General features: G+C 50.9%; 96 protein-coding genes and 4 pseudogenes (1 of these 100 running past the window's edge). 40 read left to right on the top strand and 60 right to left on the bottom strand.

Going from position 1 to position 115,343, the window contains the following annotated elements; translation table 11 throughout:
• The first annotated feature begins 6 nt into the window (after positions 1 to 6).
• Together HC248_RS10735 and HC248_RS10740 are read left to right on the top strand one after the other, a co-directional pair.
• The gene (locus HC248_RS10735; RefSeq protein ID WP_272953652.1) at positions 7 to 864 is read left to right on the top strand and encodes a pyridoxal-phosphate dependent enzyme; all 858 of its coding nucleotides are present in this window, start codon (positions 7 to 9) and stop codon (positions 862 to 864) included.
• 258 nt (positions 865 to 1,122) lie between these two features.
• A complete protein-coding gene (locus HC248_RS10740; RefSeq protein ID WP_168922468.1) occupies positions 1,123 to 2,157 on the top strand; it encodes an L-idonate 5-dehydrogenase in 1,035 nt (344 codons plus the stop codon).
• Between the two features lie 138 nt (positions 2,158 to 2,295).
• Here HC248_RS10740 and lpdA read toward each other — a convergent pair whose 3' ends face one another.
• The 3 genes from lpdA to aceE all read right to left on the bottom strand — a co-directional run bounded on the left by lpdA (position 2,296) and on the right by aceE (position 8,769).
• Entirely contained in the window at positions 2,296 to 4,170 is a 1,875-nt protein-coding gene (gene lpdA, locus HC248_RS10745) for a dihydrolipoyl dehydrogenase (RefSeq protein WP_168922469.1), read from the bottom strand.
• A 66-nt stretch (positions 4,171 to 4,236) separates the two neighbouring features.
• Positions 4,237 to 5,949 carry a dihydrolipoyllysine-residue acetyltransferase gene (gene aceF, locus HC248_RS10750; protein ID WP_168922470.1) on the bottom strand — a complete coding sequence of 571 codons (1,713 nt, stop codon included), beginning with the start codon at positions 5,947 to 5,949 and terminating at the stop codon, positions 4,237 to 4,239.
• A 78-nt stretch (positions 5,950 to 6,027) separates the two neighbouring features.
• A complete protein-coding gene (aceE, locus tag HC248_RS10755) occupies positions 6,028 to 8,769 on the bottom strand; it encodes a pyruvate dehydrogenase (acetyl-transferring), homodimeric type (protein ID WP_238342604.1) in 2,742 nt (913 codons plus the stop codon).
• A gap of 298 nt (positions 8,770 to 9,067) precedes the next feature.
• Here aceE and HC248_RS10760 point away from each other — a divergent pair, with 298 nt between their 5' ends.
• The 6 genes from HC248_RS10760 to HC248_RS10785 all read left to right on the top strand — a co-directional run bounded on the left by HC248_RS10760 (position 9,068) and on the right by HC248_RS10785 (position 17,169).
• On the top strand, positions 9,068 to 11,626 hold the full coding sequence (locus HC248_RS10760; RefSeq protein ID WP_168922471.1) for a PAS domain S-box protein: 2,559 nt from the start codon (positions 9,068 to 9,070) through the stop codon (positions 11,624 to 11,626).
• 46 nt (positions 11,627 to 11,672) lie between these two features.
• Entirely contained in the window at positions 11,673 to 12,299 is a 627-nt protein-coding gene (locus HC248_RS10765; RefSeq protein ID WP_168922472.1) for a response regulator transcription factor, read from the top strand.
• Positions 12,300 to 12,411: 112 nt separating this feature from the next.
• Positions 12,412 to 13,257 (top strand): bifunctional methylenetetrahydrofolate dehydrogenase/methenyltetrahydrofolate cyclohydrolase FolD, encoded by an 846-nt coding sequence (gene folD, locus HC248_RS10770; protein WP_168922473.1) that lies wholly within the window; start codon positions 12,412 to 12,414, stop codon positions 13,255 to 13,257.
• 337 nt (positions 13,258 to 13,594) lie between these two features.
• Positions 13,595 to 14,554, top strand: coding sequence for a TAXI family TRAP transporter solute-binding subunit (locus HC248_RS10775; RefSeq protein ID WP_168922474.1), 960 nt, complete (start codon positions 13,595 to 13,597; stop codon positions 14,552 to 14,554).
• A gap of 125 nt (positions 14,555 to 14,679) precedes the next feature.
• Positions 14,680 to 16,710, top strand: coding sequence for a TRAP transporter permease (locus HC248_RS10780; RefSeq protein WP_168922475.1), 2,031 nt, complete (start codon positions 14,680 to 14,682; stop codon positions 16,708 to 16,710).
• Between the two features lie 12 nt (positions 16,711 to 16,722).
• Positions 16,723 to 17,169, top strand: a complete 447-nt coding sequence (locus tag HC248_RS10785; protein WP_168922476.1) for a DUF1850 domain-containing protein — start codon at positions 16,723 to 16,725, stop codon at positions 17,167 to 17,169.
• 48 nt (positions 17,170 to 17,217) lie between these two features.
• On the opposite strand, the gene HC248_RS10790 is transcribed toward HC248_RS10785, so the two are convergent.
• The 20 genes from HC248_RS10790 to rpsB all read right to left on the bottom strand — a co-directional run bounded on the left by HC248_RS10790 (position 17,218) and on the right by rpsB (position 38,649).
• A complete protein-coding gene (locus HC248_RS10790; protein WP_168922477.1) occupies positions 17,218 to 17,649 on the bottom strand; it encodes a DUF4149 domain-containing protein in 432 nt (143 codons plus the stop codon).
• A gap of 6 nt (positions 17,650 to 17,655) precedes the next feature.
• Positions 17,656 to 18,132 carry a transcription elongation factor GreA gene (gene greA, locus HC248_RS10795; RefSeq protein ID WP_168922478.1) on the bottom strand — a complete coding sequence of 159 codons (477 nt, stop codon included), beginning with the start codon at positions 18,130 to 18,132 and terminating at the stop codon, positions 17,656 to 17,658.
• Between the two features lie 138 nt (positions 18,133 to 18,270).
• Complete coding sequence (carB, locus tag HC248_RS10800) at positions 18,271 to 21,501, bottom strand: carbamoyl-phosphate synthase large subunit (protein WP_168922479.1); 3,231 nt, start codon at positions 21,499 to 21,501, stop codon at positions 18,271 to 18,273.
• 168 nt (positions 21,502 to 21,669) lie between these two features.
• On the bottom strand, positions 21,670 to 22,851 hold the full coding sequence (gene carA, locus HC248_RS10805) for a glutamine-hydrolyzing carbamoyl-phosphate synthase small subunit (RefSeq protein ID WP_168922480.1): 1,182 nt from the start codon (positions 22,849 to 22,851) through the stop codon (positions 21,670 to 21,672).
• A 194-nt stretch (positions 22,852 to 23,045) separates the two neighbouring features.
• Entirely contained in the window at positions 23,046 to 23,828 is a 783-nt protein-coding gene (locus HC248_RS10810) for a TrmH family RNA methyltransferase (protein WP_168922481.1), read from the bottom strand.
• Positions 23,825 to 24,445: a ribonuclease HII gene (gene rnhB / locus HC248_RS10815; protein WP_168922482.1), complete on the bottom strand. Its 621-nt coding sequence runs from the start codon at positions 24,443 to 24,445 to the stop codon at positions 23,825 to 23,827. Before rnhB ends, HC248_RS10810 begins: the two co-directional genes overlap by 4 nt.
• Positions 24,417 to 25,613: a lipid-A-disaccharide synthase gene (lpxB, locus tag HC248_RS10820; RefSeq protein ID WP_272953611.1), complete on the bottom strand. Its 1,197-nt coding sequence runs from the start codon at positions 25,611 to 25,613 to the stop codon at positions 24,417 to 24,419. Before lpxB ends, rnhB begins: the two co-directional genes overlap by 29 nt.
• Before the next feature lie 19 nt (positions 25,614 to 25,632).
• Complete coding sequence (gene lpxA, locus HC248_RS10825) at positions 25,633 to 26,445, bottom strand: acyl-ACP--UDP-N-acetylglucosamine O-acyltransferase (RefSeq protein WP_168922483.1); 813 nt, start codon at positions 26,443 to 26,445, stop codon at positions 25,633 to 25,635.
• Positions 26,446 to 26,461: 16 nt separating this feature from the next.
• Entirely contained in the window at positions 26,462 to 26,902 is a 441-nt protein-coding gene (gene fabZ / locus HC248_RS10830) for a 3-hydroxyacyl-ACP dehydratase FabZ (RefSeq protein WP_168922484.1), read from the bottom strand.
• Positions 26,899 to 27,945 carry a UDP-3-O-(3-hydroxymyristoyl)glucosamine N-acyltransferase gene (gene lpxD / locus HC248_RS10835; RefSeq protein WP_420372019.1) on the bottom strand — a complete coding sequence of 349 codons (1,047 nt, stop codon included), beginning with the start codon at positions 27,943 to 27,945 and terminating at the stop codon, positions 26,899 to 26,901. Before lpxD ends, fabZ begins: the two co-directional genes overlap by 4 nt.
• A 48-nt stretch (positions 27,946 to 27,993) precedes the next feature.
• Positions 27,994 to 28,506 (bottom strand): OmpH/Skp family outer membrane protein, encoded by a 513-nt coding sequence (locus HC248_RS10840; RefSeq protein WP_168922485.1) that lies wholly within the window; start codon positions 28,504 to 28,506, stop codon positions 27,994 to 27,996.
• On the bottom strand, positions 28,506 to 30,806 hold the full coding sequence (bamA, locus tag HC248_RS10845; protein WP_168922486.1) for an outer membrane protein assembly factor BamA: 2,301 nt from the start codon (positions 30,804 to 30,806) through the stop codon (positions 28,506 to 28,508). The genes HC248_RS10840 and bamA overlap by 1 nt, the downstream gene beginning before the upstream one ends.
• A 74-nt stretch (positions 30,807 to 30,880) precedes the next feature.
• Entirely contained in the window at positions 30,881 to 32,305 is a 1,425-nt protein-coding gene (rseP, locus tag HC248_RS10850) for an RIP metalloprotease RseP (RefSeq protein WP_168922487.1), read from the bottom strand.
• Between the two features lies 1 nt (position 32,306).
• Entirely contained in the window at positions 32,307 to 33,494 is a 1,188-nt protein-coding gene (gene ispC, locus HC248_RS10855; protein ID WP_168922488.1) for a 1-deoxy-D-xylulose-5-phosphate reductoisomerase, read from the bottom strand.
• A 156-nt stretch (positions 33,495 to 33,650) separates the two neighbouring features.
• A complete protein-coding gene (locus tag HC248_RS10860; protein ID WP_168922489.1) occupies positions 33,651 to 34,499 on the bottom strand; it encodes a phosphatidate cytidylyltransferase in 849 nt (282 codons plus the stop codon).
• Positions 34,499 to 35,221 (bottom strand): polyprenyl diphosphate synthase, encoded by a 723-nt coding sequence (gene uppS, locus HC248_RS10865; protein WP_168922490.1) that lies wholly within the window; start codon positions 35,219 to 35,221, stop codon positions 34,499 to 34,501. Before uppS ends, HC248_RS10860 begins: the two co-directional genes overlap by 1 nt.
• 57 nt (positions 35,222 to 35,278) lie before the next feature.
• Positions 35,279 to 35,839, bottom strand: coding sequence for a ribosome recycling factor (frr, locus tag HC248_RS10870; protein ID WP_168922491.1), 561 nt, complete (start codon positions 35,837 to 35,839; stop codon positions 35,279 to 35,281).
• A gap of 91 nt (positions 35,840 to 35,930) precedes the next feature.
• Positions 35,931 to 36,641, bottom strand: coding sequence for a UMP kinase (gene pyrH / locus HC248_RS10875; protein ID WP_168922492.1), 711 nt, complete (start codon positions 36,639 to 36,641; stop codon positions 35,931 to 35,933).
• A 172-nt stretch (positions 36,642 to 36,813) separates the two neighbouring features.
• Positions 36,814 to 37,728 carry a translation elongation factor Ts gene (gene tsf / locus HC248_RS10880; protein ID WP_168922493.1) on the bottom strand — a complete coding sequence of 305 codons (915 nt, stop codon included), beginning with the start codon at positions 37,726 to 37,728 and terminating at the stop codon, positions 36,814 to 36,816.
• Between the two features lie 174 nt (positions 37,729 to 37,902).
• Positions 37,903 to 38,649: a 30S ribosomal protein S2 gene (rpsB, locus tag HC248_RS10885; protein ID WP_168922494.1), complete on the bottom strand. Its 747-nt coding sequence runs from the start codon at positions 38,647 to 38,649 to the stop codon at positions 37,903 to 37,905.
• Between the two features lie 206 nt (positions 38,650 to 38,855).
• Here rpsB and HC248_RS10890 point away from each other — a divergent pair, with 206 nt between their 5' ends.
• Together HC248_RS10890 and HC248_RS10895 are read left to right on the top strand one after the other, a co-directional pair.
• Complete coding sequence (locus tag HC248_RS10890) at positions 38,856 to 40,211, top strand: amidase (RefSeq protein WP_168922495.1); 1,356 nt, start codon at positions 38,856 to 38,858, stop codon at positions 40,209 to 40,211.
• A gap of 138 nt (positions 40,212 to 40,349) precedes the next feature.
• The gene (locus tag HC248_RS10895) at positions 40,350 to 41,609 is read left to right on the top strand and encodes a D-amino acid dehydrogenase (RefSeq protein ID WP_168922496.1); all 1,260 of its coding nucleotides are present in this window, start codon (positions 40,350 to 40,352) and stop codon (positions 41,607 to 41,609) included.
• Positions 41,610 to 41,672: 63 nt separating this feature from the next.
• Here the strand turns inward: HC248_RS10895 and HC248_RS10900 are convergent, their stop codons facing one another.
• A complete protein-coding gene (locus tag HC248_RS10900) occupies positions 41,673 to 42,941 on the bottom strand; it encodes a branched-chain amino acid ABC transporter substrate-binding protein (protein WP_168922497.1) in 1,269 nt (422 codons plus the stop codon).
• A 230-nt stretch (positions 42,942 to 43,171) separates the two neighbouring features.
• Here HC248_RS10900 and HC248_RS10905 point away from each other — a divergent pair, with 230 nt between their 5' ends.
• Entirely contained in the window at positions 43,172 to 43,567 is a 396-nt protein-coding gene (locus HC248_RS10905; protein WP_168922498.1) for an Hsp20/alpha crystallin family protein, read from the top strand.
• A 191-nt stretch (positions 43,568 to 43,758) separates the two neighbouring features.
• On the opposite strand, the gene tsaD is transcribed toward HC248_RS10905, so the two are convergent.
• Both tsaD and HC248_RS10915 read right to left on the bottom strand, forming a co-directional pair.
• Complete coding sequence (gene tsaD, locus HC248_RS10910) at positions 43,759 to 44,820, bottom strand: tRNA (adenosine(37)-N6)-threonylcarbamoyltransferase complex transferase subunit TsaD (RefSeq protein WP_168922499.1); 1,062 nt, start codon at positions 44,818 to 44,820, stop codon at positions 43,759 to 43,761.
• 247 nt (positions 44,821 to 45,067) lie between these two features.
• Positions 45,068 to 45,739 carry a helix-turn-helix domain-containing protein gene (locus tag HC248_RS10915; protein ID WP_168922500.1) on the bottom strand — a complete coding sequence of 224 codons (672 nt, stop codon included), beginning with the start codon at positions 45,737 to 45,739 and terminating at the stop codon, positions 45,068 to 45,070.
• Between the two features lie 481 nt (positions 45,740 to 46,220).
• On the opposite strand from HC248_RS10915, the gene HC248_RS10920 reads away from it, so the two are divergent.
• The 4 genes from HC248_RS10920 (at position 46,221) to HC248_RS10935 (ending at position 51,951) form a co-directional block, all read left to right on the top strand.
• Positions 46,221 to 46,397: a hypothetical protein gene (locus HC248_RS10920; RefSeq protein ID WP_168922501.1), complete on the top strand. Its 177-nt coding sequence runs from the start codon at positions 46,221 to 46,223 to the stop codon at positions 46,395 to 46,397.
• A gap of 272 nt (positions 46,398 to 46,669) precedes the next feature.
• Entirely contained in the window at positions 46,670 to 47,728 is a 1,059-nt protein-coding gene (locus HC248_RS10925; protein ID WP_168922502.1) for a Stealth CR1 domain-containing protein, read from the top strand.
• Between the two features lie 219 nt (positions 47,729 to 47,947).
• Positions 47,948 to 49,231, top strand: a complete 1,284-nt coding sequence (locus tag HC248_RS10930) for an MFS transporter (protein ID WP_168922503.1) — start codon at positions 47,948 to 47,950, stop codon at positions 49,229 to 49,231.
• Positions 49,232 to 49,701: 470 nt separating this feature from the next.
• Positions 49,702 to 51,951 carry a DUF4214 domain-containing protein gene (locus tag HC248_RS10935; RefSeq protein ID WP_168922504.1) on the top strand — a complete coding sequence of 750 codons (2,250 nt, stop codon included), beginning with the start codon at positions 49,702 to 49,704 and terminating at the stop codon, positions 51,949 to 51,951.
• An 11-nt stretch (positions 51,952 to 51,962) separates the two neighbouring features.
• Here HC248_RS10935 and HC248_RS10940 read toward each other — a convergent pair whose 3' ends face one another.
• Both HC248_RS10940 and HC248_RS10950 read right to left on the bottom strand, forming a co-directional pair.
• Positions 51,963 to 52,943 (bottom strand): IS30 family transposase, encoded by a 981-nt coding sequence (locus HC248_RS10940; protein ID WP_168920864.1) that lies wholly within the window; start codon positions 52,941 to 52,943, stop codon positions 51,963 to 51,965.
• A 164-nt stretch (positions 52,944 to 53,107) separates the two neighbouring features.
• A pseudogene (locus HC248_RS10950) lies at positions 53,108 to 54,059 on the bottom strand (IS30 family transposase).
• Positions 54,060 to 54,556: 497 nt separating this feature from the next.
• Here HC248_RS10950 and HC248_RS10955 point away from each other — a divergent pair.
• Both HC248_RS10955 and HC248_RS18000 read left to right on the top strand, forming a co-directional pair.
• Positions 54,557 to 55,402: a phosphatase PAP2 family protein gene (locus tag HC248_RS10955; protein WP_168922507.1), complete on the top strand. Its 846-nt coding sequence runs from the start codon at positions 54,557 to 54,559 to the stop codon at positions 55,400 to 55,402.
• Entirely contained in the window at positions 55,387 to 55,572 is a 186-nt protein-coding gene (locus HC248_RS18000; RefSeq protein WP_168922508.1) for a hypothetical protein, read from the top strand. Before HC248_RS10955 ends, HC248_RS18000 begins: the two co-directional genes overlap by 16 nt.
• Before the next feature lie 57 nt (positions 55,573 to 55,629).
• Here HC248_RS18000 and HC248_RS10965 read toward each other — a convergent pair whose 3' ends face one another.
• The 14 genes and pseudogenes from HC248_RS10965 to gspG form a co-directional block, all read right to left on the bottom strand.
• Positions 55,630 to 56,370: a hypothetical protein gene (locus tag HC248_RS10965; RefSeq protein ID WP_168922509.1), complete on the bottom strand. Its 741-nt coding sequence runs from the start codon at positions 56,368 to 56,370 to the stop codon at positions 55,630 to 55,632.
• Positions 56,371 to 56,379: 9 nt separating this feature from the next.
• The gene (locus HC248_RS10970) at positions 56,380 to 57,099 is read right to left on the bottom strand and encodes a hypothetical protein (RefSeq protein ID WP_202882372.1); all 720 of its coding nucleotides are present in this window, start codon (positions 57,097 to 57,099) and stop codon (positions 56,380 to 56,382) included.
• Positions 57,038 to 57,472, bottom strand: coding sequence for a type II secretion system protein (locus tag HC248_RS10975; protein ID WP_420372020.1), 435 nt, complete (start codon positions 57,470 to 57,472; stop codon positions 57,038 to 57,040). Before HC248_RS10975 ends, HC248_RS10970 begins: the two co-directional genes overlap by 62 nt.
• A 113-nt stretch (positions 57,473 to 57,585) precedes the next feature.
• A complete protein-coding gene (locus HC248_RS10980) occupies positions 57,586 to 58,095 on the bottom strand; it encodes a type II secretion system protein (protein WP_168922511.1) in 510 nt (169 codons plus the stop codon).
• 17 nt (positions 58,096 to 58,112) lie between these two features.
• The gene (locus HC248_RS10985) at positions 58,113 to 59,120 is read right to left on the bottom strand and encodes a cohesin domain-containing protein (protein WP_168922512.1); all 1,008 of its coding nucleotides are present in this window, start codon (positions 59,118 to 59,120) and stop codon (positions 58,113 to 58,115) included.
• A gap of 21 nt (positions 59,121 to 59,141) precedes the next feature.
• Positions 59,142 to 60,123: pseudogene (locus HC248_RS10990) on the bottom strand (IS30 family transposase).
• 84 nt (positions 60,124 to 60,207) lie between these two features.
• A complete protein-coding gene (locus tag HC248_RS10995; protein WP_168922513.1) occupies positions 60,208 to 61,551 on the bottom strand; it encodes a secretin N-terminal domain-containing protein in 1,344 nt (447 codons plus the stop codon).
• Positions 61,548 to 62,144 carry a hypothetical protein gene (locus tag HC248_RS11000; RefSeq protein ID WP_168922514.1) on the bottom strand — a complete coding sequence of 199 codons (597 nt, stop codon included), beginning with the start codon at positions 62,142 to 62,144 and terminating at the stop codon, positions 61,548 to 61,550. The genes HC248_RS10995 and HC248_RS11000 overlap by 4 nt, the downstream gene beginning before the upstream one ends.
• Positions 62,141 to 62,674 (bottom strand): GspMb/PilO family protein, encoded by a 534-nt coding sequence (locus HC248_RS11005; RefSeq protein WP_238342815.1) that lies wholly within the window; start codon positions 62,672 to 62,674, stop codon positions 62,141 to 62,143. The genes HC248_RS11000 and HC248_RS11005 overlap by 4 nt, the downstream gene beginning before the upstream one ends.
• A 59-nt stretch (positions 62,675 to 62,733) precedes the next feature.
• Positions 62,734 to 63,345 carry a hypothetical protein gene (locus HC248_RS11010; protein ID WP_168922516.1) on the bottom strand — a complete coding sequence of 204 codons (612 nt, stop codon included), beginning with the start codon at positions 63,343 to 63,345 and terminating at the stop codon, positions 62,734 to 62,736.
• Positions 63,335 to 64,237, bottom strand: a complete 903-nt coding sequence (locus HC248_RS11015) for a hypothetical protein (protein WP_168922517.1) — start codon at positions 64,235 to 64,237, stop codon at positions 63,335 to 63,337. The genes HC248_RS11010 and HC248_RS11015 overlap by 11 nt, the downstream gene beginning before the upstream one ends.
• Positions 64,218 to 65,948 (bottom strand): GspE/PulE family protein, encoded by a 1,731-nt coding sequence (locus tag HC248_RS11020; RefSeq protein WP_168922518.1) that lies wholly within the window; start codon positions 65,946 to 65,948, stop codon positions 64,218 to 64,220. Before HC248_RS11020 ends, HC248_RS11015 begins: the two co-directional genes overlap by 20 nt.
• Positions 65,948 to 67,144 carry a type II secretion system F family protein gene (locus tag HC248_RS11025; RefSeq protein WP_168923798.1) on the bottom strand — a complete coding sequence of 399 codons (1,197 nt, stop codon included), beginning with the start codon at positions 67,142 to 67,144 and terminating at the stop codon, positions 65,948 to 65,950. Before HC248_RS11025 ends, HC248_RS11020 begins: the two co-directional genes overlap by 1 nt.
• A 14-nt stretch (positions 67,145 to 67,158) precedes the next feature.
• Positions 67,159 to 67,602, bottom strand: coding sequence for a type II secretion system major pseudopilin GspG (gspG, locus tag HC248_RS11030; protein ID WP_168922519.1), 444 nt, complete (start codon positions 67,600 to 67,602; stop codon positions 67,159 to 67,161).
• A gap of 902 nt (positions 67,603 to 68,504) precedes the next feature.
• On the opposite strand from gspG, the gene HC248_RS11035 reads away from it, so the two are divergent.
• A complete protein-coding gene (locus HC248_RS11035) occupies positions 68,505 to 70,871 on the top strand; it encodes a hypothetical protein (protein ID WP_168922520.1) in 2,367 nt (788 codons plus the stop codon).
• A gap of 235 nt (positions 70,872 to 71,106) precedes the next feature.
• Positions 71,107 to 74,013, top strand: a complete 2,907-nt coding sequence (locus HC248_RS11040) for a hypothetical protein (RefSeq protein ID WP_168922521.1) — start codon at positions 71,107 to 71,109, stop codon at positions 74,011 to 74,013.
• Between the two features lie 90 nt (positions 74,014 to 74,103).
• On the opposite strand, the gene HC248_RS11045 is transcribed toward HC248_RS11040, so the two are convergent.
• Complete coding sequence (locus tag HC248_RS11045) at positions 74,104 to 75,903, bottom strand: bifunctional protein-serine/threonine kinase/phosphatase (RefSeq protein ID WP_168922522.1); 1,800 nt, start codon at positions 75,901 to 75,903, stop codon at positions 74,104 to 74,106.
• A 60-nt stretch (positions 75,904 to 75,963) separates the two neighbouring features.
• Positions 75,964 to 77,250, bottom strand: coding sequence for a type IV pili methyl-accepting chemotaxis transducer N-terminal domain-containing protein (locus tag HC248_RS11050; protein WP_168922523.1), 1,287 nt, complete (start codon positions 77,248 to 77,250; stop codon positions 75,964 to 75,966).
• A gap of 261 nt (positions 77,251 to 77,511) precedes the next feature.
• Between HC248_RS11050 and nirB the strand changes: the two genes are divergently transcribed.
• From nirB to HC248_RS11125, 15 genes and pseudogenes are all read left to right on the top strand, one after another.
• Positions 77,512 to 79,956, top strand: a complete 2,445-nt coding sequence (gene nirB, locus HC248_RS11055) for a nitrite reductase large subunit NirB (protein WP_168922524.1) — start codon at positions 77,512 to 77,514, stop codon at positions 79,954 to 79,956.
• 41 nt (positions 79,957 to 79,997) lie between these two features.
• The gene (gene nirD / locus HC248_RS11060) at positions 79,998 to 80,384 is read left to right on the top strand and encodes a nitrite reductase small subunit NirD (RefSeq protein ID WP_168922525.1); all 387 of its coding nucleotides are present in this window, start codon (positions 79,998 to 80,000) and stop codon (positions 80,382 to 80,384) included.
• The gene (locus tag HC248_RS11065) at positions 80,381 to 83,245 is read left to right on the top strand and encodes a nitrate reductase (protein WP_168922526.1); all 2,865 of its coding nucleotides are present in this window, start codon (positions 80,381 to 80,383) and stop codon (positions 83,243 to 83,245) included. Before nirD ends, HC248_RS11065 begins: the two co-directional genes overlap by 4 nt.
• Positions 83,246 to 83,367: 122 nt before the next feature.
• Entirely contained in the window at positions 83,368 to 84,279 is a 912-nt protein-coding gene (gene ybiB, locus HC248_RS11070) for a DNA-binding protein YbiB (protein WP_168922527.1), read from the top strand.
• A gap of 24 nt (positions 84,280 to 84,303) precedes the next feature.
• Positions 84,304 to 85,122, top strand: coding sequence for a uroporphyrinogen-III C-methyltransferase (gene cobA / locus HC248_RS11075; protein WP_168922528.1), 819 nt, complete (start codon positions 84,304 to 84,306; stop codon positions 85,120 to 85,122).
• A gap of 164 nt (positions 85,123 to 85,286) precedes the next feature.
• On the top strand, positions 85,287 to 86,294 hold the full coding sequence (locus HC248_RS11080; protein WP_202882375.1) for a hypothetical protein: 1,008 nt from the start codon (positions 85,287 to 85,289) through the stop codon (positions 86,292 to 86,294).
• Between the two features lie 143 nt (positions 86,295 to 86,437).
• The gene (locus HC248_RS11085; RefSeq protein WP_168922529.1) at positions 86,438 to 87,670 is read left to right on the top strand and encodes a BaiN/RdsA family NAD(P)/FAD-dependent oxidoreductase; all 1,233 of its coding nucleotides are present in this window, start codon (positions 86,438 to 86,440) and stop codon (positions 87,668 to 87,670) included.
• Between the two features lie 238 nt (positions 87,671 to 87,908).
• The gene (gene rpsU, locus HC248_RS11090; protein ID WP_007872347.1) at positions 87,909 to 88,121 is read left to right on the top strand and encodes a 30S ribosomal protein S21; all 213 of its coding nucleotides are present in this window, start codon (positions 87,909 to 87,911) and stop codon (positions 88,119 to 88,121) included.
• 112 nt (positions 88,122 to 88,233) lie between these two features.
• Positions 88,234 to 88,680, top strand: coding sequence for a GatB/YqeY domain-containing protein (locus HC248_RS11095; RefSeq protein ID WP_168922530.1), 447 nt, complete (start codon positions 88,234 to 88,236; stop codon positions 88,678 to 88,680).
• Between the two features lie 160 nt (positions 88,681 to 88,840).
• Entirely contained in the window at positions 88,841 to 90,112 is a 1,272-nt protein-coding gene (locus HC248_RS11100; protein ID WP_168922531.1) for a serine hydrolase domain-containing protein, read from the top strand.
• A gap of 69 nt (positions 90,113 to 90,181) precedes the next feature.
• A complete protein-coding gene (locus HC248_RS17840; protein WP_272953612.1) occupies positions 90,182 to 90,463 on the top strand; it encodes a helix-turn-helix domain-containing protein in 282 nt (93 codons plus the stop codon).
• A pseudogene (locus HC248_RS11110) lies at positions 90,460 to 91,434 on the top strand (M14 family metallopeptidase). Before HC248_RS17840 ends, HC248_RS11110 begins: the two are co-directional and overlap by 4 nt.
• A 411-nt stretch (positions 91,435 to 91,845) precedes the next feature.
• On the top strand, positions 91,846 to 92,316 hold the full coding sequence (locus tag HC248_RS11115) for a CesT family type III secretion system chaperone (protein WP_168922532.1): 471 nt from the start codon (positions 91,846 to 91,848) through the stop codon (positions 92,314 to 92,316).
• A gap of 233 nt (positions 92,317 to 92,549) precedes the next feature.
• On the top strand, positions 92,550 to 93,671 hold the full coding sequence (locus HC248_RS11120; protein WP_168922533.1) for a Tle-like phospholipase domain-containing protein: 1,122 nt from the start codon (positions 92,550 to 92,552) through the stop codon (positions 93,669 to 93,671).
• A 138-nt stretch (positions 93,672 to 93,809) separates the two neighbouring features.
• A pseudogene (locus HC248_RS11125) lies at positions 93,810 to 94,610 on the top strand (IS30 family transposase); the annotation flags it as partial.
• 4 nt (positions 94,611 to 94,614) lie between these two features.
• Here the strand turns inward: HC248_RS11125 and HC248_RS11130 are convergent.
• On the bottom strand, positions 94,615 to 95,595 hold the full coding sequence (locus tag HC248_RS11130) for an IS30 family transposase (RefSeq protein ID WP_168920864.1): 981 nt from the start codon (positions 95,593 to 95,595) through the stop codon (positions 94,615 to 94,617).
• Positions 95,596 to 95,685: 90 nt separating this feature from the next.
• Between HC248_RS11130 and HC248_RS11135 the strand changes: the two genes are divergently transcribed.
• Positions 95,686 to 96,228, top strand: a complete 543-nt coding sequence (locus tag HC248_RS11135; protein WP_168922535.1) for an ankyrin repeat domain-containing protein — start codon at positions 95,686 to 95,688, stop codon at positions 96,226 to 96,228.
• 83 nt (positions 96,229 to 96,311) lie between these two features.
• Here the strand turns inward: HC248_RS11135 and HC248_RS11140 are convergent, their stop codons facing one another.
• Complete coding sequence (locus HC248_RS11140; RefSeq protein ID WP_238342606.1) at positions 96,312 to 97,556, bottom strand: MFS transporter; 1,245 nt, start codon at positions 97,554 to 97,556, stop codon at positions 96,312 to 96,314.
• Positions 97,557 to 97,689: 133 nt separating this feature from the next.
• Here HC248_RS11140 and HC248_RS11145 point away from each other — a divergent pair, with 133 nt between their 5' ends.
• From HC248_RS11145 to HC248_RS11165, 5 genes are all read left to right on the top strand, one after another.
• A complete protein-coding gene (locus HC248_RS11145) occupies positions 97,690 to 99,012 on the top strand; it encodes an NAD(P)/FAD-dependent oxidoreductase (RefSeq protein ID WP_168922536.1) in 1,323 nt (440 codons plus the stop codon).
• A 39-nt stretch (positions 99,013 to 99,051) separates the two neighbouring features.
• The gene (locus tag HC248_RS11150) at positions 99,052 to 99,195 is read left to right on the top strand and encodes a hypothetical protein (protein WP_168922537.1); all 144 of its coding nucleotides are present in this window, start codon (positions 99,052 to 99,054) and stop codon (positions 99,193 to 99,195) included.
• Positions 99,196 to 99,202: 7 nt separating this feature from the next.
• On the top strand, positions 99,203 to 99,526 hold the full coding sequence (locus HC248_RS11155) for a VF530 family protein (RefSeq protein WP_168922538.1): 324 nt from the start codon (positions 99,203 to 99,205) through the stop codon (positions 99,524 to 99,526).
• 81 nt (positions 99,527 to 99,607) lie between these two features.
• Positions 99,608 to 100,276, top strand: coding sequence for an RluA family pseudouridine synthase (locus tag HC248_RS11160; RefSeq protein WP_168922539.1), 669 nt, complete (start codon positions 99,608 to 99,610; stop codon positions 100,274 to 100,276).
• Between the two features lie 96 nt (positions 100,277 to 100,372).
• On the top strand, positions 100,373 to 101,137 hold the full coding sequence (locus tag HC248_RS11165; protein WP_420372021.1) for an SDR family NAD(P)-dependent oxidoreductase: 765 nt from the start codon (positions 100,373 to 100,375) through the stop codon (positions 101,135 to 101,137).
• Positions 101,138 to 101,158: 21 nt separating this feature from the next.
• Here HC248_RS11165 and ppk2 read toward each other — a convergent pair whose 3' ends face one another.
• The 14 genes from ppk2 to HC248_RS11235 form a co-directional block, all read right to left on the bottom strand.
• Positions 101,159 to 102,061 carry a polyphosphate kinase 2 gene (gene ppk2, locus HC248_RS11170; protein WP_168922541.1) on the bottom strand — a complete coding sequence of 301 codons (903 nt, stop codon included), beginning with the start codon at positions 102,059 to 102,061 and terminating at the stop codon, positions 101,159 to 101,161.
• Positions 102,062 to 102,183: 122 nt separating this feature from the next.
• Positions 102,184 to 102,624: a universal stress protein gene (locus HC248_RS11175; protein ID WP_168922542.1), complete on the bottom strand. Its 441-nt coding sequence runs from the start codon at positions 102,622 to 102,624 to the stop codon at positions 102,184 to 102,186.
• Positions 102,625 to 102,775: 151 nt separating this feature from the next.
• Positions 102,776 to 103,786: a tripartite tricarboxylate transporter substrate binding protein gene (locus tag HC248_RS11180; protein WP_168922543.1), complete on the bottom strand. Its 1,011-nt coding sequence runs from the start codon at positions 103,784 to 103,786 to the stop codon at positions 102,776 to 102,778.
• A 56-nt stretch (positions 103,787 to 103,842) separates the two neighbouring features.
• Positions 103,843 to 104,556: a class II aldolase/adducin family protein gene (locus tag HC248_RS11185; protein ID WP_168922544.1), complete on the bottom strand. Its 714-nt coding sequence runs from the start codon at positions 104,554 to 104,556 to the stop codon at positions 103,843 to 103,845.
• A 96-nt stretch (positions 104,557 to 104,652) separates the two neighbouring features.
• Positions 104,653 to 104,934, bottom strand: coding sequence for a DUF427 domain-containing protein (locus tag HC248_RS11190; RefSeq protein ID WP_168922545.1), 282 nt, complete (start codon positions 104,932 to 104,934; stop codon positions 104,653 to 104,655).
• A gap of 208 nt (positions 104,935 to 105,142) precedes the next feature.
• Positions 105,143 to 105,838, bottom strand: a complete 696-nt coding sequence (locus HC248_RS11195; protein WP_168922546.1) for an outer membrane lipoprotein — start codon at positions 105,836 to 105,838, stop codon at positions 105,143 to 105,145.
• Positions 105,839 to 106,205: 367 nt separating this feature from the next.
• A complete protein-coding gene (locus HC248_RS11200; protein ID WP_337778945.1) occupies positions 106,206 to 107,345 on the bottom strand; it encodes a sensor histidine kinase in 1,140 nt (379 codons plus the stop codon).
• Complete coding sequence (locus HC248_RS11205) at positions 107,329 to 108,309, bottom strand: IS30 family transposase (RefSeq protein ID WP_168920864.1); 981 nt, start codon at positions 108,307 to 108,309, stop codon at positions 107,329 to 107,331. The genes HC248_RS11200 and HC248_RS11205 overlap by 17 nt, the downstream gene beginning before the upstream one ends.
• Positions 108,310 to 108,431: 122 nt before the next feature.
• Positions 108,432 to 109,625, bottom strand: a complete 1,194-nt coding sequence (locus HC248_RS11210) for a PAS domain S-box protein (RefSeq protein WP_168922548.1) — start codon at positions 109,623 to 109,625, stop codon at positions 108,432 to 108,434.
• Positions 109,626 to 109,813: 188 nt separating this feature from the next.
• The gene (locus tag HC248_RS11215) at positions 109,814 to 111,553 is read right to left on the bottom strand and encodes a putative bifunctional diguanylate cyclase/phosphodiesterase (protein ID WP_202882376.1); all 1,740 of its coding nucleotides are present in this window, start codon (positions 111,551 to 111,553) and stop codon (positions 109,814 to 109,816) included.
• A 1-nt stretch (position 111,554) separates the two neighbouring features.
• Positions 111,555 to 111,992, bottom strand: coding sequence for a response regulator (locus HC248_RS11220; protein ID WP_168922549.1), 438 nt, complete (start codon positions 111,990 to 111,992; stop codon positions 111,555 to 111,557).
• A gap of 887 nt (positions 111,993 to 112,879) precedes the next feature.
• Entirely contained in the window at positions 112,880 to 113,836 is a 957-nt protein-coding gene (locus tag HC248_RS11225; RefSeq protein WP_168921001.1) for an IS30 family transposase, read from the bottom strand.
• A 251-nt stretch (positions 113,837 to 114,087) separates the two neighbouring features.
• The gene (locus HC248_RS11230) at positions 114,088 to 114,639 is read right to left on the bottom strand and encodes a cupin domain-containing protein (RefSeq protein WP_168922550.1); all 552 of its coding nucleotides are present in this window, start codon (positions 114,637 to 114,639) and stop codon (positions 114,088 to 114,090) included.
• Between the two features lie 48 nt (positions 114,640 to 114,687).
• A protein-coding gene (locus tag HC248_RS11235; protein WP_168922551.1) for a methionine synthase crosses the window boundary here: on the bottom strand, positions 114,688 to 115,343 show its 3' portion. It continues 400 nt past the right edge of the window; only the last 656 of its 1,056 coding nucleotides appear in the window; the start codon falls outside the window, past its right edge — the gene reads right to left on this strand; it ends in the stop codon at positions 114,688 to 114,690.

The raw sequence follows: 115,343 nt of genomic DNA on the forward strand, positions 1-115,343 counted from the left end.
ACACCACTGCGAGAAATTGAGCCCAACTTGCTTCTCAAACTTGAGTTCGACAACCCCGGCGCTAGTCACAAGGTTCGGGCTGCAAGACATATTGTTAGATGTGCTGTTCAAGCCGGTCACATCGTGCCGGGTCTTACAACCGTCATCGAAAAAACAGGCGGCAACTTCGGTTTTGGTTTGGTATTGGCTTGCTCAGAAATTGGGGTCTCTGTGGAATTGGCTGTGGGCCTGTCTTTTAGTCCACTGAAACGTCACTTTCTTGAATTGAGCGGAGCCAAACTAATCGGAATTGACCAGCTAAGGGCGGGATCTACGCCACGCGAAGTCGTTGAGTGGCATCTTGCCAACGCCGGCAGACTTGGAAAGTCCTACTTCTATACGGATCAATTCAATAATCCTAAAAATATTGAAGCACATGAATACGAAACTGGAGCTGAAATTGCTCAGCAACTGAAAGATTTGGACAACATCAAAAATATTAGCTTTGTGAGCTGCGCAGGAACAGGCGCACATCTGACTGGAATTACACGCGCATTGCTAAGTGCTGGATACACAGTAGACGTCACCTTGGTTGAGCCAACTGGTTGCGACAGCCGCAACAGCATATTCGTTGAGCATAAGTTTGAAGGTATGGCTGTAGGTGTTAAACCGCCATTGCTCGACTGGGATCTTGTCAGCGACACAGTGCACATCGACCATGCGAGCATGCTCGCAACTAAGCAGCGCATCGCCGCTACACAGGGTTACATTGTTGGAAACACCTCTGCGGCGTGTCTTGCTGCAGCATCAGCTTTGACCGTACAGCTGCCAAAATCGCATAAGGTGCTCACGATTGCCTACGACCATGGGCTTTGGTATGCGTAGCAACAGTCTAGGTTTAGCAAGTGTTCTGACAAAAACTCACACCGCCACATTAAGGAGATAAATTAGCCTTTATTTGTCTTTATGTCAGCGGGTAAGCCCCAAGCGCTTTCAAGCAGATTGCGCAGTATTCTTAGTCGACTAATTTCACTAATTATTTTTGCCGCAACAAAGACTATTGCTTGCAACCGGGCCCGACGGATGAGGGTTTAGTCCCTGCCCTCAACGCTTTAAAACATCACCTCAAAAAAAAGTAAATCCATGCAAGCCCTAGTCATACACGCCGCCGGCGACCTTCGCCTTGAAACTATTGCCACACCAGAACTAGGCGCACAGCAGTTGCTGGTGCGGGTGCGCTGCGGCGGTATTTGTGGCTCGGATTTGCATTACTACCAACACGGCGGCTTTGGCACGATTCGGGTTAAAGAGCCTATGGTGTTGGGTCACGAAGTAGCTGGCGTGATTGGTGCCGTCGGCAGTGGTGTGACGCAATTTAGTGTGGGCGAGCGCATTGCCGTCAGCCCGAGTCAGCCTTGCGGGCTGTGTAGCTATTGCCAGAAAGGCTTGCAAAACCATTGCCTTGATATGCGCTACTACGGCAGCGCCATGCGCACGCCGCATGTGCAAGGCGCGTTTAGGCAAGAAATCGTGGTCGAGCAACACCAAGCCCATCGTTTGGCCGCGGGCGTCAGCGACAGCGAAGGCGCAATGGTAGAACCGCTTGCCGTCGCCCTGCACGCCGTGCGCCGGGCCGGATCTTTAGTCGGTAAAAACGTGTTGATTACCGGCTGTGGGCCAATTGGTGCATTGCTCATAGTGGCGGCTAGGCGCGCCGGTGCTGGCAAGATAGTGGTCACCGATATGGGCGACTTCACGCTGGGCAAAGCGCTCAAAGTCGGTGCAGATGAAGTCATCAACATGAGCGACAAGCCTGAGGGTTTAGACCGCTTTAGCACTGACAAAGGTCATTTCGACGTATTGTTTGAAGCCAGCGGCAACCAGCACGCTTTGTGCGGCGCTTTGGCAGCATTGCGGCCACGCGGCGTGATTGTTCAAGTCGGTCTAGGTGGCGAGATGAACTTGCCCATGAACACGCTTGTAGCCAAGGAGTTTGATCTGCGCGGCGCGTTTCGTTTTCATGAAGAGTTTGCGATGGCGGTAGAACTACTCAACAAAGGTCTGGTTGATGTGAAACCCTTGATCTCAGCCACATTGTCTTTTAGAGACTCAGCCAAAGCTTTTACGCTAGCGGCCGATAGATCGCAGGCAATGAAGGTATTGCTCAATTTTGACTAGGGCGCTCTGACGCGAATTAAAGCGAATTAAATTAAATTAAAGCGAAGTACTACGCATACATATGAATTTTTGCGCATTCAAAAAAAAAGGCAGTGCAAAAACTTTTGCACTGCCTTTTAACTTATTGACTCGCTAAAACTATTTGCGAACCGGTGGCAAATCCGTGCAGCTACCATGCGCCACTTCTGCGGCCATACCAATGCTTTCGCCGAGTGTGGGATGCGGGTGAACTGTTTTACCGATATCAACCGCATCAGCGCCCATCTCTATGGCCAAGGCGATCTCGCCAATCATGTCGCCGGCATGTGTGCCGACCATGCCACCGCCCAAAATCTTGCCATGACCATGCGCTTCGGGTGAATCGTCAAACAGCAGTTTGGTGACGCCCTCGTCGCGGCCATTGGCAATTGCGCGGCCGGATGCCGACCACGGGAATAGCCCTTTTTTAACTTTGATGCCTTGAGCTTTGGCTTGGTCTTCGGTCAAGCCAACCCATGCGACTTCAGGGTCGGTGTAGGCGACGCTTGGAATCACGCGGGCATTAAAGGCGGCGCTGGCCAATTCTTTATTGCCTTGTAATTCGCCGGCAATCACTTCTGCGGCGACGTGTGCTTCGTGCACAGCTTTGTGCGCCAACATCGGCTGGCCAATGATGTCGCCAATCGCAAAAATGTGCTTTACGTTGGTGCGCATTTGAATATCGACTGGAATAAAACCGCGATCAGTAACGGTGACACCGGCTTTGTCAGCGGCTAATTTAGCGCCGTTTGGTGTGCGGCCAACGGCTTGCAAAACCATATCGTAAGTTTGTGGCGCAGGCGCTGTCACGCCATCTTTGGCCGACTCAAAACTCACTTCAATGCCTTCAGGCGTGGCTTTAGCGCCAACGGTTTTGGTGCCGAGCATGATGTTGTCAAAACGCGGTGCATTCATTTTTTGCCAGACTTTGACCAAGTCTCTGTCCGCGCCTTGCATCAAGCCGTCCATCATCTCGACCACGTCAAGGCGAGCGCCCAGCGTTGAATAAACCGTACCCATTTCTAAACCAATAATGCCACCACCCAGAATCAACATGCGCTTAGGCACGGCTTCTAAAGCCAGAGCACCGGTCGAATCGACGACGCGTGGATCTTTCGGCATAAACGGCAGGCGCACGGCTTGTGAGCCGGCCGCGATGATGCAGGTTTTAAAACCAATGGTTTGGCTTTTACCAGATTTTTCTTGGTGCTCGCCGGTGGTTTCTTCGACTTGCAAATGGTGCTCGCCAACAAACTGGCCTAAGCCGCGCACGACAGTCACCTTGCGCATTTTGGCCATCGCTGCCAGTCCGCCGGTGAGTTTGCCAACGACTTTTTCTTTGTGTGTGCGCAGCTTGTTGATGTCGACTACTGGCGCTGCAAACGTCACGCCCAAGCTTTCGAAATGCTTGACTTCATCCATCACCGCTGCGACGTGCAGCAAGGCTTTAGACGGGATGCAGCCGACATTCAAGCAAACGCCGCCGAGTGCGGCGTAGCGCTCGACCAAGACCACTTTAAGACCTAAATCAGCGGCGCGAAAAGCCGCGGAATAGCCGCCGGGGCCGGCGCCTAGGACTAACAAATCGCAGTCGATATCGGCAGTGCCGGCATAACTTGCGGCCGCCGGTGCGGGCGTGGAAGCTGGTGCAGCTGGCTTTTCAGCAGCCGCTGGTTTTGTTTCTACAGCGCTAGCAGTGGTAGCGGCAGGAGCGGCAGCTGGCGTTGTCTCAGCCCCGCTGTCTGCCTCGACCTCAAGACTGAGTAAGACTGATCCTTGCTTAACTTTATCGTCAAGTTTGATTGCCAAACTTTTAACCACGCCGGCATGTGAAGACGGAATTTCCATAGAGGCTTTGTCACTCTCGACAGTGATCAGGCTCTGGTCAACTTCGATGCGGTCGCCGGGTTTTACCAACAACTCGATCACGGTCACTTCATCAAAGTCGCCAATGTCGGGGACCTTGACATCTATCAGGTTTACAGCTGCGCTCATGGGGAGGCTTTCAATGGGTTGAGTAATTGTTGCAATGGCGGCGACCGGCTCGCGGCCGCACAAACATCACAGCAGAACGCGGCGGAAGTCGGCGAGTATCTGACCGAGATAGGCGTTAAAACGCGCAGCCATGGCGCCGTCAATCACGCGGTGATCCCAGCTCAGTGACAGCGGCAATATCAGGCGCGGCTCAAACGCCTTGCCGTCCCAAACCGGTTGCATCTGGCTTTTGCAGACACCCAAAATTGCCACTTCAGGGGCGTTGATGATGGGCGTGAAATAGCGCCCACCAATACCACCTAGCGAAGAAATCGTAAAGCACGCGCCCTGCATGTCGGCGGGACCGAGTTTGCCGTCACGGGCTTTTTTGGCTAACTCGCCCATCTCGGCGGAGATTTGCACAATGCCTTTTTTATCCGCATCTTTAATCACTGGCACGACCAAGCCGTTAGGCGTGTCGGCTGCAAACGCGATGTTGAAGTATTTTTTCAGTACCAATTGGTCGCCATCGAGTGAGGCGTTGAAGTCTGGAAACTTCTTCAATGCGGCAACCGAAGCTTTAATCAAAAATGCCAGCATGGTGATTTTGGCACCCGACTTTTCATTTTCTTTATTCATCATCAAGCGGAAGTTTTCCAGTTCGGTGATGTCGGCATCGTCATGGTTGACGACGTGCGGAATCATCACCCAATTGCGGTGCAGATTCGAGCCGCTGATCTTTTTGATGCGCGACATATCCTTACGCTCGACTTCGCCAAATTTGGTGAAATCGACTTTTGGCCAAGCCAGCAAATCCAAACCCACACCATTGCCTGAGGCTGCGCTAGCGGCTGGTGTTTTGCTGACCTGTGCTTGGGTACGCGTATCGCCGGCCATCACAGATTTACTAAAGGCTTGCACATCGTCCAGTGTGATGCGGCCTTTGGGGCCCTTGCCAGTCAGTTCTGCCAGCGGCACGCCTAATTCACGGGCGAATTTACGAACCGAAGGCGATGCATGCGGCAAGCTGCCGGTGGGTGCAATGTTTGGGTTGTGGACGGGCTCTGACGCGCTGACGCTGGCTTTTGCAGCGGGTGCGGCGGCCGGGGCCGAGGCAGTAGCAGCGGGTGCGGCTTTCGCTTCAGGTGCAGCGGGTGCAGCAGGCGTAGCAGCAACTACAGCCGCAACAGGCGCAGCAGCTTCGATCAAGGCCAGCAGATCACCAATATTGATGACATCGCCGAGCTTGACTTTGAGCTCTTTGAGCAAACCAGCGCTTGAAGAGGGAATCTCCATCGAGGCTTTGTCTGACTCAACCGTGATGAGTGATTGCTCAACCTTAATGGTGTCGCCAGCTTTAACCAGCACTTCAATCACGCTGACGTCTTTGAAGTCACCAATGTCCGGAACCATGACCTCAATGATTTGAGTCGTGGCAGATGTGGCCGCAGGTGTAGCGGCAGCGGCAGGTGCTGCAGCCGGTGTAGCTACGGCAGGTGTAGCTGCGGCGGGCGCAGCTTGGGTTTCGGCGGCAGTTGGCGCTGCAACAGCAGCACTGTCCTCTTCCACATCAAGCGTTAAAACTATCGAGCCTTGCTTGACCTTGTCATCGAGCTTGACACGCAATTCCTTGACCACGCCGGCATGGCTGGAAGGAATTTCCATGGAGGCCTTGTCGGACTCAACGGTGAGCAAGGATTGGTCGACCGTGATGCTATCGCCGGGCTTGACCAATAACTCTATGACGGTGACTTCATCAAAGTCGCCAATGTCCGGAACCTGAATTTCAATGGTGGCCATATTTTTTCCAATCATTTCGTAAACAGGGCCGTGCAACAGCAGCGGCCCTGATCTGAATAAAACCGCTCGGGCGTTAAATTACGCGTGCAAAGGGTTGATTTTGTCGGCTTGAATGCCGTACTTGGCTATCGCTTCGGCTACTTTTGCAACTGGCAGCGTGCCTTCTTCGCTGAGTGCTTTGAGGGCTGCCACAACGATGTAATGGCGGTTGATCTCAAAGTGCTCACGCAGCTTGCTGCGGAAATCGCTGCGGCCAAAACCGTCGGTGCCCAGCACTTTATAAGCCCGGCCTTTTGGAATGTAGGCACGAATTTGCTCAGCATAAGCCTTCATGTAATCAGTCGATGCCACCACCGGACCGGTATGCTTTTCAAGCTGCTGGCCGACGAACGGAACGCGTGCAGCTTCTAGCGGATGCAGCAGGCTCCAGCGTTCGGCGTCTTGGCCGTCTCTGGCTAACTCGTTAAAGCTTGGGCAGCTCCAGACATTGGCGGCAACGCCCCAGTCTTTTTCTAGCAATTCTTGCGCAGCAATCGACTCGCGCAAAATAGTGCCAGAACCTAGCAACTGAACCTGCGGCGCAAGCTTAGGGCCGGCTTTGCACAAATACATGCCTTTGATGATTTGATCTTCCGTGCCAGGCGTCAAACCCGGCATAGGATAGTTCTCGTTGAGCAGCGTGATGTAGAAATACACGTTGTCTTGCTTTTCCACCATGCGCTTGAGGCCGTGGTGCAAGATCACGCCGACTTCGTGGGCAAAGGTCGGGTCGTAGCTAATGCAGTTAGGAATCGTGCCGGCCATGATGTGGCTGTGACCGTCTTCATGTTGCAAGCCTTCGCCGTTCAGCGTGGTACGGCCAGAGGTGCCGCCTAGCAAGAAGCCACGGGCTTGCATGTCGCCAGCAGCCCAAGCCAAGTCACCGACGCGCTGAAATCCGAACATCGAGTAGTAGACGTAAAACGGAATCATGATGCGGTTGTTGGTGCTGTAAGAAGTCGCAGCCGCAATCCAGCTGCTCATGCCGCCGGCCTCGTTAATGCCTTCTTGCAGAATCTGACCCTTTTTGTCTTCCTTGTAATACATCACCTGGTCTTTATCGACCGGCGTGTATTTTTGACCATCAGGGTTGTAAATACCGATTTGGCGGAACAAGCCTTCCATACCAAAAGTTCTGGCTTCATCGACCAAAATTGGCACAACACGTGGGCCCAAGGCTTGGTCGCGCAGCAACTGCGTCAAAAAGCGCACATAGGCTTGAGTGGTGGAGATTTCGCGGCCTTCGGCAGTTGGCTCCATGACTGATTTGAAGATCGCCAAGTCCGGCACGGTAAAGCTCTCATCGGCCTTGGTGCGGCGGTGTGGCAAATAACCGCCCAGCGCTTTGCGGCGCTCATGCAGATACTTCATCTCTGGCGTGTCGTCAGCCGGCTTGTAAAAAGGAATATCCGCTAATTGGCTGTCTGGGATAGGAATGTTAAAGCGGTCGCGGAAGGCTTTAACGTCTTCGTCGGCGAGTTTTTTGGTCTGGTGCACATTGTTTTTGCCCTCGCCCATCTTGCCCATGCCAAAGCCTTTGACGGTCTTGATCAGCAGGACGGTGGGTTGACCAACGTGTTTGACCGCCGAATGGAAAGCGGCATAAACTTTTTGCGAATCGTGACCACCGCGACGCAGATTAAAGATGTCGTCGTCGCTCATTTTGGAGACCATCTCCAACGTCTTCGGATTCTGGCCAAAGAAGTGCTTGCGCACATAAGCGCCGTCATTCGCCTTCATGGCTTGGTAATCGCCGTCCAAGGTATCCATCATGACTTTGCGCAGTGCGCCGTCTTTGTCACGCGCTAACAGTGGGTCCCAACCATTGCCCCAAAGCAGCTTGATCACGTTCCAGCCAGCACCGCGAAATTCGCCTTCTAACTCTTGAACAATTTTGCCGTTGCCGCGCACTGGACCGTCTAAACGCTGCAAGTTGCAGTTGATCACGAATACCAAGTTATCTAACTTTTCGCGCGCTGCTAGACCGATAGCGCCCATGGATTCGACTTCGTCCATCTCGCCGTCACCGCAGAAAACCCAGACCTTGCGGTTCTCGGTGTTAGCAATGCCGCGTGCGTGCAGATACTTTAAAAAGCGCGCTTGGTAAATCGCCATCAATGGGCCAAGGCCCATGGAGACGGTGGGGAACTGCCAAAACTCGGGCATGAGTTTGGGGTGCGGGTAGCTGGATAAACCGTTGCCATCAACTTCTTGGCGGAAGTTCAGCAATTGCTCTTCCGTCAAACGGCCTTCAAGGTAGGCACGGGCATAAACGCCGGGTGAGACATGGCCTTGAATGTAGAGGCAGTCACCGCCGTGGCCTTCGCTCTCGGCATGCCAGAAATGGTTGAAACCGGCGCCAAACAAACTGGCAAGTGAAGCAAAAGAGCCGATGTGACCACCCAGGTCGCCGCCGTCAGCAGGATGCAGACGATTCGCTTTGACCACCATGGCCATGGCGTTCCAGCGCATGTAGGCGCGCAGACGCTCTTCAATGGCGAGGTTGCCGGGTGAGCGTTCTTCTTGATCAACCTCTATGGTGTTGACGTAGCCAGTGGTGGCCGAAAAAGGCATGTCTATGCTTTTTTGACGCGCGTGCTCTAGCAATTGTTCAAGCAAAAAGTGGGCTCGCTCTGGGCCTTCGCTCTCGATCACGGCGGACAGTGCGTCCATCCACTCGCGCGTTTCTTGTGTATCTTTGTCCGGGGCCGTTTCGCCAGGCGTATTGTTCACGCTTGACGCTAGATTGTCGGAACCCGCATTACCAGGGGTAAAAGCCATATTTTTGTCTCCTGCTAGTTAACTAATTCTGGGTCGCGCTCAGCATTCATTTGGTCGAACAACGGCAGCGCAATTTTTGTTTCTGCTCAATAGCAACTACTTCGTTTGTAGCCGCATTTCAGAATCAATTTAGGAGTTTGCCATACTATTTGTAATATTTCAAATTATGCCTAATCATTTCGCAATGCGAAATATCAGCACAATTTTTAAATACTTCTGCATCTGAAGCAACTTTTTCAAAACAGACAGACGCTGAGTTTTTTAAGCCTAAAAAGAACTCAGTACACTAGCGCTGAACATGTCAAATCAAGTCCCTAAAAGCGCGGCACCTACAGCGCCTACACCTTCTGAAAACACCACTGACACTAACACTTGGAGACACTGGTGGCGCCGGCAGTCACCCTCGCGCCAAGACCGCTTTGTCACGCTGGGTCCGTTATTGGCAGTGATACTTTTTCTTGCGGCTGTGGTGGCCGCTTTTGCTTATTTGCGGCTTGAAGAAATAGACCGCGAACAACAAGCGGTAAAACGCGATGTCGAATACGCCCAGCAACGCCTAAGACTCAGGCTACTAGAACGCCAAGAGCAGCTGATGCGAATCGGCCGCGACATCGCCAACAATGAGCTAGACGAGAGCGAGTTTCAACAGCAGGCCGCAGCACTGATTAACCAATATCCCGAGCTTCTATCTGTGAGCTGGATAGACGCGAATCGCCGCGTCAAAACATCTTTTGTCTCATCTAGCGTTAATTTCAACTTACTACGCGCAACTGGCGAGTTATTAAAAGATGGTGAAACTGAGGACGCTTATGAGTTGGCCAAAGACTTGCGCCAACCCGTTTATTCACGTCCTTTAAACGCCTTCAGCAGCAGTTTTAATGCGGCCACGCTGGGACTACTCATTCCACTCAATTCGCAGGGAAAGTTTAGCGGTGTGATTTTGAGCGAATACTCAATTGACAACATGCTGCGCTTTGGCGTGCCGACCGAGGTTTCCGCTCGCTATGCCGTGGCACTCATGGACGACCAAAACAATATGCTTGCCGGCATAAAGCCACCGCCGCGCAACAAAGCTGCGCGCTTGTTGCCGTGGACTGATGCGGCAGCAGAATACGAAGTTCCAGTCTCGCCGGTAGGCAACGGTTTACTGATACGTGCACAAGGCTACCGCGCCTCACTCGGTGTGATTGGCAGCGGATTTTTCTGGCTGGTGAGTGCACTGAGCGCGCTTACCGTCTGGATGCTGCTGGGTAACTGGCGCCACACCCGGCGTCGCATGCAGGCCCAACAAGCACTGGTGTCTGAGACCAACTTTCGTCGCGCCATGGAAAACTCTATGCTCACCGGCATGCGTGCATTAGACCTGCAAGGCCGTATCACTTACGTCAACCCAGCGTTTTGCCAGATGACGGGATTGAGCGAATCAGAGTTAGTAGGCTGCACCGCGCCGTTCCCGCATTGGCCTGAAGCCGAGATCGAAAACCTCAGCTCGCGGCTAGACGACGAACTGCATGGCCGCACGCCGCTCGCGGGCTTTGAGGTCAGAGTCAAACGCAAAGGTGGTGAAGTTTTCGATGCCCGCATGTATGTCTCACCCTTGATAGATCCGCGCGGCCAACAAACTGGCTGGATGACTTCCATGACGGACATCAGCGAGCCCAAGCGCGTGCGCGAAGAACTCACCGCCTCCTACGAGCGTTTCACCACCGTGCTGGAAAGTCTGGATGCCGCCGTCTCAGTCGCACCGCTGGGCGGCTCTGAACTACTCTTCGCGAACAAGCTTTACCGGTCCTGGTTTGGCGCTGAGGTCTCTGGCCACATCAACTTAATCGCACAAGCTGGCCGACCGGCAAGCCGTCCTACCGATGATGAGCTCGATGCGGTCGATGCCTTGGCCGGCTTTCCAACTGACACGCTCACGGCCGCGGTCAGTGAAAATGCAGAAATCTATGTGCCAGAGCTAGCCAAATGGTTGGAAGTACGCTCCCGCTACCTCACTTGGGTAGACGGCCGACTGGCACAAATGGTGATCGCCACCGACATCACACCGCGCCGTCAGGCCGAAGAGCAAGCCGCACAGCAAAACGAGCGTGCGCAAACCGCCAGCAGACTCATCACTATGGGCGAGATGGCTTCTAGCGTGGCACATGAATTAAACCAGCCACTCACCGCTATCACCAACTATTGCAATGGCATGGTTTCGCGCATTAAAAGCCAACAAATTAATAACGAAGACTTATTAATGGCCTTGGAAAAAACAGCGCGCCAAGCAAGTCGGGCGGCACAAATCATTCAACGCATACGCGCCTTTGTCAAACGCAGCGAGCCCAACCGCAGCTTGGCAGAAATCATTGTGATCACCAACAATGCGGTAGAGCTGGCCGAGATAGAACTGCGCCGACACAACGTTCGCCTAAGCCACTACATCGCAGCGCGCTTACCAACGGTGATGGTGGACCCGATTTTAATTGAGCAGGTGCTGATTAACCTGATGAAAAATGCGGCTGAATCGATTGCCATGGCGGACATGCCGACGGCGCGGCGCAATGTCGAATTGCGCGTTGGACCGAAAAATATTGACGGTCAAAAAGTAGTTGAATTTTCAGTCATAGACACTGGAAATGGCTTCACACCAGAAGTCAAAAGCCGCCTCTACGAAGCCTTTTATTCGACTAAAGCAGAAGGCATGGGTATAGGACTAAAACTATGCCGCAGCATCATAGAGTCACACAACGGAAGGCTGGAAGCGGAGAACCTCTACAATGGTGAAGAGATCGTGGGATGCCGGTTTACCTTCTGGATTCCTGTCAACCCCATGTTTGGGCCGCCAGCATCAACAGATGAAAACCTGGCCTGAAATAAAAACAATAACGCGTTCCTAAAAGTTCCATAGAAAGTTTTGCATGAGTTTGATCCCAAAAAAAGGTACTGTCTATGTCGTCGATGACGACGAGGGTGTGCGCGATTCATTGCAATGGTTGCTCGAAGGCAAGGATTACCGAGTGCGCTGCTACGACTCAGCAGAGACATTCTTAAGTCGCTACGACGCAAGAGAAGTCGCGTGCCTCATCGTTGACATCCGTATGGGCGGCATGACAGGTTTAGAGTTGCAAGACCGCTTGGTTGAGAGAAAGTCTCCCCTGCCAATCGTTTTCATCACCGGTCACGGCGATGTACCTATGGCCGTGGACACGATGAAAAAAGGCGCGATGGATTTCATCCAAAAACCCTTCGAAGAAAGCGCTTTGCTTAATATCGTCGAGCGCATGTTAGAGCTTGCCAAAGACGCTTTTAGCGAGCACCAACAGTCCGCCAGCCGAGACGCATTGCTAGCCAAACTGACCTCACGCGAAGCCCAAGTGTTAGAGCGAATTGTGGCCGGACGCTTAAATAAACAAATCGCCGACGACTTGGCCATCAGTATTAAAACGGTAGAGGCGCACCGCGCCAACATCATGGAAAAACTCAACGCCAACACGGTGGCCGACCTGCTTAAAATCGCCTTGGGTTCAAACCCCACCAAGGTCTAAGCGCTGAGCTTAAGCACCATAAAAACACTGCTGTAAAAGCTAAAACTTTGACAGCCACCCGCGCCCCTGATTTAACCCTCAGCGGGCGTTTTTAATTTCTAAAAGCAAAACCATGACAGCACAACGCATAGACGGCACAGCCCTTTCCAAACAACTGCGCAGCGAAGTCGCAGAGCGCGCCCAAGCATTGCGCGTACGCGGCATTATTCCCGGCTTAGCCGTGATACTGGTCGGCGAAAGCCCAGCCAGCCAAGTTTATGTGCGCAACAAAGTCAAAGCCTGCGAAGACAGCGGCCTTTATTCGGTATTAGAGAAATACGATGCCGACATGAGTCAGGCTGATTTACTCGCGCGCATTGATGCGCTCAACCAAGACCCCAGCATTCACGGCGTATTGGTGCAGCTACCACTACCGCCGCATATTGACGCACAAAAAGTGATTGAAGCGATTGCACCAGCCAAAGACGTGGACGGCTTTCATGTCGCTAGCGCCGGTGCATTAATGGTCGGTCAGCCCGGCTTTTGGCCTTGCACGCCTTATGGCTGCATGAAAATGTTGGACAGCATTGGCTACGATTTAAACGGAAAACATGCGGTGGTGATTGGTCGCAGCAATATTGTCGGCAAACCCATGGCGCTGATGCTGCTGCAAAAAAACGCCACCGTCACGATCTGCCACAGCGGCACAAAAAATCTCAAAGCCATGACACTGCAGGCCGATGTCATCGTAGCGGCCGTTGGCAAACGCAACGTACTGACAGCTGACATGGTCAAGCCCGGTGCGGTTGTCATTGACGTAGGCATGAACCGCGATGACAGCGGCAAGCTGTGCGGCGATGTGGACTTTGATGGTGTGTCTAGTGTTGCCGGCTACATCACGCCAGTGCCGGGCGGCGTCGGACCTATGACCATTACCATGCTGCTGGTGAACACGTTGGAAGCAGCTGAAAAAAGCTAAATAAATTTAAGTTTTAAACTTTTAAAAACGCTGAAAAAAACTAAAAAATTACTTTAAATATAGCGCCGTTAAAGTTGATTTTTTTAATCGATCTTTCAAGCCAATCGATTTGTAATTAATTGCTTCCAACAAGCAGATAACAAACAATCGAACAGGTGACAGTTATAGTGAGTAACAAACAAGCAGAAAACAACAATTTAAGATGAATTTCAAGGGAAAACCCTAGGATTTATCAATAAAAACTAAGAGATTTTCGACAGCAAATCTATCCTCTCTTGCAATTGTTGTGCATTGCTTTTTACTGACAGATAACTTCAAAAAGAAAGAGGGAGATCACATGCGCTTATTTCAAAAAGTAGGATTGGCTCTGAGTCTTGGCGCTGTTTTAGTGACCGGCACAGCACTGGCTCAAAAGCAGCAATTTCTCAATATTCTTACCGGCGGCCAAAGCGGTGTTTACTACCCGATTGGCGTTGCCCTGACGCAAATTTACGCCAAAGAAATTCCCAATGTACGAGCCACTGCACAGGTCACACGTGCATCGGCTGAAAACCTTAACTTGCTGCAAGCTGGCCGCGGCGAGCTTGCCATTTCTCTGGCCGACTCAGTTACCGATGCCTACACCGGCAATGCCGAAGCCGGCTTTGACAAGCCATTGACCAAGTTGCGCGGCATATCGGGCACTTACAACAATTACATTCAAATCATCGCCTCTGCCGACTCCGGCATCAAAACGCTGGCTGACCTGAAAGGCAAACGTATATCTGTCGGTGCCGCCAAATCTGGCACAGAGCTCAATGCGCGCGCCATTTTTAAAGCCGCAGGACTGTCGTACAAAGACATGTCAAAAGTGGAATATCTGCCGTTTGGTGAATCGGTCGAGTTAATGAAAAACCGCCAACTGGATGCCACACTTCAATCGGCCGGCTTGGGCGTCGCGTCGATTCGCGACTTGGCCACATCGGTCACGATTGTGGTGGTTGCCATTCCGGCTGATGTCATCAAACGTGTGGGAAGCCCGGCTTACCAGCCGTCGTTTATTCCTGCCAACACTTACGCCGGTCAAACCGTGGATGTCTCAACCGCAGCGATTCCAAACTTCCTCATCACCCACTCCGGCGTGTCTAACGAATTGGCCTACCAAATGACCAAGACCATGTACGACAACATCGGCACTTTGTATGCAGCGCACAATGCGGCCAAAGCCATCAAGCTTGAGAACGCCTTAGTCGGTATGCCAGTGCCATTGCACCCAGGCGCTGCGCGTTACTACAAAGAAGTCGGTCTTTTAAAGTAAAGACTTAACGCACGGAGAACTAGCCCGTACGCAAAATAAAACGGCCCCAAAAACTATTGGGGCCGCTCTTGTTTTTAAGCTGTAAAAACAAGCCCGAGATTTCATATCCGCTTTAAAAGGTTTTCATGAGCGACCACGACACAAGTCCAGCAATGCCCAAGTGGGGCGTACTTTTCTGGATCGCATTGGCGTTTTCCAGTTTCCAGCTTTGGACAGCGGCCTTTAGCCCACTGTCGAGTCAAGTAGTGCGCGCCATCCATGTGGGCTTTGTGCTGCTCATGGTGTTTGCACTTAAACCTCACTTTCGCAGCAACAGCACGGGTGCGCCTATTTTGGGTTGGTTACTCGGTCTGACAGGTTTTGCATTTGCCTTTTACCACTGGTATTTCGAGGCCGAGCTGACTCTCAGAGCAGGTGAGTTAACCCGCAACGACTGGGTGATTGGCGCGGTCACAATCGCTCTGGTTTTTGAAGCGGCGCGGCGCATCATGGGCTGGGGCTTGCCGATTGTTTGCGGCACATTTTTGGCCTACGGCATGTTTGGCGAGTACTTACCAGCCGTCATGGCGCATCGCGGCTACGGTTTAGACCAAATCGTCGGCACGCTAAGCTTTGGCACTGAGGGCATTTACGGCACGCCGACCTATGTCTCGTCCTCGTATATTTTTCTATTCATCTTGTTTGGCGCTTTTCTTGAGCAAGCCGGCATGATTAAGCTGTTCAACGATTTTGCGCTTGGCACTGTGGGCCACACACGTGGCGGCCCGGCAAAAGTAGCGGTGATCTCGTCTGGACTGATGGGCACTATCAACGGTTCTGGCGTGGCCAATGTGGTCACCACCGGACAATTCACCATTCCACTCATGAAGCGCTTTGGCTACAGCCCAGCGTTCGCGGGCGGAGTTGAGGCGACGGCCAGCATGGGCGGACAAATCATGCCGCCGGTGATGGGGGCTGTGGCCTTCATCATGTCAGAGACGATTAACGTGCCATATATCGAGATTTGCAAGGCAGCTTTAATACCGGCGATTTTGTACTTCGTCACCGCCTTTTGGATGGTTCACTTAGAGGCTGGCCGCAAAGGACTGCTCGGTCTGTCAAAAGAGGAATGCCCGAATCCTTGGACAGCAGTGCGCGAGCGCTGGTTTTTACTGCTGCCCCTGATTGGCTTGGTGGGCTTGCTGTTCTCCGGTTACACGCCCTTGTTCTCCGGCACCGTTGGCTTAGGTCTGACGGTTATTTTGATCTTTGGCGCAGCGGTGCTGACTGGCGTTAAAGGCATGGGTCTACGCATACTGTTCTGGGTTTTGCTGGGTTTTGCCTGCGCCGGTTTTTTCGAGTTTGGCGTAGGTGTCTTTTTCGTCATCGCCGCCTTGCTGGTCGCGCTGACCTACATCCGTAAAACCGGCGGCGATGCCCGCGAATTGGCAGTACAAGCCTTGGTTAACGGCGCGCGTCATGCGTTGCCAGTAGCGATTGCTTGCGCCTTAGTCGGCGTCATTATTGGCGTGATTAACCTGACTGGTGTCGCCGCAGAACTGGGCGGACACATCATTGCAGTTGGCGAGAAAAGTTTGTTTTTAGCGCTGCTGCTGACCATGGTGACCTGCTTAGTGCTGGGCATGGGCATACCGACGATTCCTAACTACATCATTACCAGCTCGCTGGCAGCACCGATTTTGTTAGAGCTAGGCGTGCCGCTAGTGGTGTCTCATATGTTTGTGTTTTATTTCGGCATCATGGCCGACCTGACACCGCCGGTAGCATTAGCCGCTTTTGCGGCCGCACCTATCGCGCGGGAGTCTGGTCTGAAGATTAGTTTTCAAGCCATGCGGGTGGCCATTGCTGGCTTTGTCGTGCCATTTATGGCGGTCTACAGCCCGGCATTGATGCTGCAAGGCGGTGATTGGATGGACACCACTTATGTGGTGTTTAAAGCCTTGCTGGCAATCTCTATGTGGGGCGCTGGTGCGATTGGCTTTTTGTTCGGCCGAATCAATTGGTTTGAGCGTATTTTTGCTATCGTCGCGGCGAGCTTCTTGGTGGCTGCAGTACCGCTGACAGATGAAATTGGTTTGGTCGCGGTTGCCGCTTTCATAATCTGGCATCTCTGGCGTACCCGTGGGTTACGCAACGGCAGCATCCGTGCGGCTTAAGCTAAGGCAGACATGGGCTTGAGTGGCGTTTGCCTGTCGCTGGTAACAGCGGCCGGTCTTAGCGCCGGCAATCAGGTGTTTGTGCCGGTTGAACACTTCACGCTGGCATGGATTCATTCGATTGAAAAAGTGCGTTGGGAAGAAGATTACGCAGTGCTTCCTACGTCACCGGGCAGCAAGCCAACACTCAAAGCCGTGGCGGCACGAATTAAAGGATCGGCTGCCGGCATGGAGCCACCGGCGGACGCCAAGCTAAAAAACGGTTGGTATGAGTACCAGCCGACCATCCATGAGCCCGCCGAGTTGCGTTTATCACGTTCATTTTTCACGGCGGATTATGAGTGGTGTATGCGCGGCAGTTGCCAGCCCATGTCGGCACTTATGGCCTCTGACGGTGGAGTAACTCTGGTGCGCGCCTGCAGCCAGAGTCAAGCGCTCGATGAGAACAAGCGTGAATAAAAATGAGCGCTAGGGAAAAGTCGCTTTAAAAATCATGCGCTGAAGGAATCAATCAGCCGGGCGCAAACTCAAACGCCAGAGCGAAAAACCAGCGCAAATCCACTGACCAAAATACATGGCGCTGCCAAGGCCGTGCCAAAGGCGTAAATCACCGCCATCAGCACGCGCGCTAAGAATCCGCGGGGCGATTCCAAACTCCACCAATAGCGTCAGCAACAAACCAGCGAGGATGAACTTAATCGTACCGCGCATGTACAAAGACGGCGCATCTTGCCCACCTTTGTTGAACACCATAAACAGCAACATGGCGCAAGCAGTGCTAAGCCAAGTCTGAGCCGTGAACAGTTTGGCCGCCATGGCGCCAGCGATCTGCGGAGTCGCCAGATGCGTGAACAGCATGGGCACAATCACAAAACCAAGCGCTGTCAGGCTGCCCCACCAAAGGGCTGCAACCATGACGCCGAAACGGTGACGTTTCATTGCGGTTTAGACGTACATCACTGCAATGATCTCGTAGCGCTTGATGCCGCCTGGCGCCAGCACTTCAGCGACATCGCCTTCGTCTTTGCCAATCAAGGCGCGGGCAATCGGTGAGCCGATATTGACGCGGCCTTGCTTAATATCGGCCTCGTCCTCGCCAACAATTTGGTAAGTCACCTTATCGCCAGTGTCTTCGTCTTGCAGCTCTATGGTCGAGCCAAAAACAACTTTACCGCCAGCGTCCATAGCCGTCGGATCAATGATCAGGGCGACTGAGAGTTTGCCCTCAATTTCCTGAATCCGACCTTCGACAAAACCTTGTCTGTCTTTGGCCGCTTCGTATTCTGCGTTCTCACTCAGGTCGCCCTGTGCGCGAGCTTCAGAAATAGCGTTGATAACCCACGGCCGTTCTACCGTCTTGAGCTTGTGCAGTTCGGCTTTGAGTTTTTCCGAGCCGATTTTAGTAATAGGAATTGTTGCCATGTTATTGCTCCTTAAAAAGCGAAACCGCCACCAGTGACCTGGCGGCGGCGCTTTTGATCCACGCTTTAATTAAAAGTGTCTATAGCTTCAAGTTTAATGCATTGCCAAGCCGGAAAAAACCGACTCTGACAATCTTGCTTAAACCAGCTGTGCGTGCATTTCTTGCACGGAAATAATACCTAAATTATCAAGATACTTCATGCCTTCTACCGCCGCTTCTGCGCCGGCAATAGTGGTGAAGGTGGTCACCCTTGCCAGCAGTGCTGAGGTACGAATCTGACGTGAGTCAGCAATCGCATTACGCCGCTCTTCGACAGTGTTTATCACCAAAGCAATCTCATTGCTTTTGATCATATCAACCACATGTGGTCGGCCTTCTGTGACCTTGTTAACCACAGCGCAAGCGATTCCAGCAGCGGTAATTGCAGCGGCCGTTCCCTTGGTTGCAACCAGTTCAAACTTCATCGCACTCAGCGCACGCGCCACTTCCACCGCACGCAACTTGTCGTTGTTTTTAACGGTGAGAAAAACCTTGCCTGATGTGGGAAGCTTGGTACCAGCGCCCAACTGTGACTTGACAAAGGCTTCGCCAAAAGTTTTACCCACACCCATGACCTCGCCGGTGGACTTCATCTCGGGGCCGAGAATAGTGTCAACGCCGGGGAATTTCACGAACGGGAAAACCGCTTCTTTCACGCTGAAATAAGGCGGCGTGACTTCTTTCGTGATGCCTTGTTCAGCCAGTGTCTGACCGACCATGCAACGTGCCGCAACCTTGGCCAATTGAATGCCAGTGGCCTTGCTCACGAATGGCACGGTGCGCGACGCACGCGGGTTAACTTCGAGCACGTAAATCACATCTAAGCCGTCGATATGCTGAATCGCAAACTGCACATTCATCAAGCCCACCACATTCAAAGCCGCAGCCATAGCTGAGGTTTGGCGCTTGATTTCTGTGATCGTCTCAGCGCTCAGTGAATACGGCGGCAAGGAGCACGCCGAGTCGCCGCTGTGCACGCCGGCCTGCTCAATGTGTTCCATCACGCCGCCAATAAAGGTTGCGCCAACAGAGTCACGGATGCAGTCGACATCGCATTCAATCGCGTCGTTCAAAAACCGGTCTAACAGAACCGGCGAGTCATGGCTGACCTTGACCGCTTCGCGCATATAGCGCTCAAGGTCACGTTGCTCGTGGACGATTTCCATGGCTCGTCCGCCCAGCACATAACTAGGGCGAACGACTAAGGGATAGCCCAGAGCTGCGGCTTTTTCAAGCGCTTCTGGTTCGGTGCGAGCTGTGGCATTTGGCGGCTGACGCAGCTTGAGTTCGTGCAGCAGTTTTTGGAAACGCTCACGGTCTTCAGCCGCGTCAATCATGTCGGGTGTGGTGCCAACTATCGGTACGCCATTGGCTTCTAAATCCAACGCCAATTTCAAAGGTGTCTGACCACCGTATTGCACGATCACGCCATAAGGCTTTTCTTTATCGACAATTTCAAGCACGTCTTCCAGTGTCAGTGGCTCGAAATACAAACGGTCGCTGGTGTCGTAGTCAGTCGACACGGTTTCTGGATTGCAGTTGACCATAATCGTTTCATAACCGTCTTCACGCAGCGCCAAAGCAGCATGCACGCAGCAGTAATCAAACTCAATGCCTTGACCAATACGGTTCGGGCCGCCGCCCAGCACCATGATTTTTTTCTTGTCAGTTGGCATGGCTTCGCACTCACTGCCTTCGGCCTCGTAGGTCGAATACAGGTAGGCGGTGTTAGTTGCAAACTCAGCCGCGCAAGTATCAACCCGCTTATAGACTGGACGCACGCCAAGCGCCAAACGCTTTTCACGAATAGCCGTATCAGTGGTGTGAAGTTGCTTGGCCAAACGCCTGTCAGAAAATCCTTTTTGCTTGAGCGCGCGCAGCGTGGCGGCGTCAATCGCGTCCAGCGTCGTGGTTTCGAGTTCGAGTTCAATCTTCACGATCTGCTCGATCTGCACCAAAAACCACGGGTCAATCTTGGTCAGTGCAAACACTTCGTCAACCGACAAACCCATGGCAAATGCGTCACCCACGTACCAGATGCGGTCTGGGCCGGGTGCGCCTAATTCTTTTTCCAATACTTCGCGGTCTTGGGTTTTTTCGTTCATACCGTCCACGCCAACTTCCAGACCACGCAAGGCTTTCTGAAAGGATTCTTGGAAGGTACGGCCCATGGCCATGACTTCGCCAACGGACTTCATCTGTGTCGTCAAACGTGAGTCTGCGGTGGGAAATTTCTCAAACGCAAAACGCGGTATTTTGGTGACCACGTAATCAATGCTGGGCTCGAAACTCACTGGGGTTGCGCCACCGGTGATTTCGTTGCGCAACTCGTCTAGCGTGTAGCCAATCGCCAGTTTGGCGGCGACTTTAGCAATCGGGAAACCGGTGGCTTTAGAGGCTAGCGCTGATGAGCGCGAAACACGTGGATTCATCTCGATCACGACCATACGGCCGTCTTCTGGATTAATCGAAAACTGCACGTTGGAGCCGCCCGTATCAACACCAATTTCACGCAGCACAGCCAGCGATGCGTTGCGCAGAATTTGGTATTCCTTGTCGCTCAAAGTCTGCGCTGGTGCGACAGTAATCGAGTCGCCGGTGTGCACGCCCATGGGGTCAAGGTTTTCGATTGAGCAGACGATGATGCAGTTGTCTGCCGTGTCGCGCACGACTTCCATCTCATACTCTTTCCAGCCCAAGAGCGACTCTTCAATCAACAACTCTTTGGTCGGCGACGCTTCGAGTCCGCGCTTACAAATAATCTCGAACTCTTCTGGGTTGTAAGCGATACCGCCGCCAGTGCCGCCCAGCGTAAAGCTTGGACGAATCACCGTCGGGAAACCCAAGGTTTTTTGTACTACCCACGCTTCGTCCATGGTGTGGGCAATGCCGGAACGCGCAGAGCCCAGACCAATTTTGGTCATGGCGTCTTTGAATTTGAGCCGGTCTTCCGCCTTGTCTATGGCCTCTGGCTTGGCACCAATCAGTTCGACCTTGTATTTTTCCAGCACGCCGTTGTGCCACAAATCGAGAGCGCAATTGAGCGCCGTCTGTCCGCCCATGGTCGGCAAAATCGCGTCTGGCCGTTCTTTGGCGATGATTTTTTCAACCGTCTGCCAAGTAATCGGCTCGATATACGTCACATCGGCAGTCGCCGGATCGGTCATGATGGTGGCCGGATTGCTATTGATCAAAATGACCTTGTAGCCTTCTTCGCGCAAAGCCTTGCAAGCTTGCACGCCGGAGTAATCAAACTCACAAGCTTGACCAATGATGATGGGGCCGGCGCCTATGATGAGAACCGATTTAATGTCTGTACGTTTTGGCATTTAGTTCGCTTCAATCTACGTTTTGTTGTGCAGCGTTGCAGGATGGGCCGCCCTTCCCTTCCTGCCTAAGCGCTGCTAATTTCTTAAATACTGGCTGTGGCGCAAGGCAGATGCGCAAAACCACCGTGACGCGGGAAAGACCGAATGACCAAGCAAACTGGTAAAAGTCTAGTTGGCTCGTGCCGTCTCCATAAGGGCAGTGAAACGGTCAAACAAATACGATATGTCGTGCGGCCCAGGTGATGCCTCGGGGTGACCTTGAAAGCAAAACGCTGGCTTATCAGTACGCGCCAAGCCTTGCAGCGTGCCGTCAAACAAACTCACATGCGTGGCTCGTAAATTAGCCGGTAGACTTTTCTCATCAACTGCAAAACCGTGATTCTGACTGGTGATGCTGACACGGCCGTTGTCTAAATCTTTCACCGGATGGTTGGCGCCGTGGTGGCCAAACTTCATCTTGAAAGTTTTTGCACCGCTGGCCAACGCCATGATTTGATGACCCAAGCAAATACCAAAAGTAGGTATGCCGGTTTCAATTAATTCACGTGCCGCAGCAATGGCGTAATCGCATGGCTGTGGATCGCCCGGGCCGTTGGCCAAGAAAATGCCGTCGGGTTTGAGTTTGAGCACATCGGCAGCTGGCGTTTGCGCTGGCACTACCGTGATGCGGGCACCGCGCTCAGCAATCATGCGCAAGATATTTTTCTTCACGCCGAAGTCATAGGCCACGACATGAAAGCGCGGCGTGATTTGAATGCCGTAACCAGAGCCGAATTTCCACTCTGTCTGCGTCCACTCATACGCATGTTCACTGGAGACAACGCGGGCTAAGTCCAAGCCAGCCATGCTAGGCGCCTGGCGTGCAGCAGCGACAGCTTTATCAATTACGCCTTGGCTGATTTCTTCACCAACAGCCAGCGCCATAATGCAGCCGTTTTGCGCACCATGGGTGCGCAGCAAACGTGTGAGCTGGCGCGTGTCTATGCCGGCAATGGCGACCGTGGATTGCTGGATCAAATACTCGGACAAGCTCATGTCGCTGCGAAAGTTAGACGCTATTAAGGGCAGATCTTTGATGATCAGTCCGGCGGCGTGAATCTTCCCAGCTTCGACGTCTTCGGCGCTAACGCCGTAGTTACCGATATGTGGGTAGGTGAGTGTGACGATTTGCTGGCAGTAGCTAGGATCGGTGAGGATTTCCTGATAACCAGACATGGCGGTATTAAAGACCACCTCGCCGGTGGTGGAGCCGGCAGCGCCAATAGATTGACCGATAAAAACCGTGCCATCGGCAAGCGCCAAGATAGCATGCGGCTTAGGTCCTGAAATTCCCTGTAGAGACAGAAGCACTGGGATCTCCCGATATGAAGTTACGGTTCGCCCAAGTTTGCACAAGATCGTCTTTTAAGGCTGATGAGGCGTATTTGACGTCTTGCAAATTGCTTTGTGAGGGGGGTTTGCTTTGGGTGCGCTTGGGCGAAGCTGTGTTTGAAAAGCCTCCGATTATAGCGTGCTGGTGGCCCAAAAAAGACTGGTTAGCACGCTCATTTTTGCGTACTGGCGCTGGCAAAAAGACAAATTGCTGCAGCCGCAGCCACATTCAGCGATTCTTCACCACCTGGCTGGTCAATCCTCACCTTCACACTTGACAGAGCCATTAGCGCATCACCGACGCCCTGCCCTTCGTGACCCATGGCCCAAGCGCAAGGCCAAGGCAAGGTCTGCTGATGCACAAATTGCCCCATGTGGGAGCTGGTCACGAGTATCGGCATCGCCAGCGCTGCAAGGTCTGCTGGCGCCGCACCTTCGATCAGTTTCAGCGCAAAGTGAGCGCCCATGCCGGCGCGCAAAACCTTGGGCGACCACAGTGCTGCCGTGCCTTTGAGCGCAATGACTTGGGCAAAGCCAAACGCCGCGGCGCTGCGCAGCATACTGCCTACATTGCCAGCGTCTTGCACGCGGTCAAGAATCAGACTGGGCGCGTTTGGGTTGAGCAAGGCAGACTCTGGCAAAGCCATCACAAAACCCATGCGCGCCGGCGACTCTAGGCCGCTGATTTCGGGCAACAAGGCATCAGTAATGACTATGTTTTTAGCTGCGCACAGCGTCCACTCACGCGGTGCTTGTGGCCAAAACGATTCTGAAAAAATGGCTAGTTCGGGTTTAAGACCTTTGGCTAAAGCGGCGCGGCACAAATGGTCGCCTTCCAGCCAGACCTTGCCCTGCTTGCGATAAGCCGCGCTGTCTTGCGAGAGCCGGCGAAGATCTTTAATCAGCGGATTGTCGCGCGAGCTGATGTGCGTCAGCGGCGTAGAAAAATCTGTCATTTCAACACCTGCGCGACCGGCGCAAAAGTGCGTCTGTGTTCAGGGCAAGCACCGTGTTCGCGCAGCGCAGCCAAATGCACGGCCGTGCCATAACCTTTGTGAATCGCAAAACCGTATTGCGGGTATTGCAAGTCGACATCAGTGCACCAACGATCGCGGTGTACCTTGGCCAATATGGACGCCGCAGATATTGCCGGTATCAGCGAATCGCCTTTGACAATCGCTTCAGAAAGTATCGCCAGCAAAGGCAATCGATTGCCGTCAACCAATACTTTTTGGGGTTTCAGACGCAGGCCTTCGACAGCGCGCTTCATAGCCAGCATGGTCGCTTTGAGAATGTTCAGCCTATCGATTTCCTCAACGCTGGCCTGTGCTATACAAAAGCAGAGCGAGCGGGAGACGATTTCGTCATAAAGCTTTTCGCGTTTGGGTGCGGTTAATTTTTTCGAGTCAGCCAAGCCGACAATCGGGTTTCTGTCATCGAGGATGACGGCCGCAGCCACCACTGGACCCATGAGCGGGCCACGTCCGGCCTCGTCAACGCCGGCCATCAAAGCGCCGGGAATATCCCAGCAAAGAAGGGTTTGTTCACCCAAGAAGAATTGTTTCGATAGCATCACTTGCCAATTTAGTAGTATCGCGCAGCAGCAAAGCATGCAGCGCGCCAAAGCGCTGTTCAACAGCGGCTATTTTTTCGGGTGCGTCGGTTTTAGCGTTTACCCATTCCAACAAGGCTTGCGCCAGCGCATCGGCTGTAGCATCGTCTTGCAGAAATTCAGGCACTACAAAATCCTCGCAGAGTATATTGGGCAGGCCGACCCAAGGCTGGAGTTTTTTTCGCTTCATGATCTGCCAAGACAGCCAATTCATGCGGTAAGCAATCACCATCGGGCGTTTGAAAAGTGCGGCCTCAAGGGTTGCCGTGCCGCTGGCAATCAAGGTCACATCACAAGCGGCCAATACCGTATGCGACTGGCCCTGAATAATTTGCAGCGCGCCCAGCATGCCAGCATCAATAGCTGCCTGCGTGATTTGTGCCAACAGCGCGGGGATGGCTGGCACGACGAACTTAATGTCTGGCCGCGTCTTATGCAGCAGCGCTGCAGCTTCAAAAAAGCGCCGCGCCAAATACGCAATTTCGGACTGACGCGAGCCAGGCAAAATCGCAATCACGGTATCCGTACTGGCAAGACCCAGCTTGTCACGCGCCGCCTGTTTATCCGGCTGCAACGCAATAACGCCGGCTAGCGGATGGCCCACATAAGTTGCGGCAATACCGTGCTTAGCCAGCAATGCCGGCTCAAACGGAAATATACACAGCACATGATCAACGCTACGGCGGATTTTTTCTACCCGATCAGCGCGCCAAGCCCATACCGATGGGCTGACGAAATGAACGGTTTTAACGCCTTGGCTTTTAAGCGATGCTTCAAGGTCAAGATTGAAATCGGGCGCATCTACACCAATAAATATGTCGGGTTTTTGCGCCAGTAAACGGGCTAAAAGTTGTTCACGTATGCCAACAATTTCGCGGTAGTGGCGCAGCACTTCTACATAACCACGCACCGCCAGTTTCTCACTCGGCCACCAAGCCTCAAAACCGCGCGCCGCCATTTGCGCACCGCCAATGCCGTGGCTGTCAAGCGTTGGCCAGCGGTGAGTCAAGCCATCTAACAAAATACCAGCCAACAAGTCGCCCGAGGTTTCGCCGGCGACCATTGCTAGGGTGGGGGGAGCAGGCAATCGGTCCGCAGTACGGGCCGGCACAGACGGCGCGGAGAGCATGGTTTATTGTCTTGATAAATTAGCGCACTATGCCGCGCTGCGGTGAAGTTTGCGACAAAAATGCCGTCATCATCATTACATCAGCATCGGCTTGCGGGAATTTTTGCACTAACTCAGCAATCTTGCTGTTTGCCTGATCCAGTGTGAGATCTTCACGGTACAAGGCCTTGTGCATGGCTTTGACAGCCGCCAGCCGTTCAGCCGAGAAACCGCGCCGCTTTAGACCTTCAAAATTCATGGTGCGCGCCTGCGCTGGCTGACCTTGCGACATCACAAACGGTGGCAGATCGGCAAACAGCAAAGAGCACATGGCCGTCATGCTGTGCGCGCCCATACGCACGTACTGGTGGACGACAGTAAAGCCGCCCAATATCACCCAGTCGCCGACTTCTACATGGCCGGCGAGTTGTGAGTTGTTAGCGAAAATTGTGTGGTTACCGACCAAGCAGTCATGCGCCAAATGCACATAGGCCATGATCCAGTTATCGTCGCCCAGCCGCGTCACACCGCCAGCGCTTGGTGAGCCGATATTAAAGGTGCAAAACTCGCGAATCGTGTTGCGGTTACCGATGATCAATTCGCACGGCTCGCCGGCATATTTTTTATCCTGCGGTATGGCACCCAGTGAATTGAACTGAAAAATATGGTTATCCGCACCAATCGTGGTGTGGCCCTCGATCACGCAGTGCGGCCCAACCCGCGTACCGGGTCCAATCTTGACGTTGGGCCCGATCACGCTGTAAGCGCCTATGCTGACACTGGCGTCAATTTGGGCTTGCGGATCAACGATGGCCGTGGGATGTATGCCGGGATGGCTTTCGCTGTGACTCATCTAGATTTCACCGACCTTAGGCAATGCTGCGCATGGTGCACATCAGTTGCGCTTCACAGACCAGCGCACCGTCTACGCTGCACTTACCGGTGAACTTAAAGACGCCAGACTTCATGCGGTCTAGTGTCACGTCCATGATGAGCTGGTCACCGGGTTCGACCGGACGCTTAAAGCGCGCACCATCGATACCGGCAAAGTAGTAAACGGTTTTGTCATCAGGTGCAGAACCCAAGGTGTCAAAGGCCAACAAAGCCGCCGCTTGCGCCATGGCTTCGAGCATCAACACACCCGGCATGACGGGATGATGGGGAAAATGGCCGACGAAAAACGGCTCATTAATCGTGACATTTTTCAGCGCCTTAATGCGCACGCCTTTTTCAATTTCAAGCACTCTATCGACCAGCAGAAAAGGAAAGCGGTGCGGGAGCTGCTTGAGAATTTGGTGAATATCCATCATGATTTTTTTACTTTATTTTCGGTGCTATGCAGCGAGGATTTTTCGACCAAGCGGAGCCGGTCGCGCAATTTGTGCAGTTGCTTAAGTGTGACTGCATTTTTTTCCCAGGCCGCATTGTCGTCTATGGGAAAGAAGCCGGTGTACATTCCCGGCTTAAAAATAGATCGTGTGACCACCGAAGCGGCTGACACATGCACATTGTCAGCCAGCGTCAAATGACCCAGAACCACCGCGCCGCCGCCAATCGTGCAGTGCGCGCCAATCCGCGCGCTACCGGCAACGCCGGCACAACCGGCCATGGCCGTGTGTTTGCCGACATGTACGTTATGGCCAATCTGAACTAAGTTATCTAACTTGACGCCGTCTTCGATCACGGTGTCTTGAAGCGCGCCGCGGTCAATGCAGCTGTTTGCGCCTATCTCGACATCGTTACCAATTCGGACTGCGCCTAGTTGTTCGATTTTTTCCCAGTGGCCTTGGTGCTGCGCAAAACCAAAGCCGTCCGCACCAATCACAACGCCGGGGTGGATGATGCAGCGCTCGCCAATGCTGCAGCCGTCTGCCAACGTGACGCGCGCCGACAGTCGACTATCAACGCCCACCGAGGCATTCGCTCCAATCACGCAATGCTCGGCGATACGCGCACCGCTCGCAATACGTGCGCCTGGGCCAATGCAAACAAATGCAGCGACAGAAACGCCGGTTGCAATTTGGGCTAAAGGGTCTATGCATGCTAAGTGATGGATGACGGCTGGCGCGAGCAGCTGATGCGAGCGCTTCCAAAATTGTGTGAGGCGCGCAAAACAGTAGTAGGGATCATCCACGACAAGGCAAGCGCCGCGCAATTGCGCCGCCGCTTGAGCGGCTGGTGAGACGATCACACAGCCGGCCTCTGAAGTCGCAAGCTTGGGTGCGTATTTGGGATGACTTAAAAAACTAAGCTCACCGGCTTTAGCATGTTCAAGCGGCGCAAGCCGCTCGATAAGCATCTCAGGGTCACCGACCAAGCGCACCGACATTTCGGGCAAAAGAAAGCCGACCATGTCGGCCAGAGTCAGCGCCACGCTATACCTACAACGTGAGCGCCGAGATTATTTGCCGTTGCTGGCATTCAGCAGTTTGATGACCTTGTCGGTCACGTCGAACTTAGGATTGACATACACCGCTTCTTGCACGATCAAGTCGTATTTTTCAGTTTCAGCCAAGCTTTTGACCACCTTGTTAGCGCGCTCAATAACTTGCTGCAACTCTTCGTTTTTGCGGGCATTGAGGTCTTCTTGGAATTCGCGGCGCTTGCGTTGGAATTCACGGTCTTGGTCGACCAAAGTTTTCTGGCGCGAATTGCGCTGACTCTCGGCTAGCGTGGGCGCGTCGCGCTCGAACTTATCGGAAGCAGTCTTGAGTTGGCTACCGATTTCGTTGAGCTCTTTTTCACGCTTACTAAACTCTTGCTCAAGTTTGACTTGAGCCGACTTGGCAGTATTGGCTTCGCGAAAAATACGATCCAGATTGACGATACCAATCTTGAGCTCTTGCGCATGGGCTTGCAGGCCAGCCAATACCAGCAGTGAGCCAAGAATAAATTGACGAGTGAGTTTCTTCATTAGAAAGATGTACCAATTTGAAATTGAAGCCGTTCAGTTCTATCGCCGACTTTTTTGCGTATTGGGTTGGCGATTGCCAGTCGCAGCGGACCGATAGGAGAAATCCAGCTTAGACCCACACCGAACGAAGCACGTAAATCATTGAAGCGATAAGGGCTGCTTTCAGCGAACACATTGCCAGCGTCAACAAACGTAAATATGCGCAGCGTGCGGTCATTACCAGTGCCGGGGAACGGCGCAATCAACTCGGCATTAAGCGTGATTTTTTTCGGTCCGCCCACAGCTAAATCACTGGAATCACGCGGGCCAAGCGAGCCCTGCTGAAAACCACGCACCGAACCCAGACCACCGGAGTAAGAATTCTTAAACACTGGAAAAGGTCGTCCGTTCAGTCCCTTACCCCAACCTAGTTCGCCATTAAGCGCAACTGTGTATTGTTTATTCAAGGGAATGTATTGCTGGATCTGGTAGCTAGCACGCAAAAAGCGTGCATCGCCAGCGATACCCCAGTCGCCATACACACGCTGATAGCGGCCACGGGTTGGCACCAATGCGCTGTCACGGTTGTCACGCGTCCAACCCACGGTAAGCGGTATAGAGGTACTGGTAAAACCAAACTGGCGGGCGTAATCCGCATAGGTCACAGGCAGCGGGTTAGAGCCTGGTTGAATGGTTAGTTGCTCAAAGCCAGAACCGAAATAAACCGTGTCGGTTTCGGTAAACGGCACACCAAAGCGAATGCTTGCGCCGGTTGTGCGCAGACCGTAGTCACCACCCTGACCGTCTAGAGGACGGTTGGTGCGCTGGTAAACATCGATCGCACGCGAAATACCATCGGCCGTGAAGTAAGGGTCAATGGTGCTAATTACCAGCTGACGGTTAGCTCGGCTGGTGTTCACTTCAATACCCAAATAGTTACCTGTGCCGAACACGTTTTCTTGGCGTATTCCAAAGGTCAACGAAACACTATCGGCAGTTGAGAAACCTGCACCGAGTTGCAAATTACCCGTCGGCTTTTCAGCCAGATTGACGTTCAAATCAACCTGATCAGGTGTGCCTGTCACTTCGCTGGTTTCAATGCCAACTTCGGTAAAAAAGCCGAGTCGGTCAAGACGGTCGCGAGACAAACGGATTTTGTCACCGTCATACCATGAAGATTCAAACTGGCGAAACTCGCGGCGCACGACTTCGTCACGCGTGCGGTTGTTGCCGCTCAGGTTGATACGGCGCACATAAGCGCGGCGTGACGGGTCACCCTGCAAGGTAAAGGAAACGAGGTTATTTGCACGGTCAATTTCAGGCGTTGCATCGACTCTGGCAAACGCAAAGCCAAAGGTACCGTAGTACTCTGTAAAGGCCTTAATCGTCTCAGCCACGGTGTCGGCGTTATAGCCTTCGCCCGGCTTGATGGTCACTAGTGATTTGAACTCATCTTCGCGGTTGAGATAGTTACCGTTTAGCTTGATGCCAGAGACGGTGAAGCGCTCACCCTCAGTGATGTTTAGGGTGATAGTGACATCTTGCTTATCTGGCGAGATCGCCACTTGGGTTGAGTCCACCTTGAACTCAAGATAGCCACGCGAAAGATAGTAAGAGCGCATGCTTTCGATGTCGGCATTGAGCTTGGCGCGTGAGTAACGGTCAGACTTGGTATACCAAGTCATCCAGCCGGCAGTATCAAGGTCGAACAAATTACGCAGTGTTGACTGGGTAAAGACTTTGTTACCGACTACGCGTATTTCTTTAATCTTAGCGACATCACCTTCGGTGACGCTAAAAGTCAGGTTCACACGATTACGCTCTATCGGCGTGACGGTGATGACAATCACCGCGCCATACATGCTGCGGTTGATGTATTGGCGTTTGAGTTCTTGCTCAGCCTTATCGGCTAGGGACTTGTCAAACGGCTGGCCGTCGGTCAGACCGATTTCACGCAAGGCTTTTTTCAGTACGTCTTTGTCAAACTCTTTAGTGCCGACGAACTCAACATCGGCCACGGTTGGACGCTCTTCGACGATCACGACCAGCACGTCGCCTTTGACTTCGAGGCGCACATCTTTGAACAAACCCAAGCTAAACAATGAACGAATGGCGGTGCTGGCCTTGTCGTCACTGTATGCATCACCAATCCGAAAGGGCAGCGAAGCAAAAATAGTGCCGGGTTCCACACGTTGCAAACCTTCGACGCGGATATCGCGCAAGGTGAAAGGATCCAATGCCCATGCGGACTGTGCCAGTAGCAAGCTCGCGGCAATAACAGAGAAAGTTTTGAGCTGGAAACGGTTAAATTTATTACGCATGAAATCTTTTAGAGTGACCGCTTGGGCGGTCGATGAAATAAGCACTTGTCAGTCAGTTTTCTAGTCTTTAAGCACTAGCCAAAGAGCCTGACGACATCGTTAAACATGGCTACGGACATCATCATCAGCAGTATTGCAACGCCACCACGTTGCAACTTGTCCATCCAAGCTTCGGAGACAGAACGACCGGTGACGGCTTCCCAAAGATAATACATCAGGTGCCCACCGTCCAAAACCGGTAGCGGGAGTAAATTAAGAACACCCAAACTAACGCTAATTAGCGCTAGAAATACGATGTATGCACTCCATCCTTGGCTGGCTGACTTACCCGCGTAGTCAGCAATAGTCAACGGGCCACTCAGATTTTTGATAGAGGCCTGACCTATGATCATCTTGCCCATCATCTTCAAACTCAGCACAGACACCTGCCAAGTCCGCACAGCGCCCTGCCATACACCGTCTAATGGACCGTAGCGCACGGTGACAAACTGCGGCTGCGCACCCACGAAAGCACCAATCCGGCCAACGCTGGTTTTGTCTAAGGTCAGCAAAGCCGGCGTCACAGCTAAAGCCAAGTCTTGACCATTACGCAGCAACTGCCAAGTTTGAGTCATAGGCTGACCGCTGGGCTGCAAATTACTGCGAATACGCTCACGCAATTGTTGGGCATCAACAATTGCTGTGCCGCCAACGCTGCGTACGACATCACCATTTTGCAGGCCGGCTTTTTCAGCCGCACTGCCGGCTTGAATCTGACCGATCACGGGTGCGGTCCAAGGGCTGATGATGCCAATTTCGCGAAACATGGTCGCGTCAGCCTCAGCAGAAGAGATATCAGAGAGTTTGAGCACAACTTCGCGCACTGGCTCAGCGGCATTTCCATCCGCAGTAGAACCCGTCGGTGCGCCATCTAGAGCGGCAGCAGAGGCCTTGTCGCTGGCCAAACCTAAACGCAGGTCACGCTTACCCAGCGCGCCCTGCATCAGGCGCCAGCGCAAGTCATCAAAGGATTTAAGAGCCACCATGGGTTCGCCCACATAGCCGGCTTGTAACACCAGTTCTTGGCCACGCAAGCCAGCACGCTCGGCAACAGAACCGGCGACAGGACTGGCTAACAAAGCTCTCGGCTCTTGCATGCCGGCCCAATTCACCGAGGCAAATAGCAGTATGGCCAGTAGCAAGTTGGCGATTGGACCAGCCGCCACCACAGCGGCGCGGGAGCGCAGCGGTTGGTTGTTAAAAGCCAAATGCCGCTCAGCCGGATCGACTGCGCCTTCACGCTCATCGAGCATGCGCACATAGCCACCCAGCGGCAGCATGCCAATAGCGAACTCAGTTGGTTTGCCCTTCAGGCGCCAGGTAAAAATGGGTTTGCCAAACCCGATAGAAAATTTCAGCACCTTGATACCGCAGGCAACCGCCATACGGTAGTGGCCGTACTCGTGCACCGCAATCAGCACACCCAGCGCAACCACAAATGCAAGTAGCGTCATCAGCATCTCAAACCTCCAGTTGTTTAGCGATTTGTTCGGCCGCCGAGCGGGACTGCAAATCTAGCCCGATTAAATCAGCCAAGCTGCCGGGCTCGGTCAGCACCACCGCGTCTAGCGTGGAACGATTGACGAAATGAATCTGGTCAAAGCGAATGCGTCCAGCCAGAAAAGCCGCAACCGCCACTTCGTTAGCCGCATTGAGTATGGCGGTGCTGCCGCTTGGGGCTGCAAGCACTTCCCAAGCTAATTGCAAGCCGGGAAAGCGCGCATGGTCTGGCTCTTCAAATGTCATATCGGCCATGGCACGAAAATCAAGCGCTTTTGCGCCCGAAGCAATCCGGTGCGGCCATGCCAGGCCGAAGGCAATCGGTACCCGCATGTCGGGTGTGCCGAGTTGCGCTACGACTGAGGTGTCTAAATACTGAACCATGGAATGAATCACGCTTTGCGGGTGAATCACCACCTCAATTTGCGTCGGCTCTAGGCGAAACAAATATTTCGCTTCAATCACTTCTAACGCCTTATTCATCATGGTCGCCGAGTCGACAGATATTTTGCGTCCCATGACCCAGTTCGGGTGGGCGCAGGCTTGGTCCGGCGTGACGTGTCTGAGCGAAGCGATGTCTAGTGTGCGAAACGGACCACCGGAAGCGGTAAGTATGATTTTTTCAACCCGTTGCGCCCAAGCCTCTGGGTCTTCTGGCAAAGACTGAAAAATGGCCGAATGCTCGCTGTCAATCGGCAGCAACTGCGCGCCGCCATCTTTGACCGCCTGCATAAAAAGCTCGCCTCCGACTACCAGCGCCTCTTTATTCGCCAAAAGCAAGCGCTTGCCAGCTTTGGCAGCCGCCATGCAGGGCTTGAGTCCAGCAGCGCCGACAATGGCAGCCATGACGCTGTCGACCTCCTCATGCGAGGCAATCATCTCAAGGTCTGCAGCAGACGACAACACAATCGTCTTCAAACCGGCTTGCTTGATTTTCTCAGCCAACTGCTTGGCCTGCGGCGCATAAACCATCACAGCAAAACGCGGCGAAAAACGCTGGCACTGGGCAAAGATCACATCGACCTGAGTCGCGGCACTCAAAGCAAACACTTCAAAGCGGTCGGGATGGGCAGACACGACGTCCAACGTATTAACGCCGACAGAGCCAGTGGAGCCGAGAATAGTCAGGCGCTGCTTTAAAAAAGTCATGAAGTTATTGGACGCAGGGTTGGGCAAGTCATTGTGTCTAAGCGTTCGTAAAAACCGTTGATAAAAGTGACCTTTTAAAGCGTCTTATGAATCACTCATTAAGCGCTTATTGAAACCGTTTTTTGTCTACGTTGCAGGTTTAGCCGTTAAATGGGCTTACAGCGACGCCAGCATCATAGCCAGCGGTAGGGCTGGCAGCAGCGCATCTACTCGATCAAGAACGCCACCATGTCCGGGTAGCAGACCACTGGAATCTTTTGCACCGGCGCTACGCTTGACCAGCGATTCAAACAAATCACCCACAACGCTCATTGCGGTCATAAAGAGCATGGCTAACAGCAGCACGATCAAGCCATGTTGACTGAGCAGGCGGCTGTAAAAACTACTGGCCACTGCGGGCATATAAGTATCTAACGTAGTCCAAGCCAAGCCCAGCACCAGCACTCCAGCCATACCGCCCCAAACACCTTCCCAGCTTTTGCCTGGACTGATTGTTGCAGCTAATTTGGATTGACTAAAGCGCCCGCCAAAAGCGCGTCCTGCAAAGTAAGCACCAATATCGGCAACCCAAACCAGAGTCAGCACTGAGAGTAAAAAATTCACGCCCATCAGCCTAGCCTGAGCAATCGCCAGCCAAGCCAGCCATAAAGCGAGCAAACCGCCAGCCAAGCGCAAGACCCGCGGAATGCGCGACCAACCAGCCACGCCTTGGCGCAACAACCAAGCACCTAAGAGCACCCAAGCCGATCCAGCAAGCGTCCACAGCAAGGGCAGTGACATGGCGATCAGGCCGGCGCGCCAAGACAGCGCGCACATTGCCACGCAGATAGCACCCAAAAGTAAAGATACCGGTTGACTGCAGCCGTTGAGCTTGCCCCATTCCCATGCACCTGCCGCGATTAACACCAGCGCAACAGAAGCAAAAACATAGGGGGAAGGATAAAAAAGTGCTGGCAACAAAATAGCCAACAAAACAATAGCGGTGATCACGCGTTGCTTAAGCATCAAGCTACCTTTGAGGTGATTTGTTCGGAGGTCTTACCGAAACGACGCTCACGATTGCAAAACACAGCAATCGCCTCGTCTAGCGCTGCGGCATCAAAGTCAGGCCAAAGCTTATCGGAGAAATGAAATTCGGTGTAAGCGGTTTGCCACAACAAGAAATTACTTATGCGCAGCTCGCCGCCGGTGCGAATGAGTAAATCGGGGTCGGGTACGTGGGCTAGTGCCATGGCACGGTCAAGAGCCATCTCAGTAATAGGTTGGCCGCTGCTGGCTACTTTTTGCGCCGCTTGTGCGATATCCCAACGCCCGCCGTAGTTAAAGCAAACGTTAAGAATCAATCGTGTGTTGTCGGCTGTTGAGGCCTCTGCATTGGCAAGACCGGTTTGCATCTTCGTTGAAAGCCGTTTGAGGTCGCCAATAAAATGCAAACGCACACCGTTGGCTTTCATACGCGGCACTTCTCCGGCCAACGATAAAACCAGTAATTCCATCAAACCGGATACTTCCTCTTGCGGTCTGTTCCAGTTCTCGGATGAAAACGCAAACACCGTCAGCACAGCTACGCCACGGTCTATACAAGCTTGAACGCAGCGACTGAGCGAAGTCACGCCTTGTTTGTGGCCGGCCACACGTGGCAAAAACCGCTTGGTTGCCCAGCGGCCATTGCCATCCATCACAACAGCGATATGCTGCGGCACCGCTTTGGTTTCAAGCTTTGCCATGTACTCGCTCAGTATGCAAAGCACGGCACAAGAAGTAAGCCAGCCACAGCTTCATGCTTAGACGGACATCAAGTCTTGTACTTTGCCGACAACCAGTTTGTCAACATCGGTGATGAAACGGTCGGTAGATTTTTGCACTTCATCTATCGAGCGGCGCTCGTCGTCCTCAGACGCAAGTTTGTCTTTCACCAGCTTTTTAAGCTGCTCGTTGGCATCGCGGCGCAGATTGCGGATAGCAACTTTTGCATGCTCGCCTTCGGCACGCACTACTTTGGTCAACTCTTTGCGGCGCTCTTCGCTCATGGCTGGCATGGGTACGCGAATGAGTTCACCTTGAGACGCTGGGTTCAGACCTAAGTCGGAATCACGAATAGCTTTTTCAATTTTCGCGCCCATGCCTTTTTCCCACGGCGTCACACCAATCGTGCGCGAGTCCAGCATGGATACGTTAGCGACTTGGCTGATAGGCAGCATGGAGCCGTAGTAGTCGACATGCACGGTGTCTAACAAACCCGGGCTGGCGCGGCCGGTGCGAATTTTGGTCAGACTGTTTTTAAACGCATCTATTGACTGCTGCATTTTCAAGTCAGCGTTTTGTTTTATTTCGATAATGCTCATGATTAAAACTCCGTATTACAGCGTATTGGCCGTGTTGATTGGCAAGAAGTAAGCCTGAATAAAAATTAGCAGACTCTTAAATCTCTGGCTCTCAGACGTAGACCAGTGTGCCTTCATCTTCGCCCATCACTACGCGCTTTAGCGCGCCGTGTTTAAAGATGCTGAACACCTTCAAGGGCAGTTTTTGGTCGCGTAGCAGCGCAAAAGCGGTGGCGTCCATGACTTCGAGATTGCGGCCCATTGCCTCGTTAAAGGTGATGCTGGTAAAGCGAGTCGCTAAAGGATCTTTCTGCGGATCAGCAGAATAAACGCCATCAACTTTAGTCGCCTTGAGCACGATTTCAGCACCAATTTCAGCACCGCGCAGTGCGGCAGCCGTGTCGGTGGTAAAAAAGGGATTGCCAGTACCTGCGGCAAAGATAACGACCTTGCCCTCTTCCAGGTATTGCAAAGCCTTGGGACGCACATAGGGTTCGACGACACGCTCAATGCCGATAGCGGACATCACACGCGGTGTCAGTCCAGCTTTATCCATGGTGTCGCCCAAAGCCAAGGCGTTCATCACCGTGGCCAACATGCCCATGTAGTCAGCGGTAGCGCGGTCCATACCGACGGAGCCGCCAGCAACGCCGCGAAAAATATTACCACCGCCAATCACCACCGCCATTTGCACACCTAGGCGGGTGACTTCAGCGATTTCCTCGACTATGCGAACAATGGTTGCACGGTTAATGCCAAAGGCATCGTCTCCCATCAAGGACTCACCTGACAGTTTTAACAAGATTCGCTTGTAGGCTGGCATGATTGAGTCTTTCTTGGGATGAGTTAGGGTGTGGTGATTGCGGCCTTGCGGCAGAGCGGTGTAACTAGCTGAGACAGTGCTTGGCAGCCAAAGTTTGGCGCTACGCACTCATCAGATTTAGGCAACTTCAGGCGATGTTGATCGACTGAAGTTGGCTCGTAACGACTTTAATTTAAGCAGCTTTTGCAGCAGCGATTTGAGCAGCTACTTCGCCAGCGAAATCGTCAACCTTCTTCTCAATGCCTTCACCGACAACATAAAGCGTAAAGGACTTAACCGTCGTGGCTTTTTCCTTGAGCATTTGCTCTACAGTTTGCTTGTCGTTTTTGACAAAAACTTGGTTGTGCAAGCTAACTTCTTTGAGGTATTTGGCAACGCCGCCTTCGATGCGCTTGGCAACGATTTCTGGTGACTGAACCGATTTGCCTTCAGCAACCGCTTTGTTTGCGTCTTCTGCAGCTTTAGCAGCAGCAACTGAACGCTCACGAGCCACTAATTCAGCGGGCACTTGATCGCTAGACAGTGATACTGGCTTCATCGCAGCGACGTGCATAGCAACGTCTTTAGCAGCCGCTTCTTCACCGTCGAACTCAACGACGACGCCAATGCGCGTGCCATGTAAGTAAGAGGCGAGTTGGCTGTTAGCGAAACGCTGGAAACGGCGCACCGTCATGTTCTCGCCAATCTTGCCGATCAGGCCGCGGCGCACATCTTCAATCGTAGGACCAAAGCCATCGAGGCTTAATGGCATAGCGCCAATCGCAGCCAAATCAGCTGGATTGTGAGCAACAATGCCTTTTGCCACTGCGTCGGTGAATGCCAAAAAGCTGTCGTTTTTGGTCACAAAGTCGGTTTCGCAATTGATCTCAACCAATGCGCCAACGCCGGCTTCAGCGTGATAAGCGACAACGCCTTCGGCGGTCACGCGGGACGATGCTTTACCCGCTTTGTTGCCGAGTTTGACGCGCAAAATTTCTTCCGCTTTTTCAAAGTTACCTTCAGCTTCGGTGAGTGCTTTTTTGCACTCCATCATGGGAGCGTCGGTCTTGGCGCGAAGTTCAGCGACCATGCTTGCAGTTATTGCCATTGCCATTTTGTATTTCTCCGTTTGTCGTGTTGACTTACTGACACATTGCGCCCGGCCGGTAAGACCGCTGCACTTACACGGCCCTGTATTTGGGCAACGTGTTGATTTTCTTTGCAAAAAAAAGGGGCTACGCGAGCCCCTTTTTCGCGTCTGGCGTAAAGCCGCAGCGCAAACTTAAGCGGCTGCTACTTCCACGAATTCGTCAGCGCCATCAGCTGGCACTGCACGAACGACTTCATTACCGGCGCTTGCGCGGCCTTCGATAATGGCGTCAGCAATGCCGCGTGCATACAGTGCAACAGCTTTGGATGAGTCATCATTACCTGGGATCACGTAATCGATACCGAGTGGTGAATGGTTGGTATCAACCACGCCAATCAGTGGGATGCCGAGTTTCTTGGCTTCGAGGATGGCAATTTTGTGGAAGCCGACGTCAATCACGAAGATCGCGTCTGGCAAAGCGCCCATATCCTGAATGCCGCCAATGTCTTTTTCCAGCTTTTCAATTTCACGCTTGAAAGTGAGCTGTTCTTTTTTGTTGATGGTGTCCAGACCAGCTTCTTGCTGGGCTTTCATTTCCTTCAAGCGCTTGATAGAAGTCTTGACGGTCTTGAAGTTGGTGAGCATACCGCCCAACCAGCGCTGATCAACGAATGGCATGCCAGCACGAGCGGCTTCCATAGCGACGATTTCGCGTGCTTGGCGCTTGGTGCCAACCATCAAAATAGTGCCGTTGTTTGCTGCGAGTTGTTTAACGAACTTCATCGCCGCTTGATACATCGGCAACGACTTTTCGAGGTTGATGATGTGAATACGGTTGCGGTGACCGAAAATGTACGGAGCCATTTTTGGGTCCCAGAAGCGGGTTTGGTGTCCGAAATGAACGCCAGCTTCCAACATTTCACGCATAGTTGTCGACATAAGAATACTCCTAAGGTTGTGTCTAAAATCAACGCTTATCACACGTACTGCCTGAGATTTTTTCGAAAGCCGTGGTGCGACACCTTTTGTGGTTGATTTGCGATTTGCTTGATAAAAGAAAAAATTTATTTCGTCAAGCCATCAGAGTATAGCATCCGAAGTGAGCCCAATCCGGCATTGACCCCCAATACAGGCAACAGATTTACATGAACCAAGCACAGACAAATCCCGCTGCAAAGCCGCTACACACACTGGATATTTACGCCGCCAGAACACAGCTGCAAGCAGGACGACTCAGCCAAGACGAGATTATGCAAAGCGCCGCCGGAATCGTTGCGAGCACCGCTTGCGACCACGTGTTCATACCTAACGCAGCGCCGTCCTACCAAGTTAATCCGAGGTTGCAGCAACTCCCCCTAGCTGGCCTGCCGATATCAATTAAAGACTTGTTTGATGTTGCCGGCCAAGTCACAACTGCTGGATCCACCGTGTTGAGCGACAAACCAGCAGCTAGTAAAGACTGCCCAGCAGTCGCTAGACTGCGAGCGGCAGGCGCCCTGCTCGCCGGTCGCACGAATATGGTGGAGTTTGCATTCTCCGGCATAGGCCTTAATCCGCATTTCGGCACACCAGTCAATCCGGCCGATCCGCATGTCGCCCGCATACCCGGCGGCTCTTCCTCTGGCGCGGCAGTATCGGTTGCCAGCGGTGCAGCGTTCGCTGCGCTAGGCTCAGACACCGGTGGATCTTTGCGCATACCTGCCGCCTTATGCGGCTTGGTGGGCTTTAAAAGCACCGCTAGATTAGTGCCGACACATGGCGCTGTGCCCTTATCAAGCAGCATGGATACAGTTGGTGCAATAACGCGTTCGGTTCGCGACTCGATCACGCTGCACCAAATACTGGCCGCACAAGACCTCAAGCCAAACGCCAAACCGCTGAGTCAATGCCGCTTCGCCATCGCCAGCTGCTTGATGCAAGACGCGCTTGACCCAACGGTTGCAGCCGGGTTTGAACGTGGCCTGCGCTTGCTCAGGCAAGCCGGCGCGCAAATCGAAGAAGTGGCGATGAAAGAACTCAGCGAGCTAGCCGGTATTAATGCCAGCGGTGGTTTGTCAGCTGCCGAAAGCTATGCTTGGCACCGGCAGCTTATAGCGGCACGCCAAGCCGAATACGATCCGCGCGTGTCCATACGCATACTTCGTGGTGCCAGCATGAGCGCTGCCGACTACATAGACTTGCTGAATGCTCGCAAAGACTGGATTGCACGCATGCAAACCGGCATGGCCGGCTTTGACGCCGTAATCTCGCCAACCGTAGCGGTGGTAGCCCCTAGTATTGCCAGCGTACAGCACGATGACGCAGAATTTTTTCGGGTCAACAGCCTGATGCTGCGCAACACTTCGGCGGTCAATATGCTGGACGGTTGCGCCATTTCCCTGCCCTGCCATAACGCAGAGCAACTGCCAGTGGGACTCATGCTGTGGCATGGCGCGCTACGTGACGATGCACTTTTGTCAATTGCTCTGCAAGTCGAAGCAGCACTTGTGCCAGCAAGCTAAAATCTGCCCCACCGAAAAAATAATTTGGCCGCTTAGGCCATTTTTTTTGCGCGCCCGCAGGTCTTTTACAAAAACTACAAACATGCTACAGCTGATTTTTAAACGCGATTTGAAAAGACACACAGCGGATCACTACCAATGAAAATCGCCGTCATTGGTGCAGGAATCATAGGCATCACCAGCGCTTACGAGCTCGCTGTCAACGGTCATCAAGTCACCGTGTTTGAACGCCGCAGTGCAGCCGCAGAAGAAGGCAGCTTTGCTAACGCCGGCGTAATTGCCCCCGCATACGTCACACCTTGGGCAGCGCCTGGCATGCCGTGGAAGATCGCCAGTCAGTTATTTAGCCAACACGCGCCGCTTCGCCTAAGCCTGCCGCTGACGTTTAGCGAAATCGGCTGGGCTTGGAAGTGGATGCGCGCTTGCAAGCCAGAGACCTACAACCTAAACCGTGCGCGCATGCTCAGACTAGCGTTTTACAGCCGCGACCGGCTGCACGACATCAGCCAGCAGCATAGTTTCGAATACGACAGCAGCTTGGGTTACAGCGTGCTGCTGCGTAGCGAAAAAGACATGCGCCAAATAGAGCCGAGTTTGCAAGTCCTGCGAGATGCACAAGTGCCGTTTGAGCAACTGAGCGCCGCGCAAATGCGCATCAAAGAGCCGGCCCTCAATCCAGACACGCACTTAGAAGGCGCTATTTATTTACCTAATGACGAGGTCAGCAATTGTCGCCAGTTTGCACTGATGCTAAAAAATAAAGCCCAGAGCATGGGTGTTAAATTTGAATTTTCTACCAGCGTGAGCAGCATTAGCAGCGGCAAGCCAGTGAATGTTTTCATCAGCGGCGAAAACGCACCCAGAGTGTTTGACCAAATAGTGCTGTGCGCTGGTGCAGATTCAGCCCGGCTGTTGCGGCCATTAGGTATAAAAATTCCGCTCGCAGCGGTTTACGGTTACTCGGTTAGCGCCTCGATTCGCGAACCGCTCAACGCACCAGTTAGTGCGCTAATGGACGAGCATTACAAAGTTGCAATCTCACGGCTTGGTAAACGCGTGCGCGTAGCTGGCACGTTTGAGCTAGGCGGCTCAATCGACAAACACAAAACTGCTTCACTGCAAACGCTTTACAAGGTTTTGTACGATTGGTTTCCAGGCGCTGCAGCACACCTAAGCAGTAGCAGCAGTATTCAAGAATGGAAAGGCGCACGCCCGATGTTGCCGGATGGCCCACCTATCGTGGGCGCCAGCGGTTTGACCGGGCTGTGGCTGAACATAGGCCATGGTGCCAGTGGCTGGACACTGAGTTGTGGCAGTGCGCGCGCCCTCGCCGACATGATTGACTCCCGCGAAACCGCTATAGACATGGACGGCTTGGGCGTCAGTCGACTGCTTTGACCGACACCTGATAAATGAGCCCACTCAAGTCAAGTATTGAGGCAGACCTAAAAAAAGTATCCATTAGGGCCGAATCATTTTGCAGCTGCTAGCTTGCTCAGCACGCGAAGCCGGTATGCTCTTGACAACCGCAAAACCATAGCCCGAGCCCTCCACATCAAACGCAATTCCGGGCGCGCCCTGTTTACCCATTAATGCGACTTCCAAGGGTTGCTGAAACTGATGGTCAGACGCGCGCATAGTGCCTTGTCGACCGGCTAAAGAGACCACCGCTCGCTCCATCTGTGCGGCAATTGCGCCAGCTTCTAAGCTGCCAGCTTTCTCTACACTTTGCGCCAGCGCCTCAATCATCAGTTGCATGCGCATATGCACATAATCGTCCTCGGGTTTGGGAAAACGCTGGCGAAAAGATTGATAAAAAGCCTGTGATTGCGCGCCAGCAACGTTGGGGAACCACTCGGCTACCGCTAACACTTTGCCAACACCCGCATTGCCAATAGCGGCCGGCGCACCCAACGCATTGCCGTAGAAAGTGTAGAACTTGCCCTCATAACCCACTTCACGCGCGGCCTTAATCAACAGCGTTAAATCATTACCCCAATTACCCGTTAAAACCGCTTGAGCGCCGCTGGCCTTGATCTTGACTGCATAGGGAATGAAGTCTTTAACTCGGCCCATAGCGTGCAACTCATCACCGACAATTTTTACGTCTGGACGCAAAGCCGCCAACTCACTACGCGCTTGTCTCAGCACCGCCTGACCAAAGCTGTAATCTTGGCCGATGAGATAAATATTTTTCAGGCTTTTATCATCTTTAAGAACATCCATCAGCGCGGCCATGCGCATATCAGCATGGGCATCAAAACGAAAATGCCAGTAACTGCATTTCTCGTTGGTAAGAGCTGGATCGACTGCGGCGTAGTTTAGAAAAATCACTCGCTTTGAAGGTTCGCGCTGATTGTGTTTATTAATCGCATCTATCAACACCAATGCGGTTGCCGATGAATTGCCTTGGGCCACCACATGAATACCGTCGTCAATAGCAGAACGCAAAGCGACCAATGCCTCTTCGTTCTGACCTTTGCTGTCGTAACGCTCCACAACTAAGTTGCGCGCACCGTCTGGCAGCAACACGCCACCGCGTGCATTTATCCGCTCGCTAGCCCAGACCAGATTTTTAAACACCGCTTCACCAGTATTAGCAAACGGACCTGACATGCTCTCGATTAAAGCGATGCGAAGCGGTGGCCGAGCCACCACAGCAGGCGCGTTTTGCGCTGCCGCAATATTGACAACCAAGCCGAAGAGAAAAACCGCAACGCTTGCGGGCATAAAGTGATGAATTGAAGGGTGACGCAAGCGCGAAATAAACGGTTTACGCAAGCCCTTAGTAAGGCCTGCAAGGACTTGTTTCAAGAGCCCGTCTGAAAAAATATACATCTAAAAAAGTCCTTGAAAATTTATCGCCTGTGACTAACTGATGAGAATGCGGCAATTACTGTGAGTGCCGCAAAGTGTAGGTGTATCGACCTTTTTTACTTTATTTTTCCTCAGGAGTTACTATGTTTTATTCAATCACCAACCGTCCTTCACGCCAGTCCCTCCATGCATCCGCAGCGTTGGATAACGCCGCATTGCAAGCCTTTCTTGAAAGTACTTTTTCAGTCTTAAAACAAGAAATTCCCAAACCCGCTAGCGCGGATGAAGAAGACAACATTTTCAAACTAGTCTTGGACGTGCCAGGACTGACCCGAGAGCAAATTGCTATTGCCATAGAAGCCGATGTGGTTCGCATTAGCAGCAATGCCGACGCACCGCGAAAGCTCAATACAGCTTATCGATTTCCCACTGAAATTAATGCACAAAACAGCAGCGCAAAGCTTGAAAATGGTGTGTTGACGCTAAGCTTGGGTAAGCAAGTTTTGGCAAACAAAGTCGTAAAACTAGACATTAACTAATACCTATATTTAAATAAAAAAAGCGCTGAACGGCGCTTTTTTTATTGCCCAACTTTTAATACGTGACTAGATTTTAAGAACTTCCATCCCAGCTTTAACACTCATCTTGAAGCGCTAATCGCTATCAATCAATCACCACCTTCTCAAACCGCAGACAATAGAAAGTCAGCAAAAGCGCTTTATCAAAGGCTTTAAGCAGCGCCAGCGCTTGGCAGTGATTTGGCGCCGAGTTCTGCCAAGCTCCAACGCGGCTTAACGTCAAAACTATAAGCGCCGTCTAGTGCTTCTAGTCCAGCTTGCAAACGCATACCAGCGGCCAATGCAATCATCGCGCCGTTGTCTGTGCACAAATGCAGCTCTGGGTAATGAACGCGTATACCGCGCTTGGCACAGGCGGCATTTAACTGATTACGCAAATCGGCATTAGCACCCACGCCGCCGGCGACAACCAAGCGTTTGAGACCCGTCAAAGTCATAGCGCTCATGGCTTTTTTAAGCAGTACTTCGACAATTGCCGCTTGCGTCGAAGCGGCTAAATCCGCTTTGCGGTTTTCCAGCTGATCACCGAGTTTTTTCGCTTGCGTGAGCACTGCGGTTTTCAAACCTGAGAAGGAAAAATTAAGGTCGCCACTGTGCATCAAAGGACGCGGTAAATTAAATGCCTTGGCATCGCCCTGCTCGGCGAGTTTTGCCAAATGCGGACCGCCCGGATAGGGCAATCCCAACAGCTTGGCGGATTTATCAAAGGCCTCGCCCGCCGCATCGTCAATGCTCTCACCCAGTAGCGCGTAAGAGCCAACCGCATCAACACGCATCAACTGGGTATGCCCACCTGAGACCAACAACGCCACAAAGGGGAACTCTGGCGGATCTTGGCTTAAAAAAGGAGACAGCAAATGGCCTTCTAAATGATGCACGCCCATGGCCGGTTTGCCCAAAGCCGCTGCCAGCGCACAGGCCACGCCGGCACCCACTAACAAAGCACCAGCAAGACCGGGGCCGCGGGTGTAGGCCACCACATCCACATCGGCCAATGTTAGGTTGGACTGTTTAATAACGTACTCGGTCAGTGGTAATGCACGGCGTATGTGGTCACGGCTAGCCAGCTCGGGCACAACGCCTCCATAAGCTTGGTGCATGGCAATTTGGCTATGCAGCGCGTGCGAGAGTAGCCGCGGAATAGCATGGCCTGCGGCATCAACCAGCGCCACGCCGGTTTCATCACAACTTGATTCAAATCCCAGAACAATCATGTGCTTAGTGTAAGGCGCGCGTGATCAGTTGCGGCGACTCGGTGCCAAGAGCAGTCAATTGCTTGGCTAAATTTCAAAAAGCTGTCGACTTAGAATCTGGAGCAATTAAAAAGCAGTAACTAAAACTGATCTGAGAAATAAATTTCAGCATGGCAAAAAATTACATCTCTAAACTATTGTTTAAAAAGCGATGAACACCAATACAACGGGGAGATTTAGTCCATCAAGGCGCATTTAATTGAAGTGTTTAAGCACGCAGACGCTTACTAACTGTTTCTGAAGCAGACACTTTAATAGTTTTATTTTTAGATGCTTTTCGCGCTAACAGTAATAGCTTCCCCAATGGCAGCGGCTTTGGCAGCGTAAAAATATTTTGCGTTAAACCACCGACCAATACCAAACATAAATCTTCATTACCCGGAATTTGTTTAAGGCTGCTGACCAACTCAAAACAGCCCAAGCCTGTGCTGTCGAGGTCTGCAATCACCATATCAGCAGGCTCACGCTCGAAAGCGGCTAATCCATCCTTGGCATTGCCCACAACCATTACCTCAGGCGCAATAGGCCATTTTTTGAATGCGGCTTCGTACTTTAGTCTCAATGTGCTGTTGGCTTCGAGCATCAATATTTTAAAACGTTTGCCTTCAGAAGGCTTTCGCGCAGTGGCAAGCTTTAAGGATAAGTTGTCAACGCTAAAGGCAATAGGAATGGATGCAGTGGGCAGGCGTAAGTCAGCGAGTTTGTCTTTTGCGCCATACAAAAGACTGTCTATTGATGCGCGCATCACTCGCCTGTGACCGCCGGGTGTTTTCCAAGCTGATAACAATCCACTGCCAACCCAGAACTGGACAGTACCTACTGATATACCCAGTAAATCAACCGCTTGCCTAGTGGTGCAAAAAGTTTTTTCAATAACCATACAACCCTTGAGTATTTAGAAATTAATAAATAATTTTAGTTACTTTTTAATCAAATGGAAGCTGATCATATTAATTTTTAACATATATTTAACAATTGCTATAAGGGCTTTAACGCTGATTAAGCGATGTAGATGCACGCCATAAAAAGTCCATTCTGAAAGCCAAGTTTGAACGCAAGACAAAAGCGCAAGTCATCTTGTGCGTAAGGCCTGTAAAAATAGTTGGGTCCTGCTGCATAAGTAGAGACTTTCTAGATGCTCGACTTTTGCATTTTGAGCAATACAACACCGTCAAAGTCTTTCAGACTAGCTGTGAAAGCGTCAATCTTGGTGAAGATGCTTAATGCCAATATGCATGCCTATTGACTGATGGAGCGATCACGTCAATTTCAAATAGGCCTATTAAAAAACGCTGAGAAAAAATAATATGGCCTGCGCCGTACTTTACTAGTCCCAAACGGCAAACCAAGACCTGCAGATTGTGGCCAAAATTCAAAGCACGCCTGTATTAGTGACTCACGATGAGGACGAAACCGTCTTATTGACTGAGAAAATTCTCATGAAGCGTAATGGCCTAACTGCGACATTTGGCGAAGTCTTGTATGTCGAGCTAAAACGATACCGCACCCATGCGCAACTCGACGAGACTCAGCCATAACTGCAATGCCGCAAAGCGGTGATCAATTTTCTCTACACCTGCCAATCGCATGTAGAGAAATTACCGCCTGACAGCGAGTCACCAACCAACACACCCACAGAACAATGCCTATTGGGGTGAGCAGCCTAAAAAACAGCTAAATGACTGATAAAGAACGGTTAATGGGCGGTTAATGGGCGATTAAAGGACGGCCAAGTGCCAATGAATTGCAGAAAGGTTGATAATCCGAGACCGTTAAAAATTCGGCAGTCTGCCTACTCTAAACATTCTTCATGCCGACAACAAAAGCTAAGCACTGCCCAACTGACATTTTGATTGATACCGCCATCGACATTGTTTACCTCTGGGTGGACGGCTCAGACCCCGTTTGGCAGAAAAAACGCAGCCATGCCTACGCCAGCTGGATAGATCGCAACCCCAATGAACTCGCTGTATTTGGCAACACAGCGGGGCGTTACCGCGACAACGGTGAGCTTCGATTTAACCTACGCGCTCTAGAAAAATTCTTTCCCCAACACGGTCATATCTACATAGTCACAGACAGCCAGACGCCGCGCTGGCTGCGCCGTCGCAGTGGTTTGAGCGTGATTGACCACAAAGACTTGCTACCAAAAGGCCAAGGGCCAATCTTTGACTCGGGCAATATCGAGTCTTACCTGCACCGCATTAAAGGCTTGTCAGAGCGATTCATCTACATGAACGACGACGTCTTTTTTGGTGCACCGGTCGATACCAACTGGTGGTTTGGCAACAAACCTAAAGTTTTTTTAGAGGCCTCTGAAGTAGCGGATTTTGAGCACTACCAGCCCGGCGAGACATCGCTGGTAAACGCCTCTTTGTTATCGCGTGACTGGCTAGGTAAAAAATACCCCAGCTACCAACACGATGCCCGGGTTTTCTCACACGCACCGCGGCCCATGCTTAAAAGCGCTATGCAAGAACTTGAAGGTCTGGCACCGACATTATTTGAGCAGGTACGCTCGACCGTATTTAGGTCTTGGCGCGTGCCCGCCATCGTGCCCGATTTAGTGCCGCGCTGGATGGTCCAAATGGATTACGCCGAGCAACTCACGCTGGACCCACTGCACATCTGCACTTGTGACGCGCAGGCAGAGCAGCAACTGATGTTTCTAACTACGCACTTCGGCAAGCTGCCCTTCTTTTGCATTAACGACACTTGCGACGAAGCGCTCGACGGTGATTTGCGACTTCGGCGCGTGAGTAAAACGCTAGAGAGTTTGCTGCCTGAACCCTGCTCATTTGAAACCGCTTACATACCCAAAACGCAAGAACAAGACGCGCTGAGCCAGACCAGCGACTGCGCAACATAGGCATAAACGTCAACAAACACGACGCTAAACTGAAGCGGAAAAATCGACCCTGGGAGCCCATCAGATAGAAATAGGAATAGCTGGCACAAGTTTTGCATCTATTAATTTGGACGCAACGAGGCGCCCGCCTCTGCTCAATATGAGCAGAGATTGTGCATAACGGCGTGCGCAATGCTAGGCCCGCTATTCAAACCTATCACCACTCCCAAAGGCCTAAGCATGACCGGATACTTCCGTAGCTTTCTCAAAAGCGGCCATTCCCCGACTTTGTTCGCAGCATTTCTTTATTTCTCATTTTCTTGCTGCATCTGGGTGCTCAATGGCGCAATGGCGCCCTTCATCTCAGAGACCTTTAATCTGACACCAGCCGAAAAAGGCTTGATGTTGTCAATTCCAATAATGGCCGGCGCTTTGATGCGCTTTCCACTCGGTCTGCTGTCGCAATACATAGGCCGTAAAAAGGCTACGCTGGTCGAAATGGCCATGATTGCAGTGGCCATGCTGTTCGGCTTTTTCTTCGTCCAAAGCTTTAACGACTTGCTCGCCATGGGCGTTTTGCTAGGTATTGCCGGCGCAAGTTTTGGCGTAGCACTGTCACTCGGATCGGGATCATTTCCAGCGCGACACAAAGGCATGGCCATGGGACTAGTTGGTGCGGGCAATGTAGGCACGGCACTCTCAGTACTAATTGCGCCGCCTTTGGCTCAAGCTTTTGGTTGGGTAGCAGTCTATGGACTGGCAGCAATCGCCATCAGCATCCCCATGCTGGTGATGATTGTGTTTGCGAAAGAACCTGACGATTTAAATGAACACGCCAGCTTTAAAGAACACATTGCCTGCTTGTTTGAAAAAGACGGCTGGGCCTTTAGCCTAATTTACGCCGTGACCTTTGGCGGCTTTATAGGCTTGGCAACTTTTCTGCCGACCTACTATTACGACCAGTTTGCAGTCAGCAAAATACAAGCCGGCCAACTCACTATGTTGGCCGCATTCATGGGCGCGGCACTCAGAGTTTTTGGCGGTTGGATTTCAGACCGCTGGGGCGGCATCAACACTTTAACCGTGGTGCTGCTCACGATTGCCGGCAGCTTATTAGCTTGCAGTTTTGCTGGCGAATCATTGACCGCCACTACCTTGTTGGTGATGCTGTGCTTTTCAGCATTGGGTGCGGGCAATGGCGCGCTGTTTCAACTCGTGCCCTTGCGCTGGCCAGCCGCAACGGCAGTGGCCGGCTCCATGATTGGTGAGATTGGTGCGTTAGGCGGCGGCTTGGTACCAGCGACTATGGGTTTGTCAAAGCAATATGCCGGCAGCTTCGCTTGGGGGTTTGTGCTGTTTGCTTGCCTCGCCCTGTTGATGCTGCTGATGCTACGCAAAATGCAACAACGCTGGACTCGCACTTGGGCAGAAAAAGGCGGACGCGCGCGCGTTGCTGCGAGTCATACAAGTGCAGCACCAGCAAAAGTTCCAACACCAGTAGTTACCGCCACAGGTCGAATCTAACTAATCACACTTTGCAATCGAGTGGTGAGTAGAGGTCGCTAGAGTGCCTTCATTCTTTTCACTCTTTGGGCCTATTCAAATTAATAGACTAAAGAGTTTTCTAAAGATTAGTAATACAGATTTCTAGAGCTGAATGGGTTTAACCATCCAATGGTGAAATGGTGAAATGCTCAAATAAAAGAAAAAGAGACATCCACTTTAGTGAGCTCAAGATCAAGTAATTTCATCTGCTGCGCGCTTGATAAAAAATACAATTACAGCGAGTTAAAAGATAAAATTAATCTGGATCTCTTCTTAAATGTGGATGTACCTTTTCGATTTATTTCCGTTCTAGAATGTTGATGTATCTTTTTGTTGATGTTTCTTTTAACGCAACGATACGCACAGAACAAAATTGCGTTAAAGCGTAGTTCGGCAAAAAAGACCGCGCGTTAGAAAAAAATTTTCTCTACAAAAGCAAAACAGTTTAAATGGCAAACACAAAACCAACGCTGTCCGATGCTGGACTTTGGCAACCAGTTACCGATAAAAACTATCTTTCATCTTCCTACAATGGAACGGTCGTAGCTAATCACACCTTAATTCCAATTGGAAATTTAGGCCAATATGGATTACTCGTTAATGGTTGGGCATTTACAGGTTCGCCGCCTGCATTTTCATCAACTGTTCCAGTATCTTTAGCGTTGTTTACGCCTTCTGCACTAGGTACGGTAACAGTCAATACGGCCGCATATATTACAGACCCCGTTAACAACGGCAGTCAGTCGTTAATCGTTGCGGACTTTAATGGTGATGGGAAACCAGACATATTCTTAGCGCCCTACAACGAGACCCCGTGGATTGCAATGCCCAGTACTGCGTACTTGTCAAACGCCGATGGTGGGTTTACCAAGGTCAGATTGACAGATAAATTGATAGCCCACGACGCGCAATTGGTGTCGGTTAATGGGAAACCTACCGTTGTCACCGCTACCTATCAAACGGGAAAAAGTGGGGATTACAGTCCAAGCTACACATTTTCAGATGGTCGATTTTTTCAAAATCTCAGTTCAGCCCTGACTACACCTAACGGCGGATCCTCAATCACGGCAGGAAACATCGGTCCTAATGGAGAGCTTGAGATTGTTGTTGGTGACATTGCCGTTAATTACAACGCGGCAACGAACCACGCAGAGGCTATGAATATACAGGTCTTTTCAGGGGCACAATCTCAGTCAAGTCCGTTACAGATCATCACGCCATACCTCTCAACACTGCCTCAATACAAAGATTTTGTTAGTCTTTCGGGGCCTGGTACAACTCATACGTATCGGCTATGGACGGACGATGTGAACCACGATGGCAAGCCAGACGTTCTCGCAGGCGAATCCATGTGGAGTGCTTCGAGTTCGAAGTTCCCATCAGCACTCCAAATTCTCATCAATAAAGGAGACGGTACGTTTAAAGATGCAACTGCCGCATTAAATCCAGACATGAATCTCAATGTCTCCGAAATGGATTACAACCCAAGCTTCATCGACATTGATCACAGCGGCATAAAAACATATCTCTTTGCTGGCAGCACTAGCTGGAATGCGCCATCGCGACAAGCGGATTATGTTTTATTAAATGATGGGACCGGGCGCTTATATGTCGCAATGCACGATCAATTTAAAACCCTTGCTGCATCGGTATATTCTTACTTAGGAATGACTTTTAATTCCACGTCAACACCGCCAGTCTTTATTGCAGTTCCACAAAGTGACGGCTCTTTAAACTTTGTGGCGGAAGTTCATTCGGCAATAAAAGACACTGCGCTCGATGCTTATACGACTGTCTACGAATACGTTAACGTTTTGTCCCAATACAACCCAACAAACGATTTTTTAGAAAGTGTTGTCGTTTCAGATCGCAACAACTCCATGTTGATGCGAACATGGGCCGGTAATGATACGTTTTACGATACCAACGCAAACGTAAAACCAGCACATATAGACGGTGGACTAGGCATGAACACAAGCGTTTATAGCCACAACATGAGCAGTTACACCATCTCACGCGGTAATGAGGGAAGCGTGACGGTAACTGGTAATGGTATTGCCGACACGCTTGTGAACATTCAAGCTCTGCGTTTTTCCGACAAAGCCAGCAACCTACAAATACAAGCTCAAGCTGAGGCAGCGCCAGCCGCCGACGTCACCCGATTGATTGAACTTTACGTCGCATTTTTCAACCGCGTACCCGATGCCGACGGTCTTTCTTATTGGATAGCAAATAAAGTAAGTGGACAAAGTATTACCCAAATTGCCGATGCTTTCTATAGCGCTGGTGTGCAGTACAGCAGTCTTACCGGCTTTACCAGCACCATGAGCAATAATGACTTTGTCAACGTCATCTACAAAAACGTTTTGGGTAGAAAAGACGGCGCCGATGCAGAAGGGCTAGCCTTCTGGACGGTCAAGCTTTCTAACGGTAGCGCATCAAAAGGCTCGTTGGTTTCTAACATCTTAGACTCAGCTCACACCTTCAAAGGCGATACGAATTACGGTTACGTAGCTGATCTCCTGGACAACAAGATAGCCGTTTCCAAAGCTGTAGCTATTGACTACGGACTTAACTACAACAGCGCTAATGAATCAGTGAGCAAAGGTATGGCAATCGCAGCGGCAATTACAAGCATTGATACAGCGGTGGCGCTGACACTCACAGGCTTGAGTGTGGCGGATTTACATTTACTTTAAGACTGGCGGATTCAAGCTTGAAGTGCAACCGTATGCTGATAGGACTCTAACTGTTCCATAAAAACCTGATGCGGCGTTCGATACCCTAAACATTTTCTAGGACGATGATTGAGCCTGTGCATCGCTAAAGCAATGTCATCGTCGGTGATGCAATTAAAGCGCATCCCCTTTGGGAAAAACTGGCGAATCAAACCGTTCATATTCTCGTTCGCCCCACGCTCCCACGAGGCGTATGGATGGGCGAAAAAGAAATCTGCACTCAGCGCAGAAGCTATTCGTTCATGCTGGGCAAATTCCTTGCCGTTATCAGTCGTGAGAGTGTGCACGCAATGAGCGAACGGTTTGAGTAAAGTGATTAACGCGTCCCCTACGGCTTGCGCTGTTTTGAATGGCACGTGGAAAATTATTGAATAGCGAGAGACACGCTCATTAATCGTCACTAGTGCTTGCTTCTGCCCGGCACCAATCACCAGATCAGCCTCCCAGTCGCCAAAGCGCGCACGCTCAAGCACGATGTCGGGTCGCAGTTCTATTGAGACCTGGTGAGAGATGGTGCCGCGCCGTTCACGGCCACTGCTGCGTTTTTTTCGCGTCTTCTGGCAACGCAGTGTTTTATGCAAGGTGCCGCCCGCGCGTTTGTCAGCGTAGATGTACTGGTAAATGCTCTCATAGCTAACACCGGGTTGGTGGCTAGCTTCGAGGTGGCCGCTGATTTGCTCGGGGCTCCAAGCCTCAGCCAACTTTTCCTCCACTACAGCCCATGTCGAGTCAGCAACTCTAGGACTATTGGCGCAGGCAAGTCTACGTTCTTGGGCTTTGTCATTTGCCTGCTTAGGGCGATAGCCTCGTAGACCGCGGTTACGACGCAACTCACGGCTGATGCTCGATTTATCACGGTCCATCATTTTTGCAATTTCACTTTGATTGAAGTTTGCTTTGACGAGGATTGCAATCTGGTAACGTTCGTCACGGGTGAGGTGTGTGTAAATCATTCTGGGCAACTTTGACTTGGTAGTCGGGAAGCTTGGATGCTCTCACATCTCACCCACCCGTACGGTTAATTTCAAAGTTGCACTTCAGACTTGAATCCGCGACTTTAAACAAAAAGAGAAATCTACGTTAGTGGGCTCAAGTTCAGGTAATTTCATCGGCGGACTCAATCTTGAAGTGCAACCGTAAGCTGATAGGACTCTAACTTTTCCATGAAAACCTGATGCGGCGTTCGATACCCTAAACATTTTCTAGGACGATGATTGAGCCTGTGCATCGCTAAAGCAATGTCATCGTCGGTGATGCAATTAAAGCGCATCCCCTTTGGGAAAAACTGGCGAATCAAACCGTTCATATTCTCGTTCGCCCCACGCTCCCACGAGGCGTATGGATTAGCTAAAAAGAAATCTGCACTCAACGCAGAAACTATTCGTTCATGCTGGGCAAATTCCTTGCCCTTATCAGTCGTGAGCGTGTGCACGCAATGAGCGAACAGTTTGAGTAAAGTGGTTAACGCGTCCCCTACGGCTTGCGCTGTTTTGAATGGCACATGAAATTATTGAATAGCGAGAGACACGCTCATTAATCGTCACTAGGGCTTGCTTCTGCCCGGCGCCAATCACCAGATCAGCCTCCCAGTCGCCAAAGCGCGCACGCTCAAGCACGATGGCGGGTCGCAGTTCTATTGAGACCTGGTGAGAGATGGTGCCGAGCCGTTCACGGCCGCTGCTGCGTTTTTTTCTCGTCTTCTGGCAACGCTGTGTTTTATGCAAACTGCCGCCCGCGCGTTTGTCTGCGTAGATACTCTGGTAGATATGCTGGTAGATATGCCGGCAGATATGCTGGTAGATATGCTGGTAGATATGCTGGTAGATGCTCTCATAGCTAACACCGAGTTGGCTTCTAGCTTTAAGGTGGCCGCTGATTTGCTCGGGGCTCCAAGTTTCAGCCAACTTTTCCTCCACCACAGCCCATGTCGAGTCAGCAACTCTAGGACTATTGGCACAGGTAAGTCTTCGTTCTTGTGCGAGTTGGTTTGCCTGCTTAGGACGATAGCCTAGTAGACCGCGGTTAGGGCGCAACTCACGGCTGATGCTCGATTTATCACGTTCCATCATTTTTGCAATTTCACTTTGATTGAAGTTTGCTTTGGCGAGGATTGCAATCTAGTAACGTTCGTCACGGGTGAGGTGTGTGTAAATCATTCTGGGCAACTTTGACTTGGTGGTCGAAAAGCTTGGATGCCCTCACATCTCACCTACCCGTCCGGTTAATTTCAAAGTTGCACTTCAGACTGGAATCCGCGGAATAAAAAACTTTATGGAATCAATTATTAAATTTCAGCGGCGTCTATTTTTAAAAAATAGTCTGTTGTGTGCAGGATTTATTTCAACCAATACGAAAGCATTTACAAAGCTAAAAAGAAGAAAAAAAAGAGCCCAATTTTTTAACTGAAAGCCACTTAATAAAACCATGGTTTGTTAAAAATATAAAACTTGAAAACCCAAATAAAACAGCCAATAAAAAAATAAAAGAGTTAGACGGAGAAGTCAAAAGAGCCACGCATTGGACTGTGTATTGGCTGCGTTTGGTAGTTAAGTACCAACAAAATCCATTGCGTGCTGCACGAGCAATAGCGCACACCCAAGTGGCAATGAATGATGCGTATTTTCACGCCACACAAATAAACGCACACAGTGCTTTAGCAGAGTTGGCCGCCCATAGAGCGGCGTCTTTGGTGTTACAGCATTTCTACCCCAATGAGACCGCTGGAAATATCGATGCGCAATACGCTTGGATGCGTGCACAAATCATCACGGATGAAGAAAGCGAAGCGATTGCATACACGCTTGGCCAGCAAATAGCAACAGCGGTGATTACACGCAGCATGCAAGATGGCGCAGGACGAACTTGGCCCATACACAGCAGGCCAAAATATTTTTCTGGCATCTGGCAAGCGAGCTACCCGCTCTACAGCGTCAACCCAACAGAAGCCTATGCGGGCGAGTGGCAGCCGTGGATAAAGCCCTCGCCGAATCGTTATGAACCCCCAACTGCAGCGCGACCTAAATCAAGCCAGCACAGCAGCGAGACACAACAGGTATGGGAGGTATCAAAGCACTTGAGCGCAGCACAAAGACAAGCCGCACTGGATTGGAATTTAGACAGCGGCTCTGTCACGCCGGCAGGCGTGTGGATGCAGCACACTGTAAAAAATTTAATTAATAAAAGTGAACCAGAACAGCGTCATCAGTTCGCCACCTGTGCAACCATGTTAGCAACAGTGAGTGTTGCGATGCAAGACGCACTGATTGCCTGTTGGCGGATTAAGTTTCGCGACTGGAGCGAGCGGCCTATCACCGCTATCCGGCGTGATCTGGACAAAACATTTACGCCCTTAGTATCACACCGTCATTTCCTGGCTACGTTTCTGGGCATGCGACTTTGTCGGCTGCGGTAGCAGAAGTTTTAGGCGCGATATGGCCTTTGCAAGCGGATATTTTTAATGCGATGGCACAAGAAGCTGCAATGTCTAGGCTGTGGGGTGGAATACATTTTCACAGCGACAATTTGGAAGGCTTAAAGCTGGGAAAAAGCGTGGGGCAGGAAGTCATTGCATCTCTGAAATAACTAAGACAAATTAGAAATAATTTACGTCAGAAACCTTTGATGCAACGACAAAAAAACTTAAGACACCGAGCGCAAACTGAGCGATTGCGGTTGACTCCAAACCGCACCACACTGCGCCTGAACCGATGCCACCAAGCTAGCGCCATTAGAGCTTAAAAGCAGCAACTGATTGCGCACCTGCTCTGGAAAATCCCACTGCGATTTTTGCACTTCATAGCGCGCATCTCTTGAAATAGTCAGCAGGCCGTATTGATCAGCGTTAATCACAAATAAAGTAACGGCGAATCGGTCTACCTTTGAATGAGATCGCCACTGCAAAGATGATTTGTTTTGAGAAACGGATAAAGGCTCAACAACACAGCTTTGCAAGTCATTGATAAAAAAATGCGGTGGTTGGGCTTGCAAGTCCTGAATCGAAAGCGCTGGACAATGCCGGCTGACAATCACTTTGACAGCGGCTAGCGGCACAGACACCGGTGAAGTAAATACCCAATGGTTTCCGACTAAATGAAGATCGACTGAATCGAGTATGCGGCCTTCAGGCAAGACCACGGCTAGTTGCAAACGGTAACTTAAAAGCGCATCACCTGACCAAGAAATATGCGGTTTAAGCTCGGGTTTTTGGGAACCCTTGACGGGAGAATTAACTTCAAAGCGCTCGCACGCTTGCTGCGCAAGCTCTAAGCTATCTGCAGCAACAACAGCACACGCATTAATGCTCACAAAAACAAAAATCAATCCCTTTGCAAAAAGTTTCCAAGTATTGAAGTTAAGGCGTATTGAAGATAGACGCGGCATAAAGTTAGCCTAACGATTGGTATTGGGCTGTAGCGGTGAGTTGTCAGTTGAAACACCAGACTTAAATGACAGCGGAGAGACACTAGGCCTAGGTGCAGAAGTAGGAATAGACGGTGCGGACGAAACACTGGAAAGCGCTGGCAAAATTGACAGCGCAAAAACCCAATCAGCATAAGATTGCGCCTCTTCAAAATTACTAAAGCGGGTATCAAAACCAGTTTGCTGAATCGGCCTACCCGGCGCCAGACTGTAAACGCCGACAATAAAACCGGCTGGATCTTTTACCAAACCCCAGTTTTCCAAACCCGTCATGGGGTCTGCATAAATTTTTCGCAGGTGACGCTTAAGGCCAGGGCTGCGATTGTCTTTGAGTAACTCTTCAAGTGTTCGCGGCCCCCGCAAGGCAGCAGCGGCTGGCAACGCACTGCTTAGCGGCACACTGCTGTGCGGCGCATTAGCAAAAGCTGCGTAACTGCGCAATGCAGATGAAAATTCTGAGCCGACAAATAGCAATGATTGTTCGGCATCACGCCGCGCCATCTGCGCACCTAGGCGAATTGCAGAGCTAGCAAGCAAAGCAATCACAGCGATTAAAGCCAATAACAAAACATAGGCAAAACCAGCTGCTTTAACGCTTCGAAAAATCTGAGTTGACGGCCGTACTGACTCACCATTGCGCATAGGGTTTGCCATTTCTATCCGCGCCTTGCGCACCACTTTTAAGGTCATAAACCCGGCCTTTAAAGCCAATGGGAACATCAATGATTTGCCATGCAGTCGATGACTCAGCGATAGGGTCAACCGGTAAATCGCGTAAATAATTTTTTTCTATCAACTCATTGAGACTGTCTGGATAGCGCCCAAGATCAGCATAAAACTTGTCAATCACATCCCGGGTCAGGCGAAGATTCTCGCGCAGCACAGTCTCCTTAGACGCTTCTATTTTTTTGACATAAAGGGGGGACACCAAAGTCAGCAAAACAGAAACAATCGCCAGCACAATTAAAAGTTCAATCAACGTAAAGCCTTTGCTAGGGGTGTTTGCGCAAGGCCTTCCAAGGCGGTGATTATTTAGACCACTAAGGCGATTGCTTGGAACAATACAGCGCTTAGTCGAGTGCTTTGAGAAACGCGTAATCCAGCTCATAAAGCCATGCCAAGACAATCGCCTCTTAAGCCAAAAAAATAATACGGTGATTTTTAAGTAGGCCACAGTTACCAGCGTTTCAGAGCAATGCCATTAAGACCGGTTAAGGGCGATTTACTAAAAATATCGTAAACATCGACACCCTCTAAAGGATTGCTGGCTTCTGATGCATAAGCGCGCAAGCCCCAAGTTTCAGCATCTGGAAGATCAGAATCTTCATTAAAAGGATCACGCGGGATTCGGCGTAGAAAAAAAAGTTTGCGGCGTTTTGGGTCGCGCTGATCGTCCACCCCATCAACCAAGATCTGCAAGGTTTTAGGGTAAGCCGTGCTACCGATATCACGCGCAAACCTTCCTTCATCAGCGGCTTTTTTATACGCATCAATTGCCGTACGCACCTGAGCTAATGCAAGGCGTAATTGCTGCTGTTTACTACGTTGCACCTGAACCTGGGCAACCGGAACCACTATGACGGACAAGCTAGCCAGAATTGCCAAGGTGACCAAAAGCTCAAGCAAAGTAAAACCACGCGAAGCGCGTAGCGTGCTTGAAGACGCAAGGTTTGAAGAAAATAGCATGGCTTGACTGCTAATGATCACGGCTTGATGCGCAGCGAATAAAGCGGTGGCGGTAGCGCTGAGGCCGCAAGCGCTTTACCACCAAGCGCCAGAGGTGCCATCGACAAGACCTTAAAAACCGGTAATTGAGTTGATTGCGTGGATTGTTCGGACGGCGTGGATTGTTGCGATTGAGCCGGCAAAGCAATCACTTTGAAATTGACAGTTGCCACTACGCCAGCACCGCTAGCGCCAGTCTCGGCGCTACGCGAATTGGTCATAAACAGCTGCCCGCTTGGATCAATGCGACTGGTAAAACTGGTCTCTACAGCGCCTTGCTTTAAAAAGTCACCCTCAATCACTGAAACAATTTGAAGACTCTTAGCATCAAAATCCAAAGTCAAAGGCAGGCTGACCACGGGCACACTTGACTGCATCACCAGACTTATTGCAGCCGTGTCACCCACTTTGAGCTCTGCCGGGCCTTGCCAAGAAAGTACCGGGGCTTGACTGGCTGCTGGAGCAACATTGTCTTTAACGGGTAAAGATTGCGCCGATGTTTTAAGCGCCGATACGTCAGATGCAGTAGATCCGGTAGGCACGACTTTGACAAAATCAAATTGCGAAGACAATGCCAAGCTTGCAAGATTGGACTCGGTACCAGAATCAAACTCAAGATTAGATTCCACCGGCTTTTGCAGGTTGCGCAAAATACGCGGTGTGATGGACAGTACGATTTCAGTTTTGGTGTTGTCATCAGTTTGCTGACCAAACAAACGCCCCACCATGGGAATGTCGCCAAAGCCAGGCACTTTATTGCCTGTGCGCCTGTCTTCGCTGTTAATAAGCCCTGCAAGTACTTGGTTCTCACCGTCCTTTAGGCGCAACATAGTTTGTGCTGTACGGGTTCCAATTTGATAGGCAATTGAACCAGATTTGGTTTGTATCTGGCTGATGATGTTGCTCACTTCCAGAGAAATTTTTATCGCAATTTCACCGTCGACAGAAACGGTAGGCTCGACATCGAGCTTTAAACCCACATCCACGTAATTAACCGACTGGCGGATTCAAGCTTGAAGTGCAACCGTATGCTGATAGGACTCTAACTGTTCCATAAAAACCTGATGCGGCGTTCGATACCCTAAACATTTTCTAGGACGATGATTGAGCCTGTGCATCGCTAAAGCAATGTCATCGTCGGTGATGCAATTAAAGCGCATCCCCTTTGGGAAAAACTGGCGAATCAAACCGTTCATATTCTCGTTCGCCCCACGCTCCCACGAGGCGTATGGATGGGCGAAAAAGAAATCTGCACTCAGCGCAGAAGCTATTCGTTCATGCTGGGCAAATTCCTTGCCGTTATCAGTCGTGAGAGTGTGCACGCAATGAGCGAACGGTTTGAGTAAAGTGATTAACGCGTCCCCTACGGCTTGCGCTGTTTTGAATGGCACGTGGAAAATTATTGAATAGCGAGAGACACGCTCATTAATCGTCACTAGTGCTTGCTTCTGCCCGGCACCAATCACCAGATCAGCCTCCCAGTCGCCAAAGCGCGCACGCTCAAGCACGATGTCGGGTCGCAGTTCTATTGAGACCTGGTGAGAGATGGTGCCGCGCCGTTCACGGCCACTGCTGCGTTTTTTTTCGCGTCTTCTGGCAACGCAGTGTTTTATGCAAGGTGCCGCCCGCGCGTTTGTCAGCGTAGATGTACTGGTAAATGCTCTCATAGCTAACACCGGGTTGGTGGCTAGCTTCGAGGTGGCCGCTGATTTGCTCGGGGCTCCAAGCCTCAGCCAACTTTTCCTCCACTACAGCCCATGTCGAGTCAGCAACTCTAGGACTATTGGCGCAGGCAAGTCTACGTTCTTGGGCTTTGTCATTTGCCTGCTTAGGGCGATAGCCTCGTAGACCGCGGTTACGACGCAACTCACGGCTGATGCTCGATTTATCACGGTCCATCATTTTTGCAATTTCACTTTGATTGAAGTTTGCTTTGACGAGGATTGCAATCTGGTAACGTTCGTCACGGGTGAGGTGTGTGTAAATCATTCTGGGCAACTTTGACTTGGTAGTCGGGAAGCTTGGATGCTCTCACATCTCACCCACCCGTACGGTTAATTTCAAAGTTGCACTTCAGACTTGAATCCGCGACTCACCGATAAAACCCGTGGCTGTAAATGTAGAAGTAATGTTGGGGACGCGCTCACCAATCAGAATTTTTGCCTTCTCACGATTGCGCACACGTATGCGCGGATTGGCCAAAATATTTGCATCGGTGTCAATTTTTTTCGCATTGATAGTTGTAGCGCCGAAGCTTGCGCTAAGCGTTTCTGAGTTGAGATACTTTAAGTCTGCAAGAGAAAGCGAACCGTTTGTGGCGCTTATCGGGCTAAGGCTGAGCTGGTCTGGCCAACGAATACCCAAGTCGAGCAAACGCGTGCGTTTGACTTCTAATATCTCAACTTCCAGCATGACTTCAGAATCAGCAATATCGTGCACAGCAACTAACTTAGTCGCTAACCGAATAGCGTCTGGTGTGTCCCTCACAATCAGCATATTGAGTTTTTCGTCAACCACAATATCCTTGGTTTTTAAAATAGTTTTGATGCTGTTGGCAACCGCTTTAGCCTCACCATGGGCCAAGTAAAAAGTCTTCACAACCAAAGCTTGATAGTCTTTTTGTTTTGCCTGTGTGTTGGGGTAAATCAGGACGGTATTACCGCTTAGCACGCGCTGCTCTAATTGGTTTGTGAGCAAGGTAAGGTTGACCACCGATTCAATCGTTGAGTTTTTGAGAAAAACAGAGGCTTTTTGATCTGTCTTAACGTCTTTATCAAAAATAAAATTCAAGCCAGAGGTTCTGGAAATCACCTCAAACACTGTCTTTAAGGCTGCATCCTTAAATTCAATGCTGATGGGTTTTCGGTACGCTTCTGCAAGCGAATTGCTCACGCTAGTTTTTTGTTTCACCATACCAATCGCTTCCATAAGGGCGATGGCTTTTTTATTTTTAGGGTCTTCGGCCAAAAGCATGCGAAGCAAATTTTCACTTTCAGTCATTTCTTTTTTATCGCTGGCTAATTGTGCAGCGCTCAGCCAGGCAGCATGGCGAGATAAAACAATAATCGAATCTATGCCGTCAAGCGCTTTGGTATTGTTGGGCTGGTAGATGAGTGCTTTTTGATAAAACGTGCGCGCATCGTCATAGCGTTCAGCGGCAACGGATTGGCTGGCAGCGCTGAGTGCATCAGTCAGCAATATCTCACGGGTTTGAATTGCAGCAATTCGGTATTGCGCAGATTCAGGGTCTTGCTTGATGGCTTGTTCAAATTGCGTTAAAGCGGCATTGCTTTGTGCATTGGACGCGAGTTTTAAACCCTCTCGGTACGCGCTCTGGCCGTTGGCACAGGCTTGCAAAAGAACAATACAAAACCCGAGCACGCATACAGACGCAAAACGCCAGCAAGAAACAATCATTGAGACTCTCCAATCGAAAGACTTTGGCTAACACCTAAGGGCAAATAAGTCATAGTGAGATGAGGGGGAATAATTTCATCAACGCGGTATAGATTTTCAAAAATACTGCCTTGATTAGCGACAAGTGTTTTATCACCCAGATTTAAAAAGACATCCCAAACCCCTTGTTCTAATTTTTTACCGACATAGGTGAATGGCAAAGGCGGTGCAGAAGGGGTCTCCTGAATTGCACTGATTGCTGAAACTGGTGACGGCTGTGGATTCCAATTTTGGCTAGCAAATAAATCTCGCTTAAGTTGAAGGCGGCTATTTACCGTAGGTATCAGTTGGTCTCTAGGAATAACAGCAGCTAATGTCGTTGGGATTTCTAAGGTAGTAGCTAGCGCTGAGGAATGTGTTGGTGTTGGCCTTGATTGAGGACTTGGTGTCTGACCGTTACGGACTTGAAAGTCGGGTTTAGTTGTTTGTGGTGAGTGCATTTTTTCTTGCACAGTATTCGGTGTCTTATCCGCCCAAAAGGCCAAGTAAAAAGCACCGAAAAGTAAAGACAAAAGAATCTGCCAACGCCGGTTTATAAATATATTTTTGGTCATAAAGAAGCCTCGTCTGGATTTTCAACATAAATCCACAATGACAGCCTAAGCTCAATTTCAGCTTGATTTTTATCCACAGTTTCACGCCGTATCAACAACTGATCAAGACTGACACCCGGGTTTTCTAGCAGCACTTGCTCCACAAACTTACGCATTTGGGGATAGTTGCCATGAATCGGAAAAACCACTTGTAGTTGACGAAATCCGACTAAAGAATGGCTATGCATTTGAAACTGCGATTGGGTCAGCGCCACACCATTATTTTGAGCGATTTGCACAATTCGTCTGAGTACGTCACTGACTGCCTCTTGGGTCAAACAGACTGTCTTTAGTTGTTCTAAAACAGCAGCTTCATTGGCTGTGAACGCTGATAGAGGTAAATCTTTATCAGCATTTAAACGCTGACTTGTCAATTGACTAAAGGCTTCTCGCTCAGCCCTCTCAGAACGCAACTGCAAAGGCAGAAAAACAAGTTTTACCAGCAAGGCAGTCAGCACACAAAAAACTAAAAAAAGCCAAACATAGCCCATGCGCCACAAGAATACGTCAAACCAAAGGCGTGACTTATTGATGGAAAAATTTATAAATTTCATTCAGTATTTCCTACAGTTGAACTGAAAGGAACTGGCTTTACTGGCGTTACTGGCATTACGGGCGCTATTAATCCAAGCTCAAATGAGAGCCGAATCGGCTTACTAGGGTCTTGCTCAAAGGTTTCGTGTTTGGTGTATGAAAGTCGGCCAAATAAGCCGCTGTTTTCCATTGAAGATGCGTAGAACAGCAAGCTATCTAATGATTTAGCTTCGGCCTGAAATTTAATCACTGCGTTTTTACCGTCGGGCTCAATACTCAAAAGTGCAATGCCTTCAGGTGCCTGTTTTTCGAGTTGCTCGAACACTTGATGCCAAGAAATATTGAGCTGATCTACGACTGCTTTGACCGCCATTCGCTGCTCATGGCTAAGTGATTTCAATTGTGTTGATTTCAATTCGGATGTGGCTAGGGTATTAAAAGTTTTTCTTTCTTCTGCTAAAACTAAAACATGCTGACGCGAGATATAGATATCGATAGCGCACCAAACAATCAACCCTAGCGCCATAGCCATAAGCAAGACAGAAAAAACTATGGCCCATGCTGGATTGAATCGACCCCAAAAACAGTAGCGCAATCTGGAATCAAAAAAATATGGCTTATATCGCATAGCGATCACCTAAAAGTTCACGCGTTAACCACGCACAATTTAATATATTTTCGTGGTCTGAAGATGCACTAGAGGGCTTTGGTGTTTGGCCACTTGTAGTCCAAGCCAAGGTGTGCAATTTAGATTTGCATGAAGGTTGCTGTGATTGCCTTGATGGCTCTAAAACCATACTAGGACGGGTATTGAGCCAATATAAATTTTCAGTGAAATTTTGAGTGCGTATCATTTCGCGTTGCCACTCCTGAAAAACCAAGCCTTCACAGCTAGCCAAGCTTGCCTGCTCGGGCAGTCGAACCGTTCGGATTGACAAGTTAACGCCTTGCTGGCGCTGAAAAATATAAAACCTATCGGCCAGCAAAATAGCCAACCAACCATTTTTTGGAAATAGGTGTTCAAGTTTTTGCAGCACTAAAGTCAGGCCGCAAACAAGGCCTAATTCTTTTTGCGTCTTAGCGATAGTCGCCATCAATGCTACTTGCGTGGGCGAAATAGCTGTGCATAAAAACGCTTTGCTGGCGTTCCAGCTGGCAGAGATGCTCCACTCACCATGCGCTTGTGGCGGTCCAAACAATGTTTTGGCTCTTGCACTGCTCACTGCGTGCAGCTCTTTTAATGATTGCGTCTGCAGCGGCGGCGTTTGCAGCCAATGCTGGGTGATGTCGGGCGCAAGACAAAGCGTAGCCGGTGCTACACCGGGCCAGCCGTGGGTCTTATGTCGCACGGCTATTGCCGTTAAAGCTGAAATAGCTGCTGCCATCTCAACCCTTGCATCCAGCGCTACAACATGCCACTGCGCTGGGCTGCGTGGGTCTAACCACGCAAGCTGTTTTGCCGAAAGGATGAGCAGCAGTGATTCGCTAGCGCTTGTGGGCTTAATTTGAAAGCGTGACACGGCGCACCTCCTCTAAGGTTGTGACGCCTTCACGAACCATTTCAAGCGCCGATTCAAGCAAGCTGCGTGTGCCCTTTAGGCCTGCGGCTTCTTTAATTTGACGCATCGGTAAACGCTGAACAATCATTTCGCGCAACTCATCGTCTAACAGCAAAAATTCAGCAATCGCACGGCGACCTTTAAAGCCGCTGACGCGGCAATCGCCGCAACCACTGCCGCGTTTAAACACGACGCCAAGATAATCCGCTTCACGCAAACCCATGTTTTTTAACTCTTGGGGCGCTGGCGTATAAGGCAAATTGCAATGCACGCAATTCATGCGCACCAAACGCTGGGCCCAAATGCCATTGAGTGATGAGACAAAAGTGTAGGGATCTAAACCCATGTGGGTAAAGCGCCCAAACACATCAAAGACATTGTTAGCGTGAACAGTAGTCAGAACCAAATGACCGGTAAGGGCTGACTGAACAGCGATTTCAGCGGTTTCTCTGTCGCGTATTTCACCCACCATAATTTTGTCTGGATCGTGACGCAAAATTGACCGCAAACCGCGTGCAAAGCTCAGGCCTTTTTTTTCATTCACCGGTATTTGCAAAATTCCCGGCAATTGGTATTCGACCGGGTCTTCAATCGTGATGATTTTTTCTTTACCGCTATAAGTCTCAGCCAAGGCCGCATAAAGCGTGGTGGTTTTTCCAGAGCCTGTTGGGCCAGTCACCAACAGCATTCCGTAGGCCGATTGAGCCAGATTGCGCAGCGTTTTCAAGGCGCTAGCTTCAAACCCCAGCGCTTCTAAACTTAATTTTCCATGGGCTTTGATCATGGCCTGCTTGTCTAAGATTCGGATCACTGCGTCTTCACCGTGAATGCTAGGCATGATCGAGACACGTAAGTCAATCACTCGGTCTTGCACGCGGACTTGGAAACTTCCGTCTTGCGGAATTCTTTGTTCGGCAATATCCAAGTCTGCCAAAACTTTTAATCTGGATATGGTTTGCTCGGCTTGAGCTCGGTCGTGTATTTGAGTAATTGTTTCAAGCACACCATCAATGCGAAAGCGCACGCAAAGACCGTTGGGCAAAGTTTCTAAGTGAACATCACTGGCGCCATCTCCTAAGGCATCGTAGAGCGTAGAGTTCAATAACTGCACGGCTGGGCTGGCCGAATTGGTTGCGCTAGACAGCGATAAAAGTTCAATATCAGAGTCAGTATTCGTTTTGCTATTACTGATTGGAATCAAACTATCAACGGCACGCAGTGATGATTCTTGTTGCGTTAAATAAGCGTGAATATCTTCTTTAGTAGCCAGTACAAAAATTAAATTTTCAAAAGCCGCCTGCTCCATCAAAGCCATCATGTCGGTATCGAAAGGGTCTGCCACAACGCCTATAAGTTGGATTGAATCAGCTTGCTGCAGCAGCAAGCTAGCGCATGTATTAGCTTTAGACATGGGCCATAAATCAAAGCGTGCGTGCTGCTGGTTTAGCTCAAAGCTTTCGTAAAAAGACATTTGAAACTGCAAGGCTAGGTAGGCGCCCGCCTGCCGCGGTTTAATGTCAAAGTTTTGCGCCAATAAATTGACCAGACACTGTCCCAAACTTTTTGCCTTAGCATGCAAATGAAATAGCTCGCTTGAGGTGATGGCTACTAAATCTTGCAGCGCCGGGCTTTCATGGTCAATTTGTAGATACTGGTTGTGTGGAAGCTGCATTAAATATTCCCGGCTAAATCGAATATTGGCATGTAGAGCAATATGACAATAATGCCTATGACTATGCCGATAACGGCCATTAGCAAGGGCTCAAAAGCCTTGCTGAACTTGTCTATCCAACGCGTGGTTTCAGTGTCATAAAAAGCTGCGGTACGTGCCAGCATCAAGCCCATTTGGCCGGTTTTCTCACCCACACGCAGCAGCCGCATAGTGACCGGTGTGACCAAGCTATTGCGCTGTAGTGCGAATGACAAACTCTCGCCCTGCCCGACCATGAATTTTGCAGCTTGCAACTGCGCGACCGCATGCCGCGGCAACACCGCTTCGCACAACTGCATGGCGCGCACGAGGGGAATGCCGCCGTCTAATAGCATGCCCAGGGTCAGGTAAAGACGAGTCAGCACGAGTATTTCTAATCTGACACGCAGGCCAGGAATCCAAGCAATTGTTTTAAGCCAGTATCCCGAGCGGATAGTTGCACGCACACTCCAAACCATCAGTAATATGAAGGCTCCTATAAACGCCAACAACCAGTAGCCATATGCAGCGGCAAATTGGCCCCAAGCCAGCAAGACTTGTGAAGCCCAAGGCAGTGCACGACTGGTGTTTTGATACACGGCTGAAAACCGCGGCACGACATAGCCGAGTAAAAACAGGGCAACGATAAAACCAACGCCTAATAAAATTCCAGGATAAATAGCCGCGCTGATGACTTTGTGCCGTAGCGACTGCAATTTACTTTCGTATGCGACATAACGCTCTAGCGCTTGCGGTAAATCACTGGTTCCTTCGGCGGCTTGCACGATACCAACGAAAAGTGGTGGAAAAATATGTGCTTGCTTGCCGAGAGCATCCGACAAGCGAAAACCGGCTTTTAGTGCATCCCGTAAACGCTGCAACACCGCCTGGCTGCTGGACTGAGCGGCGCGTTCAAGCAAGCTATCCAAAGCCTCAACCAAACTTAAACCTGCGCTGATTAATGCCAGCAGTTCTTGAGCAAAAAGTAATTTATTAAATTGGTTTTTAGATTTAAAGAAAATAAATTGAGACTTATCCCAAGCTGAGATTGGCGTAATAGCTAATACGTTCAAACCCTTTTTATCGACTTGTGTTTTAGCGTCTGCTGCATCTATAGCGTCTAAAGAAAAGACTTCTATTTGCTGAGATGGGCTTAATGCCCTGACCTTAAATTGCATCACTCAGGCGTTATTTAATTGCTGACATCAGCAGCATCACCAGTGCCGCCGAGTTGACCATCTTTACCATAAGTCATTAAGTCAAAGTCACCCTTGGTTGCAGGACTTTGATAACGATATGGCCGACCCCAAGGATCAAGTGGTGGCGTACTTTCAAGGTAAGGGCCATTCCACTTAGCCGATTGAACAGCGTCAGTAGGTTTGTTAACCAAAGCCATCAAACCTTGTTCTGTACTTGGGTAGGTACCGACATCAATTCTGTATGCGCCCAAGGATTTTTTGAAAGCATCAATTTGGCTTTTAGCCGCAGCTTGTTCTGATTTACCGATTTGGCTGAAGTATTTAGGGCCGACATAAGCGGCGAGAAGTCCAATGATTGCAACCACAACTAGAAGTTCCAGCAAAGTAAAACCAGTTATTTCTGCGCTGGCTAAATATTTTTTCTTTGAGTCATTCACTAGAGAATTCCTTATTTAAGCGAAGATAAGCTTTAAATTTAAATCGCATAATTTAGCGTTTTTTATCAAGTCACAAAACTTTTATAAGCTTAAATTTATGTCGTTTTTTAAAACGAATTTTGCATTTATATCACTAACTTATAGAAAAAAAGTTTAGTTAAATAAAATTTATTTGGATTGTTATTTGTGTGTAAATTCTCAATCTTTTTTAAAAGCTAAATTTTGTAATTTATTCGCTGAACGAAATAAAATTTTCGTCAAATAAAAACGATACGTTTATATTGGATAAATGCTTTGTGTATGTTTGCATGCAATTTACAAATGATTTAAAAAAGTGACTTAAGCATCCCTTTTAGCCGGCGCTTTTTTAAACGACATGTGGGTAAATATTTAAATAGCGAGAAACCGGGTCAGTCATTGACACCAGTATTCAAATTTTTTCTAGCGGCAATCACCAAATCACCTATCCGGCCCCTTAATTTAAATTTTTAAGTTCTATTTAAAAAAAATATTCGGAATTTTTTTGTATTTTTATGGCATATAAATACTATTTAACCAATGCAGAACTTAATGCGTACAACAAGTTTTTCAGTCTTTTATTAACAAACAAAAAACTAGTGTTTTCGCGCTTGCACGTCAAGATAATCAGTGCTATAAATGCCAGCAAAAATCAATGAATTTAATCAATTTTTTTAAATATCTTCTATTCATATTACTCAACCGTTATTCACTTTAACCGGTAACGACACATGAATCCCTTAAATAAAACGGTTATCAAAAGTCCTACTGCGAGGCAAAAAGCAGAAAGGAAAATTCCGACTAATCCAAGCCAAGTAGTCATTCATTGCAGCCTTGCAAGCCGGATACCCACGCATCAAGGCAGTCTCGTTCCTCAAAGACGCTTGGCAAGCTACTCGGTCACACCAGTCGTTTTAGAAAGCACTGAGGCTAAAGCGAGTCGCTCTAGTAGTTCTAGTAGTTCTAGTAGTTCCAGCCGCCCCAGCAGAATAATCAGCAGCGCTAGTTCTTCCCCCTCACCTTTAGTTGAAACCCATCAGAGCGTGAAGATTCATCAAGAAGAGTTGACAAAATTAATTAGCCGCTTGCTTATTAGTCATGAAGAAAAAGTCGCGGTGTATCGCGAACTTCAGGGTCGTATGTCGGAAGTAATTAACGCTGTCACTACAACGAACCCCGCGCAACCTGCAGTGGCCCAGCAAACCCTGATTTTGTTACGACATCTAACAGCCAACTCTGACGCCATAGCAGCTGACCTCTGGGCCACCTTGGGGGACGCTGGGCACGCCGCTGTCGTCGCCGCGGCAACCAACCCCGAACAACCTGCATTGGCCGAGGACGCCCTGAATTTGTTGGTCAATCTAGCTTTTAATTCTGCCGACAGAGCAACTCAACTCTGGGCTATTTTGGGGGCCGATAGGCGCGCCGCCGTTGTCACCGCGGCAATCACCCAATCGCAACCTGCAATGGTCAAAAAAGCCCTGCGTTTGTGGACCCATCTAGCAGCCAACTCTTACCCCACAAAAGCTGAGTTATGGGCCACCTTAGGAGCCCCAGGGCGCGCCGCTGTCGTTGCCGCGGCAACAAACCCCGTGCAATCCACACTGGCCGTGCATGCACTGATTTTGTTGGGCAATCTTACGGCCAACTCTGACGCCAGAAAAGCTGAACTCTGGCTCACCTTGGAGAACACTGGGCGCCCAGCTCTCATCACCGCCGCAACGAACCCAGGACAACCCGCAGTGGCCAGGCTAGCTCTGCGTTTGTTGACCCAACTAACAGCCAACTCTAACGTCAGAGAAGCTGAACTCTGGGCCAGCTTGGGTAACGCTGGGCGCACCGCTCTCATCACCGCGGCAACGAGCCCCGTACAACCCGTAGTGGCCTCGCGAGCCCTGGCTTTGTTGACCAATATAGCTTTCGGCAATGGGGTCAGATCAGCTGAACTTTGGGCCACCTTTGTGGCGCAAAGGCGCTCCGCGGTTCTAACCTCGACAACGCCCTCCGCGCAACCTGGAGTAGCCGAATTTGCCCTGCATTTGTTGACCGAACTAACTCACTTCCCTTATCACGGTTCAGATAGGATCTGTGCCGCCTTGGGGGTCGCTGGGCGCGAAGGCCTCATCATTGCGGCAACAACGCCGGGGGAACCAGAAGTCGCTTGGATGGCCATTGATTTGATACGTAACTTGCAAAAAAATTGGCACATCGATACCCCAATTTGGCCCTTGTTGCAGCCACGGCTGGCACTGCTGTGGGCCGTTAATCAACGTCAAGCTGTCGGGCATGGCGCTACAGATTTTTTATACGAACAAATTCAAGGAAATGCGCACAGAACCAGCCAAGCATTGAACGCATTGAGTGAGGTCAACCCAACTACTTCTATGCGCCGCACCATAGATGCGCTTGGTCAGTGGGGTAAACGATCTAGCCAGTATTGGGCTGGAACAGAGCGATTAGCGTTATACACCGGCATCGTTCAAGCCAACACCACACCGCAAAAAATTGCTGTGTATATGGCTGCCGTGATGAGTGGAATGAATCTCTGGCGATATTCACGAGAATGGCGCGAAGAACTGCGCGACCAAGTATTGGCCATCCCCGTTGCTGCAGGTGTTGATCCGACACAGCATAGACAGCACATGCGCATTGGGCTTGATACCGCTTGCGGCAACACAGCCGCAGTAATAGAGAGCCAAGTTTTATCTGTCCCAGAAAAATTGCAACTGTTAGAAATTCTTTATTCTTCTCGTGAATTTTTAAGCGCTCAAACAACACAGGATGAGTTGTCGAGGGTGCAGTTGACACCTCATCTTTCACGCAATCTCAAGTTGCAAGCGATAGAACTTATCCTCACTCACGGGCAAGCAAACCGCTTTCAATTTAAAACAATTCTGACTTGGCTTAAAGGCGAATTCAAAAGAGATCCGCAAACAGGTGAGCTAACAAATAGGTCAACAGTCTTTTCCAATCCAAGCACTCTTGGAGATATTGATGATGAGGAAATCTTCGCACTGACAACACAGCGCCAGCAATACCTCGCGCTTTACCAAAACTTTCGCCCACATATGACGCATGATTTTATTCAAGAAGAAATTGAACACATTGAACGCCGAGTTTCGGGAAAAGAAATGCCGCAGGATTTTGGCGCTATTCTTATTCATCAATTAAGACAGTTTCAGTCGACTGCGAGGACTGATAGCGCGCTTGAAGACGAGCGTCAATACGATAGAAAAATAGAGTCTAAATAAATCAGCAGATTCAAGCTGAAAATTAAACTTATAGTGATTAATTTTAAATTGCCCCATAAAAACTTATGCGGCATTTAATTTTTCTAAAATTTATGAAAATGATTGCGTCTATGCGTCACCAAAACGGTGTCATCGTTAATCACCACAGCACTAACTCGTCTATTTAATTTCAAAGTTTCACTTCAGACTTCAATCCGTTGTTAAAAATTTTATTTATTTAAACCGGTAACGACACATGAATCCCACACATAAAACGTTAACTTCAAATTTTATTACTTGCCAAGAACTAGACAGAAAAATCTTACCCACTTCAGGCTCAAATGTTCAGACCAGCGCTACAGGTCAGATCAGCATTACAAGACAGCTACCCACTGACCAAGGCAGTCTGGGCCCATCTAGAAGCTTATCAAGCTACTCGGTCACTCAAGTAGCATTAGGCAGAACTGAGACGAAATCTAGTAGCTCTAGTAGTTCTAGTAGTTTCAAAAACACCAGCCATCTCAGCAGAACAATGAGTAGCGCTAGCGCTTTCCCAGCAGCTTTAGTCAGTGCTAATCAGGGCGAACAGATTAATCCGGTTGAGTTAAAAAAATTACTCAATCGCTCACTTATCAGTCAAGAAGAAAGAGCCAAGATATATCACGAAATTACGGGTCGAATGTCTGAGGTAATTAACGCTGCAACCAATGACCAAAATCCCAAAGTGGCACGGCAAGCAATAGAGTTATTAATGAATCTTGCTGCGAATTCCGAGACAAGAAAAGATGTTATTTGGGGAAAATTAGGAGCGCCTGAACTTTCTGCAATAGTCAAATTAGCCACCACACAAGGCGAATTGAATGCCGCCTCAATAGCCTTGTTATCTAATCTCATCAATGGCTCAGACGTCAGGTCAAACCAGCTTCGGGAAACCTTAACCAAAGCTAATTACGCTGCAATCGTCACGTCGGCAACAAGCCCAAAACCACAAACAGCAGCCGCGATGGCTTTGCTGACCAATTTAATATTTGACTCTGAAGCTACAAAAGAAACCGTTTGGAGTTGCTTGATGGAGTCTGGATACGCAAACATCATCTCTGCCATATCGACAACGGGGTCGCCACAAACAAGTCTGATGGCACTGCGTTTACTAAGCACTCTAGCGGAAGGCTCTAAATTTAGGACTACTTCGTTATCGGCCAACTTGAGCATGACTGGATTCACAGGTGTCGTCGCTGCAGCAACGAAGCCTAACCAACCGGAAATGGCCGCGAAAGCTCTGCGTTTATTGTTTGAACTTTCGAACCTATCACCATCATTAAATGCTCAGATATGGGCCACCTTAGGCGCTGCTGGCCGCTTAACCATTTGTCACGCGGCAACAAGCCCCGCACAGCCAGAATTAGCCCTGCAAGCACTGCGTTTGTTGGCTAATTTAGCCGACAATTCTGAAAACACAACAGATCAACTTTGGGCTACCTTGAGAGTGGCTCAGCGCGCCGCCCTCATCACCGTGGCAACGACAACCGCACAACCAATAGCAGCCGAGCAGGCTCTGCGTTTGTTGGCCAATCTGGCTGGCAGCTCTGACTTCGTGAATTTTGCACTATGGGACACTTTGGGGCCTACTGGCCGCGCAGCTGTGGTTGCGTCGGCAACAACCCCCGCACAACCAAGAGTGGCCGAACAAGCCCTGAGTTTGTTGGGCAAATTGATAACCCACTCTGAACCCGAAAAAGCTGAAATATGGAATACCTTGAATGCCGATGGGCGCGCAACTGTGTTCAGTATGGCAACAACACCTGCACAGCCAGCAGTGGCCGTACAAGCCCTAGTGTTGTTAAGCCTGTTAACAGATTACTCTGAAGTTAGAAAAGTTGGACTATGGACAAGCTTAGGAGCTGTTGGCCGCGCAGCTGTCATCACCGCGGGAACAAACCTCGCGCAACCAAGAGTAGCTGAGCAAGCCCTGATTTTTTTGCACGATTTAACGATAAATTCTTATGTAAGACAGATTGACCTATGGGTCTCCTTGAGGGCTGATGATGTCCGGAATCTCATTATTGCAGCTACTACTGCAGAGGAAGAAGGAGTTGCCCGCAGAGCCATTAGCTTGTTCATTTATTTGAAACCTAGCGTTCGCATTAGAAACGAAATTTGGCCCTTGTTAAAGCCACGGCTTGCGCAGCTTTGGGCCCTTACTAAGCGGCCGTATGTTGAGCTACAAGCCAAAAATTTTTTACTCGATCTTATTTATTTCAGAGATCAGAGAGCCCGCGATGTATTGGACGTTGCCATTACAGATGTTTCTCTGCGCCACACCATAGCCACTCTTCGAGAGTGGGGACGCCTAGCGGATCAACAACCAGAATGGCGAATCATGTTGCAGACGGTCATAGTTCAAGCCAACACCACACCGCAAAAAATGGCTGTGTTGATGGCTGCAATGATGAGTGGAATAAATATCAGCCAATGCCCACTTGAAGAGCGCGAAGCACTGCGTGACCAAGTATTGGCCATACCTATGGCGGAAGGTATTGATCCGACACTGTTTAGAGAACACATGCGCTTAGGGCTTCGTGCTGCTTGCGGCAACACATCCGCAGTGCTTGATAGCCCAGTTTTATCGGCACCAGAAAAGTTGCAACTGTTAGAAATTCTTTATTCTTCTCGTAATTTTTTAAGCGCTCAAGTAACACAGGATGAGTTGTTGAGGATGCAGTCGACAGCTAATATTTCACTCGATTTCAAGCTGCAAGTGATAGAACTTATCCTTACTCACGGGAAAGCAAACAGCTTTCAATTTAAAACAATTCTGACTTGGCTTAAAGGCGAATTCAAAAGAGATCCGCAAACAGGTGATCTAACAAATAGGTCAACAGTCTTTTCCAATCCAAGCACTCTTGGAGATATTGGAGATGAGGAAATCTTCGCGCTGACAGAACAACGCGATCAATACCTCGCGCTTTATCAAAACTTTCGCCCACGTATGACGAGTGATTTTATTCAAGAAGAAATTGAACACATTGAACGCCGAATTTCGGGAAAAGAAATGCCGCAGGATTTGGGCGCTACTCTTATCTTTCAATTACGACAATTTCTATCGATTGACTGGCCTATGAGCGCGCTTGAAGAGGAGCGTATGTTCGATAGAAAAAGCTGATTTTTTAGCCTATAAAATTCTGCGGCATAGTCTCAACCACCGACTCAAATTTCAAACGCGACTAGCCAAAAAAAATCAGTCTTCAAGCTATCAAGTTGGCAAAAAAATCAGCCAGTAAATCAATAGAAAATTGAGCAGCAAGCTAAGGGCCAAGGCCATCTTCCACAGCGTGGTTGGGTCGCGTTGCAGCAGTGGCGCGCTTTGCAGAGGGCTTAGCGGACGCGATGCGCCGCGCTCTAAGGCGAGTAGCATTTCTTCTGCGGTTTCAAAGCGCTGGCGCTTCTCGCGTGCAACCGCTTTTAGCACAACATGGTTTAACCAAATCGGCACTTCGGGGTTGTGCCGGCTAGGCGGCAATGGGTCGCGGTAATAACGACCGGCTTGGTACGGCAGTACTTCGCCGTAGGGCAGTTTGCCGGTCAGCAGTTGGTATAGCGTCACGCCTAGTGCAAACAAATCGCTTTGTGCGTCTGGCGGCTCGGGCTGTGCTTGACTGCTGTTAATGGCCCCGGCTCTGAAGGCAAAACCCCATTGTTCGGGATTGATATAGCTCGGTGTGCCGGCATGCAGGCTGCGCATACTGGCGGGCTCGCGGCCAGACAGGGCTACACCGAGGTCTAGCAAGCGCAACACGCCGTCTTCGCCCTGATGCAAATTAGCCGGTTTGATGTCGCGGTGAATCACGCCTTGGCGGTGTAATCGGCCTAAAGCGCTGGCGCAGCGCATGGCCAAAGCCAAGGTCTGAGCCAGGCTGGGTTTTTTGCCTTGGGCTAGCAACTGCTGCAAGGTCTCACCTGCATGCCAGTCGTAAAGCAGGTAAAAAGCGCTGGCGGGTGGCTGGCCGGGCAAGCTGTCGTGCAAAGTCACAAATTCGTTACTGGCCGGCGATGACTGCATACGTCTGGCCAGCCAAGCTTCGTGCGCCAGCATGGCGCGCTCTTCGGGATCATGGGCGCGTGCGGGGCTTAGAGTTTTCAGCGCATAGAGGCGCTGGCTTAAGGTGTCTCTGACTTGGTAAATCACGTTCACACCGCTGTCCGTTACCAACATGGTCACGCGCAAACCGTCCAAGATGTCGCCGATTTTTAATGCTTTGGGCACGGCTAGGCGCTCGGCCTTGTGGTTCTCGTCTTGCAGCGTTGCGGCGTCAATGCCCAACACACGCACGACTAAGGCTGTGACGTTGTCGCTGCTGCCGGCTGCCAATGCCTGATCTAACAGCAGCGCACTGAGTTCGCGGGCGCCCAGCGCTGCGCCGGTTTGACTATTCGCCAACGCCAAGCCGGGCGCGGCGCGCACGCAAAGGCTAAGCAAACGTTTATGCGTGAGCTGGTTGTGCACGCCGTCAGACAGCAGCACAAACAAGTCACCAACCCGCAGCTCGCCTTGGTCGTAGTCCACCACCAGCGCGCTGTCGGCACCGACGGAGCGCAGTAGCTGGTGGCTAAAGTCGGGGTGATCCACCACATGATCGGTGGTTAACTGCAAGAGTTCACCAGCACGCAGCAAATAAGCCCGGGTATCGCCCACATGGGCTAAAGACCATGATTGGCCACGCAGCACTAGTGCGGTCAATGTCGTCAGTCCGGACTGGGGTCGGCGGCGCTGGTTTTGCGCCAGCAGCCAAGCGTTTTGTGCCCGGATGATGCGGTCTAGCGCTACCGTAGTGTCCCAAGTTTCTGGTGTGGCGAAGTAGTCACGCACAAGACTGGTGACTGTGGTTTGCGCGGCCTCCTTGCCCATGCCGCCTTGGCTGACGCCATCGGCTATCGCGACTATGGAACCCATGGATTCTTGGCCCGGCTCTGGCAGCATGGCGGCGCAAAAGTCTTCGTTAATATTTTTGCGCCCGGCCAAGGTTGCAAAGCCAATGTCTATTTCAAAGGCCATGCACCACTTTTAATATTTGTGCTTTTTTGGTGCCAATTTGGTGCGTTATCAAGCACAAGTCTAGCCAACCAACGTCTGCAGACTGCGCTCATATGCATGCGTGAGCAATTCAAATAAGTCTAACAACTGTTCGCTAAAAAGAGCCAGCGCAGTGACTTGTTGCCGCTGCACATCCTTGTTTGTACCCGCTTGGCTGATAGCTACGGCACTGGTTTGCATTTGTTGCCAACACAACGCGGCACTGGCTAAAGCAGTGCGAATCTCGCTGCTACTCAAAGGTAGAGCGGTCAGCTCTTTCAGCGCGGTGTCAAATTCGAGTGCAACTTGCGCCATAGCGACACGGGCGCTGTTGTTACCAAAGCCTAGCAACAAAGCAAATTTCGCATAGCGTTGACTCAGCATGCGCTGACGACCCGACTGATTAAGTAAGCGAAGTGGCGCCATAGAAGCGGCATTTTCTAAACTGGCGGTCAGCCGTTCGGCCTGCTCCAAAAAGGCTTCACCTAGCGCATCAAGCTTTCCGATTTGCTCTGCCTGCGGCGGCAATTGCAAGGCATGGCGAAACGGATTCCAAGCATTCTGGGTCATCAGTAAAAGATCGCCAAAAGTGGGTTGCGAAAGGCTTTTACTCAAATCCGCCAAGCTAATGTCAACATGCAACATGGAGTCTTTTAAGCTCGCGCCCTGCACCGTTTTATGGCCCGCCAAATCGAGCAAGACCAGCTTGATCAGTCGCTGCGAAAACATACGCAACTGACCAGAGCGGTTCAAATCTTCCGCAAACCGAGCCGAATGAATGATGTGTTGCGAGACCTGACCCACGCGCTGATTCGTTTGCATGGAAGCACTACGCAACATTTGGTAGGCGTCGTCATCGGAAATCTTACGCGCCCGCATCAATATGGCCTTGGCACGGTCCACCATCTTGCGCTCTTCAAAGCGGCTGCTTAAGTCGCGCATCTGGACGGCCAGCAACTGTTCTTTCTCAAAACGCGCGATGGCGAGTTGAATCAAGGGCCGTAACCGAGCTTTGTTGTAGGCATTGATCACATAGGCATGTACGTTGGCTTGAACTGCCAGCGAGATACGCTCGGCATCGCCATCGTTGGTGAACATCAAGACTGGGCAAGGCGCGTGCTCGGCGATCAACCGCAAAGCATCGAACAAAGCCTGACCCGGCAGTCTGTCTATACAGATGAGGATCTCAGGGCTGAAGTGAATCACTTCGTGTAGCAGTTTGTCGCTATCGCTGACGCTGGCAACACAAGCTATGCCGGCAGCATCCAAATCGTCTTTTAAGTCCAACGTATTGGCAGGGCCGTTAAGAAATAGTAGAGCAGAGGTCATGGTGAATATTTATTAAAGATCAAACATCTCAATCAGTTTAATCCTCATGACAAGCTTAACCAAGACACTAGAAAAATTATTGATACTTGGCACAAAAATTGCTTTTATTGATTGGACGCAACGACGCGTCCGGCCTCTCAAAGCATTGAGGGGTTTGCGCATGACGGTGTGCGCAACAACTGCCCGCGAACTAGCGCGTGCACTCACGCCAACTCAGGCAAACCTTGTCAAAGAACAACTATCTCTAAGCGGAGTGACTCCATGAAAAAATCCAAACTCGTCATGATTGGCAACGGCATGGCCGGTGTTCGCACGCTCGAAGAGCTGCTTAAAATCGCACCCGACCTGTACGACATCACAGTTTTTGGCGCAGAGCCGCACCCCAACTACAACCGCATTTTGCTCAGCCCAGTATTAGCCGGCGAGCAAACGCTTGATCAAATCGTGCTGAACGACTGGGCTTGGTATGAAGACAATCACATCACACTGCATGTGAGTAAAAAAGTCGTCTCCGTCGACCGCGTCAAACGCATAGTGCGCGCCGAAGACGGCACCGAGGCCGAATACGACCGACTACTCATTTGCACCGGCTCCAACCCTTTCATACTGCCCCTGCCCGGCAAAGACCTCAAAGGCGTGATCGCTTACCGCGATATTGCCGACACCAACGCCATGATTGAGGCGGCCACCCAATACAAAAAAGCCGTGGTGATTGGCGGCGGCTTGCTGGGTCTTGAAGCGGCCAACGGTTTGATGCTGCGCGGCATGGATGTCAGCGTGGTGCATGTCATGCCTACGCTGATGGAGCGCCAGCTCGACAGCGTGGCCGGCAAACTGCTGCAAAAGTCATTAGAAAAGCGCGGCTTAAAATTTTTAATGGGCGCGCAAACGCAAGACCTGCAAGGCGGCATTGGCGCGGATGAAGGGCGCGTCACCAGCATTCGTTTTAAAGATGGCACCGAACTGGCCACCGACTTGGTAGTGATGGCAGTCGGCATACGCCCCAATACACAATTGGCCGAATCCATGCGCCTTCACTGCGACAAAGGCATTGTGGTCAGCGACACCATGCAAACCATTACCGATGCGCGGATTTACTCCGTCGGTGAATGCGCAGCCCACCGCGGTATTGCCTACGGTTTGGTCGCACCGCTGTTTGAACAAGCCAAGGTAGCCGCCAATCATTTGGCGCAGTTTGGTATTGGTCGCTACACCGGCTCGCTAACCTCTACAAAACTCAAAGTTACCGGGATTGATTTGTTCAGCGCCGGGCAATTCATGGGCGGCGAAGGCACGGAAGAAATCGTCATGAGCGACCCGTTTGGCGGAGTCTACAAAAAGCTGGTAATTAAAGACGACAAACTGGTTGGCGCCTGCTTGTACGGCGACACGGTTGACGGCAGCTATTACTTCAAGCTGCTGCGCGACGGCCGCAGCGTGGGCGAGATACGCGAGAAATTAATGTTTGGTGAATCCAACATTGGCGACACCGGCCACGAAGGCCACAGCAAAGCCGCCACCATGCCGGACAGCGCAGAGGTCTGCGGCTGCAACGGCGTGAACAAAGGCGCTATTTGCAAAGCGATTAAAGACAAAGGTTTATTCACCCTCGATGAAGTACGTAAGCACACCAAGGCCGGCGCTAGCTGCGGCTCTTGCACCGGACTGGTCGAGCAAATTTTGATGTTTAGCGCCGGCGGCGATTATTCGGCCACGCCGAAACTCAAAGCCATGTGTAGCTGCACCGACCACGGCCACCAAGCGGTGCGTGACGCGATTCGTAAAAACAAAATCCTCACGATATCTGCGGTCTACCAATTCATGGAATGGCGCACGCCTAACGGCTGCGCGAGTTGCCGCCCAGCGATTAATTACTACGTCACCAGCACCTGGCCGAAAGAGGCAAAAGACGATCCGCAAAGCCGCTACATCAACGAGCGCAGCCATGCCAACATCCAAAAAGACGGCACTTACAGCGTGATACCGCGCATGTGGGGCGGCGAGACTTCAGCCAGTGAATTGCGCCGCATCGCCGACGTGGTGGACAAATACAAAATCCCCACGGTCAAAGTCACCGGTGGCCAGCGGATTGACTTGCTAGGCGTGAAAAAAGAAGACTTGCAAAACGTCTGGAAAGACATTGGCATGCCGTCTGGTCACGCTTACGCCAAAGCGCTGCGCACCGTTAAAACCTGCGTGGGCAATGAGTGGTGCCGCATGGGCACACAAGACAGCACGCAAATGGGCAAGGATTTAGAACGCGCCATGTGGCGTATGTATGGGCCGCACAAAATCAAGTTTGCGGTCAGCGGCTGCCCGCGCAATTGCGCTGAATCGGGTATTAAAGACGTTGGCATTATTGGTGTGGATTCAGGCTGGGAAATGTATATCGCCGGCAATGGCGGCATCAAAACTGAAGTCGCGCATTTCTTCACCAAAGTCAAAACCGCGGCTGAAGTACTGGAATACACTGGCGCGTTTTGTGAGCTGTATCGCCAAGAAGGCTGGTATCTTGAGCGCACGGTCCACTATGTGAACCGAGTCGGTCTTGAGCATGTGAAAAAGAAAATACTCGAAGACCATGAAGGCCGAAAAGCACTTTGGGAGCAGCTTCAGTTTGCGCTCGATGGTGAGCCCGACCCGTGGTTTGATTTTAAAGATGCATCGGTAGACACGCGGCAGTTTGAAAAACTCAGCGCGATCTAAATAAAGTATCAACACTCAAAAATCAAGAGGAAAAAAATATCATGAGTGAATGGAAAAAAATCTGTCTGGTCAGCGACATCCCCATGCTCGGTTCGCGCCGTGTTGAACGCGCCCATGGCATGGACGTGGCCTTGTTCCGCACCGATGGCGACGCCGTGTTCGCCCTGTTAGATCGCTGCCCGCACAAAGGCGGGCCACTCAGTCAAGGCATAGTCTTTGGCAATAGCGTTGCTTGCCCCATGCACAACTGGACCATAGGTCTGGCTGGCGGCTGCGCCAGCGCGCCAGATGTGGGTTGCACACCGGCTTTCAAAGTGCGTATGGAGGGCGACGCCGTGCATTTAAACCTGCAAGAACTGGCCACATTAGCGATTGATTTGACCCGGCCAGTCGCCGGCCCTGCGGGCAAGCAAGCCGCCTGCGCATGAGCAAGCAAACCCGTTCAACCTGCCCTTACTGCGGTGTTGGCTGCGGCGTCATCATCAGCACAGAAGGCGCGCAAATTACCGGCGTTCGGGGCGACCCGGATCACCCTGCCAACTACGGCCGCTTATGCACCAAGGGCTCAACGCTGGCACTCACCGCCAGCGCTGCTATCACCGAACAAACCCGCTTGCTGCAACCCATGCAGCGGCTAAACAGAAAGTCTGAACCTAAAGCTACAGCCAGCGCCGTGAGCTGGAATCACGCGATGGATTTTGCAGCCAGTGGTTTTTCAAAAATCATTGCCGAGCATGGCCCGGATGCAGTGGGTTTTTATATTTCAGGCCAGTTACTCACCGAGGACTACTACGTCTTTAACAAACTCGCCAAGGGTTTGCTGGGTACCAACAACGTAGACACCAATTCCCGCCTTTGCATGAGTAGCGCCGTCGCCGGCTACAAACAAACACTGGGCGCGGATGCGCCGCCTACCTGCTACGACGACGTCAAACACGCCGAGTGCATTTTCATAGTCGGCAGCAACACCGCCTACGCACACCCGGTTTTGTTTAGGCGCATTGAAGACGCGAAAGCGGCGAATCCGCAGTTAAAAATAATTTTCTGCGACCCACGCCGCACCGACACCGCAGAGATTGCCGACCTCTATTTACCGATTCAGCCCGGCACCGATGTCTCGCTGTTTAACGGCATGCTGCACATCATGTTGTGGGAAGGCTGGTTGGACAACGCCTACATCCGCAATCACACCACCGGCTTTGAAGCCCTTAAAGCCACAGTGCGCGACTACACGCCCGAATTGGTGGCCGAAACTTGTGGAATTAAAAAAGATGACTTGATGCTGGCGGCAAAAATGTTTGCCACCTCCAGCGCCACGCTCAGCCTTTACTGCCAAGGCCTGAATCAGTCCAGCAGCGGCACGGCAAAAAATGCCGCCTTGATTAATTTGCATCTGGCTACCGCTCAGATCGGCAAACCGGGAGCCGGCCCGTTTTCATTGACCGGCCAGCCGAACGCCATGGGTGGGCGTGAAGTCGGTGGTCTGGCGAATTTAATCAGCGGCCACCGCGACATGGCCAACCCTGAACACCGCGCCGAAGTTGCCGCACTGTGGGGCGTGGACAGCGTGCCAGATAAGCCCGGCAAAAGCGCGGTGGAGATGTTTCAAGCCGCAGCCGATGGCGAGATAAAAGCCTTGTGGATTGCTTGCACCAACCCAGTCCAATCCATGCCCGACCAAGCCACCGTCAGACGCGCACTAGAGCGCGCTGAACTGGTTGTAGTGCAAGAAGCTTTTGCCACCGCCGCGACCTGCGACTGGGCCGACATCTTGCTCCCAGCGACCACTTGGGGCGAGAAAACCGGCACGGTCACCAACAGCGAGCGTCGCATCAGCCGCGTGCGCTCAGCCGTTGCAGCGCCGGGACAAACCCGCCACGACTGGGCCATTGTGGTGGATTTTGCACAGCGGATTGAGGCCAAAACTGGCCGTGAAAAAACACTGTTTCCCTACTCTGTGATTAAGCCCGAATTGGGCGTGGAAACGATTTGGAACGAACACCGCGAATCCACCCGTGGACGCGACTTAGACATTACCGGCATGAGCTACGCCATGCTTGAAGCCAGCCCCCAGCAATGGCCCTTAACCGAGGGCCAAAGCACGGGTAAGGCAAGGCTTTACGAAGACGCAGTCTTCCCCACACCAGACGGCAAAGCGCGCTTTGTCAACACTGTCTACAAACCAGTGGCTGAGCCGCGTGAATCACGTTTTCCGTTTTCACTGACCACTGGCCGGCTGCGCGATCAGTGGCATGGCATGACGCGCACCGGCACGCTGGGTCGCTTGTTTGGCCATGTGGCCGAGCCGTCTGTGCAGATGAACCCGCAAGATATGGCACGCCGATTATTGGTCGAAGGCGCACTGGTGCATGTGACCTCCAAGCGCGGCTCGATAGTGGTGCCGGTGCAAGCATCGAATGAGATTGCGCCCAGCCAAGCGTTTATCGCCATGCACTGGGGAGAAGAGTATTTAAGTGGTTTGTCGGCAGCGGGCACGCCGCTAGCCGGCGTGAATGCACTGACTACCTCGGCTTATTGCCCCAGCTCTAAACAGCCCGAACTCAAACACGCAACGGTCAAAATAATCCAGGCTGAGATGCCGTGGACGCTGCTGGCCATGGCCTGGATTGCGCCCGGCAAAGTGCTTAGCGTGCGCCAGCAACTTAAACCTTTGATGCAAGCTTTTGCCTTTACCAGCAGCGTGCCTTTTTCTAATAACGCGCCGCTAGAGCAGCCCGAGCAAGAACGCAGCGGCCTACTGTTTAGAGCCGCCGCCTACGAAGCACCACCCGATGAATTGGTCAGCCAGATCGAAGCCATACTGGGTTTAGACGGCAAAGACTGCCTGCACTACGCCGATCGCAAAAAAGGCCAACGCCGCAGCATGCGCTTACAACAAGTTAGCGACAACGCCCATTTGACGGGCTTTGTGCTGGCCGGCGACACCAGCGCACAGGCGTGGATAAAGACTTTGCTGCTAGAGCAGCTACCCGCCCAGTCTTACGGCCGCTTACTGTTGCAACCGGGTGCGAAAGCGCCGATTGCGGTGCAAGCACGCGGCAAGTTGGTGTGCAGCTGTTTTAACGTCAACGATACGGCGATTGATACGTGCTTGCAGGACTTACGCCAAGGTATTTTGCTCACCGCTGGCGCAGGCTTTATCGCCACTGATGGCCAGCGCTTGCAAGCCTTGCAAGACCAGCTTCAGTGCGGCACCAACTGCGGCTCTTGCGTGCCCGAGCTCAAACGCCGGATACGCGCGGCCAATGCATTGAGCAAAGCCGGTTAAGCCCGGCATAAGCACAGGCATAAAGTCAGGGCTTCGCGTTTAGCCAAGCCCTGACAGATCACAAAACCTCAAAAAAAATCAGCCCGCGTATTGCCCGACAATCGCCCTCATGGAAAACACTCATGGGCATTAGCCACTACATCAAAGAAATCGGCCGCGGCAAAGACGGCGCTAGGTCGCTCACGCAAGCGCAAGCTGCCGATCTGCTCAGCCAAGTGCTGGACGCGCAAGTCTCGGATTTAGAAATCGGCGCTTTTTGTCTGGCCATGCGCATCAAGGGCGAGACACCGACTGAAATGGCTGGCTTTTTGGACGCCGTGCACCAGCGCCTGCAACTAGTCCCAGCGCATGACAGCGGCAGCACCACAGTGGTGATACCCAGCTACAACGGCGCACGCAAGCTGCCGCTACTGACACCGCTACTGGCTTTGCTGCTGGCGCGTGAAGGTCTAGCAGTACTCATTCACGGCACACCGACAGAGAACAGTCGGCAATTTGTGACTGAAGTGCTGGCCGCGCTAGAGATCACAGCCAAAGACCAAGTAAGCGCCATTGCGCCTGGAGAAGTTGCCTTCATCCCCACAGAAGTGCTGTGCCCAGCACTGAAAAAATTGCTAGATGTGCGGCGCATGGTCGGTCTGCGTAACCCGGCGCACAGCTTGGTCAAGATCATGAATCCTTGTGCAGGCAAAAGCTTGGTGCTCAGCAGCTATACCCATCCGGAATATGCACTGTCAATGGCGCAGACTTTTGAGCTGACACTCGCTAACGCCATGCTGCTGCGTGGCACCGAGGGCGAAGTCGTCGCCGATGCGCGCCGCATGCCGCAGATGGAAGGTTTTATCAAAGGCCAACGCAGCTTGCTGCAAGCGACACAGCCCGGCACGTTGGCCAGCTTGCCCGAATTACCCAAGGGCGTGGATGCAATAATTACTTCGGATTACATTCGAGCTGTCATGCAAGGTAGTCAGCCAATACCCGCTTCTATTGAGAAGCAGGTGGCGCATATCTTGCATCTGGTTAATCAAATCTAGCCGCCAGCCACAAGGAAAAATAAAATGAACCCGGACAACATTCACAGCGATCAAAGTGGCACTATCCGCCTAGGCAGTTGCACACTGGTAGGCGCTGGACCGGGGGACCCGGAACTGCTCACGCTAAAGGCCTTGAAAGCGATTCAAAAAGCCACCGTATTGTTTGTCGATGATTTGGTCAGCGACGAAATCGTGGCGTTTGCCAGCCCCAACGCACGTATTGTTCATGTCGGCAAACGCGGCGGCTGCAAATCAACACCGCAAGCCTTTATTGAAAAACTCATGCTAATGGCCGTGCGCGAAGGCGATGACGTGGTCAGACTAAAAGGCGGCGACCCGTTTATTTTTGGCCGAGGTGGTGAAGAGCAAGAACATTTGCGCGCCGCCGGCGTTGAGGTAACTGTCATCAACGGCATCACCGCTGGGCTGGCCGCCGTGACATCCTTGGGCGTGCCGCTCACCCACCGCGACCATGCCTACGGCGTCGTGTTTGTGACCGGTCACGCCAGGCCTGGCGCTGAGGGTTGTGACTGGGGCGCGCTTAGCGCTACTGCGGCGCAAGCCAGGCTAACGCTGGTGATTTACATGGGCGTGTCGGGCTCTGGGCACATCCAAGACGGTCTGCTGCAAGGCCTGCCCGCCAGCACGCCAGTGGCGATTATTCAAAACGCCAGCCTAAGCACACAGCGCCATGCAGTCAGCACCTTGGCACAGATGCGCGCGACGATTCAATCAGAGCATTTGCAAAGCCCCAGCGTGATTGTGGTTGGCGATGTGCTGCAGGGTTTGCTGGCACTGAAGATAAACGAGCCGCAACCCCTGCTGCATCAGGTGTCAAACTGATCACAGAAATTCACGACAAAGCTTAGGTCGGTGAGAACTGCCCAGTGATCTGAGCTGTGCGGCTTGCGTGATTAATTTTTTAATCCACACCACAGCCCGTTAAATCAGTAATTAATTGGTCACAGTCAAAAACTATGATGGACTTTTTTAAAGAAAAACCCATCATGACCTTGACACCCTTGCTGCGTAAAAGTTTAGTCTGTGCCGCCTTGGCACTGACTTTTGGCGCAGCCCAAGCACAGAATTTTTCCTTTGGTTTGTGGGGCGACATGCCTTACGCCAAGGCCGGTGATCAAGCAAAAATCCCCGCCGTACTTAAAAGTATTAATCAGTCAGACATCGCTTTTTCAATCTACGACGGCGACATCAAAGACGGCAGCTCCAAATGCACAGACGACATTTACACTGCCGCATTAAGCATGTTTGGCGAGATGAAAAAACCCGTCATTTACGTGCCAGGCGATAACGAATGGACTGACTGCCACCGCCTAAACAACGGCGGTTATGACGGCCTAGAGCGTTTGTCACATGTGCGCAAAGTCATGTTCCCAACCGCCAACAGCTTGGGTAAAACCACGCTGCCGCTAGAGCACCAAGGCCAGCGCGGTGAAGCGTTTTATGAGAACACGCGCTTTCGCCACAACGGCATTGTTTTCGTTGGTCTGAATATGCCGGGTAGCAATAACAACAAAATTTTGAACGAGAAAGACTGCGCCAAAAAAAGCGCCCGTACGCCCGCCCAATGCGAGGCTAGCAACGCCGAATACTTAGAACGCGACGCAGCTAACGTGACGTGGATGGCAGAGAGTTTTGCCACCGCCAAAGCGAGTAAAGCCGCCGGTATTGTGCTGGTGATTCAGGCCGACCCCGGCTTTGATTTGCCGGAGACCGAAGACTTAGACGAGAGCCAAAACCCAGCTGTTAGCGGCTACCGCAATTTCATGGACAAGCTAGCCAGCGAGACCGAGCAGTTCAAAGGTCAAGTGCTGTTTGTGCATGGCGATACGCATTACTTCAAGCTAGACAAGCCGCTTTATGCGCCTAACCGCATGCTGGGCAACTTCACCCGCTTAGAGACTTTTGGCAGCCCACAAATTCATTGGGTGCGTGTGACGGTTGACGCCAAAAGTGAGAATGTTTTCACGGTCCATCCGGTCATCGTTAAACAATGATCTGAATAGACTTAGTGCCCGCTTGGGGGCCAGCGCACGACTACACTTTGCGGGTCTATGACTTACTCCCAACACCCTTCATCTTCAAACGCCATACAGCGCCCTGCTCTAAACCTTTTTCGTCTGATCAAAAAAGGCCAGCCATGAGCGCTAGTTTTGATGTAGTGGTGATTGGTGCAGGTGCAGCCGGTCTATTTTGTGCAAGCCAGGCCGGTCAACGGGGTCTTAAAGTTTTACTTTTAGACCACAGCGAAAAAGTCGCTGAGAAAATTCGTATCTCTGGCGGTGGGCGCTGCAACTTCACCAATATCGGCACCACGCCGGCGCAGTTTCTGGGCGAGAACCCACATTTTTGCCGCTCCGCTCTGTCGCGCTACACACCGCAAGACTTTGTCGAACTCCTGCAAAAGCATGCGGTGCCATTTCATGAAAAGCACAAAGGCCAGCTGTTTTGCGACCGCTCGGCCGAAGACATTATTAATTTATTGTTGGCTGAATGCGCGCTGGGCGGCGTCACGCGCTGGCAGCCATGCGCAGTCAAAAGCCTAGACGGGCCTGCGCAAACCGGTACTGATTTTTATCATATTCACAGCGACAGAGGATTGATTCAAACACCGCAAATCGTGATTGCCACGGGCGGCTTGTCCATCCCCAAGATAGGCGCAACAGATTTTGGCTACCGGATTGCGCGCCAATTTGGTTTAAAAATGATTGAGCCCAAACCAGCGCTAGTGCCCTTGACTTTTGATGGTCTCGATTGGCAACCGTTTGCGCAACTCGCCGGTTTGGCGCTGCCGGTACTGATGGAAACTGGTGCGGCTGACGCAAGTCCAAAGCAGCGCAAAAAAGCCACCGTTTTTGCTGAAGACTTGCTATTTACCCACCGCGGTCTGAGCGGGCCAGCAGTACTGCAAATATCGAGTTACTGGCAAGCGGGTGAGCCCGTGCGTGTGAACCTAGCACCCGGTGTCGATCTGGCCGCTACGCTGCTGCGCACCAAAGCCGGTTCACGCAAGCTAGTGGCCAACGAGCTCGCCAGCCTAGTACCCAGCCGCTTAGCGGAAGCCTGGACCAGCACAGACGAGGCCTTGCAACGCCCCATCAACGACGCCACCGACAAAGCCTTGCAAACCCTGGCCCAGCGCCTAAGCGACTGGCAGCTAACCCCCAACGGTACGGAAGGCTATAAAAAAGCCGAGGTCACCACAGGTGGTGTGGACACGCGTGAGCTGTCATCCCAGACCATGGAGTCGAGACAAAAAGGTTTGTACTTTATCGGCGAAGTAGTTGATGTCACTGGCTGGTTAGGTGGCTACAACTTTCAATGGGCTTGGGCCTCGGGTTTTGCGTGCGCGCAAGCGTTGGCGGCGCACTGAAATTGAGCCTAATTGCTCACAGCACGCTAGACATGCCGCATTGTGTTCACCTAATTTCACGGCTCAGGCAAAACGCACGCAAAACAAAGCGATAATCACCACTCCAAGAGAACACAGCATATGCACTCAGGCGCGAGCTAAATTGTGTAAGCTATACTCTTAGGCTTTGCTAGCAAACCCGCGTCTGGCCTGATTCTGATCAGATCACTAAAGACGCAACAAATGGATCCCTTCATCAATGACGACAATTCGCGTAAAAGATAACGAGCCCTTCGACGTAGCTCTTCGCCGCTTCAAGCGCACCATTGAAAAGCTCGGCCTGCTGACCGACTTGCGTGCACGTGAGTTCTACGAGAAGCCAACGGCTGAGCGTAAACGTAAAAAAGCTGCTGCTGTTAAGCGCAACTACAAGCGTATTCGCTCGATGCAGTTGCCTAAGAAACTGTACTAAGACTTCCGTTGGGTATTGCCGCAAGGCAACTCAATAAAAGCCCGCACGAGGACGCTCATGCGGGCTTTTTGTTTTTTTAAACCCTTCAAAATCAACCCAGCAGGAAACTGATATGACACTCAAAGAACAAATCACTGAAGACATGAAAACCGCCATGCGCGCCAAAGACAGCGAACGTTTGGGCACAATTAGGTTGCTGCTGGCCGCTATCAAGCAAAAAGAAATCGACGAGCGCATCGTTTTAGACGATGTCGCAGTCATCGCCATCGTCGACAAACTGATTAAGCAGCGCAAAGATTCAATTGAAGCTTTTGAGAAAGCCGAACGCAAAGATTTAGCCGATAAAGAAGCTGCAGAACAACTGGTCTTGCAAGTTTATTTGCCAGCACGAATGAGCGCAGAAGAAGTTCGCGCAGCGGTCCAAGCAATCGTTACCTCGCTAGGCGCAACCGGCCCCGGCGACATGGGCAAAGTCATGGGTGCAGTCAAAACTGCGCTGGCTGGCAAGGCCGACATGGGTCAAGTCTCAGCCGCGGTGAAGGCCGCGTTAGCCGGATAACAAAAATCAACTGATCACGCCTTCTTCAAGCATTTATCGAGCATTAGTCAAAGTCACAGATTAAGGTTGATCTTTACTGGGTTCAGGGGTAACTACGCAGAGCAATTTAGCAGCTTAGGATTAAGGTAATTCTTTTGACTGAATCAACTGGAGTTCTTTGATGCCTAAGATAATTGCCGCCGTGATGGGAACGCTGCTAGTCGCGGCTACTGCCTCGCAAGCGCTAGCACAACCCCTGCCAACCGCGGCACCGGAAAGCGTGGGCATGTCTAGCCAGCGGCTGGAGAATATCGACGCTTTTTTCAAACGCGAGATTGCGCAAAATCGAGTCCCAGGCGCAGTCGTGGCGATCGCGCGGGATGGCAAACTCATTTACTTCAAAGCCTTTGGCTACGCCGATAAAGAAAAAAATCTTCCCGCCACAACCGACATGATTTTTCAGCTCGCCTCGATGACCAAAATCATGGCGACAGTTGGCGCATTGACACTCACAGAACAAGGCCGCTTGCCGCTGCAAGCCAAGCTCTCGCAATATTTCCCCGCCTTTGCTGAGATGAAAGTGGGCGTGCCTAGTCCAGACGGCAAGATCACAACGGTGCCCATGAAACGCGAGATTTTGATTCATGACTTGTTTCGCCACACCTCAGGCCTGACCTATGGCGGTCGGCCAGATGGTTCTAGCCCTATCGCCGCCCTCTACCCTAGCGGCGGTGCAGCGTCATATATCGGCACCTCGCGCGACCTAGTCGACACCTTGGTCAAACTGCCGCTGGTGCATCAACCCGGCAGTGTTTTTGAATACAGCCTGTCCATGGATGTGCTTGGTGCGGTGGTGGAGGACGTCACCCAAAAATCCCTTGGCGAGCATTTGAGTCAAGTGCTTTACCAACCTTTAAAAATGACCGATACCAGCTTTGTTGTGCCAAGCGATAAGCGCAACCGCATCGCCCGGCCTTTGGCAATTAACCCAATAAACGGCAAGCCACAAAGCATTGCCAGCCTGGACCGCCAGACAACGTTTAACTGCGCTGGCAGCTGCGCTTTTGGCTCTATGGGTGACTACATCCGTTTTGGTCAAATGCTGCTCAATGGCGGCTCTTTAGAGGGCGTGCAAATCTTGAGCCCTAGCACCGTCGCATTAATGACTAGCAACCATTTAGGCCCAGAGATAGTTAACCGCGTGGGTAATATCGAACCCCATCGCCAAGGTTACGGCTTTGGTCTGGGCGTCGCCGTTCGCACACAAGCAGGCTTAGCCGCAGTACCCGGTAACGTCGGCGAATACAGTTGGAACGGTGCCAACGGCACAGGCTTTTTTGCCGATCCAAAAGCTGGCCTAGTGGTGGCTTACGGCACAGCTGCGCCGGGAGAAATTCGTAAGTACTACCGCGAACAAGTTCAAGATCTGGTTTACGGCGCGCTGACTCGCTGAAGTTTTTTAACCCCAACCAGTGCTGCAAAAAAATCAGCGCGGTGTCACTACCAACCCGCTCCCCACTACATGCAACTGAAATGGTTTGAAGACTTCGTAGCACTGGCGGCAACCCGCAGCTTTAGTCGTGCAGCGGAACTACGCAACGTCACGCCGCCGGCCTTGATGCGATGTTTGGCTCGCTGCGCCAGCCTTATTGCGCCGGGCACAACTGAAGACAAGCGCTCGCCTTTGAAGCTGGAAGACTCAGGTTCAACCGTATCCAAACTCGATGTGGACATGCCGAAGTTTTTGAGTGAAGAAAGCCTTAAATACAAACGCATTGTCGACTTTGCAAAGATCACAGAATGAACACCGCACTACCATTTGATTTAACCCAGCCAGACATCACCGCTTGGCGCGCAGGCAACACCGGCGTCGAAGGCGTCTGGCAATTTGACTCAGGCAAACCCGGCCCCACAGTGATGATTAGCGCGCTAGTGCATGGCAACGAATTGTGCGGCGCATGGGCAATTAAAGGCCTGTTAGAGGCGGCTATTCGCCCCGAGCAGGGACGACTCACATTGGCCTTTTGCAACCTCGCCGCGTTTGACCGCTTCGATATCAACGCGCATGACAACTCGCGCTTTGTCGATGAAGACCTGAACCGCCAATGGTCGGCTGAGCGACTGCAAACAACAAGCTCGCAAGAGCGGCGCCGCGCCCAAGCGTTAAAGCCCTTTGTGGCGCAAGCCGATTAGTTACTAGATCTACACAGCATGCATGAAGCGGCCGCACCGCTGCTGCTGACTGGCATGCAGGCGCGCAATATTGAGCTTGCCCGTGCACTACGCAGCCCCGAGTACATAGTCGTCGATGCCGGCCACAAAGACGGCGTACGCATGCGCGACTACGGGCGTTTTTCAGACCTCTGTGAAGACAGCGATAACGGCACGCGTTCACTACTTATTGAATGCGGCTTTCACGGTGAGAAATCCAGCCGCACCGTAGCCCAAGACATATGCGTGCGCTTTTTGCAAGAATCTAAAGTCATAAGCGCAGAAACATTGGTACAACTGTTGCCAGAATGGCGCCAAGCCGATGCCGCGCAGCAGTGGGCGCTTGACGTGACCGGAGCAGTGGTTTGTAAGAGTGAGAATTTTCGTTTTGACCAGCCCTACCAAGGTTTAGAGATGATTGCCCAAGCCGGCACCGTCATAGGTTGGAACGAGAGCGAAGCAGTGACAACACCTTACGACAACTGTGTGCTGGTGATGCCATCTACACGCCAAGCCAAAGCCGGCGTGACCGTGGTGCGCTTTGCGCATAGACGCAAACTCTGAAAAAGGTTTATCGCCCATGACTCGCAAAGTCTGGGCGATTCATTTTGAGACTTTGCATCTGCTTTAAATGCGTTTTGAATGGGTTTTGCTTTAACGCATGCAACAAAACCAACCGCCGCGGCTTTGGTCAAACACTGCTGCATAACGGCTGATTCAGCAGCCAAACCATCAAAAAACGCAGCAGCTGCTTAGCACGAATGACAAGCCAGTGTTTAGGCCCTCATCACGCTTAGCTGCTTAGCCATGCAGACAAGCTGCAGCCACACTTCAGACCTAAAAAAAGATGAGAATTAAAAAAATTGAGTTGTCAACCAATAGCCCAGCGTGCAAAATACTTGTGGATATATGTAATATTTTTATACACTATTCGGTTTTTATCCTTAACTTACGAATAAAGGATTTTTTCCAATCATGAAATCGAATCGAAAAGTTGTCAGTGCTTGGCTAGAAAACATAGGCCATCAAAGAGGATTAAGCCTGTCATTAGATGAGAATGGCGGCGCATACCTAGACTGTACAGATGGGACACACGTGTTGATTGAAGTGCCTGAAGAGGGCGATATATTTTGTTTCTACACCCCACTACTGCGCTTGCCTGATGATGTACAGGCCCAATGCGCGTTGATGAAAAAAGCCCTTGCGCTGGGTAACTTTTCCCTAGAAACAGGTGGTGCCAGTTTTGGCTTTGATGCGCGTACCTCATCGTTACTACTGACTTTTGCAGAACGTATTGACCTTATCGATGACCATAAGTTTGCCGATTGCTTAAGCCACTTCATCGAACTATCGGTTGCCATGAAAGGCCGCATGATTAGCGAATTCCCAATGCCTTATGGTCAACACAATACGCACCAAATCTTAAGTTCAATGATTCGTTGTTAAGACAAGGAAAACGTGAAATGAAAATTAACCACACGTCGCAGCCACTCACGCCTAGCAAGCCAGACACTCTGCAGGGGACAAATAAAAAGGCGTCAGCTACTAAAGGGCTAGTGCAAATTAAGAACGAAACTAGACCCTCTCAACATAGCGATCTGAGTAAATTTGCTACATGGGGTGGTTCTGGCTTGTCGCTGGGACGCTTAATTGGCAGCACGCTGCGTCTTCCCGGTCGATTGATCGCCAAAACCGGTATGGGGATAGAAGCAGCGGGCGCAAAAATCAACAACCCAGCAGGTAGATTTATTATTAACAATACCGGTTCTGGTATCAAAAATATTGGCAATATTATTGGCGCAGCCGCTGGTATGACTGGAAATTTAGTCACTCTGGCTGAGCGAGGCGTAGTGAATTCACTCAAAGGTCTAGCGGGGATAGCTGTAGGCGGGGTGGGACTAACCACCGGCTTTCTCAGCTTGGGCAAGTACGGATCATCGCTGCGAAGCACCGGAGCGAGCCTCATCAAAGATGCTTTTATGACGCGCGGTGAACCGGCGCGAAAACTAACCCAAGCGAAGGCCGCAGAGATCACCAACTTAGTGGCGTTGCAACGCGCCGTAGGTAGTGGAAAAGATAACGTGTTGCCATCGGGCTTTTCAGCATTAAAGAAAGATGAGGTTCCAGCTAGGTTCCAACGGTATTACAAAGAAGCCAAAGCAGCGAATGAAAAAACCTTGCTCATGACGGGTAAAACGACCTCGGCATTGCGTGTGAGTATTAGCAAAGGGCCCGATAACCAAATATATGTGGCCTTCAAGGGAACAGACGGAAAACCGGGAACTTGGATGTCGGATGTATTGGGCGTATTGGGTGTTGCCGACAGCTCATTTCGGATGGCGCGCGATCTAGTCAGTGACCTGGCAGGCCAGTACGGAGCAGAAAATATTCATGTCCAAGGTCATTCACTAGGTGGTGCATTGGCTCAGTTTGCAGGGATTAAAGCGGGTGTTGCCTCTGTTACCTGCTTTAACTCTATGGGTTTGACAGGAACCTTGTGCGACAAACTCGTTGACCTTGGAGAGGTCGGCAAAAGCAAACTCAAGAATGCGACACGGGTGGAACATTTCAATTCCACCGCAGACAGTTTAAGTCAGGGCTTACAAAACCGGCATTTGCCGTTTGGCTTGAGTCAACTGGGCACGCGTTACGACGTAGAAGGCGGCGGCAATCATAGATTCCCTGGACTGCAAAGCGCCATTAATGCGCTTGCCGTTGCTGATGTTGATGTTGAGCAAGCCAAAAATCAAGAATCTACAAGATTAATAAATGACAGCAGCGATAGTGATTCGGCAAAATAATTATCTGAATTTTTGTTTGCATGAATATTTTTAGTCTCGCGGATTCAAGTCTGAAGTGCAACTTTGAAACTAACCGGACGGGTGGGTGAGATGTGAGAGCATCCAAGCTTCCCGACCACCAAGTCAAAGTTGCCCAGAATGATTTACACACACCTCACCCGTGACGAACGTTACCAGATTGCAATCCTCGCCAAAGCAAACTTCAATCAAAGTGAAATTGCAAAAATGATGGACCGTGATAAATCGAGCATCAGCCGTGAGTTGCGTCGTAACCGCGGTCTACGAGGCTATCGCCCTAAGCAGGCAAATGACAAAGCCCAAGAACGTAGACTTGCCTGCGCCAACAGTCCTAGAGTTGCTGACTCGACATGGGCTGTAGTGGAGGAAAAGTTGGCTGAGGCTTGGAGCCCCGAACAAATCAGCGGCCACCTCGAAGCTCGATGCCAACCCGGTGTTAGCTATGAGAGCATTTACCAGTACATCTACGCTGACAAACGCGCGGGCGGCAGCTTGCATAAAACACTGCGTTGCCAGAAGACGCGAAAAAAACGCAGCAGCGGCCGTGAACGGCGCGGCACCATCTCTCGCCAGGTCTCAATAGAACTGCGACCCGCCATCGTGCTTGAGCGTGCGCGCTTTGGCGACTGGGAGGCTGATCTGGTGATTGGTGCCGGGCAGAAGCAAGCCCTAGTGACGATTAACGAGCGTGTCTCTCGGTATTCAATAATTTTCCACGTGCCATTCAAAACAGCGCAAGCCGTAGGGGACGCGTTAATCACTTTACTTAAACCATTCGCTCATTGCGTGCACACTCTCACGACAGATAACGGCAAGGAATTTTCTCAGCATGAACGAATAGCTTCTGCGCTGAGTGCAGATTTCTTTTTCGCCCATCCATACGCCTCGTGGGAGCGTGGGGCAAACGAGAATATGAACGGCGGATTCAAGCTTGAAGTGCAACCGTATGCTGATAGGACTCTAACTGTTCCATAAAAACCTGATGCGGCGTTCGATACCCTAAACATTTTCTAGGACGATGATTGAGCCTGTGCATCGCTAAAGCAATGTCATCGTCGGTTATGCAATTAAAGCGCATCCCCTTTGGGAAAAACTGGCGAATCAAACCGTTCATATTCTCGTTCGCCCCACGCTCCCACGAGGCGTATGGATGGGCGAAAAAGAAATCTGCACTCAGCGCAGAAGCTATTCGTTCATGCTGGGCAAATTCCTTGCCGTTATCAGTCGTGAGAGTGTGCACGCAATGAGCGAACGGTTTGAGTAAAGTGATTAACGCGTCCCCTACGGCTTGCGCTGTTTTGAATGGCACGTGGAAAATTATTGAATAGCGAGAGACACGCTCATTAATCGTCACTAGTGCTTGCTTCTGCCCGGCACCAATCACCAGATCAGCCTCCCAGTCGCCAAAGCGCGCACGCTCAAGCACGATGTCGGGTCGCAGTTCTATTGAGACCTGGTGAGAGATGGTGCCGCGCCGTTCACGGCCACTGCTGCGTTTTTTTCGCGTCTTCTGGCAACGCAGTGTTTTATGCAAGGTGCCGCCCGCGCGTTTGTCAGCGTAGATGTACTGGTAAATGCTCTCATAGCTAACACCGGGTTGGTGGCTAGCTTCGAGGTGGCCGCTGATTTGCTCGGGGCTCCAAGCCTCAGCCAACTTTTCCTCCACTACAGCCCATGTCGAGTCAGCAACTCTAGGACTATTGGCGCAGGCAAGTCTACGTTCTTGGGCTTTGTCATTTGCCTGCTTAGGGCGATAGCCTCGTAGACCGCGGTTACGACGCAACTCACGGCTGATGCTCGATTTATCACGGTCCATCATTTTTGCAATTTCACTTTGATTGAAGTTTGCTTTGACGAGGATTGCAATCTGGTAACGTTCGTCACGGGTGAGGTGTGTGTAAATCATTCTGGGCAACTTTGACTTGGTAGTCGGGAAGCTTGGATGCTCTCACATCTCACCCACCCGTACGGTTAATTTCAAAGTTGCACTTCAGACTTGAATCCGCGAACGCAAGAAAGTCGGATTTTCATAGATTTAATTCTTGCGCATAAATTCGCGCAAGCGCACGCAAAATTAGCCACTGGCTTAGACATTAATAAACTTCAAGCCGGTGGCTTTTCCTATCTCACTTTTTGTTTGGTTTTACGCGACCTGCCCGCGTTTCGTTTGCTGCTTGATCTAGGCGCAGACCCAAACGCAATTTGCACTGAAGAAAATCATATAACTCCGCTGATGCTAGCGGCCTGTGTTGATGAAATAGATTTTTTACAAGCCTGTATTGCCGCTGGCGGAAATGTAAATCAGCTTGCCGACGACGGCGACAACGCACTGATTTTGGCCACCGCTAGCGGCAACGTTAACGCCGTGCGTTTGTTGCTTGCAGAAGGCTGCAACGTCAATCACCAAGGCGCTTTCATGGCCAGCGCACTGCATGAAGCGGCGCAAGAAGGCCATCAAGCAATTGTTGAGCTACTTCTCAAAGCCGGCGCTAATAAGCAACTACTCGATGAGAACGGCAAATGCGCCGACTTAAAGTAGTTATTGCCAATTAGTCACCAGTACCGGATTTAATGCCGCCTGATAGCTTGCCGACAAAGTAATTTGCCCAACCAACACTTAGCTTATTTGGCTGCATCATTTAACAAGCGATCGCGCTTAGCCAACGCCGGAAAATATTTAAACCACAAGGCAGCAACCAGCAGCGTACCCAGTCCGCCAAGTAGCACCGAGGCCACTGGCCCGACTAAAGCCGCACTGGCACCCGACTCAAACTCGCCCAACTGATTGGATGCGCCAATAAACACTGAGTTAACGGCGCTGACACGCCCGCGCATGGCGTCCGGTGTTTCTAACTGCACCAAGGTCTGGCGCACCACCACACTGAGCATGTCGCAGCTGCCTGAAATCGCCAACACCGCCATTGACAGCAGCAAACTAGTCGACAAGCTAAACACCACCATACACAAACCATACAAAGCCACCGCCAGCAACATGCTGCGACCAACCCGGCGTTTTAGCGGGCTGCGGGTGAGTATCACCGCGGCGATTAAAGCACCAACAGCCGGCGCGGCCCTTAGCAAGCCCAAACCCCATGGGCCGACATGCAAGATGTCCTTGGCAAACATTGGTAAGAGAGCGGTCGCGCCGCCAAGCAGCACCGCAAACAAGTCTAGTGATACAGCGCCAAGCACGGCTTTGTTATGCCAAACAAAATCCACACCAGCGAGCAAACTGCTTAGCGTGACCGGCTCTCGCAGTGGCGCTGTGTGCTGATAACGCAGCAGCGCAATCAGCACAGCAGCGCCAATAAACAGCGCGGCGCAAGTGGCATATACAGCCGTAGCGCCGGCGACAAAAATCAAGCCGCCCAAGGCCGGACCGGCAATGACTGCCGCTTGATTGCCGCCAGAGCTAAAAGCTAGCGCGCGCGGCAGCATGTGGGGCGGCACCAAGGATGGCGTTAATGCTTGCTGAGCCGGCATTTGAAAAGCCCGCGCCACGCCCAGTAGTACCGATAAGCCAAACAGTAAACCGCGCGAAACCCAAGGCGAAGCGCCGCCCCAGCCTTGGGTGGCGAGAATCAAAACCAAGGCCACTAAGGACTGCACCGCATAACAGCAAGCGATGATGCGGCCGCGGTGCAATCGGTCAGCCAGATGACCGGCGATCAGCGTCAGCAGCAGCGCCGGCACAAACTGGTAAAGACCGACCAAGCCTAAATCCCAAGCGCTACCGGTCAGCTCATACATCTGCCAGCCCAGCGCCACCATCAACATCTGGCTGCCCATAGTGCCGCACAAACGGGCCGTCCACATGCGCATAAAAGCGCGTTGATCAGTTAGCTGTTTGAAGGTAGGCATGGTCATGGCGTTGGCAGCTTAACAGGCACAAGAAAACTAATTCATCTGGGGTTAACATTGAACGCTCATTGCGCGCTCGCCGTTACTCAACCGTGATACAGCCGTGACCCAACACAATCCCCCGTCTAGGAAAAAATTCATGCAACGCATTGTCATCATTGGCGGAGGCTCAGGTGGTCTAGCACTAGCAACACAGCTGGGCAAACGTCTGGGCAAAAAAGGCTTGGCCGAAATCACGCTAGTCGACTCAGCCCGCACGCATATCTGGAAACCGCTGCTACACCAACTAGCCGCTGGCAGTTTTGATACCCATGCCGAAGAAATCGAATATCCGGCGCAAGCCCGCTGGAATCACTTTAAATTTCGCCTCGGCTGTTTGGTCGGACTAGACCGTGAAGCCAAAACCCTGCAACTGTCCGCCAGCCATGACAGCGCAGGCCGAGAAATTACGCCCGCGCAAGAGCTGAGCTACGACACCTTGGTAATCGCCGTTGGCAGCCAGACCAATGACTTCGGCACACCGGGTGCTGCTGAACACAGCATTAAGCTAGACAGCCCAAAGGCCGCCAAACACTTTAACAACCGCCTGATCAATGCCTGCATACGCGCACAAACCATTGCGCATGTGCCGGGTAAAAGCTGGCTTACGGTCACCATAGTCGGCGGCGGTGCAACTGGTGTTGAGCTTTCGGCCGAACTGCATGCGGCAGCATTGGCGCTTGGCACCTATGGTTTTGAGCACATCAATCCAGAAAAAGACATGAAGATTGTCTTGGTAGAAGCCGCTCCAAGGCTGCTGGCACAGCTGCCCGAACGCATGAGCGAGTCGGCCCTGCGTGAGTTACGTAAAATCGGAGTAGATGTGCATGTGGGTGAGAAAGTCGTTGAAGTCACTGCCGACAGCGTGCGCATGGACAGTGGCATGGTGATCGACTCGACCCTAACCGTCTGGGCCGCCGGCGTGAAAGCGGCAGACTTCCTCAAAACGCTGGGCGCAAAAGCCGACGGCAACGGCGCGCTAGAGACCAACCGACTCAACCAACTGGTTGTCAGCGGCAATCTTCAATCCACACTAGATGAGAACATCTACGCTTTCGGCGACTGCGCGGCCTGCCCGCAAGTCGATGGCAGCACCGTGCCGCCACGCGCGCAAGCGGCCTACCAGCAAGCGATGTATTTGGCGCGCTGGCTGCCTGTCATGCTGGCGGGCAAGCCAGTCAAGCCCTATGTGTATACCGATCAGGGCTCACTGATCTCGCTGTCAAACTATTCTTCAGTCGGCAGCTTGATGGGCAGCTTGACCAAGGGCAGTTTTTTCATCGAAGGCCAAATCGCTAAATTGATGTATTGGGCGCTGCACAAACAACACCAATTGGCACTTGGCGGTTGGAAAAAAACCATACTGATTACGCTTTCAGAATTGATTGACAGATCCCATCGACCGCGCATCAAGTTGCATTGATAATCAAAACATTATTGTTTCAACTTACAGGAGATAGAGATGGCAAAAGGTCAACAAAACACCAGCAAGATGGTAAAAAAACCCAAGAAAGACAGCTCGCCACCCAAGACTGTCTCGCCAGACGCAGTACGTCCCACGGTGATCACGCAAGTGGCCGTGCGCGGCAAGCTTAAAAATAAATAAGCCCTGCATGCAAGAAACTGCCAGCACGCCGACTCCAGACCAAGCACCCATTGATGCCGACACACAAGCGGGCAATCCGCTGCACGGCGTCAAGCTAGAAGCCATAGTCAGCGCGCTGGCAAACCATTACGGTTGGTCAGAGCTCGGCCAGCGTATCAATATTCGCTGTTTCACCAGCGACCCCAGCGTTGCATCGAGTCTTAAATTTTTACGCAAAACGCCTTGGGCGCGCGAAAAAACCGAAAGCCTTTACCTGTTTATGCTGCGCGAAATACGCCGCAATAGCCCGCCAGTGCACAACTTTCCGCCGCCAAAAAATCAAGCTGAATAAGATAAGTTGACTAACTAAAAATCGACTAAACAAAGCTCATCGGCCACTGCTTGCTGCCTGAGACTTACGATTGATTAGACTTTGCCACCCTCGTTCAACAACGCTGCTGACAGTCTGCAAGTGCTGTATGTTGATGCCAGTTTGCTGGTACTCAACAAACCCAGCGGCCTACTTTGCGTGCCTGGCCGCGGCGAAGACAAGCAAGACTGCTTAAGCCGCCGCGCACAACAACTCTACCCAGACGCCTTGGTGGTTCACCGACTCGACATGTCGACTTCAGGCTTGCTACTGATGGCACGCGGCCCAACCATGCAGCGCGCGCTCAGCAAGTTGTTTGAAACTCGCCAAATTCATAAACGCTACATCGCCATCGTAAACGGCAAACCTATCCCGGATAGCGAGCAAGAGTGGAGTTTGATCGACTTAGCGATAGCCGCCGACTGGCTGCGCCGGCCACTGCGTGTGATCGATGCGGACTTAGGCAAACCCAGCCAAACACGCTGGAAAATACTTACCCACGACGCCGCAGCCCAGACCACGCAACTAGAACTTGAGCCTCTGACCGGCAGATCGCACCAGCTGCGACTACATTTGCAAGCCATTGGTCACCCGATTTTGGGCGATGCGCTGTATGCACCTGAGTCGGTGCAAGCGCTTTCAGCGCGCTTGTTGCTGCATGCAACAGCATTGTCGTTTGTGCATCCTGAGACAACTCAAAACATGGTGTTTGAGTGCCCGCCAGATTGGTAACCAGACAGCCTTGGCTAAGCGCAGGGAAAGCCCCTGCATAAATGACGGACGCCTAGAGGACATCGAGTGGGCAGACACAGGACTAACATGGAAGCCATGACCACAAAAAAACACCTCACCATCATGACAGGCGCATCGCGCGGCATGGGCTTGGCCATGGCGCGCCAATTACTCACTGAGGGCCACAGCTTGCTGTGTATTTCACGTCAATCGTCAGACGCGCTTGCAGCGCATGCACTGTCATTAGGCGGCTCACTAGTGCAGTGGCAGCGCGACTTGAGCGACAGTTTGGCACTCGGCAAAGAACTCAAAACTTGGCTGCTCAGCGTCAAAGAACAAAACTGGGCCAGCGTAAGCCTGATCAATAACGCCGGCACCATAGCCGGCATAAGCCCGCTACAAGACGCTAATGGATCGGACTTGTGTCATGCGCTGCGGGTAGGACTAGAAGCGCCTATGGTGCTTAGTGCGGCATTTTTAGGCGCCACAAAAAGCTGGCGCATGCCGCGCAAACTACTCAACATTTCATCCGGCCTAGGCCGTAGAGCCATGGCCTCGCAAGCCGCCTATTGCGCCGCCAAAGCCGGCATGGATCACTTTACCCGATGCGTCGCACTGGAAGAAGCATCAACCCCTAACGGCGCCAAGGTTTGCTCACTCGCACCCGGTGTGATTGATACCGATATGCAGCAGCATTTGCGCAGCGCCGACCCCGCAGCATTTGCTGATATTGAGGCGTTTAAAAATCTTAAAAGTAGTGGCTCGCTAGCCAGTGCTGAAGACGCAGCAGCCAGTGTATTGAGTTACTTAGCGCGGACCGATTTTGGTAGCAATCCAGTTGGCGACATCAGAGATAAATAAGCGACGAATAAGAACTACAAGTTAATAGACTTGCGGCACTAAAATTTCTGCCGGCACAGCATGACGCACATAGTCGTCATGCCGCACGCGCTCTGGCAGTACGACTTTTTCATGCTCGGTTTCTAAATACGGCATTTGCGATAGCAAGTGATGAATGCAGTTGAGCCGGGCTTTTTTCTTATCGTCTGCATGCACCACCCACCATGGCGCTTCTGCAATATTGGTGCGCGCCAGCATGACCTCTTTGGCCTTGGTATAGGCCTCCCAACGGCTGCGCGACTCCAGGTCCATGGGACTTAATTTCCACTGCTTGAGCGGATCGTGTATGCGGCCTAAGAAACGCAAGTGCTGCTCTTCATCCGAGATCGAAAACCAATACTTAATCACCTTGATGCCAGAGCGCACCAGCATTTTTTCAAAGTCTGGGACGGTGCGGAAAAATTCTTCGTATTGTTCGTCTGAGCAAAATCCCATCACCCGCTCGACACCCGCGCGGTTATACCAACTTCGGTCAAACAACACCATTTCACCAGCAGCGGGCAAGTGCGAGACAAAGCGCTGGAAATACCATTGCGTGCGCTCTCTCTCGTTAGGCGCAGGCAGCGCCGCAACGCGGCAAATGCGTGGATTAAGCCGCTGGGTAATGCGCTTGATTGCGCCGCCCTTGCCAGCTGCATCGCGACCCTCAAACAAAATCACGATTTTCTGGCCAGTACTGACGACCCAGTCTTGCAACTTAACCAGCTCGGCCTGCAGGCGAAACAGTTCCCGAAAGTAATAACGGCGCTGCTCGTGGTTTTCGTTTTTATCTGCATCGGGATCGCCGTCGCTGTCTTGTAGCGACATCTCTAGCTCTTCGTCGTAACTGTCTATCAAGTCATTTCTGACCCGTTGCATCATTAATTCTTCATCATTGGGAGTCATGGGGGCGCTTTCTAGGCCTAAACTAAACGGCAAATTAGCCGCTTAGACTAACCATAGATTATTTCAAACGCGTGAAAACGAGAAAGAAAATAAGCTTTGGCTTTCAATCGGGATAAATTGAATCAAGCCCTGACGATGAGTACAGGCAAATGCGTGTGCGATAAAACCTGTGAAGCTACGCTGCCTAGCACCAGTTTTTCCAGTCCCTTGCGGCCGTGTGAACCCATCACAATCAGATCGGCGCCACAAGATTCGGCCGTCTCAAGAATACTGTCGTAGGCCGCACTGCCTTCAATCACCTTGGTGTTGACGACAGCGACGCCACCATCTGTCAAAATTTTCTTGGCCGCTTGTATGTCTTGCTTAGCCTGTGCGGTTGCCGCGCCTAAGTACTCGGCCTGACCATAAGCAAACTCGGTGCCCATGCCGGTAAAAGCAAATGCATCAATCACACTGACTAAGGTGACTTCGCTCTTAAATGCTTGGGCCATGGCCAACGCTTTGCTAATCGATTTATTAGAAGCGGATGAACCGTCTACCGGAAGCAAAATATGAGAAAACATGAAGCAATTCCTTTTAAAAAATAACAATCTCGGCTTAAGTTCTACAGGTCTAAAAGCAGTTGGCAGTTCAATTTTTTTAAGTTCTAAACATCATTATTGTTTTACACCAAGAAATCAGCGTGCGTCGTAGGCGAATATACCGAATCAAAAATTAATCAGCTTTGATGTGAGCTGATTTGGCAAGCTGGGCATATCGTAATAAATCCGTCTTGATAAGCTTTGCGAGATCTTCGCCGTTGCCGTGCATGGGCTCAATACCAGCGCCGACAAGGTGTTCAATCACGGCGGGCTCAGCTAATATTTTTTGCACTTCTAGAAAAATTTTTCTCACCACGTCAGCGGGCATTTTGGCAGGACCCATGAGCGCGTACCAGATAGAAAAATCCAACGGCTTAAGCCCTTGCTCTTCAAACGAGGCGAGCTGCGGCATGAGTGTGTAACGCACCGCTGTCGAGACCCCGACACCATTGAGCTTGCCCGATTTGATATGCGGTGCGGCTAAGTTAGCACTAAGAACTGCCAACTGCACTTGACCGCCCAACACATCAACCAAGGCCGGTGCGCAACCCTTGTAGCCAATATGCGTGGCGGCAACTTGGGTTTTTTGTTTAATCAGCTCCATCACAAAATGTTGTGGTGTGCCTATGCCGCAAGAGGCATAGCTCAAAGCCTTGGGATTGGCTTTTGAATAATCGACTAGCTCCTTGAGCGTGTGAATCTTACTGGCCTCTGAGGACACCAACGCAATCGGCGTAAGCCCCAACAGCATGATGGGTGTGAGGTCTTTTTCAGGATCGTAATTGAGCTTGCCGTTAACGGCTGGATTAACCACCATGGTGGAGTTTTGTAGTAGCAGCGTATAGCCGTCGGCAGCAGCATGCACCACCGCTTCTGTGCCAATGTTGCCGGACGCACCGGCGCGGTTATCCACCACCACCGCCTGAGACCAGCGTTGCAGTAGGCGAGCGCTGATTTGCCGCGCGAGAATGTCTGAGCCGCCACCTGTGCCGTAGGGAACAATGAGTTTGATGCTGTGCGACGGATATGTGACAGAGGCATCAGGCGTAGTGGCGGTGGTGGCCGCGTAAGCGATTGAAACAAACGGACTAATAAACGCTGCGCCACACATGACAACGGCCGGCGTGAGAGAGCGAAATCGCATGGGTTTTATCTCCGGATTTTTTCGACATCCTTGAGATATTACAGCGAAGACTGCGCTTAAAACGCAGTAATCCTTTCTGCCCACAACTGCCAAGCGCGCTCGACCTGACCTTCAGTTGTTGCCGCCGCCAACGCGGCTTCGTCTGGATTGAGAAAAGTAACCGGTCCCAGCGCCGCCGCAGACAGTTGCAGTTTGGCATTGACCTCTGCATAAACTGCACGGTAAACCGCAACTTCTATCGACGGCGCGGTAGTGGTAGAGCCATGCCCGCGCATCAACACGCAGTTACTACTTCCTAAGGACTGCGCCAAAGCCCGGCCTAAGCCGCTGCTACTAATGAGTAAATCGGTGTTGCCGCCTGTGTCGCGAATCTCAAACAGCGCAGAACCACTGCCCAAAAAACCACTCATATGAAAAATCGGACGCAAGCGCTGACCAGTCACACCAAACGGAATTACGTTGGGCGAATGACTGTGCACTACAGACATCACGTCAGGCCTTGCACGATAGATCTCACTGTGAATAAAGCGCTCAAGATAAGAACGCTTATCCGATGGCTGAGCCAAGTCGCCGTTCAGGTCGTAGACCAAAATATCAGCTGACGTGACCAATCCAGGCGCGCGGTTGCAGGAGAGTAAAAAGTGATTCGGTGACTGATCATGCCGCACGCTGATGTGGCCAAAAGCATCCACAATGCCTTGGTCAAAAAGAATACGGTTGGCGAGTGCCAACTTTTGCGACAACGCAGTATCAGCCAAAGCAATAGTCATGTGATGTTTCCGATTCAACGCAGGGCCAAACCTAAAGCTTAGGTATTTATCAATAAGTATGCGTATGACTTTAATGCGCTAGATGCACGGTGAGATTTAAGCCTCTATCCGCACACCCTTCCAAAATGCCACATGGCCTTTAATTTCTTCTGCTTCGGGCTTGGGTTCTGGATAAAACCAGCCGGCATCAGTATTCATTTCACCATTGACCAGCAGCGAGTAATAGCTAGCTTGGCCTTTCCACGAACACATGGTGTGGTGGTTGCTAAAGGTGATGAAGTCTCGGTTAAGTGAGGTTTCGGGGAAGTAGTGATTGCCTTCAATCAATACGGTGATGTCGCTCTGCGCAATGACTGCGCCGTTCCAAATGGCTTTCATGGGGGATTTCTCCTAATCGGTGCTGAAAATGAAGTGCCGAGAAATGCCGGTCTTTGATAATGTATTGTCGTTGCAGCAATGGGACTTTGTATCGAAGACGATACAAACAGTCTAAAACTAACCGGTTATATCGGCTGCTCACGCCAACTGGTCACATTGATCGGTGCTATCAAGCGGTCGAATTAACCCGCCGCATTAACCAGCCGCATTAGCCAGCCGCATTAGCCAGCCGCAAGTTACGACCTTCGACCAATACCTTCGCACCGACGGGTACAGAGGACGCAATTTCCATATCACGAATGCTGCCGTCATCCATGCGCACGCGCACCAGATAGACAGTGACTTTTTTCATGTTTTTCTCAACGCTATTGCCAGCATAAGCTCCACCAGCTACACCCAGCACAGTGGCGGCAGTATTGCCTCGCCCACCGCCTATCTGATTACCCAATAAGCCGCCCAAAATACCGCCAGCAATAGTGCCCACACCCACTGTCGTATCACCCACAGTCACGCCATTAACTTGGCCTTGGCGCTGCACGCTGCTGACGCTTTCGACCGTGCCGCAGTTCTTGCAAGCAGCTGTTGCTGGAACGGCTGGCAAAGGCACGGGTTGGCTGCTTGGCTTTATGGATTGAGATGGCTTTGAGGTTTGATGTGCAGCGTCAGGACGACTGGATTTGTCGGCCTGACTGGTAAATGGCGCAATTGTGGGTGCGGCCGCAAGAGTCGACTCAGATGCCAGCGCACCAGCAGCAGCAGTGCGCGCTTCTAAGCGGTTATTCATCAGCGTAGCGGCCAAAACAATGACCGCAACCCCGAGCAAAACTATCAGCGCAATCAAGAGCTGATAACGCGACCTGACTGAGGATGAATGAGATTTATCACTGTCTGAATCACGGTCCACGGTAAACCCCTAAAAGCAAAAAACAATTTTGACTTTTCTCATGCACTTTTAATGTAGGACATAGCTGCTTAAAGCCTAGGTCATTAGCTTGTCACTAAGCAACAGAAATAAAAGCAGCCACGGGGCAGGTCTGAGAAAAAATATCGCTAATGCATCAGTCTAGTAAACCAAGCAATACCCTGACTGCACATATAAGCTTGACTGACTTAGCTTGACTGACTTAGCTGGCTGTGCAGCGCATCGAGGTACATGAGCGGTTAAAAAATCAGCTTAACGAGATACGCATAATTAAATTCGCTTAGGTGAGCGCTTTAGTTAGCGCTTTGGAAATAAGATTTAAAGCGAGTTAGAACAGGCCTAAAAATAGTTACTTAGCAACGACTATGCTCGGCCAAGTAAATCTAAACGTACAGCCATTTAATCCGTTGGATTCAAGTTTTACCCGTCCCCCTACAGATTCAATCGATTTTTTCACTAAAGCCAATCCAATGCCGCTGCCTTCGATTTCATCACGCGGTCTGAGCGTTTGAAACATTCCAAACACTCTGTCTTGATGTTCAGCGCTGACGCCTGGTCCGTCATCACGGACAAAAAATTCAATGAAATTTCCTTTTTCTTCGGCAGAAATCCAAATATTGCCTGACGCTTTATCGTGATGTTTAACGACGTTGCTAATCAGGTTACGAAAAACCAGCTCAAGCGGAACTTTATACGTCACCACAATAGGCATATTTTCAGCCCTGTAAAGGGTGAAGTTTTTGTTAGACACACACAGGTCATAGATGTCATCGACTAAGGCATATGTATTGACAGAAACTGCATCATCAACTGAACGACCGACACGCGAGTAAGCGAGTAAATCTCCAAGGAGCCGTTCCATACGATCAATACGGCTGCGCATTAAACGAAGATGCTCTTTGGTTTGGTCGTTGATGTCGTCTCCCAAGTCTTCTGTGATCCAACTAGCGAGTTGATCAATTCCACGCAAAGGAGACTTGAGATCATGCGAAGCGCTGTAGGTGAAGGTATTGAGCTCACCATTAATTCGCGTTAGCTCATCGAGAAGTTGTGCCTGTTTTTGAGCCGCTAAAACCGATTCGGTCACGTCAAAATTCACACCAAACATTTCGACTGTGACGCCCGCATGATCCAAAATACTGCCGGCTACTGCCTTGAGGTAGCGCGTCTCACCGCTTGGTGTGAGGATTCGAAACGTGGTGTCAAAAATCCGCACGCCAGTAATAGCGTCTTGCAATTCACGCTCACAACGTGCCCTATCGTCGGGATGCAAGCTGTCTACCCACAATGAAATTTTTTGCACGCCGTACTCAGTATTTCTCCCGTACAACTTATACATCCACCGGTCCCAGGTCAAGGACTGAGTCGCAAATTTATACTCCCAAAATCCCAGCCCAGCTGCATCTGCAGCATTTGAAAATCGTTTGTTAATTTCTAAAAGAGTTTGCTCATGGTTTTTACGCTCGGCGGATTCAAGCTTGAAGTGCAACCGTATGCTGATAGGACTCTAACTGTTCCATAAAAACCTGATGCGGCGTTCGATACCCTAAACATTTTCTAGGACGATGATTGAGCCTGTGCATCGCTAAAGCAATGTCATCGTCGGTTATGCAATTAAAGCGCATCCCCTTTGGGAAAAACTGGCGAATCAAACCGTTCATATTCTCGTTCGCCCCACGCTCCCACGAGGCGTATGGATGGGCGAAAAAGAAATCTGCACTCAGCGCAGAAGCTATTCGTTCATGCTGGGCAAATTCCTTGCCGTTATCAGTCGTGAGAGTGTGCACGCAATGAGCGAACGGTTTGAGTAAAGTGATTAACGCGTCCCCTACGGCTTGCGCTGTTTTGAATGGCACGTGGAAAATTATTGAATAGCGAGAGACACGCTCATTAATCGTCACTAGTGCTTGCTTCTGCCCGGCACCAATCACCAGATCAGCCTCCCAGTCGCCAAAGCGCGCACGCTCAAGCACGATGTCGGGTCGCAGTTCTATTGAGACCTGGTGAGAGATGGTGCCGCGCCGTTCACGGCCACTGCTGCGTTTTTTTCGCGTCTTCTGGCAACGCAGTGTTTTATGCAAGGTGCCGCCCGCGCGTTTGTCAGCGTAGATGTACTGGTAAATGCTCTCATAGCTAACACCGGGTTGGTGGCTAGCTTCGAGGTGGCCGCTGATTTGCTCGGGGCTCCAAGCCTCAGCCAACTTTTCCTCCACTACAGCCCATGTCGAGTCAGCAACTCTAGGACTATTGGCGCAGGCAAGTCTACGTTCTTGGGCTTTGTCATTTGCCTGCTTAGGGCGATAGCCTCGTAGACCGCGGTTACGACGCAACTCACGGCTGATGCTCGATTTATCACGGTCCATCATTTTTGCAATTTCACTTTGATTGAAGTTTGCTTTGACGAGGATTGCAATCTGGTAACGTTCGTCACGGGTGAGGTGTGTGTAAATCATTCTGGGCAACTTTGACTTGGTAGTCGGGAAGCTTGGATGCTCTCACATCTCACCCACCCGTACGGTTAATTTCAAAGTTGCACTTCAGACTTGAATCCGCGCTCAGTAATATCACGTGTGATTTACACAAAACCTAACAAAGCGCCTGTGTTATTTAAGATGCTATTAATAATCACACTGGCATAAAATTTGGAACCGTCCTCGCGCAAACGCCAGCCTTCGTCTTCAGAATATCCATATTGACGCGCGTTTGAAAGCTGGTCGTTAGCGCTTTGAATTGAACGTTTGTCCTTACCTATAAATAATGAAAAATGCTTTCCAAGCACATCAGATTTTTGATAGCCCTTAAGGCGCTCAGCGCCTAAATTCCAATTAGTGATGTGACCTAATTCATCCAGCATGATGATGGCGTGGTCATGAATGCTGTCGAGCATGGAGCGCAGTTGCAAGTCATTTTGCTGAATCTGACCTTCCAACGCTTTTCGCGCAGACATGTCAACAATTGAGACCAGCATTTTCGTGCCTTGGGGAGTACTAATTGGATTGATTCCAATTTCGATAGGAATTTCACTACCATCTTTACTACGTCCAAAAATATTTCTAATCATTCCAATGGAAGTGGTTTCAGATTTTTCTACAAATCTACGCCAATTTTTCGCATCACTATCCTTGAAACGATTTGGAAATAAGACCGAAATAGGCTGACCCAAAAGTTCTGCATCGGTATAGTCAAAGTACTCTTCAACGCGTTTATTAATTTGCTCAATTTCATCACGTTGATTAATGACAATAATGCCGTTGGGTGCGTTTTCAAGTATTTGGCGCACCTGAGAATTTGCGATGACACTTATTAATTCGTTATTTTTCAGAAGAATTCGTCGTATTGATCCAAACGACAAAATAATGACTAACGCATTGATCAGGAAAAAAGCATTGGCCCAAACCAGCTCTTTATGAAACGCGAACGCCATATGTCCATAAGGTGGAAATAAAAAATAAGTGATGAAGAATGCACAAATTAACGCCGTCACTGCACCGGCAACGCGTCCCGCGGCAAATGCAGCAATCGCAACTGCCGGATAAAATGTCACATATTGAAGACCTGCGGTATCCGGCGCAAGCAGATTTCTCACAGCTAGAGCCGTCACAGAAAGAATGACTGAAATCAGAAGTCCGCGAAAAAAATTGGTATTGACACGCAGATTCTTCATTAGAAACTTATCAAAAAAATTCGCGTCCTCATCATTTAATATTTCATGTGATGCTGGCAGATGAATAAATTCTCTATCGAGAACTGGGCTGTTATTTTTTTTCATTAATATCTTTTCTTGATATACAAATTTAAATATGCCTTAGACATGTTATTTTTTTTTGGATTACGAATTTCAATTCGCAAAAACCCATTTTCTTGTGGTTTACTAAAAATGAATCTAGTCAATCGCTTTAATGTCGAGCTCTACTGCTCAGAAGTTCAGAAGCTCAAAAACTCAGTGCTGCGTGTCGCTTAATTCACACAAGTCGCAGCAAATTTTGCGATAAATGCAGATTCAAAATCACTGGCAGGCACGGGTCTGGAGTAGTAGTAGCCTTGTAGAAGATGACAACCGTGCAGGAGACAAAAATCAGCTTGCGCGGCATTTTCAATACCTTCCGCCACAACCGTCAATCCAAGTGTTCTTGCAAAGTGAATCATGGCGGCGAGTAACCGTTCTGAGGTCTCTCCTTGACCAACGCCGGAGACGAAACTACGGTCAATTTTCAGGATATGAACAGGAAATAGTTTGAGGTGCTCAAACGACGAAAAACCTGTGCCAAAGTCATCGAGAGCCAAGCGCACACCCATGCCCGCGATGGCGGACAGCAAACTAGCGATCTTGTGGGGATTAGAAATCAGAACGTTCTCTGTAATTTCCAGCTCTATGCAACCTGCGGGCAAGCCACTAAGGTCAATGGTGCGCTTCAAACTATCTAATAAATCCTCATCCTGCAATTGCATTGCAGAGAGGTTTACAGAGACACCAAATTTCAGATCGGTTAAAGGATAGCGAGTCCTCCAATCTTGCAACTGATGGCAGGCAGTATGTAGCACCCATTGATCAATCTCGCACATCAAACCCAGCTCTTCAGCAAGGCCAAGAAAGCTGCCGGGAAACAACAAACCCATTCTCGGATGCTCCCAGCGAATCAGCGCTTCCAAACCACCTAGCGAGCCGTCTTTAGCGTTGACCATGGCCTGAAAATAGACTCTAAACTCATTGTTGACTAAGGCGCTGCGCAGGTCTCGCTCCAAAATTGCTCGCTCAAGTAGGCTTTGATGCAACTGGTCAGAGTAAAAATGGCTTTGGTTGCTTCCTGCCTGCTTGGCGCGATACATGGCGATATCAGCGCAGCGCATCAAATCAACTTTGTTGTTGGTGTAGTCACCAAAAACTGAAATACCTATGCTGGTGGTGACACGCCACCTAACATCGTTAAACACCATGGGTTCGATAAAACTAGAGACAATACGATTTGCCAGCAATGCTGCCTGATCGTCGTATTCCAAGTCTTGAGCCAAAATCACAAATTCATCGCCGCCAAGACGCGCCAACACATCGCCATCACGAACAACCGACTTCAAACGCGTAGCCACTTCAATCAGCAATTGATCACCCGCTGCATGGCCAAAAGTGTCATTCACACATTTGAATTTATCGATGTCTAAAATTAACACCGCAAGACGCCCACCATTTTGTTGACATTTGGAGACGGCCAATTCCATCGCGCGTTCAAAGTCGTAACGATTGGCCAATCCGGTGAGGCCATCGTGCTCAGCCAATCGGCGTAACTGTTCACGACTACGCTTTAAATCGCCTTCCAATCCCTGTCGATACTGGGCTTGCCGCACGGCTCGCATCAACCGACGGGGATTGACTTCATCTTTAAGTAAGAAATCTTGCGCTCCACCCTCAATGGCTTGCTCTGCCAGCACGGGATTTTCCTGACGACTGAGCATGACAACAGTTGATTCAACGGATTGGTTTTGTCTCAGGATGTTGAGCACATCGAGACCATCTCGGTCCGGCAAACTAAAGTCGAGCAAGATGACATCAAAAACTCTGTCTCGCGCAAATGCAATACCTTCCGTCCCTGTTTTAGCTTCCACCACGTTGACCGGTAGCGACGCATGCTTTAGAGCACGGCGTATTGACATACGGTCAACTTCGTCATCATCAATGATGAGAACTTCCAACGCAGCGACCATATTATTTAACCGGAAGCTCGACAACCCGACAGTAATGATCCAGCATCTCCATCACCCGCACAAACCCGTCGCCCAAATGGGTTTTGACAATATAGCCAGCAACATTTTTTGAATAAGCAGCAACTTTATCTTGCTCATCTTGAGAGGTTGTTAAAACAAAAACCACGGCCTTGGCCAGCGCCTCGTCTCTGCGCAGTTCAGACAGCATTTCTATGCCGTTCATCAGTGGCATATTGATATCCAGCAAAATCATGTACGGGCTTGGAACCGCGTCTACAGTCCTCAAAAGCGCGAGTGCTTCTACACCGTTGCGAGCGCGCACAACAAGATTGTCAATCTTCAGCTTAGTCAGTGCCCGTCTGACCCCCATCACATCTACATCATCATCATCAACAAGCAAGATGGTGACGGGTTTATTTGTTTGTGGCTCATTGACCATTCAAAATTTCCTTGGCTTGAGCATTTGTTATCTTCAATTTTAATCAGTAAATATTGATTAAATTTAGATAAAATCAAAAGTATGAGATAAATATAGCCTAATTCATTATTGATAATAAATTTGAAAATAATGCAAATTTCTATCAATTTCATTAAAAATGTATATTTGTAATGAGCCAGTAAGGCAACTAAAGTGCATAAGGTCTTTAGCGATCTGGAATAAAAAGCTCCATGCTAAAAGTCCTAACTATTTCGCTCACAAAGCAAAAGTCATCAGGTGGCGATGCTTTTCCACACTGAATTTAATTAAAGTTTATGCGCAGTTGATTTGAATAGACGAATTTAACAAGCATCAGCTGCAAGTCATCAAACGTTGCAATGCAGGGTAAGCAATCGGGCCCTATGCAAGGACATTCAAGACAAAGCGTGGAGCGGAATTGATACCGTCCATTTATGCTTTTCAAGCAGGAAAATCATCTAAAAGATTTAAGCGGTAGATGGAATTAACTATAGAAAAAATTAAGCTTTAGCCCACGGACGAGAGCAGAAAACGATCAAAAAAAGTTTACAAGAATCAATGCGTTCAAGGCGGTCTTCAAATAGCCAAGATTACATACGCCACTACAACGCTTTTTTTCTCAAAAGTTACGCCGACAAAATGTCAAAGCATAGCCAGTTGATGTCTAAAAACTAAAGCCAGCTGTGCGAATGGGTGGCATCGACCCTAGGCACTCTGCCCGGCTTCTCCAGCCATCCAAATTCACAGCCAGCGCTTTGGGCATGCAAAACTTATCGAATCCAGTTGTAAATTAACGACTCTAGCCGCATCCCATAGACACGATGTTTAGCTATAACCTGGCGGATTCAAGCTTGAAGTGCAACAGCGTGTTAGTTGGACTTTAACTCTTCCATAAAAACCTGATGCGGTGTTCGATACCCCAAACATTTTCTAGGACGATGATTGAGCCTGTGCATCGCTAAAGCAATGTCATCGTCGGTGATGCAATTAAAGCGCATCCCCTTTGGGAAAAACTGGCGAATCAAACCGTTCATATTCTCGTTTGCCCCACGCTCCCACGAGGCGTATGGATGGGCGAAAAAGAAATCTGCACTCAGCGCAGAAGCTATTCGTTCATGCTGAGAAAATTCCTTGCCGTTATCTGTCGTGAGTGTGTGCACGCAATGAGCGAATGGTTTAAGTAAAGTGATTAACGCGTCCCCTACGGCTTGCGCTGTTTTGAATGGCACGTGGAAAATTATTGAATACCGAGAGACACGCTCGTTAATCGTCACTAGGGCTTGCTTCTGCCCGGCACCAATCACCAGATCAGCCTCCCAGTCGCCAAAGCGCGCACGCTCAAGCACGATGGCGGGTCGCAGTTCTATTGAGACCTGGCGAGAGATGGTGCCGCGCCGTTCACGGCCGCTGCTGCGTTTTTTTCGCGTCTTCTGGCAACGCAGTGTTTTATGCAAGCTGCCGCCCGCGCGTTTGTCAGCGTAGATGTACTGGTAAATGCTCTCATAGCTAACACCGGGTTGGCATCGAGCTTCGAGGTGGCCGCTGATTTGTTCGGGGCTCCAAGCCTCAGCCAACTTTTCCTCCACTACAGCCCATGTCGAGTCAGCAACTCTAGGACTGTTGGCGCAGGCAAGTCTACGTTCTTGGGCTTTGTCATTTGCCTGCTTAGGGCGATAGCCTCGTAGACCGCGGTTACGACGCAACTCACGGCTGATGCTCGATTTATCACGGTCCATCATTTTTGCAATTTCACTTTGATTGAAGTTTGCTTTGGCGAGGATTGCAATCTGGTAACGTTCGTCACGGGTGAGGTGTGTGTAAATCATTCTGGGCAACTTTGACTTGGTGGTCGGGAAGCTTGGATGCTCTCACATCTCACCCACCCGTCCGGTTAGTTTCAAAGTTGCACTTCAGACTTGAATCCGCGCCTCAATAATAGCGACCATCTATGCCATGAGAAACTTAAGCGCTGTGCCGAGAATAGACGCGTGCTGACGTCAATTAGCTAAAAGCACTAGCCAAAGCTATATGCTGTGACGTGGAGCCGGCAGTAGATAGTAAAAATAACCGGTTAAACCTAAACCCCACCCTGCGGATGGGTTGGATCAATCCACAACACGGTATCGGGTTTTTCAACCGGTTCTATGTCCAAATTCACAGCCACCGCTTCGCCATCGCTGCGGCACAGCACGCATTCGAGTAACTCGGTGGCGCTGGCATTGATTTCTTGGTGCGGCACATAGGGCGGCACGTAGATAAAGTCGCCAGGGCCGGCTTCAGCGGTGAACTCTAGCTGATCACCCCAACGCATACGGGCTCTGCCGCGTATCACGTAGATCACACTTTCTAGGTGGCCGTGGTGATGCGCGCCAGTCTTGGCGTCGGCATGAATCGTGACCGTACCGGCCCACAATTTTTTAGCCCCGACGCGGGCAAAATTAATCGCAGCACGCCTGTCCATACCGGGTGTTTGCGCGGTGTTGCTGTCTAAGTTACCGCCAGCAATCACACACACGCCGTCGTGTTTCCAAGCTGGCTGGGCGGGATCATGTGTATGCATATCATCATGACTGGGGTCATGCGCATGCGTGTGGTCATGGTCATGCGTGTGATCGTGATTACTTGGCATTTTTTTATCCTTTGGCTGCGGTCATGGCTGTTGGCGAACTTGCAAAGCCTATAGGTAGCGCTCTCGCGCCAGCGCTGCACCAAGACCTAGCGCGACAAGTTTTTTCAGCGCCACCTCTCGGTCCATAGGCGCCAAGCCGCAATTGGTACAAGGCAGCAAGCGGTTCATGGGCACGTATTTAAGCGCCATACCAATCGTGTCAGCGATTTGCTCTGGGGTTTCTATCTCATCGCTGGCCACATCAATCACGCCAACCATCACGTCTTTGCCTTCAAGCAGCGCCATCAAGTGCGGCGGCACATGGGACTGAAAACACTCCAAGCTGACTTGGTCAATACTGCTTTTAGCCAGCGCTGGCAATACCGCTTCGTACTGACGCCATTCGCCGCCTAGCGTAGCTTTCCAGTCCACATTGGCCTTGATGCCGTAGCCGTAGCAGATATGAACCGCTGTCGTGCAAGTTAGGCCCTGGGCTGCGCGCTCTAGCGCTTTAACACCCCAAGCTGCGGCTTCTTCCATGTAGACATTAAAGGCCGGTTCGTCGAACTGAACGATGTCCACACCATCGGCCTGCAAAGCCAATGCTTCTTGATTTAGCAGTTCGGCAAATGCCATGGCCAAACTGACTTTATCGCCATAAAACTGGTCTGCCACAGTGTCAACTATGGTCATTGGGCCGGGCAAGGTGAACTTGATTTTTCGTG

Origin of the sequence: Polaromonas vacuolata (assembly GCF_012584515.1) — a bacterium.
GTDB lineage: Bacteria > Pseudomonadota > Gammaproteobacteria > Burkholderiales > Burkholderiaceae_C > Polaromonas > Polaromonas vacuolata.

Coding starts and splice junctions, on each gene's coding strand:
- HC248_RS11215 (WP_202882376.1), bottom strand. CDS start 111,553: ATGGTCGCTGCGTTGGAAGTTCTCATCATTGATGATGACGAAGTTGAC.
- HC248_RS11100 (WP_168922531.1), top strand. CDS start 88,841: ATGCCTAAGATAATTGCCGCCGTGATGGGAACGCTGCTAGTCGCGGCT.
- HC248_RS17840 (WP_272953612.1), top strand. CDS start 90,182: ATGCAACTGAAATGGTTTGAAGACTTCGTAGCACTGGCGGCAACCCGC.
- HC248_RS11180 (WP_168922543.1), bottom strand. CDS start 103,786: ATGCGATTTCGCTCTCTCACGCCGGCCGTTGTCATGTGTGGCGCAGCG.
- lpxA (WP_168922483.1), bottom strand. CDS start 26,445: ATGAGTCACAGCGAAAGCCATCCCGGCATACATCCCACGGCCATCGTT.
- HC248_RS10775 (WP_168922474.1), top strand. CDS start 13,595: ATGCGCTTATTTCAAAAAGTAGGATTGGCTCTGAGTCTTGGCGCTGTT.
- HC248_RS11145 (WP_168922536.1), top strand. CDS start 97,690: ATGCAACGCATTGTCATCATTGGCGGAGGCTCAGGTGGTCTAGCACTA.
- HC248_RS10740 (WP_168922468.1), top strand. CDS start 1,123: ATGCAAGCCCTAGTCATACACGCCGCCGGCGACCTTCGCCTTGAAACT.
- HC248_RS11155 (WP_168922538.1), top strand. CDS start 99,203: ATGCAAGAAACTGCCAGCACGCCGACTCCAGACCAAGCACCCATTGAT.
- HC248_RS11185 (WP_168922544.1), bottom strand. CDS start 104,556: ATGACTATTGCTTTGGCTGATACTGCGTTGTCGCAAAAGTTGGCACTC.
- aceE (WP_238342604.1), bottom strand. CDS start 8,769: ATGGCTTTTACCCCTGGTAATGCGGGTTCCGACAATCTAGCGTCAAGC.
- aceF (WP_168922470.1), bottom strand. CDS start 5,949: ATGGCCACCATTGAAATTCAGGTTCCGGACATTGGCGACTTTGATGAA.
- rpsB (WP_168922494.1), bottom strand. CDS start 38,649: ATGTCGACAACTATGCGTGAAATGTTGGAAGCTGGCGTTCATTTCGGA.
- HC248_RS10915 (WP_168922500.1), bottom strand. CDS start 45,739: ATGGTTATTGAAAAAACTTTTTGCACCACTAGGCAAGCGGTTGATTTA.
- ppk2 (WP_168922541.1), bottom strand. CDS start 102,061: ATGACTCCCAATGATGAAGAATTAATGATGCAACGGGTCAGAAATGAC.
- HC248_RS11210 (WP_168922548.1), bottom strand. CDS start 109,625: ATGAAAAAAAATAACAGCCCAGTTCTCGATAGAGAATTTATTCATCTG.
- HC248_RS10840 (WP_168922485.1), bottom strand. CDS start 28,506: ATGAAGAAACTCACTCGTCAATTTATTCTTGGCTCACTGCTGGTATTG.
- HC248_RS11050 (WP_168922523.1), bottom strand. CDS start 77,250: ATGACCTCTGCTCTACTATTTCTTAACGGCCCTGCCAATACGTTGGAC.
- HC248_RS10860 (WP_168922489.1), bottom strand. CDS start 34,499: ATGCTTAAGCAACGCGTGATCACCGCTATTGTTTTGTTGGCTATTTTG.
- HC248_RS11045 (WP_168922522.1), bottom strand. CDS start 75,903: ATGGCCTTTGAAATAGACATTGGCTTTGCAACCTTGGCCGGGCGCAAA.
- bamA (WP_168922486.1), bottom strand. CDS start 30,806: ATGCGTAATAAATTTAACCGTTTCCAGCTCAAAACTTTCTCTGTTATT.
- folD (WP_168922473.1), top strand. CDS start 12,412: ATGACAGCACAACGCATAGACGGCACAGCCCTTTCCAAACAACTGCGC.
- HC248_RS11150 (WP_168922537.1), top strand. CDS start 99,052: ATGGCAAAAGGTCAACAAAACACCAGCAAGATGGTAAAAAAACCCAAG.
- HC248_RS11205 (WP_168920864.1), bottom strand. CDS start 108,309: ATGATTTACACACACCTCACCCGTGACGAACGTTACCAGATTGCAATC.
- HC248_RS10935 (WP_168922504.1), top strand. CDS start 49,702: ATGGCAAACACAAAACCAACGCTGTCCGATGCTGGACTTTGGCAACCA.
- ybiB (WP_168922527.1), top strand. CDS start 83,368: ATGGGCATTAGCCACTACATCAAAGAAATCGGCCGCGGCAAAGACGGC.
- HC248_RS10785 (WP_168922476.1), top strand. CDS start 16,723: ATGGGCTTGAGTGGCGTTTGCCTGTCGCTGGTAACAGCGGCCGGTCTT.
- HC248_RS10980 (WP_168922511.1), bottom strand. CDS start 58,095: ATGCTATTTTCTTCAAACCTTGCGTCTTCAAGCACGCTACGCGCTTCG.
- HC248_RS10890 (WP_168922495.1), top strand. CDS start 38,856: ATGAACCAAGCACAGACAAATCCCGCTGCAAAGCCGCTACACACACTG.
- cobA (WP_168922528.1), top strand. CDS start 84,304: ATGAACCCGGACAACATTCACAGCGATCAAAGTGGCACTATCCGCCTA.
- lpxD (WP_420372019.1), bottom strand. CDS start 27,945: ATGGTCGGCTTTCTTTTGCCCGAAATGTCGGTGCGCTTGGTCGGTGAC.
- frr (WP_168922491.1), bottom strand. CDS start 35,839: ATGAGCATTATCGAAATAAAACAAAACGCTGACTTGAAAATGCAGCAG.
- HC248_RS11165 (WP_420372021.1), top strand. CDS start 100,373: ATGACCACAAAAAAACACCTCACCATCATGACAGGCGCATCGCGCGGC.
- HC248_RS10760 (WP_168922471.1), top strand. CDS start 9,068: ATGTCAAATCAAGTCCCTAAAAGCGCGGCACCTACAGCGCCTACACCT.
- HC248_RS11220 (WP_168922549.1), bottom strand. CDS start 111,992: ATGGTCAATGAGCCACAAACAAATAAACCCGTCACCATCTTGCTTGTT.
- HC248_RS10765 (WP_168922472.1), top strand. CDS start 11,673: ATGAGTTTGATCCCAAAAAAAGGTACTGTCTATGTCGTCGATGACGAC.
- HC248_RS10780 (WP_168922475.1), top strand. CDS start 14,680: ATGAGCGACCACGACACAAGTCCAGCAATGCCCAAGTGGGGCGTACTT.
- HC248_RS10925 (WP_168922502.1), top strand. CDS start 46,670: ATGCCGACAACAAAAGCTAAGCACTGCCCAACTGACATTTTGATTGAT.
- HC248_RS11020 (WP_168922518.1), bottom strand. CDS start 65,948: ATGCAGCTTCCACACAACCAGTATCTACAAATTGACCATGAAAGCCCG.
- carB (WP_168922479.1), bottom strand. CDS start 21,501: ATGCCAAAACGTACAGACATTAAATCGGTTCTCATCATAGGCGCCGGC.
- uppS (WP_168922490.1), bottom strand. CDS start 35,221: ATGGCAAAGCTTGAAACCAAAGCGGTGCCGCAGCATATCGCTGTTGTG.
- HC248_RS10995 (WP_168922513.1), bottom strand. CDS start 61,551: ATGATTGTTTCTTGCTGGCGTTTTGCGTCTGTATGCGTGCTCGGGTTT.
- HC248_RS11130 (WP_168920864.1), bottom strand. CDS start 95,595: ATGATTTACACACACCTCACCCGTGACGAACGTTACCAGATTGCAATC.
- HC248_RS10965 (WP_168922509.1), bottom strand. CDS start 56,370: ATGCCGCGTCTATCTTCAATACGCCTTAACTTCAATACTTGGAAACTT.
- rnhB (WP_168922482.1), bottom strand. CDS start 24,445: ATGCTATCGAAACAATTCTTCTTGGGTGAACAAACCCTTCTTTGCTGG.
- HC248_RS10790 (WP_168922477.1), bottom strand. CDS start 17,649: ATGAAACGTCACCGTTTCGGCGTCATGGTTGCAGCCCTTTGGTGGGGC.
- HC248_RS11010 (WP_168922516.1), bottom strand. CDS start 63,345: ATGCGATATAAGCCATATTTTTTTGATTCCAGATTGCGCTACTGTTTT.
- HC248_RS11080 (WP_202882375.1), top strand. CDS start 85,287: ATGACCTTGACACCCTTGCTGCGTAAAAGTTTAGTCTGTGCCGCCTTG.
- rpsU (WP_007872347.1), top strand. CDS start 87,909: ATGACGACAATTCGCGTAAAAGATAACGAGCCCTTCGACGTAGCTCTT.
- ispC (WP_168922488.1), bottom strand. CDS start 33,494: ATGACTTTTTTAAAGCAGCGCCTGACTATTCTCGGCTCCACTGGCTCT.
- lpxB (WP_272953611.1), bottom strand. CDS start 25,613: ATGCTCTCCGCGCCGTCTGTGCCGGCCCGTACTGCGGACCGATTGCCT.
- HC248_RS11225 (WP_168921001.1), bottom strand. CDS start 113,836: ATGATTTACACACACCTCACCCGTGACGAACGTTACCAGATTGCAATC.
- HC248_RS11190 (WP_168922545.1), bottom strand. CDS start 104,934: ATGAAAGCCATTTGGAACGGCGCAGTCATTGCGCAGAGCGACATCACC.
- HC248_RS10810 (WP_168922481.1), bottom strand. CDS start 23,828: ATGACAGATTTTTCTACGCCGCTGACGCACATCAGCTCGCGCGACAAT.
- fabZ (WP_168922484.1), bottom strand. CDS start 26,902: ATGATGGATATTCACCAAATTCTCAAGCAGCTCCCGCACCGCTTTCCT.
- HC248_RS10900 (WP_168922497.1), bottom strand. CDS start 42,941: ATGCCCGCAAGCGTTGCGGTTTTTCTCTTCGGCTTGGTTGTCAATATT.
- HC248_RS10930 (WP_168922503.1), top strand. CDS start 47,948: ATGACCGGATACTTCCGTAGCTTTCTCAAAAGCGGCCATTCCCCGACT.
- HC248_RS10895 (WP_168922496.1), top strand. CDS start 40,350: ATGAAAATCGCCGTCATTGGTGCAGGAATCATAGGCATCACCAGCGCT.
- nirD (WP_168922525.1), top strand. CDS start 79,998: ATGAGTGAATGGAAAAAAATCTGTCTGGTCAGCGACATCCCCATGCTC.
- HC248_RS11005 (WP_238342815.1), bottom strand. CDS start 62,674: ATGGGCTATGTTTGGCTTTTTTTAGTTTTTTGTGTGCTGACTGCCTTG.
- HC248_RS11175 (WP_168922542.1), bottom strand. CDS start 102,624: ATGTTTTCTCATATTTTGCTTCCGGTAGACGGTTCATCCGCTTCTAAT.
- pyrH (WP_168922492.1), bottom strand. CDS start 36,641: ATGCCAGCCTACAAGCGAATCTTGTTAAAACTGTCAGGTGAGTCCTTG.
- greA (WP_168922478.1), bottom strand. CDS start 18,132: ATGGCAACAATTCCTATTACTAAAATCGGCTCGGAAAAACTCAAAGCC.
- tsf (WP_168922493.1), bottom strand. CDS start 37,728: ATGGCAATAACTGCAAGCATGGTCGCTGAACTTCGCGCCAAGACCGAC.
- HC248_RS11095 (WP_168922530.1), top strand. CDS start 88,234: ATGACACTCAAAGAACAAATCACTGAAGACATGAAAACCGCCATGCGC.
- nirB (WP_168922524.1), top strand. CDS start 77,512: ATGAAAAAATCCAAACTCGTCATGATTGGCAACGGCATGGCCGGTGTT.
- tsaD (WP_168922499.1), bottom strand. CDS start 44,820: ATGATTGTTCTGGGATTTGAATCAAGTTGTGATGAAACCGGCGTGGCG.
- HC248_RS10970 (WP_202882372.1), bottom strand. CDS start 57,099: ATGACCTTAAAAGTGGTGCGCAAGGCGCGGATAGAAATGGCAAACCCT.
- HC248_RS11085 (WP_168922529.1), top strand. CDS start 86,438: ATGAGCGCTAGTTTTGATGTAGTGGTGATTGGTGCAGGTGCAGCCGGT.
- HC248_RS11065 (WP_168922526.1), top strand. CDS start 80,381: ATGAGCAAGCAAACCCGTTCAACCTGCCCTTACTGCGGTGTTGGCTGC.
- rseP (WP_168922487.1), bottom strand. CDS start 32,305: ATGCTGATGACGCTACTTGCATTTGTGGTTGCGCTGGGTGTGCTGATT.
- lpdA (WP_168922469.1), bottom strand. CDS start 4,170: ATGAGCGCAGCTGTAAACCTGATAGATGTCAAGGTCCCCGACATTGGC.
- HC248_RS10905 (WP_168922498.1), top strand. CDS start 43,172: ATGTTTTATTCAATCACCAACCGTCCTTCACGCCAGTCCCTCCATGCA.
- HC248_RS11000 (WP_168922514.1), bottom strand. CDS start 62,144: ATGACCAAAAATATATTTATAAACCGGCGTTGGCAGATTCTTTTGTCT.
- HC248_RS11140 (WP_238342606.1), bottom strand. CDS start 97,556: ATGACCATGCCTACCTTCAAACAGCTAACTGATCAACGCGCTTTTATG.
- HC248_RS11025 (WP_168923798.1), bottom strand. CDS start 67,144: ATGCAATTTAAGGTCAGGGCATTAAGCCCATCTCAGCAAATAGAAGTC.
- HC248_RS11115 (WP_168922532.1), top strand. CDS start 91,846: ATGAAATCGAATCGAAAAGTTGTCAGTGCTTGGCTAGAAAACATAGGC.
- HC248_RS10940 (WP_168920864.1), bottom strand. CDS start 52,943: ATGATTTACACACACCTCACCCGTGACGAACGTTACCAGATTGCAATC.
- HC248_RS11230 (WP_168922550.1), bottom strand. CDS start 114,639: ATGCCAAGTAATCACGATCACACGCATGACCATGACCACACGCATGCG.
- HC248_RS11040 (WP_168922521.1), top strand. CDS start 71,107: ATGAATCCCACACATAAAACGTTAACTTCAAATTTTATTACTTGCCAA.